This is a genomic window from Geobacillus sp. YHL (assembly GCF_022341265.1).
Taxonomy (GTDB): Bacteria; Bacillota; Bacilli; order Bacillales; family Anoxybacillaceae; genus Geobacillus; species Geobacillus thermoleovorans.
Map to the genome: position 1 here is coordinate 1 of NZ_JAEIGB010000001.1, position 114936 is coordinate 114936.

Consider the following 114936-nt stretch of genomic DNA (forward strand, 5'->3'; position numbering starts at 1 on the left):
TTACGATATTAATTCCTGAAAATGGTTCGCTAACTAGTGATTGACAACGCCCGTAGTGAACCGAAAAAATGTTCTCCACAAAGTCTTGACTGACTCATGGCGGCATATTGCTTTTGAATCTTGGCCCGATCTGTAGTAAAATGAAAGTGCTCTTGCATAGGGATCCTCCTTTTTAATGGTTGGTTGCACTTTCATTTTAAGGGGATCCTCATGCAAGGGCTATTTTTATGCTTGTTTGAGTTTATCTAGCACCACGGGTTTATATAATATCTGCAAACAGCATGAAGGCTCGAGTCGTATTCGGTAATAATGGACCAGAAAATGAGAAAATGAAAGAACCCCTTGTCGCATATGGGTTTGCTTTAATTGAGAGGGATGCACGGTTTCATAATCGACTCAAAATCGTGTGGGGTAGCCCCCCGTGTGGGTTCGACTCCCACCATCGGCATCCTTGGAATTCGATAGCCCACGATCGAAAATCGTGAAACCCTTGATACGACCGCATTTGCGGTCGTTTTTCATTTTCTGGGAGTTCCGAAAAAATTTTGCATGAACTTTGCATTTCTACCATCTAGATCATCCATGATTTCGTCAATCATCATGTTTTTTTAGTACCCATGATGGATTTGACAAACTGGAGCTTTTCATAAAAGAGTGAAACGATTTTTTCGTAAATGCGACTAATGTAACAAAGGAGGAGGAGATTGGGCTGAAAAGATGGCTTGCTTTCATTGCCGCCGTGTGGAGTGTTTGGTTGGCAGGTTGTAGCGGGCAAACTGACCGCTATGCCATTGAAGGGTATGTCGTGAGAAAAGAAGGGGGGAGCATTTTGGTTGTCAGTTCTGATCCGCAAGATTTTCGTTCCACAGGCGGGCTTAAAGAGTTTTATAATGCCATCTTGGTTTCTAGTGCACCAGCGCGAGTGAACATTGGTCAAAAAGTTCAAGTTTGGATAGATGGGGGGATTGCTGAATCGTATCCAGGCCAAGGGAAGGCGGGCAAAGTATTGGTTGTGCCAAGCTCTCCGCGTGATGGCGCCAGCTTATCGGAGGAGGAGGCGATTCGCCAAGCGTTGAAACAAGAAGAGAGTCGGCTCGAGCATATGATTCCTGTGATTCGGGCTGTTCATTATGACAAACAAGCGGACACTTGGATGATTCAAATAAAAGACGCCCATGAACGAACGGAATTCGACGTTCGGATCAAAGATGAATAAAAGCGTTTTGCCGCATGCGAAGCAAAAGCTGTCCTCCTCTTCCCAGCACGGGGGAGAGGGGGACAGCTTGTCGATGACGCGCCAAACAATTCGTTGGATTCCGAAAACAAGTCATTACGAAGACAACACCGAGACAAGCGGACGGTCCGGCAAGTAGAGCTGGGCGTTGTCGCTTTGGCCGGCCGCGATCCAGTCGCTTTGGGGGAATTTCTTTCGGACAGCCCCCGCGGTTCGTGTCTGGAAGGAATGTTTTTTCCATGTTGCGCTGCACAGCTCGCCCCTTGTCCATTTGTTCCCTTGTCGAGTTATTGCGCTTGCCGCAGGCTGGCGATGGATGCCTCATGTTCAATCGAGCGTTTGGAGAGGATGGCCAAAATGTGCTCGTGGCGTTCTTGGTTGACCTCGATCCTTTTGACAATTTGATCGATTTCCATGACCGCTTGTCGAATAGGAACGAGATCGTCTTTGGTCGCCATCTTTGCTTGAATTTCGTTTACGTTGGACTGGAGTCCGTTTACAGTGGAGCGAAGTTCAGCGAGTTCGTCTTTCGTGGCCATTTTCGCTTCGATGTCGTCCACTTTGGATCGGAGCTCGGCGAGTTCGTCTTTGGTGGCCATGTTGGTTTCAATGTTGTTTACTCTTGATTCGATGCTGTCTACTCTCGCCTCGATGCTGTTCACTCTCTCTTCGATGCTGCCCGCTCTCGCTTCGATCTTGTTCAGTTGATTTTTCATCTCGTTGACCTCGGATGTCAAGACGCCGACGCTCGAATGGAGTTGATCGAGTCGATCCAAAATTTGGTTAAGCAATGCTTCCATATGGATCATCCTTTCCAAGTGTGGATTGACGGTGATTCAAAACAGCTATTCATGGCTTTTATTGCTTTCCTAACGCTGTCTGGACCTTGTTGGTGAAGGGGTTGCCAAAGGAGTCGATCATCCGTGGGCATGTGTGCAGCAGATTTGGGGACATCCAGCTTCCATTTTAGCATAAATCGTATGGGGGGGAGACAAGGGATTTTTTGAAGAATGATGATGAACAGGGGCGACAAGTTCTAGAGGGCTGGTGATTTAGCGCAAAATATGGCTGATTCCTGCTATCTTTCAATTCGAGAAACGCGGCTGAATCGGCTTTCTTTTCTGATGAAATGCCATCGATTTGCAGGCCGTTCTCGTTTTTCACCATCCTTCTAGAGGGTGGGTGATTGGGTAAAAAAGACTATCGATTCGCATTCTTTCTCAATTAGAGAAACCCTTGCAAAACTGACTTTCTTTTTCTGCGAAAATGCGCCGCTTTGATCAGCGATTTTCATGCCAGGGTAGGGAGCAACGCTTGCTTAGGAATGTTTTTTATTATTGTATTGACAAAGATATTCAATATCAATTATCATCTTAATTGATAAGGATTATCATTATTAAATATAGATTGAAGGAGGAATATGTAACGTGTTGCAGAAAAAATGGACCTCTCTTCTTGCCATGCTGATGGCGTTGTTCGTGTTGCTTGTGCCGTTGGCTCAACCGGCTGCGCCTGTCGAGGCCGCATCCAAGACAAGGGTGTTTAAGACGGAGCTTGGCAAGCTGGTGATCAAAGGTACCCCGAAGCGGATTGTCACGTTAAGCATGGCGGGGACAGATGCGGTTGTCACGTTAGGCTTAAAGCCAGTGGGGTATACGATTTCCAATTCTGGAACGGTGCCTACATACTTGCGCAATAAACTAAAAGGGGTGCCAAGCGTTGGGGCACTTAGCGCCCCGAGTTTAGAGAGAATCGCAGCGCTCAAACCGGATTTGATCATTATCGACCATGAATTTGAGTTCCATAAAGCGATTATCCCTCAGCTGAAAAAGATTGCGCCAGTAGCGGGATTTCGTGCGAACAGCTACAAAGAAGCCATGAATCAGCTTCTTGTATTAGGAGACATCTTAGGGCGGAAGGCGAAGGCAAAATCGTTTGTGAATCAGTTTTATAAAGAATTGAAATCGCAGCAGGCAAAATTAAAAGATAAAAATCTTCGTGTATTGGGCTTTTTCGTCAATAAAGATGGCATTAATGTATGGCAGGACAACTCATTCTCCGGATCGATTTTTACGGCGCTTAAGGCTGATTATGCATTTAAGGAAAAAGGGGATGAATACTCCGACTTTAAAACAGTAAGTTTAGAAAGAATTTTAGAAATCGATCCAGACGTGCTGTTTGCCTATACGGATCCTGGGAAGAATGACCTGAAAAAAGTGAAAGCCAACCCGATTTGGTCCCAATTAAAAGCGGTGAAAGAAAAGCGGGTGGTGGAAGTCAATCGCGATCTTTGGTCTCGCAGTCGGGGACCGTTGGCGGCAAAATTGATTGTAAAAGAAGCGGCATCCATTTTAAAACGTTATCAGTGATGGGATGGGGCTAGCGAGAGGATGTCATCTTTGGCATACGGAAAAAGAGCGATATGGATCAGTTCGATGTTAGTGTTGGGCATCATTTTGTTGATCATCGTTTCTTTAGTCTCTGGTCCGTTTTTTGTGCCTATTCCAAAAGTGCTGGATGTCCTTTTGCATGACGATGGATCCAAAGCACGAACGGTGGTTTGGGAACTGCGTTTTCCCCGCGCCCTTCTAGCGGTTTTGATTGGGGCGAGTTTGGCTGTGGCTGGAGCGATGATGCAATGTTTAACGAAAAATCCAATGGCCGAGCCAAAAATCATGGGAGTGTCGGCCGGCGCTGCTGCGATGGTTGTTCTAATCGAATATTTTTTCGCCGGCCTTCCCCTTCTTTTCTTTTCTCCCCTTGTCTTTTTGGGGGCGGCGGTTGGGGGAGCCCTCGTATATAGTTTGTCTCTGAAGAGAGGCACCCTTTCCCCGGTTCGTTTGACCCTTGCCGGAGTGGCGGTCAGCGCATTTTTGCATGCGATCACCGTCGGAATTTTGGTCTTGCTTGGACAGGACGCAGCCGCCGTATATGCATGGCTGGCCGGTGGGTTAAACGGCTTGACATGGCGCCATGTTTCGCTGATCGCTCCATGGTCTCTTGCTGGCTTGCTCCTCTCCATCATGATCGCTTCGAAAATGGATCTGTTGGAGCTCGGCGATGATACAGCCAAAGGGCTTGGTGTTCATGTGGGGATTCTCAAAACTGTGATGGCAGTCATGATTATTATTTTGGCTGGAAGTGCGGTGTCCGTATCCGGGGTCATTGGGTTTATCGGCTTGATCATTCCGCACATCGTCCGAAAAATGGTCGGGGTGAACTATACGTATATCGTTCCGGTCAGCGCCTTGTGCGGAGGAATGTTGCTTTTGACGGCTGACTTGCTTGCACGCTTGGTGGCGCAGCCGATTGAACTTCCTGTCGGGGTGTTTACCGCCGCCATTGGTTGCCCATATTTTTTGTATTTGATTAGGAAGCAGGGCGAATGGAATGCGTAAGCGTGATGTGGGACTTGTGGCTGGGTTGGCATTGCTTCTTGTCATCATCGTGCCGCTCGGCGCTTGTTTCGGGGATGTGAAAATCCCTGTTTCGCAAGTATGGGAGGCATTTTTCAACCGAAAGTCTTCCCTGAATGGGGAAATCGTGTGGGAATATCGCTTGCCAAGGATATTGGTTGGGCTGTTTGTCGGCGCCAACCTCGCCGTATCCGGAGCGCTGTTGCAAGCCGTGACGCAAAACCCGCTTGCTGCTCCGAATGTCATTGGAATGACGGCTGGCGCCAGCTTTTTTGCTGTGTTGGCGCTGCTGATCATTCCGCATTTTCCTGTCAGCGGCCTGCCGTTCGTCACCTTTTTCGGGGCTCTCTTCGCCGGCCTTTGCGTGTATGCGTTTGCCTGGAAGAAAGGAATGGATAAGGGCCGGTTTGCTCTATCGGGAATTGCTTTTGATGCCTTGTTTCAGGCCGTCATTACAGGGATTTTGTTTTTTGCGACCAAAGGGATTGATGCCGCGGTCATTTGGTTGGCGGGGAGTTTATGGGGACGGACATGGGAACATGTTTTTCTCATTGTTCCCTGGTCGGTGATCGGACTCGGATTTGCTTATCTTTGTTATCGCCGCATGAATGTTTTGCAGCTGCATGATGATGTAGCGGCGAGTTTGGGACTGCGTGTCCAAGCAGCCCGTTTCCTGATTTTTCTCATTGCGGTCGGCTTGTGCGGAAGCGCGGTGGCCGTATCGGGTCCGATTGGATTTGTGGGACTGGTCATCCCCCATCTTGCCCGTTTGTTGACAAGGGCCGATTATCAGCGGCTCATTCCGGTCAGCGCCTTATTAGGAGCGATTTTGATGATCAGCGCGGATACGGCAGGAAGAACCATCGCGGCGCCAATCGAAATCCCAGTCGGCATCCTGACGGCATTCCTTGGTGCCCCGTACTTTCTCTTTCTGCTTCGACGAGCAAAATTATAACATGATCGAATCTATCGATGAAAAGGGGATCGTTATGGGTTGGAAAAAATGGATGGTTTCTAGTTTCGTAACAGCCAGTTTAGTCATAGCGGGTGCGGCGGAGTCTGAAGCATATGCGGCGAAACCGGCCAAGCTTGCCATTGAAAGTGCACAGCCGGTGAATGCTTCAACTGTGAAAGAGTATATCGTAAAAGGAAAAGGGCTCAAGGGAGCGAAGATCAAAATTGTGATCACCGATGGAAAAGCATCTGTCACTCATTACACTGTTGTTCAAAAGAGCGGATCGTTTGAAGCGCCGGTCAACGTATCGACATTACGAGATGGGACATTGACGGTGTCTGTCACGCAAATCATCAAGGGACAGAAGCATAGCCGCGTACAAAAAAAGATTATCAAGGATACGAAGGCGCCTTCCGTTCCGGTGATCACGAATAAAGGATGGATCAATGCCAAGCAGCAGAACGCTTATGCTGTTCAAGGAACAGCAGAACCCCATAGCGCTGTGAAGGTTTCATTGAGCGATGGAAAGCAGCGCATCACCAAAATGGTGCATGCAGACGGCAAAGGGAGATTCCGAGCGGTGATCGATGCGAGAAAACTGGCGGAAGGAGAGATTACGGTCTCCGCGGTTAGCGTGGATTCGGCAGGAAACCAAAGCGGCCAATCGAAGAAAGTGCTTCGGAAAGATGTGAGCATAGAGGCCCCTGAACTGTTGAATGAAGGATATATTAACGCTTTCAACTATGAAGCGTATCCAGTCACGGGGACAGGCACGCCTGGAGAGAAAGTGGTGGTGGAGGCTGCTGATGGAAAAAAATCCGTCTCAGCGAGCGGACTTGTGGATGAAGATGGGAATTATGAAGTAGAGATCAATACTTCTTCTCTGAAGGACGGGAAGATCACGATCCGTGTGAAAACGATCGATCAGGCGGGAAATGAAAGCCGGATGGCAAGCGTCGTCCTCATCAAATCGTTGACCTCTCCTGCCAAGCCATCTATTGAGAATAAAGGATATGTGAACGCCAGCGCAGATGCAACTGCTTATGAGGTGACGGGCAAGGGAGAGCCAGGGGCGGAAGTGGAGGTCACTTTGTCCGATGGAACGAATGAAATCAGCACAGTCGGTACGGTGGAAGAAAACGGGAGATACCGTGTAGAAGCTGATATTTCCCCGTTAAGCGATGGACTGATTACCATTACAGCCGTTCAAACGAGTGCAACGGGCAATGTAAGCCCAGAGGCAACCACGACGGTTTGGAAGGATACCGCTGTTGCCGCTCCATCATTGAACGCCCTGCCAGCCGTTACGAATCAAAATCAAGCGGCATATACGATCGCAGGAACGGCAGAAAGCAACGCATCGGTGCAAATCATCATTACGGATGGACAAAAATCTCTCGTTGAACGGACGTCGGCGGACTCGAATGGGAATTTTTCGAAGACGATCGATCTGTCTGCATTCAACAATGGCCAGCTGATGATCATTGTGACACAAGAAGACAAAGCGCAAAACCATAGTGAAGCGACCACAGCGACGGTGACGAAAGGGCAATAAGAAGGAACCTGTCGGCCGAGCCTTTCTTTGAAGCGGGATGCTTCAAAGAGGGTTCGGTCGATTTTTTGGTGAATAGACATGTTTCAATATCACATAATCATGGAAAATCACAAAATTCAGAGGCCTTCCTGGATGTTATTTGCGCACCGCATGGACATAATGGACATGTTCAAACGCTGTCAGATCGTCGTTTCGGTTCGAGAAAAATTCCGCTTGGATTTGTTCCGGCGATACGTGTTCGAAAATGAGGGCCGGTCATGTTGCAACTGTTGTTCCAGTTCCTTGATCGAATACGCCGCTTTCATCGGTTCACCGCTTTGCCGGGCGAGGGCGAGCGTGTTTTGCACCCGCTTGACGGTGGAGGTGAACAGCTGCTCATCGGCAACATCAAACACGATAGAACTGCCCTCTGTCATCAATGGAGCGAGTTGGTGCAAAAGACGATAGAAGTGCTCTTTTTCCAGATAATATGAGACGCCAAGCAGGCTGAACACCGTTTTTTCGTTTGGGCGAAAGCCGGCTGCGAGCAATCGGGAAGCCACGTCATCCTTGGTAAAATCAGCGGCGACCAGTTGCAAGCAGTTTGGCATCTTCCAGTTGGCCATGTGGATGCGTTCGCGCTTGAATTGCTGCGTGTTGGGATGGTCGACTTCGAATATCGTCAGGCCGCTGTTTGGATGACGGAAGGCGAACGTATCCATCCCTGCTCCTAACATGACATATTGCGTCGCGCCAAGCCGCTTTTCGTGTTGGACGACCCGTTCGGTATAGGCGGCGCGGGCGATTGGAGTCGGAGCGAGCTGCGTTTGGACGATCCATTTCACTTTCTCTTCGTCCGATGAGAACGCATCAAGCCGCTCGGGGGCAAAAAATCCCAAGCCGTTGGCGAGAAAGGCTTGGATTTGTTTGTATTCTTCGTCTGTGATCAGCTGTCTGGCCATATCGTCACGAAAAATGACAGGCGTATCGTGTTCCGTATGATAAGCGCGGACGAAACAGGACATCAATGCGGTCATGCTCGGTTCGTTTGGTTTCATGGCAATGGCTCCTTTGCGAGGCTATGGAGAATCATCTTCTGGCCGTAGGCGACAAATTGTTCTTTCGTCTTGCCGAGCGTCGGCAGCAAAAACGCTCCTTTTGTTTCGATAAGGTCAAACAACGCGTGTAGCTGTGCGGAGAACACGTACACGGTCATCATGACGTCCACCGTTTCGCGGACAACGCCTTCTGCGATGCCTTGCTCGATCCAGCGGGAGAGGGCGTCATTGATGTCCGTTCCTAAAGAGAAAATAGCTTCCATGGTGGGTGTCACTGCGTCCAACGATGGCGGGCGAAACTCGCGGACGGCGCGCGCCGAAACGGGACAATGTTCGTAGTAAGCGCGCATTGCTTTACAAATGTGTTCGTACTTGGCCAAAAACGGCTGCTCGGCTTGCACGATGTCGGTTAGACGATCACGCAACTGTTTGAGACCATTCGCGACAATGTAGTACAAAATCTCCTCCTTCGTGTCAAAGTAGCGGTACACCGTACGGCGGCTGTATCCCGACGCTGCGCAAATGTCGCTGATTGACGTGCCGTCAAACCCGCGTTCGAGAAACAACCGCTCAGCGGCTTGGGCAATCGTTTGTTTGTGTACAGCGGCGATATGTTCTTTCATAGCTGATACTCCTAGTATCAAAAGTATACTATTAGTATACTTTTGTTTTTCTGTTTGTCAAGTGGTTACTTTATTGACAAACGAGCCATCAAAACAATGGTGATGAAGGGGAGCTGGGGTGGTGTTCGTAGAGCATATCGAAAGTGGATGGTTCAACATTCATCAGGCGAATCACTAAAAATATATCGGGGCTTTTGGTGAATGGCCCAATGGTTGACAGTAATACGAACTATGAGACAGAAGAGGTTTTTCTTTTGCGTGCAGGATATTGCCCTCGTGCTTACGAATCTATACGGATGCACATCAAGCAAGGAGGATGGCTATGGGGAACATTCAACCAAGGCGGTTGATAACGGCAAGCGGCCAACCGATTGTTATACGGACGGCATCGCCTGAGGATGCCGAGCGTGTCGTCGCGTTTGTGAAGGCGGTGGTAGCGGAAGCGCCGTATTTGTTGACGACAGAAGCGGAAGTGGTGACGACAAGCGAGCGGCAAAGGCAATGGCTGCAACAAATGGCTGATGATCCCGGAAAGCTGGCGATTGTCGCCGAGCAGGAAGGGGACATCATCGGGTTTTTGGATTTTCATAACGGTAATAAGCAGCGGACGAAGCACCAAGGGTCTTTCGGCATGAGCGTGAAAAACGGCTTTCGAGACCAGGGGATCGGCACGGCGTTGCTTGTAGCGCTCCTTGATTGGGCAAAAGAAAATCCTTTGATTGAAAAAGTTTGCCTCGAAGTCGTCGCTGACAACACGAACGCGATTCGATTGTATCAAAAGTTTGGATTTGTGGAAGAAGGCGTGAAGAAAAAAGCTGCAAAAATCGATGACGGGACGTATTGGGATTTGATTTTGATGGCCCGCTTTGTCAAGTAGGTTCGGCGGATGAGTGCGGGGAGATCGCTCGATGAGCATTTCCTTCCTTTCTATTGCGCCGGTTTGCGCTTCGGTGCGGCGGCCGGAGTGACAAGGAGGGAGAACGTGAGCGACAAGGGAATGAGGTTGTTGCCGCTTGGCGTCAGGCTCATGAAGCCGCAGCGGGAACAATACAAACGGATGGCGGCCTGCGAGAGAAAGGCCGCCATGTTGGTTTTGGTTGAAATGCCCAATCTTTTGTCATTTGGTCCCGATGTGCTGTTATTTCTGCCGTTGCTTCTCCTAGAAGACTTGTGATTTAAGGGGAAATGTTGCTCCCCAACAGCGTTTCTCAAATTGAAAAACCTTGCAACACCATAACTTTATCCCTTTCGACTTCTCGCAAATCGAGCGAATCCGTTGTTTTTCACCGGTCTTCTAGAAGGCCGGTGAATTAGTGAAAAGTCGCGAAAAACGGACTCTTCTCAAATTGAGAAGTCCTGTAAAATCAACGCCTCTCTTTCACCCAAAAGCAACGGATTCGGCGAAATCGGTCGTTTTTCACCAGTTCTCTAGGAGGCGCGGCGCTTTTTTGAGTAAAAGAGGTGTTGGGGGCTGCTCGCAGAAAGGAGCGGCCGTTCCTGGCCGCGCGCCGCTACGAACGCTCGCTGAAGGCGATTTGAATGCCGATTAGGGCGAACAGGGCGCCTTTTAGCCGATTGATCCGCTTGGCGATTCGTTTGTTCGACAGCAACAGATGGCGCAGTTTTTCCGCGCCGATGCTCACAAGGGTGAAGACGGCGAGCGCTTGAGCGAGAAAGACGGCGCCAAGAAGCAACATCTGTTGCGGCACGCGGCCCTCTGACGGATCAACGAACTGAGGCAAGAGCGCCAAAAAGAAGAGCGACACTTTCGGGTTGAGCACGTTCATGACAATGCCTTTTTTGTACAGCGAGGCGTATGCCATTGGCTTCTGCCGCCCAAAGGCGAGACTGCTGTCTTTTTCGCGGAACGCCTGCCATGCCAAGTACAGCAAATACGCGGCGCCGGCGTACTTGACGATGGCAAACGCCAAGGCGGATTGGTAAATGACAGCCGAGACGCCAAGCGTGGCTGCACTGATGTGGACAAGCAGGCCGGTGCACAGCCCGAGCGCGGTGGCGATGCCCGCCTGTTTGCCTTGGGACAGGCTTTGGGCGATGACGAACAAAATGTCTGGCCCCGGCGCTAACGTAAGCAAAACGGCGACGCCGAAAAACGAGAAGATCGTTCCGATTCCCATGAGGCATCCCTTCCTTCGGCATGATGACTCTATATGTTCGCCGCGGATCGTATTGATTCCTTTTTGTTTGAAAGGGAAAATGGACAAACGAAAAAGCCGCCCATGCCATTAGAAGCAGAGGCGGCATTTCCTATTCATGGAAAGCTTTTTTCTCCAAAAACGCCCGGCCATAGCGGCCATGGTCATGGAGCATGGCGTGCTCCACCTGGATGGTGGCGTGCTCGATTCCGTATTTTTCCTTCAACATTTCATTCACCGCCAAGATGACGCATAGCGGCTGGATGCGTTCGTTGACAAACACATGAGCCGACAGCGAGTAATGGTCGGTCGAGATGGCCCATAAGTGCATGTCGTGCACGTCTTCGACCCCTTCGATCTTTCGAATATCGGCGCGGATTTGTTCGAGGTCGAACCCATCTGGCACGGCTTCCATTAAGATGAGATACGATTCGCGCATAATTTTCGCTCCGCCTGTGAAAATGATGGCGGCGATCACTAAGCTGATGATCGGGTCGAACACCGTCCAGCCGGTGAAGTAAATGAGCAGCGCGGAAACGATGACGCCGATCGAGCTAATCAAGTCGCCGATGAAATGCCAAAGGGCGCTCTGAACGTTCAAGTTGTCTTCTTCTTTCGTGCTCCGGCTTAAGACGATGGTCAACGTCAAGTTAACGATGAGGCCGATCGCCGCGATTCCGAGCATAAGACGAAAGTTGATCGGTTCAGGATGAAGAAAACGCTGAATGCCTTCCCATAAAATCCACAGCGCAATGACGGCCAACGTCAGCCCGTTCAAAAACGATGTGATGATTTCAAATCGCAAAAAACCGAACGTAAAGCGGCGGTTCGGCGGGCGCGTTGCCATGTAGAGGGCGACCATGCTCAATCCAAGCGCCAATACATCGGATGCCATATGGGCCGAATCGGACAAGAGGGCGAGCGAGTTGGAAATCAGTCCGCCAATGATTTCAACGGCGGTGAAAAACATGGTCAACAAAAGCGTCACCCAGAGCGCTTTTTTTGATTCATGTTGCGTTTTGACGTGCGGGAGATGGTGAAAATCGTACAGTGTTGGAGCCATAATGCACCTCCGTTATTTATAATAATTATCAACTTATATATATTATAATATAAAAATCCGCCTGTGTGCAAATGAAATTTCGACAGCGAGAAAGAGCGGTTGTTGGAATTTGTCTAAAAATATAGACGAACAATTCAAGGAATGAATCCTGCTGCTGGCGAATAGGAATCAATGTTGTGTATGGCCATCATCTTGCTTCAGAAAGGATGCGATCGAGCTTGATTGCGGCGAATCCGACGGATTTGGAAGTGTATTTGTTTCATGAAGGCAGCTTGCATAAAAGCTACGAGCTGTTTGGCGCCCACGTGATCGATGAGGGCGGAAGGGCCGCCACCCGCTTTTGCGTCTGGGCGCCGCATGCGCGCGACGTGCGCCTGGTCGGCAGCTTTAACGGCTGGGACGGGGCGAAGTTCCGCCTCACCAAAGTGAACGATGAAGGAGTATGGACGATCGTTGTCCCGGAAAACTTGGAAGGGCATTTGTATAAGTATGAGATCGTCACGCCGGATGGGCGGGTGCTGCTGAAAGCGGACCCGTACGCGTTTTGCTCCGAATTGCGCCCCCACACCGCCTCGATTGTCTACGATCTGAAAGGATACCAGTGGAACGATCAGTCTTGGCAGCGGAAGAAGCGGCGAAAGCGGATTTACGAGCAGCCGATGGTCATTTATGAGCTCCATTTCGGTTCGTGGAAGAAAAAGGAAGGTCGTTTTTTGACGTACCGTGAGATGGCCGACGAACTTATCCCGTACGTGCTAGAGCGTGGATTTACGCACATTGAGCTGCTTCCGCTTGTCGAGCATCCGCTCGACCGTTCGTGGGGGTATCAAGGGACCGGCTATTATGCGGTGACAAGCCGCTATGGCACGCCGCACGATTTCATGTATTTCGTCGACCGCTGCCATCAGGCAGGAATCGGGGTCATTCTCGATTGGGTGCCGGGGCATTTTTGCAAGGACGCCCACGGGTTATATATGTTTGACGGCGCGCCGACGTATGAATACGCGAATGAAAAAGACCGAGAAAATTACGTCTGGGGGACGGCGAATTTTGACTTGGGCAAACCGGAAGTGCGCAGTTTTCTCATCTCCAACGCCTTGTTTTGGCTCGAGTATTACCACGTCGACGGATTCCGCGTCGATGCGGTCGCCAATATGCTTTATTGGCCGAACAACGACCGGCTCTATGAAAATCCGTATGCGGTCGAGTTTTTGCGCCAGTTGAATGAGGCGGTGTTTGCCTATGACCCGAACGTCTTGATGATCGCTGAAGATTCGACCGACTGGCCTCGGGTGACCGCGCCGACGTACGATGGCGGCCTTGGGTTTAACTACAAGTGGAACATGGGCTGGATGAACGACATGCTGAAGTATATGGAAACGCCGCCGCATGAGCGGAAATACGCCCATAACCAAGTCAGTTTTTCCCTCCTTTATGCGTATTCGGAAAATTTCATTTTGCCATTTTCCCATGATGAAGTTGTGCATGGCAAAAAATCGCTGCTCAATAAAATGCCTGGGTCGTACGAAGAGAAGTTCGCCCAGCTGCGCCTATTGTATGGGTACATGATGGCCCACCCTGGGAAAAAGCTGCTGTTTATGGGCAGTGAGTTTGCCCAGTTTGATGAATGGAAGTTTGCCGAGGAGCTGGACTGGGTGCTGTTCGATTTTGAATTGCACCGGAAAATGGACGAATATGTGAAGCAGCTGATCGCCTGCTATAAACGGTATAAGCCGTTTTACGAGCTTGATCATGATCCGAGGGGGTTTGAATGGATTGACGTTCATAATGCCGAGCAAAGTATTTTCTCATTCATCCGCCGGGGGAAAAAAGAAGGTGATGTGCTGGTCATTGTTTGTAATTTCACAAATCAGGCGTATGACGATTACAAAGTCGGCGTGCCGCTTTTGGCGCCGTACCGCGAAGTGCTGAACAGCGATGCAGCGGAGTTTGGCGGATCAGGGCATGTCAATTCGAAGCGGCTTTCCGCTTTCCATGAGCCGTTTCATGGAAAACCGTACCATGTGCGCATGACGATTCCGCCGTTTGGCATTTCCATTTTGCGGCCAGTGCAAAAACGAGGGGAGAGAAAGCAGAATGAAGAAGAAGTGCATCGCCATGTTATTGGCCGGCGGGCAAGGAAGCCGGCTTCGCTCGCTGACGAAAAACATCGCGAAACCAGCCGTGCCGTTTGGGGGGAAGTACCGGATCATTGATTTTACGTTGAGCAATTGCACGAACTCGGGCATTGACACAGTCGGGGTGTTGACCCAATATCAGCCGCTTCTTTTGCACTCGTACATCGGCATCGGAAGCGCATGGGATTTAGATCGAAGAAACGGGGGCGTCACCGTCCTTCCCCCTTACTCCGCCTCTTCCGGCGTCAAATGGTACGAAGGCACAGCGAACGCCATTTATCAAAATATGAATTATATTGAACAATACGACCCGGATTACGTTCTCGTGCTGTCTGGCGATCATATTTACAAGATGGATTACCAGCAGATGCTCGACTACCATATCGCCAAACAGGCGGATGCAACGATTTCCGTTATTGAAGTGCCGTGGGAAGAGGCGAGCCGGTTTGGCATTATGAATACGAATGACGAGATGCAAATTGTCGAGTTTGCCGAAAAACCGGCGGAGCCAAAGAGCAATTTGGCGTCGATGGGCATTTACATTTTCAATTGGCCGTTATTGAGGGAGTATTTGCAAATCGACAACGCCGATCCGCATTCGTCGCACGACTTTGGCAAAGATGTGATTCCGCGGCTGCTTCGGGAGAACAAGCGGCTCGTGGCCTATCCGTTCAAAGGCTATTGGAAAGATGTCGGCACCGTCAAAAGCTTGTGGGAAGCCAACATGGATTTGCTCGATGAACACAATGAACTTGACTTGTTTGATCGCTCGTGGCGCATTTATTCGGTCAACCCGAACCAGCCGCCGCAATACATCGCTCCCGAGGCGGAAGTGAGCGATTCTCTCATCAATGAGGGATGCGTCGTGGAAGGAACGGTGGAGCGCTCGGTGCTGTTTCAAGGCGTCTGCATCGGCAAGGGAGCGGTTGTGAAAGAATCCGTCATTATGCCAGGGGCAACAGTTGGTGAAGGAGCGTATGTCGAGCGAGCGATCGTCACTCCGGAGATCGTCATCCCGCCGCATTCGACTGTGAGCCCGGGCGATGCTGATGATGACGTCGTGCTCGTAACGACCGAGTGGATCAAGCAACGGAATAAGGACACCGCAAGGAAGGATGGAGCACAATGAACAACAACATGATGTTGGGCGTCATCGACGCGACCACGTATATGGAGGCAATGGCGCCGCTTGTCGAGCAACGCTCAATCGCAGCGGTGCCGTTTGCCGGGCGGTATCGGCTCATTGATTTCGTGCTTTCAAGCATGGTCAACTCCGGCATTGAAAGCGTCGCGATTTTTCCGAAATACCAATATCGGTCGCTGATGGACCATTTAGGATCAGGGAAGAATTGGGATTTAAACCGAAAGCGGGACGGATTGTTTTTCTTCCCATCGCCGGACTTGTTGTTTTCCGGTGAGCGCCGGGTCGGGGCGTTTGCCCATTTTGAGCAGCATATCGACTATTTTTTGCGGAGTCGGCAAAAGTATGCGGTCATCGTCAATAGCTACACGGTGTGCAACATCGACTTTGACGCCGTCCTCGAGCGCCATATCGAACGCGGCTGCGATGTGACGCGAATTTGCCATCGCGGCGAGCCGCTGGAGATGTACGTGTTGGAGACGTCTCTTCTGCTTGATTTCATTGCCAATTATAAAAACCGCGGCTATCGAAGCATCGTCGATGTCGTCTGCGATAACTGTCATTCGCTGTCCATTTGCGACTATGAATACAGCGGGTATGCGGCCGTCATCGATTCGCTCGCCCGCTATTTCCGCGCGAGCATGGAGCTTCTTGACCGCAGTGTTTGGGAGCAGCTTTTTCTTCCATCGCGGCCGATTTATACGAAAGTGAAAGACGAGCCGCCGACGAAATACCGGCGGGAAGGGAATGTGAAGCGCTCGATGATCGCCAACGGCTGCGTCATTGAAGGAACGGTGGAAAACAGCGTCTTGTTTCGTTCCGTGAAAATCGGCAAAGGAGCCGTTGTGAAGAACAGCATCATTATGCAAAAATGCCAAATCGGCGATGGTTGTGTGCTTGATGGCGTCATCGTCGACAAAGACGCGAAAATCGAACCGGGGGTCGTTTTGCAAGGGACGGCGGAGCGGCCGTTTGTCGTTCGCAAAGGAACGGTGCAAGGGGAGGTCGTGAATCGATGAACGTGCTGTTTGCCGTATCAGAATGCGCTCCGTTTGCCAAATCGGGAGGATTGGCTGACGTCGCCGGCGCGCTGCCGAAAGAGCTGCGCCGGCTCGGCGTGGACGTCCGTGTTATGATGCCAAAGTATGAAACGATTGCTCTAAAGTGGAAAGAACGAATGGGCAAAGTGGCGGAGCTCGTCGTGCCGGTCGGGTGGCGCCGCCAGTATTGCGGCGTTGAGAAGCTCGAGCATGACGGGGTCGTCTATTACTTGATCGACAACGAATACTATTTCAAACGGCCGCAGCTGTACGGCCATGGTGACGACGGCGAGCGGTTCGCCTATTTTTGCCGGGCGGTGCTGGACGCGCTTCCGGCGATTTCGTTTCAGCCCGACATCATTCATTGCCATGACTGGCACACCGGCATGATTCCGTTTTTCTTGCGCGAGCAATACCGTCATGATCCGTTTTATGCGGATATCCGCACTATCTTTACGATTCACAACTTGCAGTTTCAAGGGCTGTTTCCGCGCGGGATTTTAGAGGATTTGTTGAATTTGGACGGACGGTATTTCACCGTCGACCATCTCGAGTTTTACGGAAGCGTCAGCTTTATGAAAGGGGCGCTTGTCGCCTCCGATTTGATTACGACGGTCAGCCCGACGTACAAAGAAGAGATTCAAACCGCTTATTACGGCGAGCGGCTTGACGGGCTGTTGCGGGCGCGGCGGGATGATTTGCTTGGCATTTTAAACGGCATTGACGACGAGTTTTACAACCCGGAAACCGATCCGTTTTTAGCGGCGACCTATAGCGTACATACGCGGGAAAGAAAAAAACTCAACAAGCGCGCCCTGCAGCGGCGGTTCGGTCTGCCAGAGCGGGATGATGCGCCCGTTGTCGCGATGGTGACGCGAATGACGGCGCAAAAAGGGCTCGATTTAGTCACGTGCGTCTTCCATGATCTGATGCAGGAAGAGATGCAGCTTGTTGTGCTTGGAACGGGGGATTGGCGGTTTGAACAGTTTTTCTCGCAAATGGCGGCGGCCTATCCGGACAAAGTCGGGGTGTACATCGGCTTTCACGAACCGCTCGCCCATCAAATTTATGCGGGCGCGGACTTGTTTTTAATGCCGTCATTGTTTGAACCGTGCGGGCTGAGCCAAATGATCGCGCTTCGGTACGGGACGATTCCGATCGTTCGGGAAACGGGCGGGCTGAACGATACGGTGCAATCGTACAATGAATTCACAGGAGAAGGGAACGGGTTCAGTTTTACGAACTTTAACGCCCACGACATGTTGTACACGATCCGCCGGGCGCTGTCGTTCTACCGCCAGCCATCTGTCTGGGAGCGGCTCATGGAGCGGGCGATGCGCGGCGATTACAGCTGGCGCCGGTCGGCGAGGGAGTATCGAAAAGCGTACGAACAGCTGAACAAAAAGGGGGAAGACGCGCTTGTTCGCGGATAAAGAAACGTTTCAACGGGCGTTTGTGACGCGGGTCGAGGCGTTGTGCGGCAAACCGTTTGCGGAGTCGACGGCGCGCGATCATTATCACGTTCTCGGCCAGATGGTGCGCGAACATATCAGCCGCCATTGGATCGCGACGAACGAGCGCTGCCGGGCGGAGCGGCGGAAGCAGGTGTACTATTTGTCGATCGAGTTTTTGCTCGGCCGTTTGCTCGGAAGCAACTTGTTAAACCTCGGCGTCCGCCCGATGGTCGAAGAGGGGCTTCGCGAGCTCGGCATCCGCCTTGAGGACATTGAGGAATGCGAAGCGGACGCCGGGCTTGGCAACGGCGGGCTGGGGCGGCTCGCCGCCTGTTTTCTTGACTCGCTCGCCACATTGAATTTGCCGGGCCACGGCCATGGCATTCGCTATAAACACGGGCTGTTTGATCAAAAAATCGTTGACGGCTATCAAGTCGAGCTGCCGGAGCAATGGCTGCGAAACGGGAACGTTTGGGAAATCCGGAAAGAAGAGCTGGCGGTCGAAGTTCGCTTCTGGGGAAGGGTCGAGGTGTCGGAACAAAACGGCCGCCTTGTGTTCCGCCATGTCGACAGCGAAAACGTGATGGCTGTGCCGTACGATATGCCGATCATCGGCTTCGGGACGAACACGGTCAACACGCTCCGGCTTTGGAGCGCCGAGCCGGCGAAAACGTTCCCGCTTCATAAAGATGTGATGCAATACAAGCGGGAGACGGAAGCCATTTCGGAGTTTTTGTACCCGGACGATACGCACGATGAAGGCAAACTGCTCCGGTTAAAGCAGCAGTATTTTCTCGCCGCCGCCAGCCTCGGCAGCATCACTCGCTCCCATCGCCGCCAGCACGGGAGCTTGCGCCGCCTCCATGAATATGTCGCCATTCATATCAACGACACGCACCCGGTGCTCGCGATTCCGGAGTTGATGCGCATTTTGCTCGATGAGGAAGGGATGAGCTGGGAAGAGGCTTGGCACATTACGACCCATACGATCGCGTACACGAATCATACGACGCTGGCGGAAGCGTTGGAGAAATGGCCGATTCGTCTGTTTCAGCCGCTGTTGCCGCGCATTTATATGATTGTCGAGGAAATCAACGAACGGTTTTGCCGCGAGCTGTGGGAACGTTATCCCGGCGATTGGGGGCGGATTGAACAAATGGCCATCGTCGCCCACGGGATGGTGAAAATGGCGCACTTGGCCGTCGTTGCGAGCCATAGCGTCAACGGCGTGGCGAAACTGCATACGGAGATTTTGAAACAGCGGGAGATGCGCTTGTTTTACGAATGGGCGCCGCACAAGTTCAACAACAAAACGAACGGGGTGACGCACCGGCGCTGGCTGTTGAAAGCCAACCCTGAGCTGTCGGCGTTGATTACGGAAACGATTGGTCCGCGCTGGATCCGCGAGCCGGAAGCATTGATTGAGCTGAAGTCTTATGCTTCCGATCCGGCGTTTCAGCAGGCGTTGGCTGCGGTCAAACAGCAGCGGAAGATGAAGCTTGCCAAGCACATTTCCGAAAAAACGGGCATTGTTGTCGACGAATCGTCGATATTTGATGTCCAAGTGAAACGGCTGCACGCTTATAAACGGCAGTTGTTAAACGTTTTGCACATTATGCATTTATACAATCGGCTGAAAGAAGACCCGCGTGTTTCGATCCACCCGCGCACGTTCATTTTCGGAGCGAAAGCGTCGCCAGGCTATTACTACGCCAAGCGGATCATCAAGCTCATCCATTCGGTGGCGGATCAGGTGAACAACGATAAACGGACGAACGAGCAACTGAAGGTCATTTTTTTGGAAAATTACCGCGTATCGCTCGCGGAAGAAATCATTCCGGCCGCCGATGTGAGCGAACAAATCTCAACAGCCAGCAAAGAAGCGTCCGGGACGGGCAACATGAAGTTTATGATGAACGGCGCCGTTACGCTTGGCACGCTGGATGGAGCGAACGTCGAAATCGCGGAAGCCGTCGGGGAGGAAAACATGTTTTTGTTCGGGCTGACGGCCGATGAAGTGCTCCGCTACTACGAACACGGAGGCTATCGGGCGCATGAGTATTACCATCATGACAAACGGATCAAGCAAGTTGTCCACCAGCTCATCAACGGCTTTTTCCCTGATGTCGGCGACTACTTTGAGCCGATTTACGACTCGCTGTTGGCGCAAAACGACGAATATTTTGTGCTGCGCGACTTTGCCGCCTACGCCGAGGCGCACGAGCGGGTTGAAGAGGCTTACCGCGATCCGGCGCGCTGGTGGCGGATGAGCGCCGTCAACATCGCGCATTCCGGCCGTTTCGCCAGCGATCGGACCGTAGCGGAATACGCGGCCGAAATTTGGGGTCTTTTGCCGTCGGGGGAACGTTTCTCAACTTAGGAAAGGACGTTTTTGGGCTGCTTTTTCATCGTCTTTGGCGAGGAGACCCCCACTTCAACGACCAAAGGGAGTAAGTGGGGGAGGAATCGCTTTTTTGTGTTTTTGTATCACTAAAAAATATATTTAGTGAAAGAGAGGTGAGACAAATGGACATGACGTTAACAGCCAAAATCAAAATTTACCCAACAGCGGAACAAGCAGAAGTATTGAAAGCCACCCTTTCCGCTTATCGACAAGCGTGCAACGCTGTGTCTGTTGTGATTTTTGACACAAAAGTGCTTGCACAAGCCAAGTTACACGACATGACCTATCGTCTACTTCGATCAAACTACGCTTTGCGTTCGCAAATGGCGCAATCTGTGATTAAAACGGTGATCGCTAGATACCGTTCCCTAAAAAGCAATGGTCATGAATGGACATTGGTTCGCTTTAAAAAGCCTGAATATGACCTCGTTTGGAATCGAGATTACTCCATTGTTCAAGGGTTATTTTCTGTCAATACACTAGAAGGACGAATCAAAGTGCCATTCGAACCAAAAGGCATGGAACAATATTTTGATGGCTCATGGACGTTTGGCACAGCCAAACTCGTCTACAAGCATAACAAATTCTTTTTGCACATCCCCATGACCAAAACAATTCCAACCGTAGATGAACACAACATTCGCCAAGTGGTCGGTGTTGATGTAGGGGTTAACTTTCTTGCAACAGCTTATGATTCGCAAGGGAAAACGATCTTTTTTAACGGACGAAAAATCAAGCATATGCGTGCCAAGTACAAACGAATGCGAAAAACCCTCCAGCAAAAAGGGACGGCTTCTGCGCGTCGGAAGTTGAAAACAATCGGACAACGAGAAAACCGTTGGATGACGGATGTGAACCATGCTGTCACGAAGGCACTCGTTCGTCAATATGGAGAACGTACCCTTTTTGTATTAGAAGATTTAACAGGCATTCGTGAAAAAACAGAACGTGTACGTATCCATGACCGATATGAAACCGTATCGTGGGCTTTCTATCAGTTCCGTCAACTGTTAGAGTATAAGGCGCGTTTGCATGGGTCAAAAGTGATGGTGGTTGCTCCGCATTACACCTCTTTGACATGTCCAAAGTGCGGGCATACGGAAAAAGCCAATCGAAACAAGCGTACACACACCTTTTGTTGCCGAACATGCGGATACACCTCAAACGATGACCGCATTGGTGCCATGAACCTTCAACGAAAAGGAATAGAGTACATCGTTGAAGGAACGACACAGGCATGACCTGCGTCGTTGGGCAGTTGTCAACCTGCCCCTGATGCAACCCCAAGTCAAGGAAGGAGGACCAAGTCCGCTCGCACTTCTGGGGAGTTGCAAGCCCCCACTTCAAGCGTTAGCGAAGTGGGGGTAGTTGACTCAATCATCGTCCTTTTAGGGAATTTCGAGGGAGAAGGCATAAAAGCAAAAGGGCGTTCCGTTTGGCCGGAGCGCCCTTTCTCGCTTAGTCGTCGCCGTCGAGCCAGTCGCCGATGCCGCCGAGGATGCTGCCTTCGCCGACCGACCGTCCGCCGGCGCTCGGGGCGGCAGCGAGGACGCGGTCAGCGAGCCGGCTGAACGGAAGCGACTGCACCCACACTGCTCCCGGACCGGTGACGGTGGCCAAAAACAATCCTTCGCCGCCGAAGAAGGCGGTTTTGATGCTGCCGACATATTCAATATCGTAGTTGACGTCTTTCGTCATGGCGACAAGGCAGCCGGTGTCAATGCGAAGCGTTTCCCCGGGCTGCAAGTCGCGGCGGTGGATCGTTCCGCCGGCGTGCAAAAAGGCAAGCCCGTCACCTTCCAACTTTTGCATAATAAACCCTTCGCCGCCGAAAAAGCCAGCGCCGAGTTTGCGCTGAAACTCAATGCCGACGGAGACGCCTTTTGCCGCACACAAAAAGGAGTCTTTTTGGCAGATGAGCTTCCCGCCAAGTTCGCTCAAATCGACCGGGATGATTTTTCCCGGATACGGAGCGGCGAAGGCGACGCGGCGCTTGCCGTTTCCTTGGTTGGTAAACACGGTCATGAACAAGCTTTCGCCGGTGAGCAGCCGCTTCCCCGCGCCGACAAGGCGGCCAAGCAGCCCTTTTCCGGACGAGGAGCCGTCGCCAAATACGGTTTCCATGACGATGCCGTCATCCATCATCATCATCCCGCCCGCTTCCGCGACCACGCTTTCGTATGGGTCGAGCTCGATTTCGACAAACTGCATGTCATCGCCGTACAGCCGGTAATCGATCTCATGTGCGTTCATCATTTCGCCTCCATTCGGATCATATGACGTTCTGCTCTGTACTACGGAAAACGGCATTGGCCTGTTTCACAAAAAAGACCATCTTGCCGATGGCCTTTTTCATGGAGTCGTTTCCCCAAAATGCTGCTGGGACGGTCTTTCATCGTACCGGCGGTAGCTGTCTTTCGATGTATACGGGTCTTTTTCATACGCCGGCAAATCGCCGATGTTCGACATGATGCCTTCGTCATCCAATATGTTTTCCAGCAGCTCATGCTCCCGTGTCGGGTACACACGTACGCGTTGGCCATGCAAATCGACGGCCGCGAAATTTTCCAAGTCTTCGACATAGCCGACGTTCTCTTCCGACTCGGCATACACTTCGCTGTAGGAATCGACGTTTTTGCCAAGGTCCGAAGGGGTGTCGGACGTGCCGTAGCGGGCTACTTCCTGCCATGCATCTTCCGCGTCGTAAGCGACCGATTCCGCGCGGTCATCGAAATCGAATTTGCCAAACGGCGGCATCAGCACGCCCTCTTCAAGCGGCCGCTTTTGCGACACCGTTTGATCCGGGCTGTGCTCACGGCAGTAGAGTGCTGTTGGCAACGCTTCGAGCCGTTCGTATGGGATCGGACGACCGCATACGCAGCACGTTCCGTATGTGCCGTCGACGATGGCGCCAAGCGCCTGTTCAATCTCGCGAAGTTCGCGCTCGGCATGCTCCTTTAGGGCGAGATCTTTTTCCCGCTCATACAGCTCTGTCGCCTCATCGGCCGGATGGTTGTCGTAGCTCGCCAGCTCACCGACCGCATCGTGGGCGTGGCTGCGGATCGTGCCGAAATGGTCGTTTTGCTTGAGCCGGTCTTCCGTCTCCCGTTTCATGTTGAGCAGTCTCGAGCGGAGGGCGGCAAGCTGTTCGTTCGTCAGCATCAGTCGCAATCCCTTCCTTCGCAGTAGCGTCTATATGATGTAGTATGGGCGAAAATCAAAAAAAAACACGGTCATGTTGACCGTGTTACAGCCAATGGGCAATGAGCAAGCCAGCGGCGAGCAAAAAGCCGAACTGCGTATTCGTTTGCGCCGTCGCCTTCATCGCCGGCATCATCTCGATCGGCTTGATTTTGCCGATAAATCCGCGCGTCGCCGCAACCGCTTTCGGGATGCTCAACAGCGCAAGCAGCGCCCAAGGCGGAACGATGTGAAACAGAACGAGGGCGGCCGTCCAAAGAAAGGCAACGGCGAACATGGCAGCGAGCAGGCGGATGGCCCAGTTGCGGCCGATCAAAATCGCGAGCGTCTTTCGCCCTTTTTCACGATCGCCGTCCAAGTCGCGAATATTGTTCGCCAGCAAAATGGCGCCGACCAAAATCGCGATCGGAATGGCGGTGAGCACGGCACCGCCGCTGATATAGCCTGTTTGGATGAAAAATGAAATCAAAATAATGACAAAGCCCATAAAAAACCCAGCCGCCAGTTCGCCAAACGGCGTATAGGCGATCGGAACCGGCCCTCCGGTGTAAAAATAACCGGCCGCCATGCAAATCGTTCCGACAACGGCGAGCCACCAGCTGCTTTCGGCGCAAATGTAGACGCCGATGAGCATAGCCAACCCAAGACAGCCAACCGCCAACGCCAGCACCGTTTTCGGCTTGAGGCCGTCGCGGACGATGGCGCCGCCGATGCCGACCGATTCCGCGGAATCGAGGCCGCGTTGATAATCGTAGTATTCGTTGAACATGTTCGTCGCGGCTTGAATCAACAAAGAGGCGATCATCATCGCGGCAAACAGCAGCCAATTGACAGACGTTTCGCCCAACGCCAGCACCGTGCCGACGCATACGGGCACAAACGCCGCCGTCAACGTATGCGGGCGCGTCAGCCGCCAAAAGACGCGCCAGTCGCGGCGCGCCGGCGGGCGATGGTCCATATGTGTGAATGATTGCATATTCATTCCCCTTAGATTCTGTGAAAATGTCATTCGTTTATGTCCAAAATAAGTGTAGGCAAACGTTGAAAGCATGTCAACCCTTCCCGATAGATAAATGATTTCCTATTATATATAATGGGAAGTGGGGATGGAGGGGGAATTTTACGACAGAAAGCGTGAGGAACGTGGCGATTGGATTTCGACATCACCTGCAGCAACAATTGCATAGATTGGCGGTGAATGCAGCGCGGCCGTTTGTCAGCTGGGCGGAACCGTGGGAGGGCGTTGATCCGGTTTCTTTTTTTATGCAAGGGCCGTCATGCGGCTTCCGCGAACGGTTTTTTTGGGCGGATCGAACCGGAGGCACGATATTGGTCGGCCTCGGCTCCGTTTATGCGATCGAAACGGAGAAGGCCGACAGCCGGTTTGATGACGTGGAAGCGGGCCGGCGCCGATGGGAGAAGGAGATGGAGCCATACGGCGCGGTCGATGCGCCGCCGTTATTGTTTGGCGGATTTTCGTTTGACCCGTATCGGCCGGGCACCGACATGTGGCGCGGCTTTCCGGCCGGGAAGCTCGTGGCGCCGGCCGCGCTTCTTGCCGTAAGAAACGGCAAAACGACGTTGACCGTCACCATGCCGACCCATCAACAGGGAAGGGATTGGGAGCGGATCGGGCGCTTGCTTGAGCGGATCAGCGGCCCTATGGCCGCTCCAAAGCAACTTCCGCGCCTTGTGTCAGACGAAGAAGAAGAGAAAGAACGATGGTTGGCGGCTGTTCATAAAGCGATCACTTCGATTCGCGCGGGGGAATTGGACAAGGTAGTGCTCGCCCGCGCTCGACGCCTGGCGTTTGCCAAAACGGTGGATGCCGCAACCGTACTCCAGCGGCTTCGCGAGCAGCAGCCGTTTGCTTACATTTTTGCGTTTGAACAGGACGGCCACTGTTTTATCGGGGCTTCCCCTGAGCAGCTTGTCCAAAAAGAAGGGAAAACGTGCCGGTCGGTTTGCCTCGCCGGATCGGTGCGCCGCGGGGCCGCTATGGAGGAAGACGAGCGGCTTGGCGCTTGGCTGCAGGCGGATCGAAAAAACAACGAAGAACATCAGTTTGTTGTGCAAATGATCGGCCGCTTGTTTTCTTCCGTCTGCGAGACGGTTGAGATGCCGCCCGCGCCGCAGCTGCTCAAGCTGCCGCACATCCAGCATTTATGCACTCCGGTTGTCGGCCGTGGCTGCCGCGAGCGCTCGGTGCTCCGCTTAGTGGAAATGATGCATCCGACACCCGCGCTCGGCGGAACGCCGCGCGATCGGGCGCTGGAGGTGATCCGCGCCCTTGAGCCGCTTGACCGCGGATGGTATGCAGCGCCGATCGGCTGGGTGGATGGCGACGGCAATGGGGAATGGGCGGTCGCCATTCGCTCCGCCTTGCTCGCCGGGAAGGAAGCCATGCTGTTTGCCGGCTGCGGCATTGTCGCCGATTCCGACCCAAACAGCGAATATGAAGAGACAAATGTGAAAATGGCCCCGATGTTATCGGCGTTGGGAGTGATGAACGATGGCTGATGCCTTGTCTGTTTATGTAGCGGCATTGGTGGACGGATTGGCGCAGGCCGGGGTGACGGAGGCGGTGATCAGCCCCGGTTCGCGCTCGACGCCGCTTGCGATCGCGATGGCGGCCCACCCTGGCCTTCGACTATATATGAATATCGATGAGCGGTCGGCCGCGTTTTTCGCCCTCGGCTTGGCGAAAGCGAAGCAGCGTCCGGTCGCGCTCGTATGCACGTCCGGAACGGCGGCGGCCAACTATGGGCCCGCGGTTGTCGAGGCATACTATTCGCGCGTGCCGCTCGTGGTGCTGACGGCCGACCGGCCGCATGAACTGCGCGATGTCGGGGCGCCGCAGGCGATTGATCAGTTGCACTTATACGGACGATACGCCAAGTGGTTTGTGGACTTGGCGCTGCCGGAAGAGGCGGATGACATGTTGCGATACGCGCGGACGATGGCGGCAAGAGCCGTTCAAACGGCCGCCGGTGCACCGTGTGGGCCTGTGCATGTGAACGCGCCGTTTCGCGAGCCGCTTGTCCCGCATATCGATGAGGCGGTTTGGGAGCGGGTGCGGTCCGTTTCGAGAGCGCCGCAAGTGTGGCGCGGCCGCCCAGCGCTGCCGCAAGAGAGCGTATCGGCGCTGTATGAGCAGCTGTCGGCGGCGGAACGCGGGGTGATCGTCTGCGGGCCGCTCGATCGCCCTGGGTTTGCCGAGGCGGTCACAGAGTTGGCGCGGGCGCTTGATTTTCCGATTTTGGCCGATCCGCTTTCCCAACTGCGTGCAGGTACGCATGACAAAACGTACGTGCTGGACAGCTATGACGCCATATTGCGGGAGGAAACCGCCGCTTCCAAGCTTGTGCCGGATGTGGTGCTTCGGTTCGGCGCCATGCCGGTGTCGAAGCCGCTCTTTTTATGGCTCAAGCGCCATCGCGCGATTCGTCAAATTGTTGTCGACGACGGCGGCTGGCGCGATCCAACGTTGTCCGCGGACAGCTTCGTTCAGAGTGATGAATGGATTCTTTGCCGCCAGCTTCTTGAATGGGCGAAACCGAAAGAAAACAAAAGCGCGTGGTCGGCGATATGGCTAGAGATGAACGCGATCGCCCGCGCGGCGCTTGAGCGCCATCTGCCAAAAGAAGAATGGTTTGAAGGGAACGTGTTCACGGAACTTGCCAATTTGCTTCCAGCCGGGGCGGCGCTGTTTGTCGGCAACAGCATGCCGATTCGCGATGCGGATACGTTTCTCTTTGCGACGGACAAGCCGCTTCGCGTTTTGGCCAACCGCGGCGCCAACGGCATTGACGGAGTCGTCTCGAGCGCCTTGGGCGCAAGCGTTGCCGCGAACCCGCTTGTGCTGGTGATCGGCGACTTGTCGTTTTACCACGATGTAAATGGCTTGTTGGCGGCGAAGATGCATTCGTTGTCAGCTACCATTGTGTTGTTGAACAACAACGGCGGCGGCATTTTCTCGTTTTTGCCGCAGGCGCGCCATAAAGGGGCGTTTGAAACGCTGTTTGGCACGCCGACGGATTTGTCGTTTGCCCACGCCGTCGAGATGTACGGCGGCCGCCATACGGTGCCGCACCATTGGGTGGAGTTCCGCCGCCATGTATCGGAATCATTGTCATCAGGCGGGCTTCATGTCATTGAAGTGCGCACGTCGCGCGCGGAAAATGTCCGAATGCATCGATTGTTGTGGAACGAGGTTGCCCGGGAAATCGCGAAATATCTCGAATCAAGAGGATTGGCATGACCATGATGGTGAATGGGGTTTGTTACCATGTGGAACAATACGGAGAAGGAGAGCCGCTTCTGTTGCTTCACGGGTTTACGGGCAGCGCGGACACGTGGCGGCCGCTCGCCCCGTTTTGGCCGGACTTCCGTGTGATGGCCGTCGACTTGTTGGGCCATGGGCGGACCGAGGCGCCAAAGGACGCCCGACGGTATCGGATCGAACACGCGGCGGCTGACTTGGCGGCGCTCCTTGACGAATGGGGCGTCGAACAAGTGAACGTGCTCGGCTACTCGATGGGCGGCCGGCTCGCGTTGGCGTTCGCCGTTTGGCATCCGCGCCGCGTTCGCCGCTTAGTGCTGGAAAGCAGTTCGCCCGGCTTGGAGACAGAGGAGGAGCGGCGCGCGCGGCGGGAAGCGGATGAGGCGTTGGCGCGAAAGATCGAAACGGAAGGCGTCCGTGCTTTTGTCGATGATTGGGAAAAAATCCCGCTGTTTGCCACTCAGCAGACGCTCCCGGATCCGGTGCGAGCGGCGATTCGCCGCGAGCGGCTCCGCCATACGGCAACGGGGCTTGCCAACAGTTTGCGCGGGATGGGGACCGGCGTGCAGCCGTCGTTTTGGGAACGGCTTGGCGAACTTGCCATGCCTGTGCTCCTTGTTTGCGGGGAGCGCGATGAGAAGTTTTGCCGCATCGCCGCCCAAATGCACGAGCGGCTGCCCAACAGCGAACTTATCTGTGTAAAAGGAGCCGGACATGCAATTCACGTGGAACAGCCCGGCATTTTTGCTAAAATAGTAAGTGAATTCATGACAAAGGGGGAAGTGTAAATGCCGTTTGAATGGGTGAAGCAGTACGACTATGAGGATATTATTTACGAAACGTACAACGGCATCGCCAAAATTACGATCAACCGTCCGGAAGTACATAACGCGTTTCGGCCGAAAACGGTGAACGAGATGATCGATGCGTTTACGAAAGCGCGCGATGATTCGAATATCGGCGTCATCATTTTGACCGGCGCCGGCGGCAAGGCGTTTTGCTCGGGCGGGGACCAAAAAGTGCGCGGCCATGGCGGCTATGTCGGCGAGGATGAAATTCCGCGCCTCAATGTGCTTGATTTGCAGCGGCTCATCCGCGTCATTCCGAAGCCGGTCATTGCGATGGTCGCCGGCTATGCCATCGGCGGTGGGCATGTGCTTCATGTCGTATGCGATTTGACGATCGCCGCGGACAACGCCATCTTCGGCCAAACCGGGCCGAAAGTGGGAAGCTTTGACGGCGGCTATGGCGCCGGTTATTTGGCCCGCATCGTCGGCCATAAAAAGGCGCGGGAAATTTGGTATTTATGCCGTCAGTACACGGCGCAAGAAGCGCTCGAAATGGGGCTGGTCAACAAAGTCGTGCCGCTTGAGCAGCTTGAAGAAGAAACGGTCAAATGGGCGCAAGAAATTTTGGAAAAAAGCCCGACGGCCATTCGCTTCTTAAAAGCGGCATTCAACGCCGACTCCGACGGCTTGGCCGGCATCCAACAGCTCGCCGGCGACGCGACGCTTCTCTTCTACACGACCGAAGAGGCGAAGGAAGGAATGCGGGCGTTCAAAGAAAAACGGAAGCCGGACTTCAGCCAATTCCCGCGCTTCCCGTGATGAGAACGAAGAAGCAGCTTGATGGCGCGTCAAGCTGCTTTTTGTCGCTTTTCCGAAGGGAAGGAATCCTTTCGCTGGCCGTCGGCGGAGGAGGGGGCAAGAAAGGAGGACGCTAGATGACAACGATGCCAAACTGGCTGAAGCAGCGGGCGTTTTTAACCCCGGAGCGAATCGCCGTGAGCGACGGGCGGCGGACAAAAACGTTTGCCGAATTGTATGAAGCGGCTGCCGTCTGGGCGCGGCGCCTCGCTCAAGCAGGCGTCAAGGAAGGAGATATTGTCGCCTTGCTGATGAAAAATCGCATCGAGATGATCGAGATCATCCATGCGTTGTTTTTTCTCGGCGCCCGCGTCCTGCTGCAAAACGTGCGCCTTACGTCCTATGAGCTTGGCTGGCAGCTTGATGACAGCGGCGCGCGGCTTGCCATCGCCGATGAGGAGCTAGCCGGGAGCTTTGACGGCGATGGACGCGTTCTGACTGTGGGCGCGGTTGCCGCGCTTCCGGAAGTGGACGTCTCCTTAAAAGAAACGTGCGATTTGGAGGAAGTCGCCACGATCATGTATACGTCCGGGACGACCGGCACTCCGAAAGGCGTCTTGCAAACGTACGGCAACCATTGGTGGAGCGCGGTCGGTTCGGCGCTCAATTTAGGGTTGCATGAGCGCGACTGCTGGCTGGCCGCCGTGCCGCTGTTTCATATCAGCGGCCTGTCGATCGCCATGCGCAGCGTCATTTATGGCATGCCGATGCGGCTGCAAACGTCATTCGACCCAAAGGAAGCAAACGAATGGATCATGCGCGGCGACGTGACGATCATGTCGGTCGTGGCTGCCATGCTTCAGCGGATGGTGGCCGAGCTCGGGGAAGCGCGCTACCCCGATACGTTCCGCTGCATGCTGCTGGGGGGCGGGCCGGCGCCGCGCCCGCTGCTTGAGGCATGCAAAGAAAAGGGCATCCCGGTGTACCAGACATACGGGATGACGGAAACGGCGTCGCAAATCGCGACGCTCGCGCCGGAATACAGTTTGACGAAGCTCGGTTCGGCCGGCAAGCCGCTTTTTCCGGCGGAGCTTTGCATCCTAAAAGACGGAAAGCCGGCTGCGCCGCATGAAGCGGGGGAAATTGTCGTCAAAGGGCCGAATGTGACAAAAGGATATTGGCAACGCCCGGAAGCGACGGCGCAAGCGATCCGCGGCGGCTGGTTTTTGACCGGCGATATCGGCTATCTTGATGAAGACGGATTTTTGTACGTCCTTGACCGCCGTTCTGACTTGATCATTTCCGGCGGCGAAAACGTCTATCCCGCTGAGGTGGAGGCGGTGCTGCTGTCGCATCCCGATGTGGAAGAAGCCGGGGTGACGGGCGTCGAGAATGAAACGTGGGGGCAAGTGCCGTATGCGTTCGTCCGCCTGAAACGCGGAGCGTCGCCAGACGAAGCGGCCCTTCGCGCGTTTTGCCGCGAGCGGCTGGCGAAATATAAAGTGCCGGCCCGCATTTACTTCGTCGACGAACTGCCGCGCAACGCCGCGCAAAAACTGCTGCGCCGCGAACTGAAAAGGCTCATTCCAAAAACGGAACAAACGTTTTGATAGGAGTAAAAACGCCTGTTCGGAAGCAGAAAAGGCAGGGCCTCGTCTAGGTCGAGGTTCCTGCCTTTTTGCCGCTGCCATTCCCGCGGCGTTCCGACCGGGAGGCATGGCGTTCGCCGAATCGAAGCCCTTGCTTTTAGACCGCTGCGATCCAGCTTCATCCATCCGCTTTGTCCCCTGTTGGAGGACGGCAGTCAAACGTCATCCCTTGCACGGCCGATTTCCATAGCGCAGATGGAAACATAGGGATGACCATCCAACGTCGTTTTTTGCTCCATCTGGCGTTGGTTTCGAAATGGACGGCCCTCAAACGTCATCCATCCACCCGAGTTCAGCGGCCCGATGGGCGACGAGCCGTTCAATCTCAGGTGGGAGCTGATCAAACGAACCGAACTCATAATCCCACAAACGGGCGAAGGAGTCGATGCAAGCTGGGTATGTTCCTAAAGCGGCCCGCTTCATTTCCGTTTGCAGCGCTTGAATGAGGCTGGCGCGTTTGTCCATCGTCATCCCCCTCGAACGATGCAAGCGCCGCCCGGTCGGCCGGACAGCGCCTCGTTGGTCTCGCATTATGCTTCATGGGCCGGAACAAACGTTTTGCAATCTGTTTCCGTGGAATCAGACGCCATGTTTCCGGCATGGCTGACCACATAAATGGACTCCGCGCTGCAGCGGTTCCCTTCCGCCCAATAATGGCAGTTGCGCACTTCGCAAAGAACATCTTTCGCCATGGTCATCCCCCTTGTCGTGATGAAATCGCCCGCGTCTATAGTTTGACGCATTTGCAGGCATTTTATCCATCTCTAACCGAGAAGACTCCCGCTTGGGATCAACGGAAGCAGGGGCAATCGACAGCTTCCATCATGGTTGTTCTCCCACGCTGCCCCAAATATAAAAGAAGGATTTCGTGCAGAAATGGCGTTTCCTTCTTTACCATCGTTGAAGCGGGGGCTCATCGCCCAAAAAAATGATGAAAATATTTCTTGTTATAATTGACATAGAAAATCATTCTCAATTAAAATAAAAAAGAAAGAAGCGAGCAAAGGAGGCTTTCGTGATGGCATCACTGCTTGTTGTCGGAGCCGATCATTTAGGCCATATTACCGATAAATTGGAGCGTTCCGGATTCCGGGAAATCATTCATCTCAATGGACGAAAAGTGAATATGGTGAAACGCGACATTCCGGAGCATGTCGACGCCATATTGGTCATGATCGATTACGTGAACCATAATTTGGCGAAGAAAGTGAAAGAGAAGGCGAAAAGCAAAGACAAGCCTATTTATTTTGCGAAACGGTCATGGAGCTCGATAAACGCCGTGTTGGAGCAGCTGGGAAAACATGCATGAACAAACAGGAGGCGAGCCATGGTGCCTATCCATCACGAGACGTTGGATGTCTGGCCGTATGCGTTGCACTGGTTTCTTCGCCGCGTCATTCAAGCGTATTGCGACACCGCCCCTTCGCTGCGGTCGCCGCTTTGCTTGCTCCGGTTGATTGATCAGCACCGTTCGCTCCTTCCTTTGTCGATGTTTCCGACGCCGTTGCATTACGGACTTGTGTTGGCCAAGGTGACGGATCATTTGCTGCAGTTTTTCGGTTCGATGGAAGAGGCGGCATGCAAGCCGCTGCTGCTGGCGGACGGCGGATTGGGCGAAGAAGCGGATCGGGAGTTGTACATCGTTTACCGCGACCGGGTTCGTGTGCTGCTGTGGTGTGAGGAAGAGGAAGCCATTCGGCGATGCAAAGAAACGGCGTCGTCCTTATGCCGCAAAACAATCGGACGTTGTCCGAACGAACTGGAATGCTGCTTTTTATGGACGGGCGGACGCCGCATTGAGTGGATTCCGGCTTAAGGGAAGGAGAAGAGGCATGAAAAGCGTCTTTCTCGGGCGGAATGTGATGGAACGGATTCCGGCTTGAATGAAGGGGATCGCCGGCGTATAATGAAATAGGTTGAAAATGAAAATCGTTATTTTTAAATAAAATGGAGGAGCAAGTCATGAAACGCATGCCTTGGAAAGTCATGGCCACGTCGGCGGCGGCCTCGCTGCTTTTGGCGTCCGGCTGTTCCGCCGTCGGGGAGAAAGAGAACGGCCGTTCAGCGGAAGCGCCGCGCCTGCACGTGCCGGTGGCGGACGATCATTTTGATACGGCCGGCAATATGTTTGCCTACTCCGAATTTGAGCTGTCCGGAGAGCCGTTGGCGGAAGGGCTCGGGCTTGATTTGGACACCCTTGATGCGAGAAAGCCGGATGAGCCGACGAAATTTGACTATACGGCCGGCATCGAGTCATACGAGTATTCCGAAGAAGCCATGTATGAGGTGACGGAAAAGTCAGGGCTCGGGCTCCATCTCATAAACGGCCCGATCGCCAAGCAACGGGCCGAACAGCGGCATAAGCCAGCCGATCAGGCGCTCGCCGACCGTTTTTATGAGCTTGCGGACAGCGTCGGCTATCCGCGCGAGGAAATTTTCCGCAACATGTTCCCGACCTTCATCGAGTACGCCGGCGGCGATCCGCATTATGCGCAAAAGGTTGACACGGACGTGTACGCGGAAAATGACGACGGTACATACGTTCCCGTCTATCAAGTCGATTTCCAATCGCTTCGCTGGGATCGCGGAAAAATGGACAAAGTGCTCACGCCATCGGCTTACGGCGGCGTCTTTTTGAAGCAAGCGCTTTGGGCCGGCGACTTTTTGGGCAATTTTCATCAAAAAGACAGCGATGAAGAGGTGGAGGCGAAAACGCCAAACGACGATCAAAGCGGGAACGTCGCTCTTGGCGTCAGCTCCGCCGACGGGATGCAAGGGATGATTTTGACGGAACAAATATGGAACAAGCTGTCTTTTATCCGTGACCATTTATTTTATGATGCGAAGCAGCAGGCGTTGACGAAGGCAGCCGGCAGCCGCTACAACCCAAGCGGGGGATTCGTCTATTTGCCGCACGCGGTGGAAGTGGCTGAAGGGGGAAGCGAGCTGGCGCCGGATGCGGCGAAGTTGGTCGTCAAAGATCCCCGCAGCTTGCTTGAGGACCAATGGCTCATGCTATGGCCGGCGGCGGAGTTTTTCGGCATGACCGACCAGCGGCCGGAAAACAAAAACCAAAACCCCGCGTTTTTGGCCGTGTTTGACGGAAAACCGTTCCCGAAAGCGGCAAAAGAAAATGTGGATGCCGATCCAGCCAACGACCGCGTGGCCGACGACCCGTATTCCGTCAACCGCGACGTGCTGCTGCAAGTGTTCCGCAACATCGATGCCATGCATTTCAATGAAAAAGCGGGCGCGTTTGTGACCGAACATGACGGGCGAACGCAAGGAAATCGGGTCGATACGTTCCAAGCCGGCTATACAATGGAAGCGCTCCGCATCTTCGAACGGGCGATTGACGGGATGCCGGTCGGCTATGCGAGCGGAGAGAGCGCCAAAGGGCTCGGCACGCCGGAAGGAAAGCGGGCGCTCGAGCTCATCCGCCGGCAAGCGGATTTTATCATGCACAACTTGATGCGAAAAGACGGACTTGTCGCCAACGGCTATACGATCGGCCAAGGGCCGGATCAAGACGAGCCGACGCTTCTTGCCCAGCTTGGCGCGATCCGCGGGCTGACGGCGGCGTTTTTGGCGACGAAAGACGAAGCATACCGCGATGCGGCGCGCCGTGTTTATGAGGCAATGGACAAACATTTTTGGGATCAAAAATGGCACGTGTACCATACGGGAGAAAAAGAGGACAAGTACACCCCGTGGCTCGCCGGCGCGTTGTCGGGGGTGTTCCGCGTGGCCTTGCAAAACTTGAACAACGACCAAGCGGATGAGACGGCGAAATCCCTTGACCGCGAAACGATCATCTCCCGCTACGTCGACTTTTACGACCGGATCGTCGATGGCCCGACGCTTCAGGAAGGGATGCAGGCAAGTGAGTTTTGGGATACGGGAGATGTCTACATCAAAGGGAAAAAATTGGGCAACACTGACCGCGACCATGTCCCGCAAGTGCAGGCGGCCGGCGGCCCATACGGCGTGGCGCCGGTGTTGCGGACGGTCAAGGTCAACGTTGGATCCGCCAACAAATAACAGAAAGAAAGCGGCGAATACGATTGAGATTCGCCGCTTTTCTTTGTAAAATTGAGGATGGTTATCATTTTCGTGAAAAAACGGGGGAATATTGAAATGCGAAAATGGTGGTTCGCCGCGGCGATCGCCGCGCTGTTGGCCGGCTGTCAGGACGAAAAGGCATGGCATGAGCAGCCGAAAGTGGTCAGACATGCCCCGGCGCACGGCGACAACATCGCCGTAAGCAGCGACGGGCGCCATGTCTACACCGCCAACATCGATGTGGATACAGTGACAATCATCAACGCGAAAACGAAAACGAAGGAAGCGGAAATTCCCGTCGGCCGCGAACCGCGCCAGCTGGCGCTCAGCCCGGATGGACGGACGCTGTATGTTTCCTGCATGTACGATGATGAAGTGGACGTCGTGTCGCTTGACAAGCGGAAAGTCGTCGACCGTTGGAAAACGGGGATCGAGCCGTTCGGCATCGTCACCAGTCCGGATGGGGCGGAAGTATATGTCGCCAACTACCGCTCGGGCACGGTCTCGGTGTTTGACGCTGAGAGCGGGAAGCGGACGAAAGACATCCAAGCGGGCGATCGGCCGCGGGCGCTGGCGCTGACAGCGGACGGAAGGAAGCTGTACGTGACGCAATATTTGGCGGCCAAAGTCACCGTGATTGACACAAAGAAACGGCGGGCGGTCAAGGAAATCGCCCTCGCCCCGTCGCCGGACAAAGCCGATCGAAAAAAGAGCCAAGGCGTTCCGAACACGCTTGAGCAAATCGTCATCGCCCCGGACGGCAAAAAAGCGTATATTCCGCACTTATTGACGAACATCGATACGCCGATCCAATTTGAGGAAACGGTCTTTCCGGCCATCTCGGTCATTGATGCAACGAAAGACGTTGAGTTGCCGGACGAGCGGAAAGAGCTGTTTGCCGCGATCAATGTCACGGATGTCCATAACGAGACGATCATCGTCTCCAATCCGTACGATGTGGCGTTTTCCCCGGACGGCGGCAAAGCGTACGCGGTCATGTCTGGAAGCGAGGATCTCGTCGTCTTTGACTTGCGCCGCGGCGGCAAGGCGACGCAAATTTTGCGACGCATCCACGGCAACAATCCGCGCGGGATCGCGATTTCGCCGGATGGGAAGACGCTTTACGTCCACAACGCCATGAGCCATGATTTGGCCGTGATCAAAACCGGAGGAAAAAGCCCATATGCGAAAGCGAAGCAGGAGAGCGGCACGATCCGCCTCATTGCGAAAGATTCGCTCTCCCCGCTCGTGCGTGAAGGAAAAACGATCTTTTACAGCGCCAACAGCGACGAGTTTGCCATCAACATCACAGGGAACAATTGGATGAGCTGCGCTTCGTGCCATAGCGACGGCGACATCAACGGCTTGACGCTCATGACGGCGAAAGGGCCGCGCAACGTGCCGAGCAATATTTTGGCGACGAAAACCGGGCTGTTTATGTGGGATGGGTCGCGCGACGATTTTACCGACTACATTCATACCGTGCAAGGCGAGATGGGCGGCATGATGACGATCGACCCGTCCAAGCCGCTGCCGCCGAACGTCCAGCATATGTTTGACGCCATTCTCGCCTACTTGAACGACCCGCGTTCGTTCCCCGTGCCGAAAAGCCCGTACCGGAACCGCGACGGCAGCTTGACGGCGGAAGCGAAGGAAGGGGAGCGCCTGTTTAACGGGAAAGGGAATTGCTTAAGCTGCCATGGGGGCGAGTATTTCACCGACAGCGTCAAGGCGGTCGGGCCGGACGGGAAATTGACGACTGCCAATACCGCCTACTTGCACGACATCGGCACGGCCAATCCGAAGGACCGCGCCTCCAAAGGCGACGCCCGCGCCCGGTTCACAAACCCGCGGACGCCCAAGCAGTGGGATACGCCGACGCTGCGCGGCGTATGGGCGACAGCCCCGTATTTGCATGACGGCAGCGCGAAAACGATCGAGGAAGCAATCCGGCGCCATCGGACGAAAGAAGTGCAAACATTGACGCCGGGAGAAATTGCGGCCATTGCGGCCTATGTCCGCTCGCTGCAATAGTGAGAGTGATGGGTGAGGAAAAGGGGGCTTTTCTTTCTGCAGGGCAGAAGATAGCACCGTCATAAAGGAAGGTGTCCCACGCGTGTTGGGGACACCTTTTTCCTTGTTATTTTGGCCGTACATAGCGCTTATCGTGCATAAACAAACGCCAGAAATAGACGAAGCCGGGAAACAAAATGAGAAAGCCCACGATGTAGGAGGCAAACAGCGCCCGGAATGTATCCGGATGGGGAAAAGGAAACGAAACCGCCTGCCTCAATCGAAAGAGGCAGGCGGTTGTATTTCAATGAAGGGCTTTTTGCAGCACGCGGAGATTCTCGGCCATAAGAGCAAAGTAATCTTTGTGGGCTTTTCGATCTTCATCGGTCAGCGATTCCAAGTTATGCAGACGGAGCGGCTTGGCGCCGATTTCGTTCTGAATCACTTCCGCCGTTTTGGGATGAACATTTTGTTCGAAAATGACATAGCGGATGTGATGCTGTTTGGCTGTCTGGATGAGCTGAGTCAGCTCTTTTTGCGATGGTTCGTTGCTCGGAGAAAGCCCGGAAACACTCAGCTGTTTGATTCCGTAGCGGTCTTCCCAATATCCGTAAGCTTGATGGGAAACGAGCATCTCTTTTCTGGGAGCTTTCTCCACTGTTGAACGGAATTGCCCGTCAAGGCGCTCGAGTTTCATCTTTAACGTTTCAAAGTTTTGCATAAACAGGTCTTTTTTTTCAGGTTTCAGTTCAATCAGCAAATCGCGGATGTTCTCGGCGATCGCAATGGATCGGATGGGGTCAAGCCATACGTGAGGATCTTTGTCTCCGTGTTCATGGCCATGTTCTTCCTCATGTCCCTCTCCGTGTTCGTCTTTGTGCCCTTCGCCATGCGCATGCTCCTGTTCATGGTTCGATTCAAGCAATTCGATGCCGTTTGTAGCAACGAGAAATCGGACGTGCTCATTTTGTAATGTTTCCTGCAGTTTTTCGGCGAACGGTTCCATCCCGTGGCCAATGTAAATGAAGGCGTCCGCATCGGCAATCTGCTGCACGGTTCTGGTTGTCGGTTCGAACGTATGGGCTTCCACTCCCGGCGGGTAAACACTTTTGACGTTCACAGCGTCGCCGCCGATTTTTTTCGTAAAGTCTTCAAGCGGATAGACGGTTGTATAAATCGTCAATGGGTCGTTCGATGTTTGGGCCTTATGTGCCTCCGGTTTTGCTTGGCAGCCGTATAGCCAGGCGCTTGCCGCCAAAAGGAAAGACAAAAGAATGGATGGTAGTCTCATATTGAACTCCTTTCTGGGCTCAAGATGTCCGCATTTATTATATCGTAATCATTACGATTTGAAAATGATGGATCGCCGTTTAGGCCGAAGGGATCAATGAAGGAAACGGATTGGGCAACAGCGTCCAATCTTCCTTCATCTCCTCATCCGTCAGCAAACATTCGTCGAGCGATCGCTCGATGCGATCTGCGTTCATATTGATGCCAATCAACACGAGTTCGGTCAAGTGATCGCCGTAGGTCTCATCCCACTTTTCCCGCCATCCTTCCTCTTCTTGCCACAGCTGTTTGATGTCCTCTTCTGGATAGGAAGCCATCCATCGTCCTGCTGCTTGCATGGAGATGGATGTCCCTGCTTGCGATAGGAGAATGCACCAGTCGTTCCAAGACGCGAGCCAAATAAATCCTTTCGCGCGCACGACTTCCGTGGGCCAGTTTTCAAGCCAATTCATCAAACGTTCCGGATGAAACGGCCGCTTTCTTCGATAAACAAAGGAAGAGATGCCGTATTGTTCAGTCTCGGGTGTGTGCTCTTCATTCAGCTCTTTGATCCAGCCGGCTGATTGGCTTGCTTTTTCAAAATCAAATAAGTGGGTGTTTAAAATGGAATCGAGCGGCACTTGGCCGAAAGTGGCCGGGATGATGACGGCTTCTGGATTCAGCTTTTGGAGCACTTTTTGCAGTTTTTGAACTTCCTCCGGCGAAACAAGATCGATTTTATTCACGACAATGACATTGGCGAACTCGATTTGTTCAATGAGTAAATCCGCAATTTCGCGGCTGTCCGTTTCATCGACGGCCTGTTGGCGGTCAAGCAAGGTTTCTCCCGAGGAAAAGTCCGTCCAAAAACGGTTGGCGTCGACAACCGTCACCATGGTGTCCAATCGGCATTTTCGGGATAGATCGATTCCAAGTTCCTCATCCAAATACGTAAACGTTTGCGCAACGGGAATCGGTTCGCTGATTCCGGAAGATTCAATGACAATATAGTCGATTTCCCCGTTTTCGACAAGCTGATCGACCGCTTTGATTAAATCCTCCCGCAAGGTGCAACAGATGCAGCCGTTTTGAATTTGGATGAGCTTTTCTTCGGTGCGGAAAAAGCCGTTTTGCCGAACGAGTTCGGCATCAATATTGATTTCACTCATATCGTTGACAATGACGGCGATTTTTTTTCCTTCCCGATTGTGCAAGATATGATGAAGCAAAGTCGTTTTTCCTGATCCTAAGTAACCGCTTAATACCGTGACAGGGATTTTTTTCATCTGTGGCGCCTCCTTTTTTGAAAATCATAATCATTACGATTTACAGGATTAATCATATAAAAAAATCAAGCAAATGGCAAGGCCATTAAGTGATTTTGTTTCTTTTCGCATGTTCTGATGGTTCAGGAACGGGATCAAAACCGCCCGGATGGAACGGGTGGCATTTCAAAATGCGCTTCGCCGTCAGCCATCCCCCTTTGAGCGCGCCAAAGCGCTGGATCGCTTCGATGCCATAGTTCGAGCAGGTCGGATAAAAGCGGCATGTCGGCGGCTTGAGCGGAGAAAGGAAGCGTTGATAAAAGCGGATGCACCAAATCAGCCATTGGCCCATGCCCAGTTCTCCTTTCTGTGATCATCATGATTACAATAGAACAAACCTTTCTTTTGTTCAAGCAAAACGACTGTCGTTCGCTCGGAATGGGGGCGCTCGCCCAGACCTTGCTTTTTGGGCATAGACGCCAAGCGAGAGGCAAAAAAGATGCGGGACGCTCCTCGTTTTGGTTATGATAAAGAAAGAGGATCAAAATAGCTAGGAGTGATTGACATGCCTTCACCGGTGGAAAGCTTTGAATTGGACCATTGCGCGGTCAAAGCGCCGTACGTTCGGCATTGCGGCGTTCACAAAGTCGGCAGTGACGGCGTCGTCAATAAGTTTGACATTCGCTTTTGCCAGCCGAACAAAGAAGCGATGGACCCGGCCGCGATTCATACGCTCGAGCACCTGCTTGCGTATACGCTGCGCCGACATGCGGCCAAATATGATCATTTCGATATTATCGACATCTCGCCGATGGGCTGCCAAACCGGGTTTTATCTTGTCGTGAGCGGCTCGCCAACCGTGGACGAGATCATTGATTTGTTGGAAGAAGCCATGAAGGACGCGCTCGCCGCGACGGAAGTGCCAGCCGCGACCGAGCGGCAATGCGGCCAAGCGAAGCTGCATGATCTAGAGGCGGCCAAACAGCTGATGCGCTTTTGGCTTTCGCAAGAGAAAGAAGAGTTGAAAAAGGTGTTTGGTTGATGAACAAGCCGGCCCCGCGCCGCTACTGCGGCTGCTTCGGGCCGGCTTGTTGTTCGCCGCCGCGTTCATTCGGGAGCGGATCGACCGTATGCTTGTAGGCATACGCTTTGGAAGTCGTGACGACCGCCAGCGCAAGAACGACAGCGGCGATGATGAGGCAAACGATCAAGGTCCAGTACATCATGACGCCCGCCTTTTTTCTTTTTATTATACCATATCTGGCAGAGCTGGCGTTCATATTTCCGGTGAAATCGGGCAAGCTATCCATCGACACGTTTTCCATGTTTCATCTCTATTTCGCGCAGGAGACTCCCACTCAACGACCAAAGGGAGTAAGTGGGAGAGGAATGCGCGTTCCCCCTTTCTTTTGTGTATGATCGAATAAAGGCGTGGAGAAAACTGTTCAATAAAGGCACTCCAATCACGGCTGCTCGATGGATGGGGTTGGTTGCAGGAAACGTTGCAACCGTAAAACATCGAGCGTAGGTCTGTCTGTTGTGTGTGGAAGCCAAGTACTGCCAACAGACACACCGAGAGAATCGGTAACGATGCAGGCATGACCTGCGTCGTTGGGCAGTCGTCAACCTGCCCCTGATGCAACCCCAAGTCAAGGAAGGAGGACGAAGTCCGCTCGCACTTCTGGGGAGTTGCAAGCCCCCACTTCAAGCGTTAGCTAAGTGGGGGTAGTTGACCAACAAGCCAGCTGGGTACAAGAACCATGAGGAGGAGTGAGAGGATGACAACTCGACTGATCGATCTTGTCAACAAGCAAATCGCCAACTGGACTGTGTTGTACGTGAAATTGCACAACTATCATTGGTATGTCACCGGGCCGCAGTTTTTCACGCTGCATGAAAAATTCGAAGAGCTGTACAACGAAGCCGCGACCCACATTGACGCACTGGCCGAGCGGCTGTTGGCCTTGGGTGGCAAGCCTGTGGCGACGATGAAAGACTGCCTCAAGCAGGCGTCCGTCAAAGAAGCAGCCGGGACGGAAACGGCGGAGCAAATGGTCGCTTCGATTGTCGGCGACTTTGAAACGATGATCGGCGAATTGAAAGAAGGCATGCAGCTGGCGGATGAAGTGAACGATGAAACGACGGGGGATATGCTGCTTGGCATTCATCGCAGCTTGGAAAAACACGTCTGGATGTTGAAATCGTTCTTAGGACGATAAGAATAAGGAGGCTGTCCTCAGGCCGGGGGACGGCCTTTTGCTTCGTCCTTTCTTTGTCGAAAAAGGGCGATTTTTTAGGGAATGCGCCGCGCCGCGTTCTCCCCTCCGGGCATACGATAGTTATGCGTATCCTATGTTCAAGGAGGGGGGAGCGTGAACAAGCCGATCCCGATGGTTGCCGTGTCGCTGTTCGGTTCGTTTTTGTCGCTGTTTGTCGGCAGCGTGGACTCATTTGTCGTGATTTTGCTTGCTTTGGTCATTGTCGACTACCTCACCGGCATCGCCGCCAGCGCGGTTGAAGGCAAGCTATCAAGTCAAGTCGGCTTTCGCGGCATCATCCGCAAACTGTTGATTTTCATTCTGGTGGCGGCATCGCATCTCGTCGATTTGGCCATTGGATGGAACATGCATGTCATCCGCGATGCGATCATTTTTTTCTATATCGCCAATGAGTTTATCTCGATTGTGGAAAACGCCGGCCGGGCGGGCGTTCCGATCCCGTCCGTGCTGCGCAAGGCGATCGAGCTGTTGAAAGATGAAATAAAATGAGCATAGTTTTCCCCGATTGCCCCACACTAAGCAAAAAGAGCAAAAGAAGGAGTGGATGAAGGTGGCAGATGAACAAAAAAAGACGTATTACGTCTCAATGGCGCACGGGGAAATTTCCCAGTTGAAAACGGCATCGCCGTGGGACTTTCAAATTGAGGCGACCGACGAGGAAATCGCACGCCTGCGCGAGTATTTTGACCAAAACTACTCCACCGACTGGCAGGCGTTTTGGCGCACCCATGTGCCGTACATCCAATACCACTATGATCGGGAAAACGATGCGTACGACCGGACGATGGTCGACATTTACAAAATGATTTATGAGCTCGGCAACGACGAAGCGAAAGCGCACATCCGCTCGATGGGCATTCTCCCGGACGAAAAAGAACCGTAAACGCCGCGAGTCGAGCGGCGTTTTTCTGTATAATGGGGAGAGGAAAGGGGAGAGTCCGATGCATGAATTTCGCGATTATTACGGACATCGCGTTCGGCTGGCCTTTGCCGATCATCCGTTTTCCCCCTCCCCCGGGCATGTATGGGTCATTTGCCGCTATGGCGGGCGATGGCTGTTGACGGATCATCCGCGCCGCGGCCTTGAGTTCCCCGGCGGCAAGGTGGAAGAACGGGAAACAGCGGCGGAAGCCGCGGCCCGCGAAGTGATGGAAGAAACGGGGGGAATCGTCGGCCGGCTCGAATACATCGGCCAATATAAAGTGGAGCCGGATATCGTGAAAAACATTTATTTTGCCGACATCGCTGCGCTCGTCGAGCGGGGGGCGTATTTGGAAACGAACGGCCCGGTGCTGCTTGAGGCACTGCCGGATGACATCCGCACGGATGAACGGTTCAGCTATATCATGAAAGACGATGTCCTTTCGCTTTCGCTTGCCGAGTTGAAACAGCGCGGACTGATCAGCCGAGGGGAAAGAAGCGGAGAGCGGTGATGATTTTAGACGGCTTTTGTTGGTCATCCGGTTCCATGAAGGAAGAAGCCAAGGGGGTATGGGCGGATGCCGGCCCGACGTCAGGAATGAAAAGAGACGCCCGTCGATCGTTTACGAACGTCTCTTAACGGCGGCTGCCCCATTTTTTCTCGACGATGGCAACAAGTTGGTACATAACAGTCGACAACAAAGCGACAATGAGCAGGCTCATCAATACAAGCGTGAAGTTGAACACTTGGAAGCCGTAAATGATTAAATACCCAAGCCCTTGTTTCGAGACGAGAAACTCGCCGGTGATGACGCCGACCCAAGCGAGGCCGACGTTCACTTTCAACGTCGAAATGATCGCCGGGAACGACGCCGGCAGCACCGCCTCTTTAAAGCATTGGTAGCGGGTGGCGCCGAACGTCCGCAATACTTTCAAATAGTTCGGATCGACCTCTTGGAACGCCGAATAGACGACGATCGTCGTGATGATGATGGAGATGACGACGCCCATGGCGATGATGGACGTAAATCCCGGTCCAAGAGCGACGATCAAAATCGGCCCGAGGGCGACTTTTGGCATGGCGTTGAACACGACCAAATACGGATCAAGCGTCTTCGCCAGACGCGGAAACCACCAAAGAAGCGCGCCAATCAGCGCCCCGCCGGCTGTGCCGATGAAAAATCCAAGCAGGGTCTCAAACAGCGTCGCCCATGTATGGGCGAACAGAGAGTGGTCGCTCATTTTTTCGACAAACAGCTTGGCGATGGCGGATGGAGAGCTAAATAGAAGGGGATCGACCCAATGGAAGCGGCTTGCCGCTTCCCAGACGGCGAAAAAGGCGACAAGCAGCACCGTCTGCCAAAGGCGGATGATCCGCTGTTCTTTGCGCAAGACGGTGAGGTATTCTGTGTGCAGCGCTTCAATGCGTTCATTGGGCGGATTCAAGGGCCTCCATCTCCTTCCAAATGGATTGAAAGAGCGCCGGAAACGATGGCTGCTGGCGGGCGGCAAGCGGCGGGCGGCCGCGCAGTTCATCCGGGATGACAAACGTCCGCACAAGGCGCCCAGGGCGCGGTGAAAACAAGAAAATGCGATCGCTCATGGCGATGGCTTCTTCGATGTCATGGGTGACGAGCACCGCTGTTTTTTCGTATTGTTTTAACGTCTTCCAAACGAGTTCTTCCAGTTTCAGCTTTGTTTGTTGATCGAGGGCGGAAAACGGTTCATCAAGCAAAAGCAGCTTCGGGTCGGTCGCCAACGTGCGCACGAGCGCCGCACGCTGGCGCATGCCGCCGGACAGCTGGCTCGGGTAATACGACTCGACGCCGGCTAGGCCGATCTCCGCCAGCAGAGCGAGCGCCCGTTCTTTGGTTTGAGCAGTTAGCGTTCTAGTCATTTTTAAGCCGAGAAGGATGTTTTCTTCGATCGTTTTCCATGGGAATAGGTAGTCTTGCTGAAGCATGTAGCCGACCGCCCGGCGTGTCATCGGGACATCTGTTTCAGCCGTCCGCAGCGGGTTGCCTTCGATGAAGATCGTTCCTTCCGTCGGTTCAATCAGCCCAGCGATGATGGACAAAAGCGTCGTTTTGCCGCAGCCGCTTGGGCCGAGAAAGGAGACAAATTCTCCTTTCTCGACGGACAGCGACACATCATCGAGTGCAGTGACAGCGGTCGTTTTTGTCAAATACGTGTGCGAAAGGCGGTCGATGACAAGAAACATTTCGTTCACCCGCTTTCGTCACTTGTTCATCGCGCTTTTGGCAAACGACGAATCAACAAGCGTGTTCAGGTCGATGCGCTTCGGCAGCTCGCCGGCTTCGGCCATAATGGTTTGCAAGTGGTTCCATTCTTCTTCATCCAAAATCGGATCGGTCGCGTAGGTCCCTTGGCTTTTGTAGCGGTCGACGACTTTTTCGATCAAAGCCAAATCGGTGTCTTTGAAATACGGCTGAATGGCTTTCGCCACCTCAGCTGCGCTGTGCGATTCGACCCATTGCTGCGCTTTGTAAATCGCGCGCGTGAATTTCGCGATCGCGTCATGATGTTCTTTCATATAGCTTTGTTTCGCCATGTACGATGTGTACGGAACGCGTCCGGACTCCGTGCCGAATGAAGCGACGATATAGCCTTTCCCTTCTTGTTCGAAAAGGCTTGCCGTCGGCTCAAACAGCTGGACGAAATCGCCCGTCCCGCTCGCAAAGGCGTTGGCGATATTGGCGAAATCGACGTTTTGAATGAGATGCAAATCGTTGTGCGGGTCAATGCCGTGTTTTTTCAGCACAAACTCGCCGACCATTTGCGGCATGCCGCCTTTCCGTTGACCGAGGAACGTGCTTCCTTTCAACATCTCCCATGTAAAGTGGCCGATTTTTTTGCGCGAGACGAGAAACGTTCCGTCCGTCTGGGTCAGTTGGGCAAAGTTGATGACCGGGTCGTCCGTTCCTTGGCTGTAGACGTAAATCGACGTTTCCGAGCCGACAAGGGCGATGTCCGCGCCGCCGGAAAGCAGCGTCGTCATCGTTTTGTCGCCGCCCCATGTCGTCGTCAGTTCGACATCCAGCCCCTCTTCTTTAAAGAAGCCTTTTGCCAGGGCGACGTACTGCGGTGCGTAAAAAATCGAGTGCGTCACTTCGGCGAGCCGCACTTTTTTGAGCGGCTTTTCGCTTTGGCCCCCGTCATTCGTGCAGGCGGAAAGCGGCAAAAGCAAGAGAAGCGAGCATAACCATACGGCCCATTTTTTCATGTTCGTTAACCCCCTTGGTTCGCATGCGGTAAACCGTGGTTTCACCTTATCGTATGCACGCAGCAAAAATGTGTGAATGCCTAGAAAAAATGGCGGTCGAACGAGAACGGGCGGCGGTCGGGACGCTCCTCGCGCTCCAGGGCTTTTTCAAGCTGACGCTCGGCCAAGGGGCGGCATGCAAGAGCGGCGAGGCAGTCGGACATCCCCACTTGCCCTAATGAAAGAAGGCGTTGGGGAATGATGACGGTTGGTTCGCATCATCTGTTTTCGCATAGGAAGGAGGCAGGCGTATGGACGGGGACATCATCGACCAATACCGGTTTCCGTCGCCGCATCCGGGAATCGATGTGTTCTTTGTCACCTATATGTCCCAAGGGCTGAAGGTGAAAGGATTTTTAGCGGCGCCGAAGCGAAAAGGCGTTTATGACGGGTTTTTGTATTTGCGCGGCGGCATCAAAAACGTCGGGCAAGTGCGGGTGCCGCGCCTTGTCCAATTCGCTTCGCACGGGTTTGTCGTCTTCGCTCCGCTCTATCGCGGCAATGGGGGCGGAGAAGGAAACGAAGATTTCGCCGGTGAAGACCGTTATGACGCGCTCGCTGGGTTTCATCTCCTTCGCCGCCATCCGCTCGTCCATCCCGGGCGCGTGCACGTGTTTGGCTTCTCGCGCGGCGGGGCGATGGCGCTCCATGCCGCCCTAATGGCCGAGGGGGTCTGTTCGGTGGCGGTCTGGGGAGGGGTGGCGGATATGGAGCTTACGTATTGGGAGCGGCCTGACTTGCGGCGGATGATGAAGCGCGTCATCGGCGGGACGCCGAACAAATGCCCGGAGCGCTACCGGCACCGCACGCCGCTCTATCATCTGGAACGGCTCAAGGCCCCGGTGCTCATCATCCACGGCGAGCGCGATGAAAACGTGTCGATCGAACACGCCTGGCGGCTGGAACGGCGGCTGAAGCAGCTCGGCAAACCGGTCACGGCTTGGTACTTCCCTGAGTTCACCCACTATTTTCCGCCGCAAGCCAATCACGAGACGGTGCAAAGGCTCACGGAATGGATGAAACAACAGCCGACGATGTGATACGATACAACTAGAGGGGCGGCTGCGTGCGCCGCTCGGGTGGCGGCGCGGCCGCCAACGAATCGATGGGGTGCCAAGGAGGTTGGAATCATATGGGCATGCCGATGGAGCTGCAGACGGTCATTGTGACAAAAGGAAAGGAACAGCGCGTTCAAGGAAATGTGTTTGTGTTGAAAAAAGAAGGCTACCGCTTGTATCCGCTTGACGTGCCGCTTGAAGTGCGCCGGACGGTGCAAAGCGAAGCGAGCGGCGTCGCGGTCGTGAGAAAGCTCGAATGGGAAGGCAGCCGGACGACGGTGACGTATGAGCTCGTCAGCCTGTATTCGACGAATTGAACGAGGCTGCACACCACGAAGCGGCTGAATGAGAGCTGAACGGGTTCATCGGACAGGAGCGCAAACGGAAGAACGGTTTGCGCTCTTGGCTCAAGTTTTTTCCGTCTATAGTTAACTTGTGGCGTCAGGCCGATTCAGACAAGCATAAAAATAGCCTTTGCTTGAGGACTTCCTGTGCGACGTTTGATCATACCATAAAAAAGTAGGGGGGAGGAGAAGGAGTTTGGCCGCGGAGAGCGAATATCATACGATGAATTCGATGCCGCAAGGAGGGAAAATGTGGCCAAACAGCGAATCGATCACGACCGGTTGTTCAAGGAGCTGCTGTCGACGTTTTTCGAAGACTTTTTGCTTCTTTTCTTTCCTGACGTGTACGAGCACATCGACGTCCATCATCTTTCCTTTCTCTCCGAAGAGCTGTTCACCGACGTGACAGCCGGGGAGAAGCACCGCGTCGACTTGTTGGTCGAAACAAAGGTAAGAGGGGAGGACGGGCTCGTCATCGTTCACGTCGAACATCAAAGCTATAAGCAGCGGACGTTCCCCGAGCGAATGTTCCTCTACTTCAGCCGCTTGTTTCAAAAACACCGCCGCCGCATCCTCCCGATCGCCATTTTCAGCTACGACGAACGCCACGACGAACCTTCCTCATTGATGATTCAATTTCCATTTTTGACGGTTCTTGACTTCCGCTTTCTGACGGTGGAACTGCGCAAACTGCCGTGGCGCGAGTACATCCGCCGTGACAATCCGGTTGCCGCCGCCTTGTTAAGCAAAATGGGGTATAATGAAAGCGAGAAGGTGGAAGTGAAAAAGGAGTTTTTGCGCATCCTAGTCCGCCTCGAGCTCGATGAGGCGAAGCAGCGGCTGTTGTTTGGGTTTTTTGAAACGTATTTGCGGTTGTCCGAAGCGGAGGAAATCCAACTGCGAAACGAGGTGAGCCAAATGGAGACGAAGGAAGCGAAACAAGTGATGGAGCTCATCATCTCATACGAACAGCGGGGAATCGAGAAAGGCATTCAACAAGGAGTCAAACAAGGAATCGAACAAGGGTTGAAACAAGGAATAAAGCAAGGGATGAAGCAAGGGATGAAGCAAGGGATTGAACAGGGACGTCAAAAAGGGATCGAGGAAGGGAAAATCGACATCGCGAAGAAAATGTTGGCGAAAGGGTACGATGTCGACACGATCCACGAGCTGACCGGGCTGCCGGCGGAAAAGATTGAACAGCTGAAGAAGTAAACCCGCCTTCGCATTGTCGTCGACCCCCAATCGTGCAAAAACCCCGGGGGATCGACGACAATCATTTTATGCGTTCGAACCTTACGGCCATCGAGGGTAAAGTCTATTGACAGAATTTATCGGCGACGTTCATCGTCCCGATTGGCGTTTTGATTCTAATGTTGAAAAGGCAGGGGCGCAAACAATCCTTCGGTTTGCACTCTGCCATATGATGAAGCAAGACTGATTCCTTTGCTTTGTTCTGAAATAAAGTGATCATTTACAGAGGGAGCTCACAAAATAGTTCCCGTGATTTCTCCTTTTTGGTTCTCCTTATAACTCCAGATTTTCCGCTGACGATAACTGATCCAGCCGCTGATCAAAAAGCAGCAAACAGACAAATAAAATGAAAAACGAATCCCGTAAACATCGGCGATAAAGCTCATTAACAATGTGGAAATTCCGAATGTTACGGAACTAATGACTCCCTGCACGGCAAAAACATGAGGCAGAGCGTCCATCCGGGCATTTTTTTGAAGAATCGTCTGAAGACAGATCAGCTTCCATTGTTCGATGATCCCGTACAGGGCGGAATACAGAAGCGCCAGCGCACCGTGCGTCGTTGTGCCAAATAACAGTGTGACAATAGCGATACAAAACGGGCCAAACAATACAAAAAATTGCTGGTTTTTTTCAACCGATTGACTAAACTTAACGCTTAACAATCCCCCTATCACCATGCCGCCAAAGAAAACAGAGTTAATATATCCCCACCATTCCTCTCCTACATGTAATTGTTCTTTCACATACATATAAAGGATGGCCGAAATCCAGACGCCATTTCCGATTCCTTCAAAAAATGACATGAAGCTAATCGATTTTGCGTGCACATTTCTCCACGTGTATTCCCATCCTAGACGGATCGAAAGGAGAAAGTTCTTTAGGCCTTTGTCTTGGACCGTATTCTTCTTTGTATGTTCTTGTATAGGCAACAGAAACATGAGAATGCTTGAAACGATATAGAACAATAAGGTGATATGGATTAAAAGGAACGGCGATCCCGCACTGACAATCAAACTCCCGATCGGCCATGCGCTAAGTTTGATGAATTGGTCTAACGTGTTTAAAAAACTGTTGGCTTTCAAGATTTCCTCCTTGGAAACTATAAAAGGAACGAGGGAGTTTTTAATCGGATTATTGATCCCGTCTAAAAAAGCGATCAATGATACAAAAACGTAAACGATCGCAATGTGATGTTCCGCACCCCATTGCAAAAACAGCGAGAGAAAAAGCAGCAGAAATGTTTTACACAGTTGTCCGTAGGACAATAACGTTTTTAGTTTATATTTTTCGAAAAATATCGGTGCGACGATTCCACTAATAAATAACGACAATGTAACGAAAAAAGGGACTAAGGCGGCAGCCATGGCTTTCGATGTCAAATGATATAGGCAAGAGACAACGGAAACAATGTAGAACACATCTCCGAAATTCGCGAAAGATTGTCCGATCCAAAGGAAATGAAATGGTTTCTTTTTCATGACCTCAATCCTCTCTTTGATCATCGAAACGATTGGTAATGGAATCGTAAACACGAACCAAAAGCCAGCTCTTCAGTTTTTGATAAAACGAGCTTTTTGTCGCGCCCCTAAGCGAGGAGGCGAAAGAAAGCGGATGGATTTTCAACAATTTCCTAAAGGCGAATGGATATACTGAAGCAATGGAAGCCTCCCCCTTATTCTGTTTAGAGTCCATTTTTATTCCTATGGTGCTGGTTGAGCATCAGCGCTCAACTAGCACCACAGGTATAGAATAATTTTATTTTTTTGATTGTTGTAATTATACATTTTTTTGTTAAAATGGCAATGAATACAAATAGAAGGAGGTGTTATTCCATGAATAAAAAGCATGTCGAAAATATTAAACGTTATGTTGAACATTATTTAAAAAGTAATGCACAAATGTCTCTTGTAGTACAACCACTTAGAATGCAAATTCATTTGACAAAGTAGTTTGTTCAATTTATGAAAAAAATGGGGCTAGTTGATCGCTAAAACTCAACTAGCTCCAGGAACATCGCGAAAAGTCCAACCTCGACGGTTACGACCCATGGGAAGGGGAGCGCTCCTTCACCCGTGGGGACATCACCCAAGAGCCTAAAATGGCCTCAAAACTGTCGAACTCGGGTGAAAGATGTACTTGACTTTTAGGAACAAACATGATATTGACCCTCCCAGTTGAACAAAATAACAAAAAATGGAAATTGATCTTTTTGACGTTATGAAAAACGTTTTTTGTCAAGTGTATTTTGTGGTGAAGAGCCATAAATATACCGTGAATAGGGGGAGTAGTATGTCAAGTATAGTTCAGACAGAATCAAAAATCTTTTTACCATTTCTGCATAAATCACACATTATCGAGAATATCGAGATTCTAAAAAATTATGTCGAGCAGGAAAGTGGAAAGAAATTCCCATTAGGTGTCACGTTAAAAGAGAAATATTTTGAAGCCATAAATTATATTCAAGATGTTCCTGTTCCATACTCAAACGAAAAAATACATGTTACATATTTTGATAAAACATTGCAAAATAAATTACTTAGTTTGGGTATGATTGACAAAGAGGATTTGGAAAACGATAAACACATTTATTCACAACAAGAGCAAGAAGTAATTACTGATAGAATTGAAAAAGCATTAAAGTTGATCAAAGTATTGCATAATGATTTGTATGATTTAATTAATACACTTATTGGTACCTTTTTGATTTTAAAAAAAGATTTGTTTGGTGGAGGATCAGTGTCCAATGTTATGGGATTAGTATGGTTAAACCCTCAATCTGATTGGTCAATCATTGAATATGCAGAGGCCATTTATCATGAGTTTATCCACCAAAGTATCTTCTTGGATGATATGATTAACTGTATGTTTCCTAATGCTAATGAATGTGCAAAAGAAGAAGCTCTAGTTACATCAACCATCTTGAAAATCAAAAGGCCTTTAGACAGAGCATATCATGCTGCTGGAGTTTCTATAGGAATTATGCATCTTTATCACTTGTTTAATGATTCTAAAAATTCTGAGAAGTATATGGATGATTTGCGGAAAACAGTTGAAGAAATAGAGGCAAGAACACAATTCTTGGGGGAACAGGGAGTAAAAACTTTAGAAATCATGCGCAAGTTCATTAATCATCCATCTTTTGATGACATTACGTATTCCTTACAGAACTAATGGCCATTGCGACAAATGAAAACACAGAAGCCCATTGCGTTTGATCGAGTCCGGTTGTTTTGAGGTTGTTTGAGGCGAATGAAACGGATCGACGTACAGAAATGCTTAAGGATTCAGTGTCGGAGTCCAAAGCAAAGGAAAGAAATAAAAAACAGCCGGACAGGGAACGGTTCCCTGTCCGGCTGGGTTCTTGTTAAACGAGCGGTCCGCCGAGTTTTTCGATGGACGGATCGATGTGGGCGAATTTTTGGAAGTTGGCGCGGAATTTTTGCGCTAGCTCTTTTGCTTTTTGTTCGTATGCTTGTTTGTCGGCCCATGTGTTTTGCGGCTGCAGGACGTCATCCGGCACGCCCGGGACGCGGGTCGGGATGGCGAGGCCGAAAATCGGATCTTTGACCGTTTCGACGTTGTCGAGCTCCCCTTCGACGGCGGCTTGCACCATCGCCCGGGTGTAGGCGAGCTTCATGCGGCTTCCGACGCCGTACGGCCCCCCTGTCCAGCCGGTGTTGACCAAAAAGACGCGGACGTTGTGTTCGGCGATTTTTTGCCCGAGCATTTCCGCGTACTCAACGGCCGGGCGCGGCAAAAACGGTGCGCCGAAGCACGTTGAGAACGTTGCTTCCGGTTCGGTGACGCCGCGTTCGGTGCCGGCGAGCTTGCTTGTGTAGCCGCTTAAGAAATGGTACATCGCCTGTTCGCGCGTCAGCTTGCTGATCGGCGGCAGGACGCCGAACGCATCGGCTGTCAAAAACACGATCGTGGACGGATGGCCGGTGACGCTCGGGTCGATGATGTTTTGGATCGCCTGAAGCGGGTAGGCGGCGCGTGTGTTTTCCGTCAGCGTGCCGTCGTCGTAATTCGGCACCCGCGTCGCGTCATCGAGAACGACGTTTTCGAGCACCGCGCCGAAGCCGATGGCGTCAAAAATTTGCGGCTCTTTCTCGCGCGATAGGTTGATGCATTTCGCATAGCAGCCGCCTTCGATGTTGAAAATGCCGCGGCTTGACCAACCGTGTTCGTCATCGCCGATCAAGCGGCGGTTCGGGTCGGTCGAGAGCGTCGTTTTTCCCGTTCCCGACAAGCCGAAAAAGAGGGCGACGTCGCCTTCCTGCCCGACGTTGGCCGAGCAGTGCATCGGCAGGATGCCTTGTTCCGGCAGCACATAGTTCATGACCGAGAAAATCGATTTTTTCATTTCGCCGGCATACTCGGTGCCGCCGATCAACACGGTGCGCCGTTCAAACGAGATGATGATGAACGCTTCCGAGCGCGTGCCGTCAACTTTCGGGTCGGCTTTAAAGTTCGGCGCGCAAATCACCGTAAACTGCGGCTCATGCGCGGCGAGCTCTTCGGCGCTCGGCCGGATGAACAGCTGATGGACGAACAAGTTGTGCCAGGCGAATTCGTTCACGACTTGAATCGGCAGCCGATATTTCGGATCAGCGCCAGCAAAGCCTTTAAACACGAACAGTTCATCTTTCTTCATTAAATAGTCGAGCACTTTGTCGTACAGTTTATCAAACGTCTCGGGAGACATCGGCTGGTTGACCGGGCCCCAGTCGATCGTTTGTTTTGTGGACGGCTCTTCGACGATGTATTTGTCTTTCGGCGACCGCCCTGTGTACTTGCCGGTCGTGACCGCGACGGCTCCGGTGTGGGTCAGCCGCCCTTCGTTCCGTTGCAGGACTTTCTCGACGAGCTCGGCGACGGACAGCTGATGGCGGACGTATGGTTTTTGCAGCAATACATCAAGCTTATTCGTCATGTTTGCGATCCCCATATTCAAAACCTGCCTTCTTTTTGTAATCACTCTTGAAAATAGTATAACACATTTTTATTAATAGTCCATACTAATTGTGTGGGTTTTTCAAACTTTATTTTGCCCAATGTGTCGATTTCCTTGAGGAAAGAATTTTCGCGGCTGGAAATGATAAAAAATGAATTTTGATAGTTGACTTTGCCGATTCCGTTGCGATAAGATAAGTCATTGAACGGATACTCTTATCCCGAGCCGGTGGAGGGACAGGCCCGATGAAGCCCAGCAACCGTCACAACTGTACATGTGTGAAATGGTGCTAACCTGTGGCAAGGCGCAGTCCTTGAACGATAAGAGTGAAAGGAAGCAATACGATTGCCATGACCTTTCCTCAGCCGTTACAGGAAAGGTTTTTTATATTGCGAAGGGAAAAAGGGAAATGAGTTCCGTGTCGCCACATTATGCCAAGAGGAGGAAACAAACCGAATGTCAGCCAAACGCCGCTTGTTTACTTCAGAGTCTGTGACGGAAGGACATCCGGATAAAATTTGCGACCAAATTTCTGACGCCATTTTGGATGCCATTTTGGAAAAAGATCCGAACGCCCGCGTCGCCTGCGAAACGAGCGTCACGACCGGGCTGGTGCTCGTGAGCGGGGAAATCACGACATCAACATACGTGGACATTCCGCGCATCGTCCGCGATACGATCCGGGAGATCGGCTACACGCGCGCCAAATACGGATTTGACGCTGATACGTGCGCGGTGCTGACGTCGATTGACGAACAATCGCCGGACATTGCGATGGGGGTGGACCGGGCGCTCGAGGCGCGCGAAGGTCAGATGACTGACGAGGAAATCGAAGCGATCGGCGCCGGCGACCAAGGATTGATGTTTGGGTTCGCCTGCAATGAGACGGAAGAATTGATGCCGCTGCCGATTTCGCTTGCGCACCGCTTGGCGCGCCGATTGGCGGAAGTGCGCAAAACGGACGTCTTGCCGTACTTGCGGCCGGACGGGAAAACGCAAGTGACGATCGAATACGATGAAAACGGCAAACCGGTGCGCGTCGATACGATCGTCGTTTCCGCGCAGCACCATCCGGAAATTACGCAAGAGCAAATCCAGCGCGACATTAAAGAGCAGGTCATCAAGCCGGTCGTGCCCGCGGAGCTGCTTGATGAGAACACGAAATATTTCATCAACCCGACAGGACGGTTTGTCATCGGCGGTCCGCAAGGGGATGCTGGGTTGACGGGGCGCAAAATCATCGTCGATACGTACGGCGGCTACGCCCGCCACGGCGGTGGCGCGTTCTCGGGCAAAGATCCGACGAAAGTCGACCGCTCGGCAGCGTATGCGGCCCGCTATGTCGCGAAAAACATCGTCGCGGCAGGACTGGCCGACAAATGCGAAGTGCAGCTTGCCTACGCGATCGGCGTCGCCCGCCCAGTTTCGATTTCGATCGATACGTTCGGCACCGGCAAAGTATCGGAAGACATTTTGATTGAGGTCGTGCGCAACAACTTCGATCTCCGCCCGGCGGGCATCATCAAAATGCTCGACCTTCGCCGCCCGATTTACAAACAGACGGCTGCTTACGGCCATTTTGGGCGTACGGACATCGACCTGCCGTGGGAGCGCACCGACAAAGCCGCCTTGTTGAAAGAACAAGCGCTGGCGTTGGCGGACAAGTGATGAAAGAAAAAGAGCTGCCTGATCACGGCAGCTCTTTTTTGTCGGCGCACGATGTCCGCTGTTGCTGCAGCGCTTTGTAATACTGCCCTTTCTCGACATATTCGCGGCGGATGCGCTCCATTTCGCGGATATCGTCTTCCGTCAGTTCGCGGACGACTTTCGCCGGCCGGCCGAGGGCGAGCGTGTTGGGCGGAATTTTTTTGCCCGGCGGCACTAAACTGCCGGCGCCGATAAACGCGCCTTCCCCGATTTCCGCGCGGTCCAAAATGATTGAGCCCATGCCGATGAGCGCGTTTTTGCGAACGATGGCGCTGTGCAAAATGACTTGATGGCCGACCGTCACCCCGTCCTCAATGATAAGCGGATTGTTTGGACTTTGATGCAAAATTGAGTTATCTTGAATATTGACCCGGTTGCCAATCACCGTTGGCGCCACATCGCCGCGAATGACGGTATTGAACCAAATGCTTGTCTCTTCGCCGATCACGACATCGCCGGTGATCGTCACATAGTCGGCGATAAAGGCGGAGGCGGCAATTTGCGGCGTTTTGCCTTTGTATGGGTAAATCATGGGCGTTCGTTCCTTTCTGTTGCAAAATCGATCGTTCACCATGTATTGTACAACGCTGCGTCCAAATCGCCAACGAAAGCGAGCGCACCTAATCGGGATTGGTGAAAAACGTTTCGTTTCGCCCGATGAGTGGTTGGGATCGGGGAAGAAGATCCGATTTCACAAAGCTTCTCAACGTGAGAAGAACCGTTGTTGAGCGGCTTTTTCACTCCGTCGCCAACCCTTTTATGGTTTGCCCCGGCCGCATTGATGGCAATACTGGAAGACGAGATCGCAAGCTGTTCAGACGCGAAACGATTTTGGTTGCCGATAAGATGGAAATGCTAGGAGACGAGACCATGGTGTTTGCACCTGAGGTGAGCCGATTGAACATTCCGAAAAACCCCATCGCCTTGATGAAAATGGTGTATCGTGACGTGCTTCCGCTTGTCCACCGCGAGCTTGCCTATTGGCGGCGCCAGGCCGAGCGCATTCCCGACCCGGAATTGCGGCGCCAGGCGCTCGCGAGCATCGCTTCGAAAACGTTCCATTGCGAAGGCGGCTCCATTTTGGCGCTCTTGGCCGGAGAAAACATGGAGGATTGCATCCGCTTTATCGTTGCTTACCAGACGATCAGCGATTATTTGGATAATTTGTGCGACCGCAGCACCTCGCTCGATCCGCTCGACTTTCGCGCCTTGCACGATTCGATGCCGGACGCTTTGACGATCGGCGCGGAGCCGTCGAACTATTACCGCCATCGCCGCGAACAGGAAGACGGCGGCTATTTGCCGGCGCTTGTCCGCACGTGCCAAGAGGTGCTCGAGACGGTGCGCCATTATGAGACGATCGCCCCATTTTTGCATGAATTGGCCGGATATTATTGCGACTTGCAAGTGCATAAACATGTCGAAGCGAGCGAGCGGGTGCCGCGGCTGGAGAAATGGTTCGCGCAATACAAAGACGCCTTGCCGCCGATGGAGTGGTATGAGTTTTCCGCCTGCTCCGGTTCGACGCTCGGCATTTTCTGCCTCGTCGCCTATGCGTTTGGCGAATCGCTGCCGCCGGAGATGGCGAGACAAGTGCGCGACGGTTATTTTCCTTACATTCAAGGACTGCACATTTTGCTCGACTATTTGATCGATCAGGAGGAAGACCGGGACGGCGGCGATTTAAACTTTTGCTTTTACTATCCGAATGAAACGGTGATGCTTGAGCGGCTTTGCCATTTCATCGAAGAGGCCGACCGCCATGTCGGCGCCCTTCCGCACGGCGAGTTTCACCGCCTTATTCACCGAGGGCTTCTTGGATTGTATTTGTCGGATGCCAAGGTGAAAAAGCAACGCGGGCTGCGCCGGCTGGCGCGCCGGCTCGTCCGCGCCGGCGGGGCGGCGTCGCAGTTTTTCTATTGGAACGGAAAAGCATACCGCTTTTGGCAGGAGCGGCAAAAACGGCTGTCCTTTTCATAAGGGCGGCCGTTTGCTTGTATTGGCAAAAGGGGCGGGATCCGATTGATTCAGGCGCCCTTATCCGCCCGGGTTTCGAGCGCGAGCAAAAACGGCGGGTTGTTTTGCCGATTGATGAATTCGTATTTCAAGGCATGGACGCGCCGTTGATCAAGAGAGCGGACGTAATCAAGGAGCGCGTCGCGTTCGCGCTTTCCTTCCGGATGGCCGTGGTAGACGACAAGAACGATGACGCCGCCCGGCTTCATGACGGAAAGCAACTGGCGGACCGCTTCGATCGTCGATTCCGGCTGGGTGACGATTTGCTTATTGCCGCCCGGCAAATAGCCGAGGTTGAACACCGCGCCGGCGATGCGCCCGTGTACATCGGCGGGAAGCGCCTCAAGCAGTTCACTATGGCTTCGCTCGAACAACGTCGCCCGCCCGCATAGCCCATGTTTCGCGAGGCGGGCGGAAGCGGCGGTGATGGCCTCAGACTGAATGTCAAAGCCGAACACATGGCCGAAATCCCCGACGCGTTGGGCCAAATACACGGTGTCGTGCCCGTTGCCGACGGTCGCGTCGACGGCGATGTCGCCTTCGTTGACTGCTTGATCAAGCAAAAAGCGGGCAAACGGCAAAATGTTCATCAAAGCCATCGGTTGTCCCCTCCTTGTGATCGTTTCATCGTTTACGTTGGCAGGCGTGGCGTTGCGCCAAAGTGTCGGATGCCATCGCTTTTCCCCTAAACTTTCCATCCTCTGCGCCGGCGTGACAGAAAACCTTGAGCTGACCGACATTGATCGAGCTGAACGAAGATCCTCACGTCGGCATTGTAACAAAAACTTCATGGAAAATCGACCGCTGCCAATCATTGGCGTGATACGGCCGGCCTATGCGGCGCATAGTAAACATGAGGGAATATCACGAAACGAGGTGAGCGCATGGCGACAAGACAATCCGTTGAGGAATTTTTGCAGCGGTGTGAAGATGTGATCCGCTACGCGAAAGAGCAATATACGGAAGCGCAAAAGCAGGAGCATTACAACATCACCGAATACACCAACGCCCAGCAGATGCTCGAGCAGACGGTCATCGATTTAGCGCACTTGGCGCGAAGCTGCAACGCCCAGCAGCGCGAGCAGCTGCATCGGATGCGGCTCCAACTGGAGCAATTGCAAAATGACATGATTTTGCTTGACCGCTGAAACGAGGAGGAACACAACATGAAGCGACGCTTGAAACAAACGAATCCGGAACAAAAAACACGCAACGGCCAAAACAATAACGATTTGGAGCTTGGTCAAGACTTTGACCCGGTGAAGCTGGCGAAAAAGCAATACGAGGAAACGGGCGGCCAACCGATCCGCTCCAAGCAGCGGAACGGGTGACGACAAGCCAAAGGGGCGGAAGCCGCTCCGTCTTGTTCTTCTTTTCGCGCAGGAGCCCCGCTTCAAAAGCCATTGTTTCCGTGGGGAGTTAGTTTGGCAAAAAAGTGGCGGACGCATCGGAACGCTCCGCCTTTTTGATTGCATTTTTTCCTGTTTTCCCCTACAATTATTTCGGAACTCAAAATAAAAACCAGAAAAGGATGATGACCGATGCCCCGCGCTCTTTGGTGGCTGCTTGTCGGCATGGCGCTCAATGTGACAGGGGCGTCGTTTCTATGGCCGCTAAACACGATCTATTTGCACGAACAGCTCGGCCAGCCGCTCGCTGTCGCTGGTGTCGTGCTCATGCTCAACTCTGGGGGAAGCGTCATCGGCAGCTTGGCCGGCGGCTTTTTGTTTGACCGGATCGGCGGGTTTCGCGTTTTGTTGGCCGGAGCGGTGTTGACGATGGCCGCGCTCGGCGGCTTAAGCGTTTGGCACGGTTGGCCGCATTATGCGGTGTTTTTGGCGTTTGTCGGCGTTGGCAGCGGCGTCGTCTTTCCGGCGGCGTCGGCGTACGCCGGGGCGATTTGGCCGGAAGGGGGGCGGCGGGCGTTCAACGCCTTGTATGTCGCGCAAAACATCGGCGTCGCCGTCGGGTCGGCGCTTGGCGGGCTTGTCGCTTCATATTCGTTCTCGCTCGTTTTTTTCGCCAATCTTTTGTTGTATGCCGCGTTTTTGTTTACGGTTGTGGCCGGGCTGCGCCGCGTTCCGCTCTTGCCGCCGCCGAGAAAGAAACGATCCGGAGAAGCGGAAAGAGCGCCATCCCGCTCCGCGGGCTGGGCGCTTGCCCTCCTTTGCGCCGGCTATGGACTGTGTTGGTTGAGCTATGTCCAATGGTCGACGACGATCGCCGCCTATACACGCGAGCTCGGGATACCAGTCGGGCAGTACAGCTTGCTTTGGACGATCAACGGGGCGTTGATCGTCTTGGCCCAGCCGCTGTTGTCAGCGGTCATCCGCCGCTTCATGCCGACGTTGAAGCGGCAAATCGTGATCGGTTTTTTTATTTTCGCCGTTTCGTTTGCCATGCTGTTGGGGGCGCATTCGTTTGCAGAGTTTGCCGCGTCCATGATGGTGCTCACGATCGCCGAGATGATCGTCTGGCCGGCGATTCCGGCCGCGGTGAACGAATGGGCGCCCCCGGGGAAAGCCGGGTTTTACCAAGGAATCGTCAACGGGACGGCCACGGCCGGACGGATGATCGGACCGGTCATCGGCGGCTCGGTCGCCGATCTGTTTGGAATGAAACTGCTCATCATGATGTTAGCATTGTTTGCCTTATTGGCGGTGCTGGCCGCGCTTTTGCATGATCGTCGGCTCCCGAAGCGGACGGAGAACGCGGATGAAAAAACCGCGGCTTCCGTATAGATTTCGGCTTGCAATTGATCGACAAATTTTTTAAAATAATAATAAATTTGTCATTCTGTCCACTCATCGGTCGATTCATGTGCGAATAAGGCGAATAACGGTGAAGAGGAGCAGTAGCGGGCCCGACGGACGGCAGAGAGTTGACGGATGGTGCGAGTCAACCGAAGTCGGCTCGTGAACTCGCCTCGGAGTTGCCGGCGTGAACGGTCATCGACAGCGCCGGCCGTCCATCCGCGTTAAGGAAGAAAGCGGGTGCGCCGTTTGGCGCGCCAAAAAGGGTGGTACCGCGGGAAGCGCGCCTCTCGTCCCTTTGCTGTGGGGATGGGGGGTTTTTTTGTACATATTTTCGTCAATGATGCAAGTAGAACTTGATAGGAGGAGTGCTGCGATGAGCTTCAACCACCGCGAAATTGAACAAAAATGGCAGGACTATTGGGAGAAAAACAAAACGTTCCGCACGTCCGATGATGATGACAAGCCGAAGTTTTACGTTCTCGACATGTTCCCGTATCCATCCGGCGCCGGCTTGCACGTCGGCCATCCGGAAGGATATACGGCGACCGATATTTTGGCGCGCATGAAGCGGATGCAAGGGTACAACGTCCTTCACCCGATGGGCTGGGACGCGTTCGGGCTGCCGGCCGAGCAATATGCGCTCGATACCGGCAACGACCCGGCGGAGTTTACGCAAAAAAACATCGACAATTTCCGCCGGCAAATCAAGTCGCTTGGCTTTTCGTACGACTGGGACCGGGAGATCAATACGACCGACCCGAACTATTACAAATGGACGCAATGGATTTTCTTGAAGCTGTATGAAAAAGGGCTCGCCTACATGGATGAAGTGCCGGTCAACTGGTGCCCGGCGCTCGGCACGGTGCTGGCGAACGAAGAGGTGATCAACGGCCGGAGCGAGCGCGGCGGGCATCCGGTCATCCGCAAGCCGATGCGGCAATGGATGCTGAAAATCACCGCCTATGCCGACCGCTTGCTTGAAGATTTGGAAGAGCTCGACTGGCCGGAAAGCATTAAGGAGATGCAGCGCAACTGGATTGGCCGTTCGGAAGGAGCGGAAATCGAGTTCGCCGTCGACGGCCATGACGAAACATTCACCGTGTTCACGACGCGTCCGGATACGCTGTTTGGCGCGACGTACACCGTCTTGGCGCCGGAGCATCCGCTCGTTGAAAAAATCACGACGCCGGAGCAAAAGCCAGCCGTTGACGCCTACTTAAAGGAAATTCAAAGCAAAAGCGACCTTGAGCGCACCGATTTGGCGAAAGAAAAAACGGGCGTGTTCACCGGCGCGTACGCCATTCACCCGGTCACCGGCGATCGGCTTCCGATTTGGATCGCTGACTACGTCTTGATGAGCTACGGCACCGGAGCGATCATGGCCGTGCCGGCGCACGATGAGCGCGACTACGAGTTTGCGAAAAAATTCCACTTGCCGATGAAAGAAGTCGTCGCCGGCGGGAATATCGAAAAGGAAGCGTACACCGGAGATGGCGAGCATATCAACTCCGAGTTTTTGAACGGCTTGAACAAGCAGGAAGCGATCGACAAAATGATCGCCTGGCTTGAGGAGCACGGCAAAGGGCGGAAAAAAGTGTCGTACCGGCTGCGCGACTGGCTGTTCAGCCGCCAGCGCTACTGGGGCGAGCCGATTCCGATCATCCATTGGGAAGACGGCACGATGACGCCGGTGCCGGAAGAGGAATTGCCGCTTGTGCTGCCGAAAACGGATGAAATCCGTCCGTCGGGAACGGGCGAGTCGCCGCTGGCCAACATCGAAGAATGGGTCAATGTTGTCGACCCGAAAACCGGGAAAAAAGGGCGGCGCGAAACGAACACGATGCCGCAATGGGCTGGAAGCTGCTGGTATTATTTACGCTACATCGACCCGCACAACGACAAGCAGCTCGCCGATCCGGAAAAGCTGAAAAAGTGGCTGCCGGTCGATGTTTACATCGGCGGGGCGGAGCACGCGGTTTTGCATTTGCTTTATGCCCGCTTCTGGCATAAGTTTCTCTATGACCTTGGCATCGTGCCGACGAAAGAACCGTTCCAAAAGCTGTTCAACCAAGGGATGATTTTAGGCGAAAACAACGAAAAAATGAGCAAATCAAAAGGCAACGTCGTCAACCCGGACGACATCATCGAAAGCCATGGGGCCGACACCTTGCGGCTGTATGAAATGTTCATGGGGCCGCTTGAGGCGTCGATCGCTTGGTCGACGAAAGGGCTTGACGGGGCGCGGCGCTTCCTCGACCGCGTCTGGAGACTCTTTGTCACCGAGAATGGCGAACTGAACCCGAACATTGTCGACGAACCGGCGAACGATACGCTCGAGCGCATCTATCACCAAACGGTGAAAAAAGTGACGGAAGACTATGAAGCGCTCCGCTTTAACACCGCCATTTCGCAGCTTATGGTGTTCATCAACGAAGCGTACAAAGCGGAGCAAATGAAAAAAGAATACATGGAAGGCTTCGTCAAGCTCTTGTCGCCGGTCTGCCCGCACATCGGCGAGGAGCTGTGGCAAAAGCTTGGCCACACGGACACGATCGCCTATGAACCGTGGCCGACGTATGATGAAACGAAGCTTGTGGAAGACGTCGTGGAAATCGTCGTGCAAATCAACGGCAAAGTGCGGTCGCGCTTGCACGTGCCCGTTGACTTGCCAAAAGAAGCGCTCGAGGAGCGGGCGCTCGCCGATGAAAAAATCAAAGAGCAGCTTGAGGGCAAAACCGTGCGCAAAGTGATCGCCGTCCCCGGCAAGCTCGTCAATATCGTCGCCAACTGATGATGAGGGCGGGCTTCGGCCCGCTCCCTATCCACCAACGAAAGGGGTCGATCTGCCATGGAAGAGATCAAGGAAATCACGCCGGCTGAAGTGAAAGAAAAACTCGAACGCGGGGAAAAGCTGAACATTGTCGATGTGCGCGAAGACGAGGAAGTCGCCCTCGGCATGATCCCCGGCGCCAAACATATTAAAATGGGCGACATCCCCGATCGGCTTGAGGAATTCGACCGCAACGAAGAATATATTTTCGTCTGCCGCTCCGGACGGCGGAGCGAAAACGTCTGCCGCTACTTGCAAGAGCTTGGCTATCGCGTCCGCAACATGACGGGCGGCATGCTCGAGTGGGAAGGCGAAACAGTGCCGAAGCGATAAACGCTTCCGGCTCAAAGAACAGGGCATGGCGGCGGGCCGTCATCCAAGTGATCCCGTTTTTGTCGAGACCAAAACGACGGAACGTGTCAGCGGATGGGAAATGGATCCATCCGAACGGCCCCGTTCAGTCAAGAGGCAGAGGAATGGCTGGCTGCCGCGGGCCTTTTCATGCGTCGGCGGCTTGCGCTTCCCCGGTCCGCTTGCGGGGTAGGAGCGAAAAAGCGTCCCAGCTTTTAGGGGCGCTTTTTCCATTTTGTTTTAGTACCAAAGTGTGATGCAAGAAAAAAAAGGAAAGGATATAATTTTCGGTAAAATCAGACACTTGTTCGAAGGAGGAGCTCTCTGTTGAAACTCGGCGACCGCTTGAAATTCGCCCGCTTGATGAAAGGCCTGACCCAAGAAGAAACGGCTGAAGGCATTATTTCGGTTTCTTATTTATCGAAAATTGAGAATAACCAAGTCATACCGAGCCAAGAGGTGCTCGAATGGCTGTTTCGGCGGCTGGACATCCGGCCGGGTGGAAACGAAACAATGCCTTCATGGTTCGAATGGGTGATGTCGTGGTATAAGGCGATGACGAACCGTGATGTGCCTGCCGCGCGGGAACTGTATGAAACGGTCAAAGAACGATGCGAGCAGTCTGGGGATGCCGAAGCCATGATTTATTTTCAGCTGATGCGAATCCGGTATTGGCTGCTTCTTGGCGACAAAAAGGGGGCGGAAACGGCGGCGCAAAGCGTGCGGGACTGGTATGGGTCGTTGAGTGATGACATGCGCTATTATTATTGGAAGTTTTTTGGGCTTTTATATTATTGTCAAGAAAAATATGACGACGCCTTGCATTGTTATCAAAAGGCAGAAGAGTTGTTGAAGGGAGAATGGAAAACGAGCGGGGAGGAGGCCGATTTGGCTTACTTGTCGGCGCTTGCATGCAGCCGTCTGTGGAAATGGTTTCAATGCCTTCATTACGCCGAGCGCGCGCTGGCGCTCAGCCAGGCGGAATACGACTTGCGGCGGAGCGCCGAATGCCATGTGCTGCTGGCGATTTGCCATCGGCGCTGCGGGGAGATCGATAAAGCGGTTGACCATTGTCTGCTGGCCCAAAAGGCGGCGAGGATGGTGGATGATCGACGGCTTCTTGGGATTGTGGAACACAATCTCGGCCACTTGAAAGGAATGAAACGTCAATACCGCGAGGCGGTGCAACATTATGAGAACAGTTTGATCTATAAAGAGGCCGCTCCGCTGGATTCCCGGCTCATCACGCTTTTGTCGCTCGTGCGCGTGCATTGTGATGCCAAGCATTATCGCAAAGCGTCGATGGCTGTCGAGGAAGGGTGGAAACAGCTCGAACAAGCCCCTAACGGCGTGTCCGAGCATTATGAGTATTATTTGCATTTTTCCATTTACCGGCTGCTTTTGAGCGAAGAAGATGAACCGTTGGAGCGGCTGCTCAAACAGGAGGCGATTCCCTATTTCCAAAAAAAGAAGGAGTATGACGACGCGTCATTGTATGCCGAATATTTGGCGGATTGTTATATGCGGAGGCGCCAATACAAGCAGGCGGCCCAATATTATCAATTAAGTTGCGCTCTCTTGCGGGCGCAAACAGGCGTTTGAAAGGAGGTGAAGCTCGTGAAAAAGCGGGTCGTTGTGATCATCGTTCTCGCCGTCCTTGGCCTCGCTTCAGCCTTTGGCCAAGGCATCGGGGTGAAAGAAGCGGCTAAAGATGAGCATCCGCCGCCGACGGTGATCGCCCGATAAAAGAAGCGGCTGGATTGGCGCTTTGCCTGTCTGTGTTGATCTTCTTCGAACCGATCCGTCTCCTGTTTTCGCCATGGGGCGAAAGCGGGGGATGAGTCGGTTTTTTGTTTCGTCCGTCAAAGCACGTTCTGTGGAAATCCGTCGGCTCAAGCGAAAAAGATCAATCGTTTTTTCGCTTGGCAGCTTCGCTGTCGGTCGTGTTTCACTTTGGCTGTTTTGTCGCAGGCGGAAAGCCGCAAAGAGGGAAAAACGGAAAATAGGCTGCCGGATCAGGACGCATGTCGCCCGATCATTTTCCCAATACCCAATCAAAATATATTGTAATAAAATTTTTATTAGAATAAATAATTTGAAAATATAAGAAAGGGGTAAAGGGAATGAACAAACGGGCGATGCTTGGCGCGATTGGGTTGGCGTTTGGATTGATGGCTTGGCCGTTCGGGGCTTCGGCGAAGGAAAGATCAATGGTGTGGAACGAACAGTGGAAGACGCCGTCGTTCGTTTCTGGTTCGCTGTTAAAAGGCGAGGATGCTCCGGAAGAATTGGTTTACCGTTATCTTGATCAAGAGAAGAATACGTTCCAGCTTGGTGGACAAGCCCGCGAACGGCTGAGCTTGATTGGCAAACAAACGGATGAACTCGGCCATACGGTCATGCGTTTTGAACAGCGCTATCACGGCATCCCAGTGTATGGCGCCGTGCTCGTTGCCCATGTCAACGATGGCGAATTGTCCTCTTTGTCGGGTACGCTCATTCCGAATTTGGACAAACGAACGTTGAAAACAGAAGCTGCCATTTCCATTCAACAAGCGGAAATGATCGCGAAACAAGATGTGGCTGATGCGGTGACGAAAGAACGGCCGGCGGCCGAAGAGGGAAAACCAACGCGGCTTGTCATCTATCCGGATGGGGAGACCCCGCGCCTCGCCTATGAAGTCAATGTCCGCTTTTTAACCCCTGTCCCAGGCAACTGGATCTACATGATCGATGCCGCAGACGGAAAAGTGTTGAACAAATGGAACCAAATGGACGAGGCGAAGCCGGGCGGCGGGCAGCCGGTCGCCGGCACGTCGACGGTCGGCGTGGGCCGCGGTGTGTTGGGGGATCAGAAATATATCAATACGACGTATTCCTCGTATTATGGCTACTACTATTTGCAAGACAATACGCGCGGCAGCGGCATTTTTACGTATGACGGACGAAACCGCACCGTTTTGCCCGGCAGCTTATGGGCCGATGTCGACAATCAATTTTTCGCCAGCTATGACGCGGCGGCCGTGGACGCCCATTATTACGCCGGCGTCGTGTATGATTACTACAAAAATGTGCACGGCCGGCTGAGCTATGACGGCAGCAACGCCGCCATCCGTTCGACCGTCCATTACGGCCGCGGCTACAACAACGCGTTTTGGAACGGTTCGCAAATGGTGTACGGCGATGGCGACGGACAGACGTTTTTGCCGTTTTCCGGCGGCATTGACGTCGTTGGGCATGAGTTGACCCATGCGGTGACGGATTATACGGCCGGGCTTGTTTACCAAAACGAATCCGGCGCCATCAATGAAGCGATGTCCGATATTTTCGGCACGCTCGTGGAGTTCTACGCCAACCGCAACCCGGACTGGGAGATCGGCGAAGACATTTACACGCCTGGGATCGCCGGCGATGCGCTCCGCTCGATGTCCGACCCGGCGAAATACGGCGATCCGGATCATTATTCCAAACGGTACACCGGCACGCAAGACAACGGCGGCGTCCATACGAACAGCGGCATCATCAATAAAGCGGCGTACTTGCTCAGCCAAGGCGGCGTCCATTACGGCGTGAGCGTCACCGGCATCGGCCGCGACAAAATGGGGAAAATTTTCTACCGGGCGCTTGTCTACTATTTGACGCCGACGTCGAACTTCAGCCAGCTGCGCGCCGCCTGCGTGCAAGCGGCCGCTGATTTGTACGGGTCGACAAGCCAAGAAGTCAACTCGGTGAAACAGGCGTTCAATGCGGTTGGAGTGTATTAAGACGAATGAAGTTTCTGACGTCACGCGTCCCGCTGTTCGGGGGCGCGTGACGCCTTTTGTGGGCAGGATTTTCCCTAAATGCGTGGAAAAGGAAAAAGAAAACGGGGGAATGGCGATGTACAAAGTGAAAGTGTTTGATAAAGAGCATGAAAAAGATTTGGAAGCGGCGGTCAATGATTTTTTAGCCCGATTGAAAGACGGACAGTTGATCGATGTCAAGTACAGCGTGGCGGCGATGGAATCGGAAGGCGAGCAAATCTACTGTTTTTCCGCCATGGTCATTTACCGGACTTGACACTTCACACGGCTCCAGACTGCGGGATTCTTTGGCCGTTTTCGTGCTGATCCCCCCAAAGCGGGCGACGCTTTTTTCGTTGCGGCATTTCCATTTCAGGCGGCGAAATTTTGCGATCGCCCGCCTTGAAGACGGGCGTTGTCGGAATGTCAGCGAACGCCCCGGAGCACCCGAGGGGCATGAGGACGGCGGTCAATTCGTTGCTGTCTGCCCCGCGGAGCCGCTCGCCCCGTTTTTTTCCGCCAATGCATAGCGGGCGGCGTTCACGCCGGCGAGCCGCCCGGTGACAAGGGCGGCGGTGATGTTGTAGCCGCCCGTGTAGCCGTGAATGTCCAAAATTTCCCCACAAAAGTAAAGGCCGGCCATGCATTTGGAGGCCATTGTTTTCGGCTCAATTTCTTTGACCGACACGCCGCCGCCGGTGACGAATGCTTTCTCAAGCGGCAGCGTGCCGTGGACGTAAAAGGTAAATTGTTTGCACTGTCGGACAAACGCCCGCAGCGCCTCATGGCCGACCGTGCCGGCAGAGGCGTGCGGGTCGATGCCGGCCCGCTCGAGCAAAAAGACGGCGTACCGCTCGGGAAGCACCGTTTTGGCGATCGTTTTCATCGCCTTTTTCGGCTCCTCTTTGCACAGCTTGGCGAACTGTTGAAACAGTTCTTCCTGTGTCACGTCCGGAAGCGCGTCGATGCTCATTTTGACCGCGCCGTCCGTCGCTTTTTTCAACGCCTTAACGACAAACTGGCTGCAGCGGAGAGCAGCTGGGCCGGAAATGCCGAAGTGCGTAAACAGCATATCCATCCGGTGGGTGATGATCGGTTTGCCATTCGGCTTTAAGACGCTTAACGCGACGTCGCGCAGCGACAAGCCTTGCAGCGTCCGCTCTCGGATGAACGGCTCATGCGAGACGATCGGAACTTCGGTTGGAAACAATTCGGTCACCGTGTGGCCCGCTTTTTCCGCCCACGGATAGCCGTCGCCTGTTGAGCCGGTTTGCGGCACCGATTTGCCGCCGACGGCGACGACAACCGCACGGGCGTGGATCGTCTCCCCGCTTTTCAGCGTGACACCGACTGTTTTTCCTTGTTCATACAACACGTCCGCCACTGGCGATTCAAGCCGAACATCGACGCCAAGGCGCGACAATTCGCGAACAAGCGCGTCGACGACCGACTGGGCGCTGTCGCTTTTAGGAAACATGCGGCCGTGGTCTTCCTCCTTGAGCGGCACGCCGAGCCGCTCAAAAAAGCGGATGATGTCTTCATTGTTAAATACGGAAAAGGCGCTGTATAAAAAGCGGCCGTTGCCGGGAATATGGCGGACAATTTCATCCACCGGCAGCCGATTCGTCACGTTGCAGCGTCCGCCGCCGGAGATGGCGAGCTTGCGCCCGAGCTTCGTTCCTTTTTCCAACAAGAGCACCTTCGCCCCTTCTTCGCCGGCGCCGATGGCCGCCATGAGCCCGGACGGACCGCCGCCGATGATGATGACGTCGTATCCCATGTTCATTCCACCCTCTCTTTCTGCGCGTGGCCGATATTTTTCGTTCCATTGACAACTATGGTAAAATAGATACGTTGTTATTTTCAACGTCCATGGCTAGGGAAGGGGTCATATGTCAACATCGAAGCTGCTGCGCGGCACGTTTATTTTAACGGCTGGCGTGATGATTTCTCGCCTTCTTGGTTTATTTTACGTCATCCCGTTTTACCATCTTGTCGGCGAGCGCGGCGGGGCGCTGTACGGATACGGCTATGTGCCGTACCAAATTTTTTTGAGCTTGGCGACCGGCGGGCTGCCGGTGGCGGTGTCAAAGTTTGTGTCGAAATACAACGCGCTTGGGGAATACGGCGTCGGCTATCGGCTCTTTCGCTCCGGCCTTGTCTTGATGATCGCAAGCGGCATCGCCTCATGGCTCATTTTGTACGCCCTGGCGCCCATCTTGGCGCCGCACGTCATCGATGCGAAAACGAACGTCAACTCGGTCGACGACGTCACGGCCGTCATCCGCGCGGTCAGCTTTGCGCTCCTCATCGTGCCGGTGATGAGCTTGATCCGCGGATTTTTCCAAGGACATGAGTCGATGGGCCCGACGGCGCTGTCGCAAGTCGTCGAACAAATCGCGCGCATCGCGTTTTTGCTTGGGGCGTGCTACGTCATTTTGCGCCTGATGGACGGCTCGATCGTCTCCGCTGTGAGCGCGGCGACGTTTGCCGCGTTTGTCGGGGCGGCGGCGGGGCTTTTGGTGTTGCTTGTCTATTGGTGGAAGCGGCGTCCGTATTTGCAGTCGCTGCTTGCGCGTGACCGCGGCGAAGCGGACGTGTCGCTTTTGGCGATGTATAAAGAGCTGCTTCTTTCTTCGATTCCGTTTGTTTTTGTCGGCTTGTCGATGTCGCTGTACCAGCTCGTCGATCAGTTTACGTTCAATCACGCGATGGCGGCGGCGGGCCGCGGGAACATCTCGGAGCACGCGTATTCCGTGTTCAACATGTGGGCGCAAAAGCTCGTCATCATACCCGTGACGCTCGCGACCTCGTTCAGCTTGGCGCTCATCCCGACGATTACGAAAGCGTATGTCGCGCAAGATCGGAAAGCGCTGCGGCAATATTTGAACCAGACGTTTCAAGTGCTCATGTTTTTAACGCTCCCGGCGGTGATTGGCATGGCGGTGCTGGCAGGGCCGGTGTACAGCTCGTTTTACAGCTATGATCCGCTTGGTGAACAAGTGTTGCGCTGGTATGCGCCGGCGGCGATTTTGTACGCTTTGTTTTCTGTGACGGCGGCGATCATGCAAGGCATCAACGAGCAGCGGTTTACGGTCGTCAGTTTGACAGCCGGCTTGCTTGTGAAGCTTTTGCTCAACACGCCGCTCATTATGAAATGGTCGGCCGTCGGGGCCATTGTTGCCACGATGGCGGGCTATTTCGTCTCTGTGGCGTTCAACTTATGGGTCATTCAGCGCCGCACGCGCTACCGCTATCGGTTTGTCGCCCGCCGGACGGCGTTTATGGCCATCTTGACGGCGGCGATGTCAGCGGCGGTTATGGGGGTCGAGGCGCTGGCGTCCCGATGGATCGATTACCGCGCCGGCACCGCTGAATCGGTGGGCGCTGTTTCCATCGGCGCAGCGGTCGGGGCGGCCGTCTACTTGTTTCTCAGCATCCGCTCCGGGTTGTTTTCGGCGCTGTTTGGCGACCGGTTTGCGTTTTGGCGCCGGAAAGAGAAAAAGGCGGTATCGTAGACGAGGGTGTATGGGGGGATCGGCCGTTGACCGGACGGCCGTTTCCTAGAAGCGGCTCGTTTAGGCCGGGAGCCCGGCGGACGGCGCTTCTTGCGAACATCGCGGCGCCCGAGCGAAAGGGTTCGACGACGGCTGTTTTTCGCCCTCCCCCATGCCGTTCGGCTTGCGGCAAAAAAAGAAGAAGGCGGTCGTCCCCGCCTTCTTTCTCCATTTCGCTTACGACAGGCCGAGCCGGCGTTCGATGCGATCGAGGCGGCTTTCCACCCGGTCGAGCCGGCGGTCGAGCCGTTCGACGGCCCGCTCAAGCCGTTCGATGCGCCGCGCCCAGTTGGCGAATGGCCCGCCTGGGTATCCGGGCCAAAATTGGCTGGCTGGCGGCTGTTGACGGTAATCATCCAACGTTGGGACATAATAGTAATATTCATTCATCGGCAAATCCCCCTTCTTGATGTTTCCTTCACAGTGTATGGGGGGAAGGCGGAAGCGGACTAGATGAACGCCTAATGAAGGCCATATTTTTAGGAGGGAGATTTGTGGAGCTGCGCATTGACAAGCTGCTCGCCCATATGGGGTATGGGACGAGGAAGGAAGTGAAAAAGCTGCTCAAGTCCGGAGCGGTGAAAGTGGACGGCGCGCCGGTTCGTGATGCGAAAACGAAAGTGCGGCCGGATGAGCAAATCGTGACCGTTTGGGGAGAAACGGTCGAGTACAAGCCGTTCATTTACTTGATGATGAATAAGCCTTCGGGGGTCGTTTCCGCGACGGAAGATGCCGTGGAAGAGACGGTCGTCGATTTGCTTGAAGAAGAAGACCGGGCATTTTCCCCGTTTCCGGTCGGGCGGCTTGACAAAGATACGGAAGGGCTGCTGCTCTTGACGAATGACGGCCAGCTCGCCCATCAGCTGTTGTCGCCGAAAAAACACGTGCCGAAAACGTATTTTGCCGTCGTGGACGGGGAAGTGACGGAAGCGGATGTCGCGGCGTTTCAGCGCGGCGTCGTCCTTGATGACGGCTATGAAACAAAGCCGGCCAAGCTCGTTGTGTTGAAATCCGGCCTTCGTTCCGATGTCGAGGTGACGATCACCGAGGGGAAGTTCCATCAAGTGAAGCGGATGTTTCAAGCGGTCGGCAAGCGGGTCGTCTATTTAAAACGAATTCAAATGGGGCCGCTGCCGCTTGACCCGGATTTGGCCGTCGGCGAGTATCGGGAATTGACGGATGAAGAGGTGGGCATGTTGAAGCAATACCGGCCAGAGACGGACGAAAAAAAAGGAACCTGACGCGGTTCCTTTTTTATGGAAAAATAGTGGATATTCATCTGTGGAAAAATGGTTTGCGTTCATCTCTCATCTTGCCTACCCTATTGGCACCGGGTTTACGAAGAGATGCGCACTTTTTTGTTTGTGGTCGTCCATTTGCCCTTGCTTGGGCTGCGAACGAGATCGTTGTACATAAGCACGTTCAAGTCGCGCTGGATCGTTCGTGGGGTGGTGCCGAACTCATCAACAAGCTCTTGGGTCGTAACCGTTCCTTTTTCGCTAATGTACATATACACGGACTTGATGCGGGTAAGCATCCGATGTGTTGAAGGTTTCAAAAGACCACTCCCTATCTTAGCATCATTCGCATGGCACAACCGACCGCTAGCAGATGAGAGATGTCTTTGTCTGTTTACTACCATTGTACACGAAATGAGAGGGAAAATGCTACCCGGTTGCTTCTATTCACGAAAAATTTCAACATTTTGTCATGAAACGGAAATCGATTTGCAACGAATGAAACATTTTGACTTCCTGTTTTTGATATGATACGTTGGCAACAAAGGGTGTTGAATAAGGAAAGGAAGAATGGCGTTGAACATCGACTGGATGAACGAAGCGAAGAAACGAAAAGACGATCTTGTCCGCGACGTGCAAGCTCTTGTCCGCATTCCGAGCGTCCGCGATGATCAGCAGGCGCAGCCGGGCGCGCCGTTTGGGCCCAAGGTGGCCGAGGCGCTTGAGCATATGCTTCGCCGCGGCCGGGAGGAAGGGTTTCGCGTCAAAAATGTGGACGGATTTGCTGGGCATATCGAAATGGGGCATGGGGAGAAACTTGTCGGCGTGCTCGGCCATATCGACGTCGTGCCGCCCGGGGACGGCTGGACGATGGATCCGTTTGCCGCTGAGGTGCGCGATGGCCGCCTTTACGGGCGCGGCGCGATCGATGACAAAGGGCCGACCGTCGCGGCGTTTTACGCGATGAAAATCATCCTTGAACTCGGGCTGCCGCTTGGCAAGCGGGTGCGGCTTATCATCGGGGGCGATGAGGAAAGCGACTGGCGGTGCGTAGAGCACTATTTTCGTCATGAAGAAATGCCGGATGTCGGATTTGCGCCGGATGCTGATTTCCCGATCATTTATGCTGAAAAAGGAATCATTGACGCCGATTTGTCGTACCGCCCGCCTAAATCGGCGGAGGCGGAAGGGCTCGCGCTTGCCTCATTCCAAGCTGGGCGCCGCTACAACATGGTGCCGGATGCGGCTGAAGCGGTGGTGGAAGGAGCGGGACGGACGGAGGAGCTGCTTGGCCTCTATGAACAGTTTTGCTGGGAGCGCGGCGTAAAGGGGAGCATGAGGCAAAGCGAAGGGGCCGTCGTCTTTCAATTGGAAGGGGTGTCCGCTCATGGCGCCGAGCCGGAGCGCGGCAAAAACGCCGGCGTCTATTTGGCTCAGTTTTTGGCGTCGCTTCCGCTCGATGGCCGAAGCCGGCCGTTCGTTCAGTTTGTGGCCTCCGCCTTTTTCGGCGATGCCCGCGGCCGGCGGCTCGGCCTTGCGTATCGGGACGAACAAAGCGGCGACTTGACGGTCAACGTCGGGGTGCTGTCGTATGACCGGCGGCATGGCGGAACGATTGGGCTGAACATCCGCTATCCGGTGACGGCCGACGGTGACGCGATCCGCCGGACGCTCGCCGGCGCTGCGGCTGAACATGGATTCGCGCTCAGCCGGTTCAGCGATACGAAGCCTCATTATATCGATCCGAGCCACGAGCTTGTCCGCACGCTTCAGCGCGTCTACGAAGAGCAGACGGGCGAGCCGGCCCGGCTTTTGGCCATCGGCGGCGGCACATACGCCCGCGCCTTGACCGCCGGGGTGGCGTTTGGCGCGTTGTTTCCGGGCCGTCCGGATGTCGCCCACCAGAAAGATGAGTATATCGAAATCGACGATTTGGTGAAAGCGACCGCCATTTACGCGCAGGCGATCTATGAGCTGGCAAAATAAACGGCGGTCCGCCGCCCCGGCGAAAAAGAGAGCGGGGCGGGCGTTGTTTTAATGAAAGGGGGAACGGGATGGAAGCGGTATTCAAACGGGGGGCGGCGGCACGAAAACCGGTGTTTCCGCTCTTTTATTTTCTCATCTTTTTTGCTTTTGGCGCCTTGTTTCCGCTTTTGTCCGTCTATTTGCAGGAAGAGGCGCGCCTTCCGGGGGCGGCGATCGGCTGGATCATGTCGCTTCCCCCGATCGTGACGATGGCGGTCCAGCCGCTTTGGGGGATGGCGACCGATTACACGCGCAAACCGATCGGCCTTTTGATGGCGTCGTTGGTGTTGGCGGCGCTGTTTGGATTGATGTATTCGCTCGCCGGCAGCTACCGGTTGTTTGCTGCGCTCACGGTGCTGCTGTCGGCGATGCAAAGCGCCATCGTTCCGCTTTCTGACAGCCTCGCTCTTCGCCATGTGCACGAACAGGGCGGAAACTACGGGGCGATTCGGCTTTGGGGATCGATCGGGTTTGCCGCGGCCGTGTTGGTTGTCGGATGGCTGTCCGATCATGTCGCGTTTGAGGTCATTTTTTACGCCTTTTCGTTGGCGCTGCTCGCCGCGTCGGTTTTGGCCGCCCGCCTGCCGCGCTACCCGATGGCGGCGCCGGGGGCGTTGACGCTTCGGGATGTGCGCCGGCTGCTGTCCGTCCGCTCGTTTCAGCTCCTGCTTGTCGCAACATTTTTGCTGTTTGGTCCGATTTTGGCCAATAACTCGTATTTCGGGCTGCTCATTCATGAGTTGGGCGGGACGTTAACTGGCATCGGCCTCGCCTTTTTGTTTGCCGCCGGCAGCGAGGCGCCGTTTATGAAAGCGGCGGATCGGCTCATCGGCCGTTTCGGCATGGTGCGGCTTCTTCTATTGGCGGCGCTCATCTCGGCAGTCCGCTGGTTGTCGTATGCGGTCGACCCGCCGCTTTGGTTTGTGTATGCAACGGCGGTCGTCCAAGGCTGCTCCGTAGGTCTGGCGATTCCGACGGCGCTTCAATATGCGCGCCGCTTGGCGCCGGAGCGGGTGCAGGCGACGGCGGTGGCGTTATACTCAGCGGTCGGCAACGGCCTTGGCGCGTGGTTTTGCACGTTGGTGGGCGGATATTTGCTTGAGCGTTGGCAGATCGGCGCTGTCTACTTGTTTTTTAGCATCTGCACGATCGTGGGTGTGCTCGTGCTCCTTTTGCTCGCAAAACGAGAACGAACGGCAGGTGAAGAGAAGTGAAACGAAGCCATTATTTTATCGCTGTTCCGCTGACGTCTGAAGCGAAACAAGCCATTGCCCGATTTTCGGGGGATGCGTCGTCATCGCTGCCGTTTCGCACATGGGTGCATGAAGAGGATTATCATATCACCCTCGCGTTTTTAGGCGATGTGCCGCCGGGGAAAATGGCGCCGCTGTGCGAAGCGATGGCCGCCGTCGCCGCCAAAAGCGCCCCGTTTTCCCTCGCGCTTGCCGGGCTTGGGACGTTCGGGGAGCGGACGGCGCCTCGCGTTTTTTGGCAAGGAGTCGAAACGGAAGAAGCGTTGAATGGATTGCGGCGCGACGTGTATGAAGCGTGCATGAAGCTTGGGTTTTCCTTGGACCGGCGGCCGTTTGCCCCGCATATTACGATCGCTCGCAAATGGCAGGGAGCCGAACCGTTTCACCCGGATCGCCTCCGTTCGCTTGCCACGGCCAAGGCGGTGTTTTCGGTGCCTGAGATCGTGCTGTATCGGACGAATATGGAACGGACGCCGAAGTACGAAGCGATCGCCGTGTTCCCGTTGCTTGGCGCGCCGATGAATGGCCGGAAATAGCAGGTGAAACAATGGGTCAGCTCGTGAAACTCATGGATTGCATTTCCCGCTACGAAACGGATGTGTACTATTATGTGCCGGAGTTCATCCGGCTGAAGCAGCGGCAATGGGAGCAGGCAAAAGCGCGGTGGCAAGCCGAACGAACGGCTGAGGCTAGCGGATGGCTTGAAACGGGCGAGACGTGGAATGCTTGGCTTGACAAACCGTCATGGTGGGAACGGCTGACGAAACGATGGCGCCGCCGTGCCGCGCTTACGGAAGAAGAGACGTTTTCTCTTGCGCCGATGGCTCGTCCGGCGGCTACTCTGGAGGAATTGAAACAGCAGTTTTTGGATGAGTTGTTCGAGTTGCAGCTGAAATGGGCGAGTTCCACGATGATGTACGTTTCCTCCCTCGATGAAGCCGTGTATGGCGATGAGACGTTGAAATATTTTTTGCAGCGGTTTCCGGATACGCATTTATGCTTTTACCGGCCTGTGGCGATGGTCGGCAAGGCGCCGGTGGAGCTGGAGACGATGATGTTGACGCCATCCGCGCTCTGGTGCATTGCCTTCGTCGAAGGAAGGCCGGACAACATCGTCATGGCGTCAACCGGCCGGTTTTGGGTGGAACAAGCCGGAACGAACGAAACGAGGCTGGTCAACCCGGTCGTGTCGCTGCGGCGGACGGAGCAGATCGTTTCGGAGATTTTTCGCAAACATGAGGTCGATTGGCCGATCCACCTCGTGCTGTTAAACCGCTCCGGCTACATTGACAGCGGCGGTCTTTTTCCGTTTATCCGCTATATTGATAAGCGAAATTATGACGAGTGGTTTTCCCGCCTGCGCCGCTCCGCTCTCCCGCTTCGGCACGGGCAGCTGAAAGCGGCTGAGGCGCTGCTTCGCCATTGCGCCAGCTTTTACGACCGCCGCCATGACGGGAATATGAGCGGCGAGGAAGGGCAACAATAGAAACATCTGTGCATCGATAGGGCGACCGGCCGATGATTTGGCACCGCCCTTTTTCTTTTACGTATGATGGTATTAACGGGAGAAAAAAGGGGTGAACGCACATGCTTCACATCAGCCGAACGTTTGCCGCCTATTTGGACGAGATGGATCAAATCGTTGTGCTTGCGCCGAAATCGCTCGGCTTTGATGGAATGGCGCCGTTTACGCTCGTGGCGCCGAGCGGCGAGGAGATTCTGCTGTCCGTGCAGCACGTCGAGGATGTTGGGGAGACGGTGAAATATGTGTGCCGGTTTGCATCCGCGTTCGAGTTTGGAGCGACATACTGGGTGCGTTCTTGCCGCGGGGAGGAGACCGATGTTCAAATCGGCGCCGTTGTGCGCACTCCCGCATTTGATGATCGGTTTTTCTATGATGGGCCGTTAGGAGCGGAGTATTTCAAAGAACAGACCGTATTTCGCGTCTGGGCGCCGACCGCCACCGCGGTTAGCGTCAAGCTGGTTCATCCGCATCTCGACGAGATCCGCTGCGTGCCGCTTGTGCGCGGCGAACGCGGCGTATGGTCAGCCGTCGTCCCCGGCGATTGGGAGCGAGCGCGTTACACATATATCGCCTGCATCAACCGCGTATGGCGCGAGGCGGTGGACCCGTATGCGACCGCGGTTTCGGTCAATGGCGAGTTCGGCGTCGTGATCGACTGGGAGAAAACGAAGCTGGCGCCGCCCTCTTTGCCGCTTCCACCGCTCTGTTCGCCGACGGATGCCATCATTTATGAGCTGAGCATCCGCGACTTTACCAGCCACCCGGACAGCGGCGCCGTCCATAAAGGGAAGTATCTCGGGCTGGCCGAAACGAACACGAGCGGGCCGAACGGGACGGCCACCGGGCTTTCGTATGTCAAAGAGCTGGGCGTCACCCATGTGCAGCTCATGCCGTTTATGGACTTTGCGGGCGTCGATGAGCGCGACCCACAAGCGGCTTACAACTGGGGATACAATCCCCTTCATCTATATGCGCCGGAAGGGAGTTATGCGACCGATCCAGCGGATCCATACGCGCGCATTGTAGAATTGAAGCAGGCGATCCACACGCTGCACGAAAATGGCTTGCGCGTCGTGATGGATGCGGTCTACAACCATGTCTATGACCGGGAGCAATCGCCGCTTGAGAAGCTCGTTCCCGGTTATTACTTCCGCTACGACGCCTATGGCCAACCGGCCAACGGCACCGGCGTCGGCAACGACATCGCTTCGGAGCGGCGGATGGCGCGCCGCTGGATCGTCGATTCGGTGGTGTTTTGGGCGAAAGAATATGGCATTGACGGGTTCCGCTTTGATTTGATGGGCGTGCACGATATCGAGACGATGAAAGCGGTGCGCGATGCCCTCGACGCCATCGATCCGTCGATCCTTGTGTATGGGGAAGGGTGGGATTTGCCGACGCCTCTTCCACCGGAACAAAAGGCGACGATGGCCAACGCCAAGCAGCTGCCGCGCTTCGCTTATTTCAATGACCGGTTTCGCGATGCGGTGAAAGGGAGCACCTTTCATTTGCCGGACCGTGGGTTCGCCCTCGGCAACCCAGGCGGGCGAGAACAGGTGAAGCTCGCCATTGCCGGGAGCTTGCGAGCGCTCGGCGGGCTGTTTTGCCACCCGCGTCAGTCAATCAATTACGTCGAATGTCATGACAACCATACGTTTTGGGATAAGATGGAGGCGGCCAACCATGATGAGCCGGAATGGCTCCGGAGGAAGCGGCAAAAGCTGGCGACGGCGATCGTTCTGTTGGCGCAAGGCATTCCGTTTTTGCACAGCGGCCAAGAGTTTTATCGGACGAAAGGCGGCGATGGGAACAGCTACCGATCGCCGGATGCGGTCAATCAGCTGGATTGGGGGCGGAAAAGCCGCTATGAAGACGACGTCCGCTACGTTCAAGGATTGATCGCTCTTCGCCGCGCGCATGGCGCGTTCCGCCTCGCGACGGAAGCGGAAGTGCTGCGTCATTTCACGTTTCTTGAGCCGCTGCCGCCGTCGGTCATCGCCTATCGGCTGCATGATGCCGCCGTCTATGGGCCTTGGGAGGACATCATCGTCGTGCATCATAACGAGGAGAAAGAGACAGCCATTGCGCTCCCCGACGAGCGCGAGTGGGCGGTTGTATGCGACGGACAGCGATGCGGGACAACGCCCTTTGGCCAAGCGCGCGGCATGCTTCGGCTTGACGGCATCGGCACATGGGTGCTCGTCCATCCTGCAGGGTGACCGCTCAGACGGCGCGCGGGGTTCGCCACAAGACCTTTGGAAGGCCGATGAAAAACGAGTATGTTCGCCAAGCCAATGGGGGTTGTCGGAAAGGAGAAGCCGATTTGGCAATCCTTCTGCACTTGAGAAAGACCGGCGTTGAGCAGGTTGTTTGTTTCAGTCGTCAGCCCTTTGCAAGAGCGGCTGCGCTCGTCTTTGGCGCACCCAATGAACGGTGTTCCAGTTGAGACGAAACGGGAAAGGGCGGCCGATCGGAGTGGGAGCCGCGGGGCACTTCCGCTTTGGCAGTTTTAAGCAGGGCGTTTGCCGAGAAAAATGTTTGCATGCCGGAGCGGTATTTCAGTATAATACAAGTAAAACGGACGGAGGAAGGACGCGGCCTGGCCGTCCTTTTTATTTGGGCGCGAGAAGCAAACGGAGATGTTTCTATTTTTAAGTCGCAGGTGAACACGCTTGGAACAGTTACTAGGTAAGGAGTGGGAGATCACTCCCGCTGGCGGCGCTACAGGGGATGCGTATTTTGCGGAATATGAAGGAAAGAAATTGTTTTTAAAGCGGAATTCTTCTCCGTTTCTGGCTGTATTGTCGGCCGAGGGCATCGTCCCGAAGCTTGTATGGACGAAACGGCTCGAAAACGGCGATGTGTTTACGGCCCAGCAATGGCTGAACGGCCGGGAGCTGAAGCCGTGGGAGATGGGAAGCGAGCAAGTGGCGGCGCTGCTAAGGAAAATCCATCGTTCAAAAGAGCTGGTGACGATGCTGAAGCGGCTCGGCAAATCTCCGCTGCGCGCGAAGACGATGCTCGCCCTCCTCTTAGAACAAGGGCGCCATCCGGTTGGCGGTTCTGTCGTCTATCAGGCGCTTGACTGGCTTGAACAGCATATATCGTCATTGCCGGATGGCGAATATGTTGTCTGCCACTGTGACATCAATCATAACAATTGGCTGCTGACCGACGATGGCACGTTGTACTTGATCGATTGGGACGGAGCGATGATCGCCGATCCGGCGATCGACATCGGCATGCTCCTTCATCTGTACATTCCGCGCGCCGAATGGAAGACGTGGCTCGACCAGTACGGATGGGAATGGAGCCAGGAGCTTGGCCTCCGCCTAAAGTGGTATACGATCGCTCATACGTTGCACTCGCTGTTTTGGCCGAAAGGGAAGGACGGCCAAAAAGAAAAGGAGCAGTCGCTTCGGTTATTGAAGCGCGTCATGGTAGAGAGTTGACCAAGCGAGGCCTCAGCGTCCGAACGGCCGGCGCCGGGGGCTGCGCGATCGCTGTGTTCGGCTGCCGCCGCGCCATTTGTTTCCGCTGCCGATGACGAAGGCGCCGCGGTCAGGACAGCCCATTCACCCAGTCGGCGAGCTGGCCTTGGTGGGCGGAAATGTGGGCGTTTAAATCAGCGCTGTATTTCCCGCCTTGGCCATAAGCGTAAATATGGGGGAGAATTTGCTTGACTTGGCCGTCCACCTCATCGTTGGCGAGCAGCGATTTAGCGAGCCGTTCAATTTGTTCGCATTCGGAAACCGTTCCGCAGCAATCGAGCTGATGTTCGGATAAAATGTCGCGAAGTACGGTCAATTGATGGTTATAGTTGAGCGGCATGCTGGTCACCATCCTTTCGCCAGGCTGTACGGTTTTATCATGCCCGGATCGAGCCGAGTTTATTATTCGAAACCGAAAAGACCCCCTGCTTCTACGCGTGAGCGTAGGTGGGAGAGCGTTCAAGCCCGGGCGTTTTTTCGCGTTTGCTTCTTTGGCGCGAGTGTGGTATCGTCAAACCAACAAACGGAAACAAGGCTGAGGTGTCAATATGCGTTTGCGCAACAAACCGTGGGCGAAAGACAAAATCGCCGCGTATCCGCAATACGTCATTCCCGATCCCGAAACAAAGCGCGGGCGATGGCGCGAGCTGTTCGGCCACGACCAACCGCTCCATGTCGAGATCGGGACGGGGAAAGGCAAATTTATCACGGAAATGGCCAAACTTCATCCGGATGTCAATTTCATCGGCATCGAGCTGTACCCGAGCGTGCTCGTGTCCGCGCTTGACAAACTGATCGAAAGCGGGCTCGCGAACGTCAAGCTGCTGAACGCCAATGCGAAAGATCTGACCGCGTTTTTTGCCGACGGGGAAGTGTCGCGCATTTATTTGAACTTTTCCGACCCATGGCCGAAAAAGCGGCACGAAAAGCGGCGGCTGACGTATCGGGACTTTTTGGCGCTCTATGACCGCATTTTGGCGGAAGACGGAGACATCCATTTGAAAACGGACAATCAATCGTTTTTCGAATACTCGCTTGTCAGTTTGTCGCAATATGGGTTTGTGCTCGCATCGGTCCAGCTCGACTTGCATCAAAGCGGCATGACGGGCAATGTCATGACAGAGTATGAGGAAAAATTTTCTGCCAAAGGAAACCGCATTTACCGATGCGAGGCGGTGCGCCCGCCGCGGCGGTCGTCATAGGCCCGAACCGATTGGTCGGGTCTTTTTCTATTTCCGATTGATGGAGAAAATGGTACACTAGTGGAGGGGGGAGAGAGGAAATGGAACAGTTGCGAATTGGACAAGTCACATTGACATGGCTTCGGGGCGGCGTCACCCATCTTGACGGCGGGGCGATGTTTGGCGTCGTGCCGAAACCGCTTTGGTCGAAAAAATATCCGCCGAACGACAACAATCAAATCGAGCTGCGCACCGATCCGATTTTGGTGGAAGCCTATGGAAAACGGCTGCTCATTGAATCCGGCATCGGCAACGGCAAGCTGACCGACAAGCAAAAGCGAAACTTCGGCGTCACGGAAGAATCAGCGATTGATGAATCGCTTGCCAAGCTCGGGCTTGCGCGGCGCGACATCGACATCGTCATCATGACCCATTTGCATTTTGACCATGCGTGCGGATTGACCGTTTGGGAAGACGGACGGCTCGTGCCGGCGTTTCCGCGCGCGGCGATCATCACCTCGGATGTCGAGTGGGAGGAAATGCGAAACCCGAACATCCGATCGCGCAATACGTATTGGAAAGAAAATTGGGAGCCGATCGCGGATCAAGTCGTTCCGTTTACAAAGGAAACGGAAGTCGTTCCTGGCATCCGCCTCGTCCATACCGGCGGGCATAGCGCCGGGCATGCGATCGTGCTCATCGAATCAGACGGGGAGATGGCCATTCATCTTGGCGATTTGCTTGGCACGCACGCCCATCAAAACGTCCTTTGGGTGATGGCGTACGACGATTACCCGATGGATTCGATTTTTGCCAAACAGCGATGGCTCCCGTACGGCGTAAAGCAAAATGCGTGGTTTACCTTCTACCATGATGCCTACTATCGGGCTGTGAAATGGCAGGAAGACGGGACGATGGCCGCCGCCGTGAAGCGGGAGCGGCCGCTATGACAGCGGCTTGGCGTCTACGATGGCTCCCGTGTAGGCGTTGATGAAAAACTCGTCATCCCCGTCGTCGCGGCAGACGCCGCCGCGGTATACGGTGTACGCCAGGCCGTTTTTCTCATACCGCTCCGGGGCGGATTGAATCCAGGAACCGCGGATGGCGCGCGGACCGCCAAGCGCGGCTTTCGCCAGCGCCAGCGCTTGTTCCGGGGCAAGGAGCGCCGGTTTGGAAGCGGAGCGGATGGCATAGACGACGGCCGCACCGACGGCGGCGCCGACGAGCCACTGTTTCCAAGCCATGTTTCTTTCCTCCTTTTCGCTTTGATACGGTTTAGTATAGCCGATTTTGGCGGAACATGTAAGAAGGACGGAAAGAAACGGAACGGTGAAATCGAACATAGAAAGGGAGACGCGTGATGAATAAGGACACGCTGCAATTATTCCAAACGTTGACCGAGCTTCCAGGCGCACCGGGTTATGAACATCCGGTGCGGCAGTTTATGCGCCAAGAGCTCGCGAAATACGCCGATGATATTGTGCAAGACCGCCTCGGGAGCCTTTTCGGCGTCAAACGCGGTGATGAGGCGGGCCCGACGGTGATGGTCGCCGGCCATATGGATGAAGTCGGATTTATGGTGACAGCGATCACGGATCACGGCATGATTCGTTTCCAGCCGCTAGGAGGCTGGTGGGATCAAGTGCTGCTCGCCCAGCGCGTGCAGATTATCACGGACGGAGGGCCGGTCATCGGCGTGATCGGGTCGATTCCGCCGCATTTGCTTGATGAGGAGCAGCGCAAAAAACCGATGGAGATCAAAAACATGTTGATTGACATCGGAGCGGAAAGCCGTGAAGATGCCGAACGAGTCGGCATTCGCCCCGGCCAGCCGATCGTGCCGGTCAGCCCGTTTACTTTGCTTGCCAACGGAAAAACCGTGATGGCAAAAGCGTGGGACAATCGGTTTGGCTGCGGATTGGCGATCGAGCTGTTAAAAGAGCTGAACGGCGAAACAGTGCCGAACGTCTTGTACGCCGGGGCGACCGTGCAGGAAGAGGTCGGGCTGCGTGGGGCCCAGACGGCGGCTTCGATGATCAACCCGGACATCTTTTTTGCCCTGGAAGCAAGCCCGGCCAACGATATGTCCGGCGACAAGCAGGCGTTCGGCCATATCGGCAAAGGAGCGCTCATCCGCTTGTACGACCGGACGATGATTACGCACCGCGGCATGCGCGAATTTGTGCTTGATACGGCGGAAACGATCGGCGTCCCGTACCAGTTTTTCATTTCCCCAGGCGGCGGAACCGACGCCGGGCGGGTGCATATCGCCAACCGCGGCGTGCCGTCGGCGGTGATCGGCATTTGCGCCCGCTACATTCATACGCATGCGTCGATCATTCATGTCGACGATTACGCGGCGGCCAAACAGCTCATCGTTGAGCTCGTCAAACGGTGCGACCGGACAACGGTCGAGACGATTCGCCAAAACAGCTGAGGAGAAGCGAGCGCTTCTCCTTTTCCATGACAAGGAGGGCACTGGATGAAAACTGTTGCGGTTGGAACGAACAACGAAGCGAAAATCGCCGCCGTTCGGGCGGTGCTTTCGGAAAAGGAATACCGCATTGTATCGCTTGAGGTGCCATCAGGCGTTTCCGCGCAGCCGCTGTCCGATGAAGAGACGCGGCTTGGCGCCATCGGGCGCGCCAAACGGGCGCTCGAAGCGGCGGAGGCGGACATCGGCATCGGATTGGAAGGCGGCGTGACGAAGATCGATGGGCAATGGTGGCTGTGCAACTGGGGGGCGCTCGCTGACCGAAACGGAGTGGTGGTGGCCGCCGCCGGCGCCCGCCTCGCCCTCCCGCCGGACGTCGGCGCCGGCATCGAGGCGGGGCGCGAGCTCGGCGACGTGATGGAAGCGTACACCGGGCGGAGGAACGTTCGGCGGAAAGAAGGCGCGGTCGGCGTATTGACGAACGGGCGCGTTGACCGATCGGCGATGTTTTCCCACATCGTCGAGCTTTTGGCCGGTCAATATGAATGGCTTTGTCAAAACGGGTCGTTCCATGTATGATAAATAACGAACGGTCATGCCGATGATGGCGGGCGGCTGAATGAGCGGGCCGCGCGAGGATCTAGACCGAGCGGCTGGCAACGTCAAACGGTGGAAAACGCCGCACGGGCATGGCCTGGCATTGTCAACGCCGGATGCGCCTTTGGCCAAGTCCCGGCCGAAAGAGGGAAACGGAAGGCACGGCCGCCGGCAAAACAAGGAGGAACACGAATGAACAGCCGGCAAATGTATGAGAAGATTAAAGAGCGCCTCGTCGCCCACCGGCACTGGACGTTTCGCTTTGACGCCAAGCAAGACGCGATGCGCGTCGAAGACCGCCGCACGAAAAAAGGCGTCACGATCTCGCTTCCCGGCGTGATCGCCAAATGGCACGAACAAAAAGATGAGGCGGTGCGCGAAGTCGTTTATTATGTAGAGGAAACGTTGAAAACGATGGAGGAAGACGCGGCGCTTTCCGGCAACGAGCGAAACATTTATCCCGTCATTCGCTCGGCGTCGTTTCCGACGGAGACGAAAGAAGGCATTCCGTTGCTGTTTGATGATCATACAGCCGAAACGCGCATTTACTATGCGCTCGACCTAGGCAAAACGTATCGCTTGATTGATGAGTGCATGCTGGAGAAAGACAAATGGAGCCGCGAGCGGGTGAAGGAAATCGCCCGTTTCAACGTTCGGTCGCTGCCGACGCCGGTGAAAGAGGACCGGGTGGCGGACAACGTGTTTTATTTTGTGAACACCAATGACGGGTATGATGCGAGCCGCATTTTAAACGAATCGTTTTTGGCCGGCATGCGGGCGCGCGTGGAAGGAACGATGGCCGTCGCTGTTCCGCATCAAGATGTGCTCATCATCGCTGATGTCCGCAACGACATCGGTTATGACGTGCTCGCGCAAATGACGATGAGCTTTTTTGCCGGCGGCCGCGTGCCGATCACGGCGCTGTCGTTTTTATACGAAAATGGGAAACTTGAACCGATTTTTATTTTAGGAAAAAAACGGAGAACGTAGCGGCAAGGAGGAATGAAGCGATGAACGTGTTTTACAACCGAGAAGGGGTCGGCGACGTGCTGCTCGTGTCGCTGAAACCGGCGGCGGATGAGGAACGGACGTTTGTCAGACAAGGCGATGTCGTCCGCATCATGTCCGAACGGACGGGCGAGACGGTCGGCTATAACATTTTTTCCGCGTCTTCGTACTATCCGTTTTCCGGCAACGGTCCGCTGGAAGTGAATGAGGAGCTCGTCGGCGTCATCAACGACATCTTGGCGAAAAACGGTTTTGACGAACCGATCGAAGCTGACTTGTCGCCGAAGTTTGTCGTCGGATATGTGAAAGAGAAAACGAAGCATCCGAACGCCGATAAATTGAGCGTCTGCCAAGTCGATGTCGGCGGTGAGGTGCTGCAAATCGTCTGCGGAGCGCCGAACGTCGCCGAAGGGCAAAAAGTCGTCGTCGCCAAAATCGGCGCCGTGATGCCAAACGGCCTCGTCATTCAAGAAAGCGAGCTGCGCGGCGTCCGGTCATCCGGCATGATTTGTTCGGCCCGCGAGCTTGGGCTGCCAAACGCCCCGCAGGAGAAAGGCATTTTGGTGCTGTCCGATGAGTATGAGGTCGGCCAGCCGTTCGTTTTTTGACGTTCCGACGGGCGGTGCAGACGGATTCCGACTGTTGTTTCGCCACTGGAACGACGCCAGTGGCGTTTTTTCCGACAATGAAGGCAAAGAAAGAGTGACGTGATGGATGAAATTTTGGAAACGATGGCTTTGTTTTCTCACGAGCGATGAGGAAGAGGAAGGGAACGAACAGCGAGCGAATTCCCCTCTGTCGGCCAGCATGCCCGAACGCGGCGCGGTGAATGTCATTTACCAATATCCGCAAGGCCGCTTCCGCTTTCCGTTGATTCCGGATGACCAGCCCGGTGAAAATCGGGAAAGGTCGGGGCGGGCGAAAAGCGAGGCATCCCGGCCGCTGCCGAGTCGGCGCCCGTCGGCTGGCGTTTCAAGGGAAATAGCGGAAAAACGGCCGTTCCGCCCGTCCGATGTGCCATCCCCGGTTTTTGGATATGATCGGAATCGGGGGAAACAGCGGCAACGAGCGGATGAACCCGGGCTGACCGGTGCGGGGGACATGGAGAATCGGAGCGATGAGGCGGTTCGGGAAGAGGCCCTCCGCGGCGAAGCGACACGGCGAGACGCGCGAGAGGGCACGAAAAGCCGGGCGGCTGAACCGCCAAAAGAAGAGGCGCCTTTGGCCAAGGGGGCAGAGGAATGGAACGAAGACGCGAGCGGAGCGATGCCCGCGGCTGTTATGGAAACGGAAGGAAAACATGAGCTGGCGCCGGCGGCAGGGCAGGAAGAACGTGATGCCGAGGCGGATGAAAAGAAAGGGCAGGAGCTGGACGAACGAGGCAACGAACGCGCGCCGCACGCAACAGACGGCGGCTTGGAGAGCGAAGGACGAGGGGTGCCGTCACAGATGAGGAAGAATGGAGACGGAGGGAGCGCTTCTTCGACAGAACAGCGGGAGACGACCCCAGATCGCGAAATCCGTCACTCGGCGGCGCCCGCGGGCCGGGAGGAGGCTTCCCGCCCCGAACGAACGCGCATCCCGTATAATGTGATCATGTTAAAGCAAGATTGGCGCAAACTCGAAGAAAAGGCGGCGAATCGATCGAACAGCTGCGTACTGCCGCCATTGGCGCTTCTTGAACCGCCCGAGAAAGCGGCCGAACGCGACGAGCAGTGGCTTCGCGACCAATGCCAGCGTTTGGACCGGACGTTTGCGAGCTTCCATATCGGCGCCAAAGTCGTTGGGGCGACGCAAGGACCGACGGTGACGCGGTTTGAAGTGCAGCCGGATTTAGGAGTGAAAGTGAGCAAGATTACGAGTTTAATCGATGATATCAAACTCAGTCTGGCGGCGAAGGACATTCGCATCGAGGCGCCGATCCCGGGAAAACGGACGATCGGCATTGAAGTGCCGAACCGAACGAGCCGTCCGGTGCGCCTGCGGGAAATTTTAGAAAGCGAAGCGTTCCGTAAAAGCCCATCGCCGCTTACCGTGGCGCTTGGGCTTGACATTAGCGGTGCGCCGGTCGTGACTGACATCCGAAAAATGCCGCATGGGCTGATCGCCGGGGCGACCGGGTCGGGAAAAAGCGTATGCATGAACGCGATGCTTATCAGCATGTTGTATAAAGCAGCGCCGCACGAAGTGAAATGGCTGCTTATTGATCCAAAAATGGTCGAACTGGCGCCGTACAACGGGCTGCCGCATTTGCTCAGCCCGGTGATCACCGAGGCGAAGGCGGCGGCGGGGGCGCTCAAGTGGGCGGTCGGCGAAATGGAACGGCGGTATGAACAGTTTGTCCACGCCGGCGTGCGCGATATTGAAAAGTATAACGCCCATCTTCGCGAACGCGGAAGCAGCGAGCCGCCGCTGCCGTACATCGTCATCGTCATTGATGAGCTAGCGGACCTCATGATGGCCGCTCCAGCCGATGTCGAAGAATCGATTTGCCGGCTGGCGCAAAAAGCGCGGGCGTGCGGCATCCATCTGCTGATCGCGACGCAGCGGCCGTCGGTCGATGTCCTCACGGGATTGATCAAGGCGAACATTCCGACGCGCATTGCGTTTTCCGTCTCCTCCCAAGTCGATTCGCGCACCATTTTAGATGTGAATGGGGCTGAGCGGCTGCTTGGGCGCGGCGATATGCTGTTTTTGGAAAATGGTTCGGCCAAGCCGGTGCGGCTGCAAGGCTGCTTTATTTCTGATGAGGAGATCGAGCGGGTGGCAGCGCACGTGAAAGAGAAGCAAGGCCCATCCTATCTGTTTGATCCGGACGATTTTCGGCAAACGGCGTCGATGGGCGGCGAGGATGACGAACTGTTCGAGGAGGCGTGCCGGTTTGTCATCGCCCAAGGAGGGGCGTCGACATCGAGCCTGCAGCGTCATTTCCGCATCGGCTACAACCGCGCTGCCCGGTTGATCGAGATGATGGAGGAACGAGGGTTGATTTCGGAGGCGCGCGGCAGCAAACCGCGCGATGTGTTGATGAGCGAGGATGAGTGGGAGCGCTGGCGCGAGCAGAACAGCTGAGGGCGGGCGGCCTCCTTTGGGCGGGCGGTAGTGTTTTGCCTCCTTGCGTGCTATAATGGGGAAATGAATGGTGCACCGCAATGAGAGAAATGGCAAAACGAGATGGATATCATATACTGTCTTACAGAGAGACGATGGTTGGAGGGCTTAACGATGACAGCTTACCATTTTGTAGGCATTAAAGGCACGGGGATGAGCGCGCTCGCGCAAGTGCTTCATGACCTTGGCTATACGGTGCAAGGGTCGGATGTAGAGAAATGGTTTTTCACGCAAAAGGCGCTTGAAGAGCGGGGAATCCCGGTGCTGCCTTTTTCGAAAGACAATATTCGTCCAGGTTATACGGTCATTGCCGGCAACGCATTTCCGGATACGCATGAGGAAATCGAGGCGGCCCGTCAGCTTGGTGTGCCTGTCATTCGTTACCATCGCTTTTTAGGCCAGCTGGCAGGCAAGTTTACGAGCATCGCGGTGACCGGTTCGCATGGAAAGACGACGACGACGGGGTTGCTTGCCCATGTGATGCAAGGAGCCCATCCAACGTCCTATTTGATCGGAGACGGCACGGGAAAAGGAGAACCAGGGAGCAAATACTTTGTGTTTGAAGCGTGCGAATACCGCCGGCACTTCCTTTCCTACTTTCCAGATTATGCGATCATGACAAATATTGACTTTGATCACCCGGATTATTTTGCCAATGTCGACGATGTGTTTTCCGCTTTCCAGCAAATGGCGAATCAAGTGAAAAAAGCGATCGTCGCCTGCGGGGATGATCCGTATTTGCCGAACATTCAGGCGAAAGTGCCGATTTTGTTTTATGGATTCGGCGAAGAAAACGATTTTCAGGCGCGCAATATCGTCAAGACGACGGAAGGGATGGCGTTTGATGTGTTCGTGCGCAACACATTTTTCGCTTCGTTTGCCATTCCGCGCTTCGGCACTCATAACGTATTGAATGCTCTCGCCGTGATCGCCCTCTGCCACTACGAAGGGGTGGATGCGGGCACGATCGCCAAGCGGCTGCAAACGTTCCAAGGCGTGAAGCGCCGCTTCAGTGAAAAAACGGTCGGGCGCCAAGTGCTGATCGATGATTACGCGCATCATCCACGCGAAATTACGGCGACATTGGAGGCGGCAAGGCAAAAATATCCGGGGCGCGAAGTGGTGGCGATTTTTCAGCCGCATACGTATACGCGGACGCAGACGTTTTTGCGCGAGTTTGCCGAAAGTTTGCTGCAAGCGGACCACGTGTATTTGTGCGACATTTTCGGCTCGGCGCGCGAACATGAGGGCAAGCTGACGATCCGTGATTTGCAGGCGCAAATTCCGCGTTCCCAGCTGCTTGAGGAACAAAACGTAGCCGTGTTGAAGCAGCATCAAGATGCGGTGTTGGTGTTCATGGGCGCCGGCGACATTCAAAAGTTTCAACAAGCGTACGAACGGGCCGTTCTTTCCGCCTGACGGCCGACAGGGAACGGGCTGTGATGAAGATGGCCCGTTTTTTCCTGTTTCAAAAAGGAAGCCGTCTTTTCTATGTCGAAGTTTGAAAGCGGGAAAAGATGGGTACAAAGGGAATGAAACGTTCGAATGGGCAAGGAGGGAATCGGGTGGAATGGCTTTTGTATGGAAGCGTGGCGCTCATCGCGCTTGCTTTTTTGCTGCTTGTTGTTTACATAGCCAGGACGCTCATCGTTTTGCAGGAAACGCTGCGCCGGCTGACGGCGGCGATCGACCATGCCGATGAGCAAGTGCAAACGGTGGCGAAAGAAGTTCGTGAACTTCTCCATACGGCCAACGGCATCGCCAGCGATGTGCAAAAAAAAGTAGAAACGCTAAATGGCGCAATCGAAGCGGTCGGAGAGATCGGCGGCACGATTCGTTCGCTCAACCGCGCGCTTCGGCAGGCGGCTGCCGGTTTGTCGGCGCGGGCGGGCCTGGGGCAAGGAAAATGGGGCAAGGCGTTGCGCTGGACAAATGTTTTGCTCGATTTACGGGAAAAATGGAGAAAAAACAATCGTTAAAGGAGGGTGTATCGAATGGCGAAAAATAACGGTGGATTTTTGCTTGGCGCGCTGGTCGGCGGCATCGCCGGCGCGGCTGCTGCGTTGTTTTTGACGAGCGAAAAAGGGCGGAAATGGCTGGCCGAGTGGAGCAACGATGAAACGTGGGAGCCGGTGAAAACAACGGCTGTCGAATGGTTGGAAACGGCGAAAGAGAAAACGAAGGAAATCGCCAACTTCATCCCGTTGAAATCCACGACGGCGCCAGCCGGCGGGGAAAACGATGGAGAGGAAGCCAAGGAGGCGACGATTCCGATTCCGCCATCCGCCGGGCCAGCCGACCGGGAAACGCTGCAAAAGCTGCTTGAGGAAGCCGAGGCGGCGCTTGATGACGCCGAGCAAAGCATCACGTCGCGAAAAGAAACAAAGAAACGGAGTGAAGGCGATGGGAATGGAGAAGCTGGAGACGATCGAACAGTTTGACCGCGTCATGAAGGAAACGGAGCGTTTTTTGTTCGTCAAGCATAGCCTCACCTGCCCGATCAGTCAAGCGGCGTTTGGCGAATGCGAGAAGTTCGCCGCAGACCATCCAGAGCTGGCGGTGTATTGCCTGTACGTCCAAGAGGCGCGGCCGCTCTCCAACTATATCGCCGAAACGACCGGGGTGAAACACGAGTCGCCGCAAGTGCTGCTGTTTGAAAACGGCCGCGTCGTCTGGCATGCGTCCCATTGGGCCATTACGTATGGCGCGCTCTCGGAGCATGTCGGCGCTTGACCGTCCGCCTTTACTGCGGGCGGTTTTTTGCACACTTTTTACTTTATCGCTTAAAAGCGTTTAATCAAAAAAGCATTTTTTTCGTGACAACGATAGCTCCATCGATTATAATAAACACTAATTAAACGACTTCGCTCTCCAAGACGGGGGCGCCGCTTGCCGGCAAGCGGCGAAAACAATGCACTACACTTGGCGAAAGGATGAGAAAAGCATGAGCAATGAGAGATTAGACGAACTGCGGGCGCGAGTCGATGAGATCAACTTGCAGCTGTTGAAACTGATCAATGAACGGGGGCGGCTCGTTCAGGAGATCGGAAAAATTAAAGAAGCGCAAGGGACGCACCGCTACGATCCGGTGCGCGAACGGAAAATGTTGGATCTCATTTCCGAGCATAACGATGGGCCGTTTGAAACATCGACGCTGCAGCACATTTTCAAGGAAATTTTTAAAGCAGCGCTCGAGCTGCAGGAAGACGATCACCGCAAGGCGCTCCTTGTCTCGCGGAAAAAGCATCCGGAAAACACGATTGTTGAAGTGAAAGGCGAGCGAATCGGCGACGGCAATCAATATTTCGTCATGGGCCCGTGCGCTGTGGAAAGCTATGAACAAGTCGCTGCGGTGGCGGAGGCCGTGAAAAAACAAGGGATCAAGCTGCTGCGCGGCGGCGCCTACAAACCGCGCACGTCGCCGTACGATTTCCAAGGGCTCGGCGTGGAAGGGCTGAAAATTTTGAAACGGATCGCCGATGAGTTTGATTTGGCGGTCATCAGTGAAATCGTCACCCCGGCGGACATTGAAATCGCCTTGGACTATATTGACGTCATCCAAATCGGCGCGCGCAACATGCAAAACTTTGAGCTGCTTAAGGCAGCCGGCCAAGTGAATAAGCCGATTTTGCTGAAGCGCGGCTTGGCGGCGACGATCGAAGAATTCATCAACGCCGCTGAGTACATCATGTCGCAAGGAAACGGGCAGATCATTTTGTGCGAGCGCGGCATCCGTACGTACGAGCGGGCGACGCGCAACACGCTCGACATTTCGGCTGTGCCGATTTTGAAGAAAGAAACGCACTTGCCGGTGTTCGTCGATGTCACCCACTCAACGGGGCGGCGCGATCTGCTCATCCCGTGCGCCAAAGCGGCCTTGGCGATCGGCGCCGACGGCGTCATGGCCGAAGTGCATCCGGACCCGGCCGTCGCCTTGTCCGATTCCGCCCAGCAAATGGACATCGCTCAATTCAACGAGTTTATGGAAGAAGTGCGCGCGTTCCAACGTCAGTTTGTTCAGGCGTAAGACGATCCCCTCGGTTGTTGCCCGAGGGGATTTTTTGATGAGATGGCGAGTGTTGGGGCAAACTACCCGTGAACGGTTTGTGAACAAACCGGCAAAATGGTTGCGATTTCGTTGCGAGTTGGCGATAATGTATCGTATGATAGTTGTACATACATTCGGAATTTGACCGGTTATCGGATCGAGCGAAAAGGAGTGAAACAAAATGACGGTAACGATTTATGATGTGGCGCGGGAGGCGAACGTCTCGATGGCGACCGTCTCGCGCGTCGTCAATGGCAACCCGAACGTCAAACCGTCGACGAGGAAAAAAGTGCTTGAGGCCATCGAACGGCTCGGCTACCGCCCGAACGCCGTGGCGCGGGGGCTCGCCAGCAAAAAAACGACGACGGTCGGAGTGATCATCCCGGATATTTCGAGCATTTTCTTCGCCGAACTGGCGCGCGGCATTGAGGACATCGCCACGATGTACAAGTACAACATCATTTTGAGCAACTCCGACCAAAACAAAGAAAAAGAGCTGCATTTGCTCAACACGATGCTCGCCAAGCAAGTGGACGGCCTGTTGTTTATGGGCGGGACGATCACCGAAGAGCACGTCGCCGAATTTCAAAAGTCGTCGGTGCCGATCGTGCTTGCGGCGACGATGGGACCGAACGAGATTCCCTCGGTCAACATCGACTACGAGCAGGCGGCGTTTGAAGCCGTGACGTATTTGCTGGAAAAAGGAAACCGCCGCATTGTCTATGTAACCGGTCCGACTGACGACCCGATCAACCAGCGGAAACTCGCCGGGTACCGACGTGCGCTTGAAGAACACGGCGCGCCGTATGAGGAAGAGCTCGTCATTGAGGGCGACAACTCGTACGACTCCGGCTTGGAGGCGTATGAGAAAATCACAGAGCTTGCCGAACGGCCGACGGCGGTGTTTGCCGGCACGGACGAAATGGCGCTCGGCATCATCCACAGCGCCCAAGACCACGGGGTGCGCGTGCCGGATGAACTGGAAGTCGTCGGTTTTGACAACACGCGATTGGCGACGATGGTGCGGCCGCGGCTGACGACCGTCGTGCAGCCGATGTACGACATCGGAGCGGTGGCGATGCGGCTCTTGACGAAGTATATGAACAAAGAGCCAGTGGACCACCATATCGTTGTCTTGCCGCACCGGCTTGAAGTGCGGGAGTCGACGAAATGAAAAAAGCTGGCCTCAACATGGGGGCCAGCTTCTTGCTTGCTTTGCTCCATTTCTTTTTTGACGGCTGCAATCGCCTTGCAGTCGGCCCGTTTTTCGGTGAAAACGGAAGTTGACTAGGAAAACAGGACGTAGAAATCCGTTGTTTTCTGTAAATGGAGAAAAAAATCAAGTCCCCGCCCGGCGTTGACTGCGAATGAAATACAACGCCTTTTCCACCGTTTGCGCATTTTTTTCGCTGATCTCCGCCTTGCGCGGGATCGGGGGATACAAGTCATCCGGGTCGTCCCACTCAAGCGGAAGCGCGACGGGTGAAAGCGGTTGCCAACGTTCGCGCCACTCATCCGGCAGCGGGCCGGACACATCGGCTTGTCCCGTCATCTCGAGCCAAAGGAGCGCCCATGCCCGCGGCACGACGCGCCAGATGTCATAGCCGCCGCCGCCGACGGCGATCCAGCGTCCGCCGCAATATTCATGCGCGATTTCGTGCGCGAGTTTCGGAATGGCGCGGTACGTTTTCATCGTCACCGACAAATGGGTGAGCGGATCGTAATAGTGGGCGTCGACGCCGTTTTGCGTCACGATGACATCCGGGCGGAAAAAGTCGGCGATTTCCCGAAGCGCGGTCGTATAGGCGGCGATCCATGATTCGTCTTCCGTGAACGCATCAACGGGAATGTTGAACGAATAGCCGTAGCCTGCGCCTAAGCCGCGCTCGTTGACATTTCCGGTCCCTGGGAACAAATAGCGCCCCGTTTCATGAATGGAAAACGTGCAAACGTTCGGATCGTCGTAAAACGCCCATTGCACCCCGTCGCCGTGGTGGGCGTCCGTGTCGACGTACAACACGCGCAGTCCGTATTTCTCCCGGATGTATTGAATGGCGACCGCGCTGTCGTTGTAGACGCAAAAGCCGGACGCTTTGCCGAGGAAGCCGTGGTGCAGACCGCCGCCAAGGTTGAGCGCATGCTCGGCCGCTCCGGAAAGAACTGCGTCGACGGCGGTGAGGGTGCTGCCGACCAAAAGAGCGCTCGCTTCGTGCATGTTTGGGAAAATCGGCGTATCCTCGGTGCCAAGGCCGTAGTTTTGCGCCGCCGCTTCCGACAGCTCGCCGCGCCCGGCCGCTTTCACCGCCTCGATGTAGGAGCGGTCGTGAATGAGCGCCAGCTCGTCATCGGTCGCCATGCGCGGGGCGACGATCTGGCGGTCTTCGAGCGCGCCGAGCGTGCAAAGCAAGTCGTATGTCATTTTGACCCGCAGCTGGTTGAACGGATGGTCGTCATGAAATTTGTACTGAAGAAATTGCTCGCTATAGACGAATGCGCAGTTTCGGCTCATGACGTAACCCCCGGCAAGTTCGGCCATAGCACGTGATAGCCGGCGTTTTGCAAATCGCGGATCAATGGAAGCGGATTCATCGTCTGCACGCGGAAAACTAAAATTTTCTCATTCGGATCCGGAGCTGGATACACCAAGACGCTGGCGATGTTCACATGGCGCTCGCTGATGATGGCCGCCGCTTTGCTTAACATGCCGGTTTCGTTCGGCACTTTGATCTCGATTTGCGACCCCGGCTGGTGAACGCCGGTCAATTCAATGAACGTGCGGAGCAAATCCGTTTGCGTGATGATGCCGACGAGTTTCCCGTGATTGACGATCGGCAGACAGCCGATTCGGTGTTCGTAAAAGAGCGCCGCCACCTCCTCGACGAAATCGAGCGGATGGCCGACGATGAGGTCGGTTTTCATAATCGTGCTGACCGGTTTTTGCAAGTCTTCAAGATGTTCATGAAGATGGAAAATGGACGGGCTCGCGTCGCGCAAATCTTGGCTCGTCACAAGCCCCAGAAGACGTCCTTCCTCGTCGACGACCGGCAGATGGCGGATGCGGTGATGTCTTAGCAGCTGCAGCGCTTCGGCGATTGTATTGGTGGCGCGAAGCGTGATAACCGGTGCTTTCATCACTTGTTCGACAAGCATCGTTCTCCTCTCCCCTTTGTGCGTGGCATTTTATGCGCGCCGCCCGCAACCGGCAAGGCGGGCGCAAACGTCCGGACAGCTGAGAATTTCAGCTAGTACATATAGCGGTTCATAAACCGAAGCCGGTCGAACCGTTGAATCGATTCGGCGTCGACCCGTTTGCCAATGCGGACCATGAGGCAGTTCGCCGGATGGGAGCAAATTTCCGGGTCGTCGGTCGCATACCAGACGAGCCCGCCGGCGTTCATCATTTTCTCCATCACTTTTCGGTACTCCCATACGTTCAGCCCCGTGCCTTTTAGATCCCAATGCCAATAATACTCCGTTGTAATGATGATATAGTCTTCCATGGCGTCGTCCATCATCGAGACGATCAATAAATTTTTTCCGACGCCAAACCCGCGGAACTCCGGAATGACTTCAATGGCGCCAAGCTCGAGCAAATTTTCCATGTTCCCTTCCGACCAACGTTCGAGAGGATCAGGATACAAAAACGTCACATACCCGACAATCACCTCGCCGCGGCGGGCGATGATGATCCGCCCTTCCGGCAGCTTGGCGATTTCGATCAACGCTTTGTGCTGTTTGGCAGGCGGGCGGAAGGAAGTGAGGTCATGGTGGAATTCATAGCTGGCCAACGCTTCCGGCGTCACCGGCCCTTCGATGAGGAGCGTTCCTTTCGGGGTTTTCAGCTCTTTGGCGTTATACGTTTTTTTATGTTCCATTCGTCCACCACCTGAATTGGTCGTTCTGCTTCCATTATACATAAAAACGGCGCCGGCTGGTGCGGTTCAAAAAAATTTCAAAAAAGTGGGGACGAGGAATATTTTAAAAATTGAGAAATGGTTTTCAATCGACTATAATAGAAATGTAATCACTTACATAAGGGGGATCGGAGAATGAACACAGAACGGCTTCCTGTCATACAAGGGGACTACAATTTGAAAAACTACGAAGAAACATATAAACAGTTTCAATGGTCGGAAGTGGAGAAAGAGTTTTCTTGGCATGAAACGGGCCGAGTTAACATGGCGTATGAGGCGATCGACCGCCATGCTGAGTCGTTCCGTAAAAATAAAGTGGCGCTCTATTACCGCGACGCGGTGCGGAACGAGAAATATACGTTCAAAGAAATGAAAGAGATGTCCAATAAGGTGGCGAACGTCTTAAAACAGGCGGCGGACATTCAGAAGGGCGACCGTGTGTTCGTGTTCATGCCGCGTTCTCCGGAACTGTACTTTGCGGTGCTTGGGATCATTAAAACCGGCGCCATCGTCGGGCCGTTGTTTGAGGCGTTCATGGAAGGAGCGGTGCGCGACCGTCTTGAAGACAGCGGGGCGAAGGCGATCATTACGACGCCGGAGCTTCTGCCGCGCGTGCCGGTCGGCGATTTGCCGGAGTTGAAGTACGTCTTTTTGGTCGGCGACGGCATTGTCGAGGAAGGGCCGTACATCGATTTGAAAAAGCGGATGAATGAGGCAAGCAAGCATTTCGACATCGAATGGGTCGACCGCCAAGACGGCTTGATTTTGCATTACACATCCGGTTCGACCGGCAAGCCGAAAGGCGTTTTGCACGTCCATAACGCGATGATTCAGCACTATCAAACGGCGAAATGGGTGCTCGACTTAAAAGAAGACGACATTTACTGGTGCACGGCTGACCCGGGGTGGGTGACCGGGACGTCGTACGGCATCTTCGGCCCGTGGCTGTGCGGAGCGTCAAGCGTCATCGTCGGCGGCCGCTTCAGCCCGGATGCTTGGTATCAAACGATCCAAGATTTCGGCGTCACCGTCTGGTACAGCGCGCCGACGGCGTTCCGCATGCTGATGGGCGCCGGCGATGAAGTCGTGAAAAAATATGATTTAAGCTCGCTCCGCCACATTTTGAGCGTCGGCGAGCCGCTCAACCCGGAAGTCATCCGCTGGGGGATGAAAGTGTTCGGCCGCCGCATCCATGATACGTGGTGGATGACGGAAACAGGCGGGCATCTCATTTGCAACTACCCGTGCATGGAAATCAAGCCGGGATCGATGGGGAAACCGATTCCGGGCGTTGAGGCGGCGATCATTGATGACCAAGGAAACGTCTTGCCGCCGTACCGGATGGGCAACTTGGCCATCAAAAAAGGCTGGCCGTCGATGATGAAAACGATTTGGAACAACCCGCAAAAATATGAATCATACTTTATCGGCGACTGGTACGTATCCGGCGATTCGGCCTACATGGATGAAGACGGCTACTTCTGGTTCCAAGGCCGTGTTGACGATGTCATCAACACATCCGGCGAACGCGTTGGGCCGTTTGAAGTCGAAAGCAAGCTCGTCGAGCATCCGGCCGTTGCCGAAGCCGGCGTCATCGGAAAGCCGGATCCGGTGCGCGGGGAAATCATCAAAGCGTTCATCGCGCTTCGCGAAGGGTACGAGCCGTCCGAGGAGCTGAAAGAAGACATCCGCCAATTTGTGAAAAAAGGGCTTGCCGCTCATGCCGCGCCGCGTGAGATCGAGTTCCGCGACAAACTGCCGAAAACGCGGAGCGGGAAAATCATGCGCCGCGTCCTAAAGGCGTGGGAGCTCAACTTGCCGACCGGCGATTTGTCGACGATGGAAGACTGATGAGCGAAAAGCGTCTGGAACATCCGCTGTTCCAGGCGCTGTTGTTCTTTTCAGGCTGGGGCCGAAGCGGGGCGGCTGCAAAGACGGTGATGGAACGGAAAACGCGGCCAACAGCGTGATTTCTCCATTTGAAAAACTTGATACATGCCCGTTTCCTCTTCGCTTAAGAACCATCCATTTGGCGAAAATCGTTGTGCTTTCCCCATCTTCACCAAACAAGAAGGGGTGTCCCAACAAGGATCGGGACACCCTCTTTTCGATCACCATATATACGCGCCAACTCTTTATTCAAAACGAATGGCATCTTCTAAAGAAAGCCAATCAAAGAAAGACAATCTTTTGGGTCAGCTCCTTGTCACTCTACGTCACCCGACGGCGGGGGAGAAGACGGCTCGCCGCTCTTTTGACGACCGGAATTGGGCGGCGAGGCGGACGGCAGCGAAACGAGGTTCGACGGCGCCGATTCCTGTCCGGCGATGTCCACAGCAGTGACGCAGTACGCGGCGCCCGGCTGCAGCGGCGAAAACGAGGCTGCCTCGTCCGCTTTAACAGCGGCGGCGAGGCGTCGTTCCCCCGTTTCGTTCACTAGATAGACGCGGTAGCCGATGACATCCGGCTCGTTATGGCGATTCCAGACGAGCTTGCCCCCTGCAAGCCGAGCGGCGGGTGGAGCCGGTGGACGGCCGTTTTCCTTTAATGTGGAGACGAGCGATGCATCGCCCGCCTGCCCTTCGCCGTTGATCCCCCAATCGGCGAGAAGCTTCGGATTCACGATCACTTCGCGAGTGACAAACTCTTCCGGCGTCGTCTCAAGCGCCACATAGCGGCGTCCGCCGATGACGACGACCCGGCTTTCCATCACTTCCTCGCCGCTTCCTTCCCGCGGTGCAAACTTCGTATTGTACAGATCGTAGCGGACGAGCCCGGCTTTTTCGCACGCGGCCGACGGGCTGAAGCCGCTCGCGGCGCAGTAAGCGCGGCGGACGATGCCGCCTGGCATGAGAAACCGCTTCGGCGGAGCGATGAGCTTCGGGTTTTCTTGATAGGCAGCATTGATCAACCGCGCCCATAACAGCTGGGTGCGCTGGCTGTAGGAAAGCCCTTTGTAGCGGGACTCAAGCGGCGCCGGCCGGTCATAGCCGATCCAAACGCCGAACGTGACGTTCGGATTGACGGCGATAAACCACGAATCGCGCTTGTCTTGCGATGTGCCGGTTTTTCCCGCCCAATCGGCGGAAAAGGTCAAGTAGCGCGGCACCGACGAGGCCGTTCCGCCGTGAAGCACATCGCGCATCATATCGATCATCAAGTACGACGTTTGCGGCGAAAACACCGGGACGGGTTTGCTTTGATGTTTGTAAACGATCTTTCCGTTTTTGTCCACAATCTTCTCAATCATGTAAGCGTCCACGAACGATCCGTAATTGGCGAACGTCGCATAGGCGTTGACGTTTTCCTCGACCGTGACGCCAATGTGCGTCCCGCCGATCGCCAAAGCTGGATTGGCCTCTTCTTGTTTGGCGACGCTCGTGACCCCCATTTTATGCAAATAGTCGATCGGATGGCGGGATCGAATTCTCATATACGTCCGAACAGCCGGAATGTTGAACGATTGCTGCAAGGCATAGCGCGCCGTGACGAGCCCGTGCGTTTTTCCGTCCGCGTTTTTCGGTGTATACGAACCGATCGAAAGCGGCAAGTCGGGAATGATCGTCGCCGGCTGGATGACGCCCATCTCCATCGCCGGCGCGTATACTAAGAGCGGTTTCATCGTTGACCCGTTGGACCGGTGCGCCTGGGTGGCGTGGTTCAACTGCTCGCGCCCATAATCGCGGCCGCCGACGAAGCTGATGATTTTTCCCGTTTTGTTTTCGATGAGCATCGCCCCGACTTCGACCGGTTGGCGATGGGGGATCATTTTTCCTGTTTTCTTGTCTTTGGTGTAATACACATTGTCGCTTCCGTAATACGGGTAGCGGGCGGCGATGCGTTGCATTTGTTCATAAATCTTTTTGTCGATCGTCGTATAAATCCGATATCCGCCTTGGCGCAACGCTTTTTCCGCCTCGCCGAGGTAGCGGCGGAAACGAGCGGGGTCGCGCTTCACCTCTTCCGGCTTATAGCCGTCGCGCTTGGCGAACGTCTCGGCGAGCACCTCTTTCGCCCGCCGCTCAATCTCCATCGTCAAAAACGGATATTGTTCAAACGGCGACGGCTTCGGGGCGGCGAAATGCTTCGCCACATCATAGGAAAGCGCTTCCTTATACTGTTTTTCCGAGATGTAGCCGGCCCGTTTCATCCGGTACAGCACCGTTTTCATCCGTTTCAATCCCGCCGAGAGATCCGATTTGACGCTGCCGTCAGCGGCAAACGGGGTGTAGACGAACGGGTTTTGCGGCAGTCCGGCCAAAAACGCCGCTTGAGCGAGATTCAACTCTTTGGCGTTGACGCCAAAGACGCCTTGGGCCGCGGCTTGGATGCCGGCGATGTTGCGCCCTGAAGAATTGCGGCCGAACGGAACGACGTTTAAATACGCCTCTAAAATGTCTTCTTTGGAAAAAAATTTCTCCAGACGAAGTGAAAGCAGCATTTCTTTCGCCTTCCGCTCAAACGACACCTCGTTCGTCAACATCTGGTTTTTGACGAGCTGCTGCGTAAGCGTGCTCCCGCCGCTTTTGACCGGCGAGTTGGTCAGCTCTTGAAACACGGCGCGGATGACGGCCTTCGGAACGACGCCGTCGTGTTCATAAAAATGTTCGTCTTCGGTCGCGATGATCGCCTGCACGACGTATGGCGACACCTCGGAAAGAGGCACCGCCTCGCGGTCAAGGTCGGACCGGAACCGGCCTAAATATACGCCGTTGGCAAAGTACATGTGGCTCGTTTCGCCGTAATGGTAAATCTCCTTTTTCATCTCGTCGGGCGAGGGAACGGGCATATCTTTGACCAAAAAGGCAAAATAGCCGGCGCCGGCGCCGATGGCAAAGCAGACAAGGCAGAGTGCGGCGATGAGCAAAATTAAGATGACGTTCCAAACCACATCGTATGTAAGGGAAAAATAATGCCACGCTTTTTCAAGAGAAATGGAAAGTTGGTTTCGCTTCATGCCAGCCCCCCTATGCGGCAAGTCATTATATATCAGTATACCATAGGAAGGGGAGGCATTGTGGAATTTTGCCGATTTTTCGCCGTTTGTGCGAAAAGCGTTAGGGTTGACAGCGAGCGCATCGCTATGGTAATAAGAATGTATATATTTCATATGAGAAAGCGATGATGGGAACAAGTAGCGGCTGCCTCCCTGGTGCAGAGAGCTGGCGGACGGTGCGAGCCAGTCCACAGGCAGGCGTGAATTACCTCCCTGAGCAGCGATGGCGAACGTTTTTGGCACCTAGTAGCCATCCGCCGGCCGGCGCCGTTATCCAAATGAGTGAGAAAGCACCATGCTTTCTAAGTAGGGTGGTACCGCGACGAACACTCGCCCCTTCATCACGGGCGGGTGTTTTCTTTTGCATGACATTTATAGAGAGGTGAAGGACATGGATTTGCTTGCGGAATTGCAATGGCGCGGGCTCGTCAACCAAACGACGGATGAAGACGGGTTGCGCAAGCTGTTGAATGAGGAGCGGGTGACGCTCTACTGCGGGTTTGACCCGACGGCGGACAGTTTGCATATCGGCAACTTGGCCGCCATTTTGACGCTGCGCCGCTTCCAGCAGGCGGGGCACCGGCCGATCGCCCTAGTCGGCGGAGCGACGGGGTTGATCGGCGACCCGAGCGGGAAAAAAAGCGAGCGCACGCTCAATGCCAAAGAAACCGTCGAGGCATGGAGCGCGCGTATTAAAGAACAGCTCGGCCGCTTTTTAGATTTTGAAGCGGACGGCAATCCGGCGAAAATCAAAAACAACTACGACTGGATCGGGCCGCTGGATGTCATTACGTTTTTGCGCGACGTCGGCAAGCATTTCAGCGTCAACTACATGATGGCGAAAGAGTCGGTTCAATCGCGCATCGAGACGGGCATTTCATTTACCGAGTTCAGCTATATGATGCTGCAGGCATACGATTTTCTCCGCCTGTACGAGACGGAAGGATGCCGCCTGCAAATCGGCGGGAGCGACCAATGGGGCAACATCACGGCAGGGCTTGAGCTTATTCGCAAAACGAAAGGCGAGGCGCGGGCGTTTGGCTTGACGATCCCGCTTGTGACGAAAGCGGACGGCACGAAATTCGGGAAAACGGAAAGCGGCACGATTTGGCTCGATAAAGAGAAAACATCGCCGTACGAGTTTTACCAGTTTTGGATCAACACCGACGACCGCGATGTGATCCGCTACTTGAAGTACTTTACGTTCCTGTCAAAAGAGGAAATCGAAGCGCTTGAACAAGAGCTTCGTGAAGCCCCAGAGAAGCGGGCGGCCCAAAAGGCGCTTGCTGAGGAAGTGACAAAGCTCGTGCACGGCGAAGAGGCGCTCAGGCAAGCGATTCGCATTTCTGAAGCGCTCTTTAGCGGCGACATTGCCAATTTGACAGCGGCGGAAATTGAGCAAGGGTTCAAAGATGTGCCGTCATTCGTTCATGAAGGAGGCGACGTTCCGCTTGTCGAGCTGCTCGTTTCTGCCGGCATTTCGCCATCGAAGCGGCAAGCGCGCGAAGACATCCAAAACGGCGCCATTTACGTCAACGGCGAGCGCCTTCAAGACGTCGGAGCCATATTAACGGCTGAACACCGCCTTGAGGGGCGGTTTACGGTCATCCGCCGCGGGAAGAAAAAGTATTATTTGATTCGCTACGCCTAAGAAAAAAGATCCGAAATGCATCGGCATTTCGGATCTTTTTTGCGCCTTAACGCGAGTAGAACTCGACGATGAGCGCTTCGTTGATTTCCGCCGGCAGTTCGGAACGCTCCGGCAAGCGGGTGTATGTCCCTTCCATTTTTTCCGGATTGAACGTCAAGTAATCCGGAATGTAGTTGTTCGCTTCGAGCGCTTCTTTAATCACTTGCAAGTTGCGCGATTTTTCGCGAACGGCGATCGTTTGTCCCGGTTTGACGCGGTACGACGGGATGTTGACACGGCTGCCGTCGACCAAAATGTGGCCGTGCGTCACGAGCTGGCGGGCTTGACGGCGCGTGCGGGCCAACCCTAAGCGATAGACGAGGTTGTCTAGGCGCGATTCTAACAAAATCATGAAGTTTTCGCCGTGTTTGCCCGGCATTTTGCCTGCTTCTTCAAACGTTTTGCGGAATTGGCGTTCGTTCACGCCGTACATATGGCGCAGCTTTTGTTTTTCTTGCAGCTGCAAGCCATATTCCGACAATTTCCGCCGTTGCCCCGGACCATGTTGGCCAGGCGGATACGGACGTTTTTGCAATTCTTTCCCCGTGCCGCTCAACGAGATGCCAAGGCGGCGGGAAATTTTCCACATTGGGCCAGTATAACGAGCCATTCGTTGCTCCTCCTTACGCTTTTATTCCCGTAAAATAAAAGCAGATGTGCGCCAACAATTATGGCCATTTTGTTTTCATGCATCCTCGCTCTCGCAGCTAAGAGTTACACGATGCACCTCGGCGGGTCGAGGAACAAAATGAACCATAAAAGTGGGCACAAAGGCTGCTATATTTTACACAAAGGCTATTATATGATTTTTAGAGGATAAAGTCAACATTTTGTTTCCCTTCTTCTCTATTTGTATGATATAATAAAAGATGCAATTTTTAGAAAAAATTTGTCATCCCATTCTCTCATTTGGAATGATGATGCCGGTTTGGGTGGAAAAGGCGATGAACAAGGAAGAAATGAAGCGGTATGAATCATTTAAACAAAAATTTTTCCACTGGTTTTTAGCGTTTCAGGACGATGGGCCGTTTTCGGCGGCGGCGGGCGAGTTGCTCGCGCTGCTAAAAGAAGAGCTGGCGCTCGAGCAAGCCGTTTTTTATTTGTACGACCCGGTGCGGGCTGCCTTTTATCCGGAAGCGGCCGCGGTTGGGACGCCGGACGCTGGGCCGATCGCGGCTGATGGAGAGCGGAAAGTCGCTGTTGTCGATGCCGGTGGGCCGCATATGGCGGCCCGGCTCTTTTTCATGCTTTCCGATGAGACGCCGGCGATGGTCGAGCTGATGTATCGAAAAGATGGCGGTTTTGACGAGCGGTTGTTGTGGGAGATCCGGACGGATTTGGCGCGATTGTTTCGGAAACTTAGCGCGGTGCTGCAAGGAGAGGGCGAAGAGAAACGGTATGGACAGCTGCATCACTTTGCCGCAAAAATTCATTCCTCGATGCATATCGATGTTGTGCTTGAAGAAATTATCCGCACGCTGCAAAACGTCTATCCATCATTCACCTACCACCTTCTGTTGTCGCATGACAACCATCTGCGCGGAAATTTGCCGATTAAAACGCTTGTATTGGATGAAAGGGAAAAACAGACGGCGGCGTTGCGGGCGTTTTTGACTGGACAAGTGCAATGCGAGGAGATGGAGGCGCCGCCGCGCTCGGTGCTGTACGCCCCGATTAAAGGGGTGCAGGCGGTGTATGGGGTGATTGAAATTATCGCCCCATACGCTGCGCCATTTCCAAAACGAGAGATTCATTTTATTTCGCTGCTGGCGAGCACGGCTGGAAGCGCGCTTGAGAACGCCAAGTTGTATGAACAGTCGCGCCGGCTTGTCGCCGATTTGCAGCTGATCAACGACACAATGCGCCAATTGAACGCCCGGCCGCGGCTTCATGAAGCCATTGAGTACATGGTATCGCAAATCCAACAATCGTTCGGCGCGGATGAAGTCGGTTTTTTCTTGTTTGCCGACGGCAAGCGGGAGCTTTTGCCAGGCAGCACGCCGTTTTTTTTCGACCATCGATCCGAGCCCTATATCGAATGGGTGGAAAAGCGGCGCCAAAGCGGAAATGACATTTTATTTGCCGGTGATGTATGCGTGTCCGCTTTCGGTTCGTTTCGTTCCATCATGGCGGCGCCGATGCAGCAAAACAAGGAAACGAAGGGACTGTGCATTGCGCTCGCCAGCGAGCCATACCGATTTACGTTTGAGATGTTTAAGCTCTTGGAATCCCTCGTTCAACATTCAACGCTGGCGTTTATGAACGCGATGCTGCGCGAAGAGCTCGAGAAGATGGTAGTCACCGATTATTTGACAAAGCTGCATACGCGCCGTTACTTGGACGAGGTGATCCAAACATCCATGGGATCCGATGCATCCGGGGCGCTCATTTTGTTTGACATTGACAACTTTAAGCAAATCAACGATGTGTACGGCCATCAAACGGGCGATGGGGTGCTCGTCCAAGTGGCTGAGACGGTGCGCGCCAACATTCGCGATGGCGATGTGGCGGCGCGTTGGGGCGGGGAAGAGCTGGCGGTGTATTTGCCGAAAGTGCCGCTGTCTGACGCCATTTCGATTGCCCGCCGCATCACAGAAAAAGTCAGAGAACAAACGATTCCGACGGTGACCGTTTCGTGCGGCGTGTCATGGTGGGAGCGCCAAGGCTGCGAGGATGCAAAACAGCTGTTCAAACGAGCCGACGCCGCGCTTTATATGGCAAAAGAGACGGGAAAAAACTGCATTTTTGTGCACGATGACTGTCATTTGTATAAGGTGTAAAAAAGAGGAATCCGGGCAAGCGGATTCCTTCTTCGCGCTTGGTGCGCTTTTTTCGTCAGGCGGAAATGAGCACGCTGGCAAACTGCTCCAAGTAGCGGCGGTCGATGTCATCGAAGCGGTTTTTCACCGGGCTGTCGATGTCAAGAACGCCGATGACGCGGTCGTCTTTGATGAGCGGCACGACGATTTCCGATTGAGACGCCGCATCGCAGGCGATATGGCCCGGGAATTGGTGAACGTCTGGAACGACCACCGTCCGCCGTTTGGCGGCCGCCGTGCCGCACACCCCTTTGCCGAACGGAATGCGCACGCATGCCGGCAAGCCTTGGAACGGGCCAAGCACAAGCTCCTCGCCGTCTGCGAGATAAAAACCGACCCAATTGATGTCGGTGAAAAACTGGTTGAGCAAGGCGGCTGCGTTCGCCAAGTTGGCGATGAAGTTGGGTTCCCCGGAAATGAGCGATTTCAGCTGTTCGATGACGAGCGCGTAATTTTCTTCGCGTGTTCCGTTGTAAGCCATGGGACGAAACATAGAACTAGCCTCCTTTTTCATCATGGTTGGAGCAGGACTCTGGCCTCAACATCCAGCAGGATGCAAGCAGGGAAATGGCTGATTCGCCTATTTTATGACGGCTGCGGGCGGTTGTCAACCGAAAGCGCCTCGCGGTCCATCCTCTCCCGTCCTTGGTGCAAGTCGGCGGCGCGATGGGCGTCGGATCCGTAGACGATTGGGATGCCCCGCCGCCGCGCCTCGGCGATCACGCCGCCCGGCGGATACGGCTCAAGGCAGAGCGGTTTGGCGGCGCCGGCGCCGTTGTAGTCCAATTCATAGCCGAACTGCTTGATGTCATCGAGAATGGCAACAATCCACTCATCCATTGGTTCCAAGCATGGGAAACGGCGTTGGAACTTGCGCACAAGCGTCATATGGCCGATGCGTCTCGGTTTGTAGCGGCCAAGCTCCGTGCGGATCGATTGCAGCACCGTTTCGTAGTAGGCGCGGTGGACGCGTTCGACCGATCCGAACAAGCGGACGATGTCGGCGAACATATCTTCGCTGTAATCAAGGCATACATATTGCCCTTCGTGGGCCAAAAAGTGAACCGATAAAATGCTGTCGTCAAGCAGCGGGCCGACCTCGTCGAGCAGGCGGGTTGTTTCTTCCTCAAAGCCAGGAATAAAATCGACTTCGAGCCCGACACGGATGGCAATGTCGTTTCGGTAGCGGGCTTTCACCTCAGCGACGGCGTGCAAATAGCGCTCAAGCTGGCTAAGCTTCATCGAACAGTCCTGGTTGGGCGTTGGATCGATAAACCGCTCAGGAAGCGGGGCATGCTCCGTAAAGGAAATGTCGGTATAGCCCAGTTCGATCGCGCGCTCTACATAGGCCTCAAGCGGATCTTGGCTTCCGTGCGGACAAAACGGCGTATGAATATGCCCGTCGCGCATGATCGATTTTCCTCCTTTCTTCCTTATGTATCATAGCAAAAATAGTGAAGATTCTTGTAAAAAAAATAAAAATTTTGGTCAAAAAATGTCGTTAACATGGTATCATAAAAACATTGAAAAACATATATTTTTGCCTTCTCCGCTATTTTCGTTTGTTCGATAGAAGTAGCTTGAATGCAAGGAGGGCATCAGCGGATGGGAATGGCATGGATCGTTCTGCTCCTCGGAGCGGGGGCAATCATATATAATCATGTGTACCGGAAGCGGATGTACCGGGAAATCGATCGGCTCGAGGAATGGAAAATCAACTTGATGAACCGGCCGGTGCCGGATGAGCTGGCGAAAGTGAAACAGCTGAATATGACAGGGGAGACGGAGCAGCTGTTTGAACGATGGCGCCAGCAATGGGACGACATTGTGGCAGTGAAGCTGCCGAATGTGGAAGAACAGCTGTTTGACGCGGAGCGGCTGCTTGACAAATACCGCTACCGGCAGGCGCGCCGGCTGCTTGGGCAGATCGCCGACGGATTGCGTCGTCTTGAGGAAGAAGTGCATGAAATCATTCATGAAGTGAATGAGTTGATCGGCAGCGAGGAACAAAGCCGGGCGGAGATCGAGGAGCTGCGTGCGGCTCACCGGGAAGCGAAAAAGGCGCTGCTTGCTTACCGTTATACGTTCGGTTCGGCTGCCGACTTGCTTGACGTCCGTTTAACGGAAGCGGAAAAGCAGTTTCAGCGGTTTGCCGAATTGACGGAAGCCGGCAACTATTTGGCGGCGCGCGATGTGGTTCTGACACTGAAGGAAGAGCTCGGCCGGCTCACAGCCATGATGGAAGAAATTCCCAAACTTCTTGGCGAATGCCAAACGTCGTTGCCAGCTCAGCTCGCTGAGTTGGCTGATGGCTATCGAGAGATGGAAGAGCGCGGATACATCCTTGACCATTTGCACATGGAGCGCACGCTTCAGGAAAAACGGGAAAAAATCGAGCAATGTCTGGCCATGATCCATGAGCTGCGCATCGAAGAAGCGAAGCAGATTGTCGCTGAGCTGAAAGAAGAGATCGACGCGCTCTACGATTTGCTCGAAAACGAAGTGCTCGCGCATCAATATGTGCAAACGGAAATGCCGCGCCTCAGCGGCATGCTTCAGGAGCTCGCCGCCGAGGCGAAGGAAACCGAGGCCGAGGCGCTGTTCGTCCAGCAAAGCTACCATTTGGCGCCAAGCGACCTCGAAAAGTACCGGAGCATCGAAAAGCAGCTGCACCAGTTGCAAAAGCGGTTTTTTCTCATTCAAGACCGCGTTGCCGAGGCGAAAACAGCGTATTCGCTCCTGAAAGAGGAGCTTGAGCAGCTTGTGTCCCAAATCGACCTCATGAAGGAAGAGCATGAACAGTTTCGAACGATGCTGCAGACGCTGCGCAAAGACGAATTGATCGCCCGCGAAAAGCTTGACGGCATGAGAAAAACATTGGCCGAGGCGCTCCGCCTTGTGCAAAAAAGCCGGCTGCCGGGGTTGCCTGAACCGTATGCGCTTGAATTGGCGGAAGCGAGACGCAGCTTGCAAGCCGTTGCCGCGCGTCTTGAAGAAAAGCCGCTTGACATGCCGGCGGTCGACCAAGCGTTGGAGGAGGCGAAAGCGGCTGTGGAACGGTTGTATGAGCGGACGGTGGAAATGATCGAACAGGCGACGCTGGCGGAGCGGACGATTCAATACGGCAACCGCTACCGCCGCCGCTATCCAGCGGTCCGCAAAGGGCTGGAAGAAGCCGAATTTTTATTTCGCCATTATGATTATGAGGAGGCGCTCCGGCAGGCGGTGGCGGCTGTTGAAGAAGTCGAGCCGGGCGCGTTTGACCGTGTGCAGAAATTATGGCAGGAGGATAACAGCCGCGAACAGTGATAAACCACCCGATCACGAGTATTGATTATCCATTATTTTACCTAAAAAACACAGAATCATATGGCTGAACACAAGCTTTTCTGCCTCTTCCCTCGAACAAGAACGCCGCCCGGAATATCTTGAATGAGGGGCTTCGTTTGCTGTCTTCGTAAGGCAGCCAAACCGTGGGACGCACGGGGATGGCTTGGCTGACAGCCTGCCGTGGGGCGGGTGTTCCCAAGAATCTCCCACCTCTAAGCGCAGGTGGGAGATTGTTCAATGGGTTTTTGGTGAATAATGTAAATGACGGTGTGTTTTCGTTGTCGATTGGCGCCTGTTTTGGTTAAGATGGACGATGTACAGCGATATTTTGCCGACAATGAGCGGAGGATGGAAGCGATGATTTATCTTGACAACAGTGCGACGACCAAACCATTTCCCGAGGTGATCGATTCGTTCGTCGCCGTCGCAACGAACTATTTTGCCAATCCGTCGTCGCTCCATGGGCTGGGCATGAAGGCGGAGCGGCTTTTGGCGCAGGCGCGTGAACAAATCGCCGCCATGCTGCGCGTTAAGCCGAACGAAATCGTTTTTACCTCCGGCGGAACGGAGGCGAACAATTTCGCCATCAAAGGGGTCGCCTGGCAATATCAGCGGCGCGGCCGGCATATCATTACGACGAAAATCGAGCATCCGTCTGTCGCTGAACCGTGCCGCCAGCTTGAGGAGCTTGGTTTTGAGGTGACGTACTTGCCGGTCGACCGCGAAGGAAGGGTATCGGTTGAGCAAGTGGAACGCGCGCTGCGCGACGATACGATTCTCGTGTCGGTCATGCACGTCAATAACGAAGTTGGCACGGTGCAGCCGATCGAAGAAATCGGCGCCCTCTTGTCCCGCTATCCGAAAACATTGTTTCACGTCGATCGGGTGCAAGGGATCAGCAAAGTGCCGCTCGACTTGAAGCAAGCCGGTGTCGATTTATGCACGATATCGGCGCATAAATTTCACGGATTGCGCGGCGCCGGCTTGCTTTACGTCCGTGAAGGCGTCCGCTTGGCGCCGTTGATTGCCGGCGGCGGGCAGGAGCGGCAGCTTCGGTCCGGAACGGAAAATGTCGCCGCCATCGTCGCGATGGCGAAGGCGCTTCGCTTGGCGCTCGAGCGCTACGAGCGGGACATCGGCCGGCTTCAAGCATTGAAAGACGAGTGGCTTGAAGCGCTCTTGGCGATTCCAGACATCGAGATCAACACGCCGCGCGATGGCGCCGCTCCTCATATCATCAACTTTTCGTTAAAGCGCGGCGTGAAGCCGGAAGTGTTTGTTCACGAACTGGAAAAAAGAGGAATCTACGTTTCGACGACGTCAGCCTGTTCATCGAAAAAAAAGGCGCCGAGCAAGACGCTTTTGGCCATGGGGCTTGGTGAAGACCGAGCCGAGCGCGGCATTCGCATCAGCTTGTCGTTTGACAACAGCCGGGAAGAAATCGCGCCGGCGGTGGCAGCGATCAAGCAGGCGATCAAAACATTAAGCGAGGTAACGGAATAAGATGATGAACTATGACCGCATTTTGATCCGCTACGGAGAAATGACGACGAAAGGAAAAAATCGGAACATCTTCGTCCGGCGTCTTAAAAACAACATTGCCCGCAAACTGCAGGCGTTCGAGCGGATTCAGATTGAATATATGCGCGACCGAATGTACATTTTATTAAACGGCGAGCCGCATGAACCGATCATCGAAAAGCTGAAAACCGTTTTTGGCATTCATTCGTTCAGCCTGGCGATGAAGTGCGAAAACGATCTGGACGCCATTAAGGAAACGGCGCTCGCCGCCGTCCGCCAGCTCCCATACAAAGGAAAAACGTTTAAAGTGAGCGCCCGCCGCGTCGATAAGCAGTTTCCGTATCGAAGCGACGAGCTGAACTACGAGGTGGGGGCGCACATTTTGCGGCAGACGGACGGGCTTAGGGTCAACGTGCGCGAGCCGGATATTGACGTGCGCATTGAAGTGCGCCAAGACGGGACATATGTCACGTGCCGCGACATTTTCGGCGCCGGCGGCCTGCCGGTCGGAACGAGCGGCAAGGCGATGCTCATGCTCTCCGGCGGCATCGACAGCCCGGTTGCTGGTTATTTGGCGATGAAGCGCGGTTTGGAAATCGAGGCCGTCCACTTTTTCAGCCCGCCGTTTACAAGCGAACGGGCGAAGCAAAAAGTGATTGACCTCGTGCGCAAGTTGACGACATACGGCGGGAGAATCAAGCTTCACATCGTGCCGTTTACGGAAGTGCAGCAAGCCATTTATCAAGGAGTTCCGAACGAGTACTCGCTCATTTCCACTCGGCGGGCGATGCTTAGGATCACCGACGCGCTGCGCCGCCGCCAGCGGGCGTTGGCGATTGTCACAGGCGAAAGCCTCGGCCAAGTGGCGAGCCAGACGCTAGAAAGCATGTACGTGATCAATGAGGTGACCAATACCCCGATTTTGCGCCCGCTTGTTTCGATGGATAAACTTGAAATTATCGAGCTGGCGAAGCAAATCGGCACACATGATATTTCCATTCTTCCGTATGAAGACTGTTGCACCATTTTTACGCCAAGAGCGCCGAAAACGAAGCCAAAAAAAGAAAAAGTGTTCCATTATGAGAGCCAGCTCGACCTCGCTCCGCTTCTGGAAAAGGCAGTCAATGACACAGAAACGCTCGTCATTGATGAAGAAACAGGGCAGGGCGATGAGTTTGCCGAGCTGTTTTGAATCTCAAAATTTACCAAAAAGCATCGCTGCATATCGCCATCTGTTTTCACACATTCTATAGGTACAAGGAGGTGAAAACAGATGGCACGCAACAACAGCAATCAACTGCTTGTTCCGGGTGCGCAACAAGCGCTGGAGCAAATGAAATATGAGATCGCTCAAGAATTTGGCGTGAACTTAGGCGCTGACACGACTTCGCGCGCCAACGGTTCGGTCGGCGGCGAGATCACGAAACGTCTCGTAGCCATGGCGCAGCAACAATTGGGCGGCGCACGCCAATTCTAATTTCATAATGATGGCTTACGCGGCGGGGGCATTCCCCGCCGCTTTCATATGAGAAAAACGGTATTCAAAATAGAACGACTATTTTGTATAATAGAGATGCCGACCAAGGCGAAACAAGACAGAGGGGGAGAGGAACGATGAGGCGGGAAGACTTGATTGCTCCCGAGCGCTACAATTTAACATCGGAAATGGAACGGCATGCGGCCGCCGACCCGGACCGGATCGCGTTGAAATGGGAGAGCGAGCAAGGCGAAACGAAAGAGATTACATACGGCCGCTTGATGGCGCGCGCCAACCAAATTGGAAACGCTTTCTTATCACATGGGCTCGAAAAAGGCGATAAAGTGCTCGTCATGATGCCGCGCCTCATTGAAACATACGAAGTGTATATAGGGGCGCTCAAAGCCGGGCTTGTCGTCATCCCAAGCTCGGAGATGCTGCGGACAAAGGATTTGCAATATCGGCTCGTCCATAGCGAAGCGAAGGCGGTTGTCGCTTATGCGCCGTATACGGACGAATTTGCGCCGATTGACGGCATCGAACGTTTGACGAAGTTCGTCATCGGGGAACCCCGGGACGGATGGATTCCGCTTGAAGACGCCATGGCCAAAGAGAGCGAAACGCTTGAGGCGGCGGATACCTCGCGCGATGATATGGCGTTTTTGTCGTACACATCCGGCACGACCGGCAATCCGAAAGGGGTCGTCCATTGCCATGGTTGGGCGTACGCCCACTTGCGCACGGCTGCGAAAAACTGGCTGTGCATTGAAGAAGGCGACCTCGTTTGGGCGACGGCCGGACCGGGATGGCAAAAATGGATTTGGAGCCCGTTTTTATCGGTGCTCGGCTCGGGGGCGACCGGTTTCGTCTACTACGGCCGCTTTGAGCCGGAAACATATTTGCAGCTATTGGAAAAATACAACATCAATGTGCTGTGCTGCACGCCGACCGAGTATCGTTTGATGGCGAAAGTGCCGGACATCGGCCGCTATCATCTATCTCATTTGCACAGCGCCGTGTCCGCCGGAGAGCCGCTCAACCGCGAAGTGATCGACACGTTTGCCAAGCATTTCGGCGTCGAAGTGCGCGACGGCTACGGCCAGACAGAAAACACGCTGCTTGTCGGCGTCATGAAAGGAATGCCCATCAAGCCGGGTTCGATGGGGAAACCGACGCCAGGCAACCGCGTCGAAATTATCGATGAAAACGGCGAGCCGTGCCCGCCCGGACAAGTCGGCGACATCGCCGTCCATATCGAGACGCCGGCGCTGTTTAAGTATTATTACAAAGATCCGGAGCGGACAGCGATGCAGTTCCGCGGCGACTACTACATTACGGGAGACAAAGCGCGCAAAGACGAAGACGGCTATTTCTGGTTTGAAGGCCGCGGGGATGACATCATCATCAGCGCCGGCTATACGATCGGCCCGTTTGAAGTGGAAGACGCGCTTGTCAAGCATCCAGCCGTCAAAGAGTGCGCCGTCGTCGCCAGTCCGGATGAAGTGCGCGGCTATGTTGTCAAAGCGTTTGTCGTGCTGCGCGACGGGGTCGACAAAGATGATCCGTCTTTGATTCCGGCCCTGCAAGAACATGTGAAACAGTTGACGGCGCCGTACAAATACCCGCGCAAAATCGAGTTTGTCGACGATTTGCCGAAAACGGCGTCCGGAAAAATCCGCCGCGTCGAGCTGCGCGAGCGGGAAGCCCGCCTTGTCGGCCGGTCGTCGTAAGTAGAAAGAGCCGGTTGAGCTGGCCGTTGCCAGAAGCGGAGCGATGTCCGCGCGGCGACCAAACAAGAGGGTGTCTCGTTGCGAGACACCCTCTTGCCGCATGCGCGTCGAACGGATTCGCCATTTTAGATCCGGTGTTTCGCCGGGAGAACAGACACACGCTTCACAAAAAGACGCGTTTCACTTTATCCCAGAACGAATTGTCTTTTAGGCGCACCGTTTTGACCACCCGGTCGCTTAAACGAATGTCAATCCGCTCAATATGCTGGATGCTGAGCGCTTCATTGTCGAGGCCGATGATCGGAAAATGGCTTGTTTCTTCCGACATTTTCAGCGTCAACGTCCGCGAGCCGCTCAAAATGAACGGCGAGCCGAGCGTCCGATAGCGGTTGCTGTTGAGCGAGGCGAGTTCGCTCACTTGAAAGCACGGCAAGAGCGGATCGACGACCGCTCCGTGCACCGATTTATTGTAGCCGGTGCTGCCGGTCGGCGTCGAAACGATGATGCCGTCGCCGCGGAACGTCTCGAAATGCAAGTCGTCGATGAAAACGTCGATCGCCATCGTTTTAATGATTTGCGAGCGGATCGAACATTCGTTTAAGCAGAAAAACGAAGCCGCGCCGTCGATCGTCACTTCGATGATTGGGTAGCGCCGCACTTCGAGTTTCCAATTTTTCGCCGCTTCCACCATATGATCGATGTCGTCAATATGGAAATCGCAGTAAAACCCGCGCGCCGGCAAGACGGACACGCCGACGTACAAACGGTCAGGAAGAAATCCCGTCTGCCGCACCGCCTGCAAAAACGCGCCGTCATCCCCGATGCTGACGATGATGTTCGCTTCCCGATAGTCGTCGACGACAACAAACGGACCGCGCTCTGCCAGCTCAATGAGCGGCTTCACCCG

106 protein-coding genes, 2 pseudogenes, 1 riboswitch and 2 other annotated features (1 of these 111 only partly in view) are annotated in these 114936 nt (G+C 54.3%); of the genes and pseudogenes, 73 read left to right on the forward strand and 35 right to left on the reverse strand.

From position 1 onward, the window contains the following. Positions 1–754: 754 nt before the first annotated feature. Positions 755–1216 carry a YobA family protein gene (locus JCR24_RS00005; protein ID WP_014196625.1) on the forward strand — a complete coding sequence of 154 codons (462 nt, stop codon included), beginning with the start codon at positions 755–757 and terminating at the stop codon, positions 1214–1216. Between the two features lie 305 nt (positions 1217–1521). Here the strand turns inward: JCR24_RS00005 and JCR24_RS00010 are convergent, their stop codons facing one another. Then, entirely contained in the window at positions 1522–2034 is a 513-nt protein-coding gene (locus tag JCR24_RS00010) for a hypothetical protein (RefSeq protein ID WP_011232374.1), read from the reverse strand. A gap of 627 nt (positions 2035–2661) precedes the next feature. Here JCR24_RS00010 and JCR24_RS00015 point away from each other — a divergent pair. Genes JCR24_RS00015 through JCR24_RS00030 form a run of 4 tightly spaced genes read left to right on the forward strand, consistent with a single transcriptional unit; the run spans position 2662 to position 7160 of the window. Next, positions 2662–3603 carry an ABC transporter substrate-binding protein gene (locus tag JCR24_RS00015; protein WP_021322727.1) on the forward strand — a complete coding sequence of 314 codons (942 nt, stop codon included), beginning with the start codon at positions 2662–2664 and terminating at the stop codon, positions 3601–3603. Between the two features lie 21 nt (positions 3604–3624). After that, complete coding sequence (locus tag JCR24_RS00020; RefSeq protein ID WP_238979866.1) at positions 3625–4632, forward strand: FecCD family ABC transporter permease; 1008 nt, start codon at positions 3625–3627, stop codon at positions 4630–4632. Further along, a complete protein-coding gene (locus tag JCR24_RS00025) occupies positions 4625–5605 on the forward strand; it encodes a FecCD family ABC transporter permease (RefSeq protein ID WP_238979867.1) in 981 nt (326 codons plus the stop codon). The genes JCR24_RS00020 and JCR24_RS00025 overlap by 8 nt, the downstream gene beginning before the upstream one ends. 34 nt (positions 5606–5639) lie before the next feature. After that, on the forward strand, positions 5640–7160 hold the full coding sequence (locus tag JCR24_RS00030; RefSeq protein WP_014196620.1) for an Ig-like domain-containing protein: 1521 nt from the start codon (positions 5640–5642) through the stop codon (positions 7158–7160). Between the two features lie 135 nt (positions 7161–7295). Here JCR24_RS00030 and JCR24_RS00035 read toward each other — a convergent pair. Together JCR24_RS00035 and JCR24_RS00040 are read right to left on the reverse strand one after the other, a co-directional pair. Then, positions 7296–8197, reverse strand: a pseudogene (locus JCR24_RS00035) (class I SAM-dependent methyltransferase). Continuing rightward, on the reverse strand, positions 8194–8820 hold the full coding sequence (locus JCR24_RS00040) for a TetR/AcrR family transcriptional regulator (protein WP_238979868.1): 627 nt from the start codon (positions 8818–8820) through the stop codon (positions 8194–8196). Before JCR24_RS00040 ends, JCR24_RS00035 begins: the two are co-directional and overlap by 4 nt. A 322-nt stretch (positions 8821–9142) precedes the next feature. Between JCR24_RS00040 and JCR24_RS00045 the strand changes: the two genes are divergently transcribed. Continuing rightward, positions 9143–9697, forward strand: a complete 555-nt coding sequence (locus JCR24_RS00045; protein ID WP_238979869.1) for a GNAT family N-acetyltransferase — start codon at positions 9143–9145, stop codon at positions 9695–9697. A gap of 105 nt (positions 9698–9802) precedes the next feature. Continuing rightward, positions 9803–9994: a hypothetical protein gene (locus JCR24_RS00050; protein ID WP_021322722.1), complete on the forward strand. Its 192-nt coding sequence runs from the start codon at positions 9803–9805 to the stop codon at positions 9992–9994. A gap of 337 nt (positions 9995–10331) precedes the next feature. On the opposite strand, the gene JCR24_RS00055 is transcribed toward JCR24_RS00050, so the two are convergent. Further along, positions 10332–10958 carry a LysE family translocator gene (locus tag JCR24_RS00055; RefSeq protein WP_011232354.1) on the reverse strand — a complete coding sequence of 209 codons (627 nt, stop codon included), beginning with the start codon at positions 10956–10958 and terminating at the stop codon, positions 10332–10334. 130 nt (positions 10959–11088) lie between these two features. Continuing rightward, positions 11089–12039 carry a cation diffusion facilitator family transporter gene (locus JCR24_RS00060; protein ID WP_238979870.1) on the reverse strand — a complete coding sequence of 317 codons (951 nt, stop codon included), beginning with the start codon at positions 12037–12039 and terminating at the stop codon, positions 11089–11091. A gap of 206 nt (positions 12040–12245) precedes the next feature. Between JCR24_RS00060 and glgB the strand changes: the two genes are divergently transcribed. From glgB to JCR24_RS00090, 6 genes are all read left to right on the forward strand, one after another. Then, the gene (gene glgB / locus JCR24_RS00065; protein WP_238980002.1) at positions 12246–14255 is read left to right on the forward strand and encodes a 1,4-alpha-glucan branching enzyme; all 2010 of its coding nucleotides are present in this window, start codon (positions 12246–12248) and stop codon (positions 14253–14255) included. Then, positions 14137–15306 carry a glucose-1-phosphate adenylyltransferase gene (locus tag JCR24_RS00070; protein WP_238979871.1) on the forward strand — a complete coding sequence of 390 codons (1170 nt, stop codon included), beginning with the start codon at positions 14137–14139 and terminating at the stop codon, positions 15304–15306. The genes glgB and JCR24_RS00070 overlap by 119 nt, the downstream gene beginning before the upstream one ends. Then, complete coding sequence (locus JCR24_RS00075; protein WP_014196616.1) at positions 15303–16337, forward strand: GlgC family sugar phosphate nucleotidyltransferase; 1035 nt, start codon at positions 15303–15305, stop codon at positions 16335–16337. The genes JCR24_RS00070 and JCR24_RS00075 overlap by 4 nt, the downstream gene beginning before the upstream one ends. Further along, positions 16334–17791 (forward strand): glycogen synthase GlgA, encoded by a 1458-nt coding sequence (gene glgA / locus JCR24_RS00080; RefSeq protein WP_014196615.1) that lies wholly within the window; start codon positions 16334–16336, stop codon positions 17789–17791. Before JCR24_RS00075 ends, glgA begins: the two co-directional genes overlap by 4 nt. Next, complete coding sequence (locus JCR24_RS00085; RefSeq protein WP_238979872.1) at positions 17778–20192, forward strand: glycogen/starch/alpha-glucan phosphorylase; 2415 nt, start codon at positions 17778–17780, stop codon at positions 20190–20192. The genes glgA and JCR24_RS00085 overlap by 14 nt, the downstream gene beginning before the upstream one ends. 146 nt (positions 20193–20338) lie before the next feature. Then, on the forward strand, positions 20339–21457 hold the full coding sequence (locus JCR24_RS00090) for an RNA-guided endonuclease InsQ/TnpB family protein (protein ID WP_033012293.1): 1119 nt from the start codon (positions 20339–20341) through the stop codon (positions 21455–21457). Between the two features lie 217 nt (positions 21458–21674). Here JCR24_RS00090 and JCR24_RS00095 read toward each other — a convergent pair whose 3' ends face one another. The 3 genes from JCR24_RS00095 to JCR24_RS00105 form a co-directional block, all read right to left on the reverse strand. Next, entirely contained in the window at positions 21675–22469 is a 795-nt protein-coding gene (locus JCR24_RS00095; protein WP_033006918.1) for a TIGR00266 family protein, read from the reverse strand. A 99-nt stretch (positions 22470–22568) separates the two neighbouring features. After that, the gene (locus tag JCR24_RS00100) at positions 22569–23378 is read right to left on the reverse strand and encodes a yteA family sporulation protein (protein WP_238979873.1); all 810 of its coding nucleotides are present in this window, start codon (positions 23376–23378) and stop codon (positions 22569–22571) included. An 85-nt stretch (positions 23379–23463) separates the two neighbouring features. Beyond that, entirely contained in the window at positions 23464–24393 is a 930-nt protein-coding gene (locus tag JCR24_RS00105) for a 1,4-dihydroxy-2-naphthoate polyprenyltransferase (RefSeq protein WP_238979874.1), read from the reverse strand. 167 nt (positions 24394–24560) lie between these two features. Here JCR24_RS00105 and JCR24_RS00110 point away from each other — a divergent pair, with 167 nt between their 5' ends. The 5 genes from JCR24_RS00110 to JCR24_RS00130 all read left to right on the forward strand — a co-directional run bounded on the left by JCR24_RS00110 (position 24561) and on the right by JCR24_RS00130 (position 30895). Then, on the forward strand, positions 24561–25937 hold the full coding sequence (locus tag JCR24_RS00110; protein ID WP_238979875.1) for an isochorismate synthase: 1377 nt from the start codon (positions 24561–24563) through the stop codon (positions 25935–25937). Further along, positions 25930–27678 (forward strand): 2-succinyl-5-enolpyruvyl-6-hydroxy-3-cyclohexene-1-carboxylic-acid synthase, encoded by a 1749-nt coding sequence (menD, locus tag JCR24_RS00115; protein WP_238979876.1) that lies wholly within the window; start codon positions 25930–25932, stop codon positions 27676–27678. The genes JCR24_RS00110 and menD overlap by 8 nt, the downstream gene beginning before the upstream one ends. Next, positions 27675–28487 carry a 2-succinyl-6-hydroxy-2,4-cyclohexadiene-1-carboxylate synthase gene (gene menH / locus JCR24_RS00120; protein WP_020278047.1) on the forward strand — a complete coding sequence of 271 codons (813 nt, stop codon included), beginning with the start codon at positions 27675–27677 and terminating at the stop codon, positions 28485–28487. The genes menD and menH overlap by 4 nt, the downstream gene beginning before the upstream one ends. Then, positions 28488–29306 (forward strand): 1,4-dihydroxy-2-naphthoyl-CoA synthase, encoded by an 819-nt coding sequence (gene menB, locus JCR24_RS00125; protein WP_011232345.1) that lies wholly within the window; start codon positions 28488–28490, stop codon positions 29304–29306. It begins immediately after the preceding gene. A 116-nt stretch (positions 29307–29422) separates the two neighbouring features. Further along, positions 29423–30895 (forward strand): o-succinylbenzoate--CoA ligase, encoded by a 1473-nt coding sequence (locus tag JCR24_RS00130; RefSeq protein ID WP_238979877.1) that lies wholly within the window; start codon positions 29423–29425, stop codon positions 30893–30895. 306 nt (positions 30896–31201) lie between these two features. Here the strand turns inward: JCR24_RS00130 and JCR24_RS00135 are convergent, their stop codons facing one another. Both JCR24_RS00135 and JCR24_RS00140 read right to left on the reverse strand, forming a co-directional pair. After that, complete coding sequence (locus tag JCR24_RS00135; protein ID WP_015731616.1) at positions 31202–31399, reverse strand: hypothetical protein; 198 nt, start codon at positions 31397–31399, stop codon at positions 31202–31204. 65 nt (positions 31400–31464) lie between these two features. Continuing rightward, entirely contained in the window at positions 31465–31626 is a 162-nt protein-coding gene (locus JCR24_RS00140) for a DUF1540 domain-containing protein (RefSeq protein WP_075261389.1), read from the reverse strand. Positions 31627–31952: 326 nt separating this feature from the next. Here JCR24_RS00140 and JCR24_RS00145 point away from each other — a divergent pair, with 326 nt between their 5' ends. From JCR24_RS00145 to JCR24_RS00160, 4 genes are all read left to right on the forward strand, one after another. Next, positions 31953–32243, forward strand: a complete 291-nt coding sequence (locus tag JCR24_RS00145) for a DUF2325 domain-containing protein (protein ID WP_013144398.1) — start codon at positions 31953–31955, stop codon at positions 32241–32243. A gap of 18 nt (positions 32244–32261) precedes the next feature. Further along, positions 32262–32750, forward strand: a complete 489-nt coding sequence (locus JCR24_RS00150) for a hypothetical protein (protein WP_238979878.1) — start codon at positions 32262–32264, stop codon at positions 32748–32750. Between the two features lie 146 nt (positions 32751–32896). Beyond that, a complete protein-coding gene (locus tag JCR24_RS00155) occupies positions 32897–34975 on the forward strand; it encodes a hypothetical protein (RefSeq protein ID WP_238979879.1) in 2079 nt (692 codons plus the stop codon). A gap of 96 nt (positions 34976–35071) precedes the next feature. Next, a complete protein-coding gene (locus JCR24_RS00160; RefSeq protein WP_238979880.1) occupies positions 35072–37030 on the forward strand; it encodes a beta-propeller fold lactonase family protein in 1959 nt (652 codons plus the stop codon). Positions 37031–37136: 106 nt separating this feature from the next. On the opposite strand, the pseudogene JCR24_RS17625 reads toward JCR24_RS00160, so the two are convergent. The 4 genes and pseudogenes from JCR24_RS17625 to yidD all read right to left on the reverse strand — a co-directional run. Then, positions 37137–37265 (reverse strand): annotated as a pseudogene (locus JCR24_RS17625) (cytochrome d ubiquinol oxidase subunit II); the annotation flags it as partial. Between the two features lie 48 nt (positions 37266–37313). Next, positions 37314–38300, reverse strand: coding sequence for a metal ABC transporter substrate-binding protein (locus JCR24_RS00165; RefSeq protein WP_238979881.1), 987 nt, complete (start codon positions 38298–38300; stop codon positions 37314–37316). A 79-nt stretch (positions 38301–38379) separates the two neighbouring features. Continuing rightward, a complete protein-coding gene (locus tag JCR24_RS00170; RefSeq protein ID WP_238979882.1) occupies positions 38380–39564 on the reverse strand; it encodes a GTP-binding protein in 1185 nt (394 codons plus the stop codon). Between the two features lie 85 nt (positions 39565–39649). Continuing rightward, complete coding sequence (yidD, locus tag JCR24_RS00175) at positions 39650–39895, reverse strand: membrane protein insertion efficiency factor YidD (RefSeq protein WP_238979883.1); 246 nt, start codon at positions 39893–39895, stop codon at positions 39650–39652. A gap of 213 nt (positions 39896–40108) precedes the next feature. Between yidD and JCR24_RS00180 the strand changes: the two genes are divergently transcribed. Then, entirely contained in the window at positions 40109–40585 is a 477-nt protein-coding gene (locus JCR24_RS00180; protein ID WP_011232335.1) for an S-ribosylhomocysteine lyase, read from the forward strand. 22 nt (positions 40586–40607) lie between these two features. On the opposite strand, the gene ytzI is transcribed toward JCR24_RS00180, so the two are convergent. Continuing rightward, a complete protein-coding gene (gene ytzI / locus JCR24_RS00185) occupies positions 40608–40769 on the reverse strand; it encodes a YtzI protein (protein ID WP_080706505.1) in 162 nt (53 codons plus the stop codon). Positions 40770–41321: 552 nt separating this feature from the next. Between ytzI and JCR24_RS00190 the strand changes: the two genes are divergently transcribed. The 4 genes from JCR24_RS00190 to ytkD all read left to right on the forward strand — a co-directional run bounded on the left by JCR24_RS00190 (position 41322) and on the right by ytkD (position 43255). Further along, positions 41322–41762, forward strand: a complete 441-nt coding sequence (locus JCR24_RS00190) for a Dps family protein (RefSeq protein WP_011232333.1) — start codon at positions 41322–41324, stop codon at positions 41760–41762. A 153-nt stretch (positions 41763–41915) separates the two neighbouring features. After that, on the forward strand, positions 41916–42311 hold the full coding sequence (locus JCR24_RS00195; RefSeq protein ID WP_011232332.1) for a phage holin family protein: 396 nt from the start codon (positions 41916–41918) through the stop codon (positions 42309–42311). 61 nt (positions 42312–42372) lie between these two features. After that, the gene (locus JCR24_RS00200) at positions 42373–42705 is read left to right on the forward strand and encodes a hydrolase (protein ID WP_238979884.1); all 333 of its coding nucleotides are present in this window, start codon (positions 42373–42375) and stop codon (positions 42703–42705) included. A gap of 58 nt (positions 42706–42763) precedes the next feature. Then, positions 42764–43255, forward strand: a complete 492-nt coding sequence (gene ytkD, locus JCR24_RS00205; RefSeq protein ID WP_238979885.1) for an RNA deprotection pyrophosphohydrolase — start codon at positions 42764–42766, stop codon at positions 43253–43255. 124 nt (positions 43256–43379) lie between these two features. Here ytkD and JCR24_RS00210 read toward each other — a convergent pair whose 3' ends face one another. The 3 genes from JCR24_RS00210 to JCR24_RS00220 are packed head-to-tail and all read right to left on the reverse strand — an operon-like array spanning position 43380 to position 45987. Next, positions 43380–44189 (reverse strand): ABC transporter permease, encoded by an 810-nt coding sequence (locus tag JCR24_RS00210; RefSeq protein ID WP_238979886.1) that lies wholly within the window; start codon positions 44187–44189, stop codon positions 43380–43382. After that, positions 44173–44964 (reverse strand): ABC transporter ATP-binding protein, encoded by a 792-nt coding sequence (locus JCR24_RS00215; RefSeq protein WP_238980003.1) that lies wholly within the window; start codon positions 44962–44964, stop codon positions 44173–44175. The genes JCR24_RS00210 and JCR24_RS00215 overlap by 17 nt, the downstream gene beginning before the upstream one ends. A gap of 18 nt (positions 44965–44982) precedes the next feature. Then, entirely contained in the window at positions 44983–45987 is a 1005-nt protein-coding gene (locus JCR24_RS00220) for an ABC transporter substrate-binding protein (RefSeq protein ID WP_238979887.1), read from the reverse strand. Between the two features lie 89 nt (positions 45988–46076). Between JCR24_RS00220 and JCR24_RS17440 the strand changes: the two genes are divergently transcribed. The 4 genes from JCR24_RS17440 (at position 46077) to JCR24_RS00235 (ending at position 48643) form a co-directional block, all read left to right on the forward strand. Continuing rightward, positions 46077–46205: a hypothetical protein gene (locus tag JCR24_RS17440; RefSeq protein ID WP_255781154.1), complete on the forward strand. Its 129-nt coding sequence runs from the start codon at positions 46077–46079 to the stop codon at positions 46203–46205. 72 nt (positions 46206–46277) lie between these two features. Further along, on the forward strand, positions 46278–47066 hold the full coding sequence (locus JCR24_RS00225) for an alpha/beta hydrolase family protein (RefSeq protein WP_238979888.1): 789 nt from the start codon (positions 46278–46280) through the stop codon (positions 47064–47066). 92 nt (positions 47067–47158) lie between these two features. Further along, on the forward strand, positions 47159–47401 hold the full coding sequence (locus JCR24_RS00230; protein WP_013524392.1) for a DUF2584 domain-containing protein: 243 nt from the start codon (positions 47159–47161) through the stop codon (positions 47399–47401). A 279-nt stretch (positions 47402–47680) separates the two neighbouring features. Beyond that, positions 47681–48643 (forward strand): Rpn family recombination-promoting nuclease/putative transposase, encoded by a 963-nt coding sequence (locus JCR24_RS00235; protein WP_238979889.1) that lies wholly within the window; start codon positions 47681–47683, stop codon positions 48641–48643. A 272-nt stretch (positions 48644–48915) separates the two neighbouring features. On the opposite strand, the gene JCR24_RS00240 is transcribed toward JCR24_RS00235, so the two are convergent. Then, on the reverse strand, positions 48916–50163 hold the full coding sequence (locus tag JCR24_RS00240; RefSeq protein ID WP_033018136.1) for an MFS transporter: 1248 nt from the start codon (positions 50161–50163) through the stop codon (positions 48916–48918). A gap of 811 nt (positions 50164–50974) precedes the next feature. On the opposite strand from JCR24_RS00240, the gene JCR24_RS00245 reads away from it, so the two are divergent. Then, positions 50975–51856 carry an aKG-HExxH-type peptide beta-hydroxylase gene (locus JCR24_RS00245; RefSeq protein WP_025949573.1) on the forward strand — a complete coding sequence of 294 codons (882 nt, stop codon included), beginning with the start codon at positions 50975–50977 and terminating at the stop codon, positions 51854–51856. Positions 51857–52049: 193 nt separating this feature from the next. Here the strand turns inward: JCR24_RS00245 and pckA are convergent, their stop codons facing one another. Beyond that, complete coding sequence (gene pckA, locus JCR24_RS00250) at positions 52050–53636, reverse strand: phosphoenolpyruvate carboxykinase (ATP) (RefSeq protein WP_238979890.1); 1587 nt, start codon at positions 53634–53636, stop codon at positions 52050–52052. 218 nt (positions 53637–53854) lie between these two features. Continuing rightward, a riboswitch (SAM riboswitch) is annotated at positions 53855–53969 on the forward strand. 129 nt (positions 53970–54098) lie between these two features. On the opposite strand from pckA, the gene metK reads away from it, so the two are divergent. Further along, positions 54099–55310, forward strand: coding sequence for a methionine adenosyltransferase (gene metK, locus JCR24_RS00255; RefSeq protein ID WP_021322704.1), 1212 nt, complete (start codon positions 54099–54101; stop codon positions 55308–55310). Between the two features lie 22 nt (positions 55311–55332). On the opposite strand, the gene JCR24_RS00260 is transcribed toward metK, so the two are convergent. After that, positions 55333–55881 carry a gamma carbonic anhydrase gene (locus JCR24_RS00260; protein WP_011232320.1) on the reverse strand — a complete coding sequence of 183 codons (549 nt, stop codon included), beginning with the start codon at positions 55879–55881 and terminating at the stop codon, positions 55333–55335. Between the two features lie 338 nt (positions 55882–56219). Here JCR24_RS00260 and JCR24_RS00265 point away from each other — a divergent pair, with 338 nt between their 5' ends. Beyond that, positions 56220–57329, forward strand: coding sequence for a tetraprenyl-beta-curcumene synthase family protein (locus tag JCR24_RS00265; RefSeq protein ID WP_014196592.1), 1110 nt, complete (start codon positions 56220–56222; stop codon positions 57327–57329). Positions 57330–57376: 47 nt separating this feature from the next. Here the strand turns inward: JCR24_RS00265 and mnmM are convergent, their stop codons facing one another. Next, positions 57377–57964 carry a tRNA 5-(aminomethyl)-2-thiouridylate-methyltransferase MnmM gene (mnmM, locus tag JCR24_RS00270; RefSeq protein WP_011232318.1) on the reverse strand — a complete coding sequence of 196 codons (588 nt, stop codon included), beginning with the start codon at positions 57962–57964 and terminating at the stop codon, positions 57377–57379. 285 nt (positions 57965–58249) lie between these two features. Between mnmM and JCR24_RS00275 the strand changes: the two genes are divergently transcribed. The 9 genes from JCR24_RS00275 to JCR24_RS00310 all read left to right on the forward strand — a co-directional run bounded on the left by JCR24_RS00275 (position 58250) and on the right by JCR24_RS00310 (position 67361). After that, positions 58250–58513 (forward strand): YtzC family protein, encoded by a 264-nt coding sequence (locus tag JCR24_RS00275; RefSeq protein ID WP_011232317.1) that lies wholly within the window; start codon positions 58250–58252, stop codon positions 58511–58513. An 18-nt stretch (positions 58514–58531) separates the two neighbouring features. Then, positions 58532–58696, forward strand: coding sequence for a hypothetical protein (locus JCR24_RS00280; RefSeq protein ID WP_011232316.1), 165 nt, complete (start codon positions 58532–58534; stop codon positions 58694–58696). Between the two features lie 210 nt (positions 58697–58906). Then, positions 58907–60106: an MDR family MFS transporter gene (locus tag JCR24_RS00285; RefSeq protein ID WP_015375657.1), complete on the forward strand. Its 1200-nt coding sequence runs from the start codon at positions 58907–58909 to the stop codon at positions 60104–60106. 91 nt (positions 60107–60197) lie between these two features. Then, positions 60198–60419: a binding site (T-box leader), on the forward strand. A gap of 75 nt (positions 60420–60494) precedes the next feature. Further along, positions 60495–62912 carry a leucine--tRNA ligase gene (leuS, locus tag JCR24_RS00290; RefSeq protein ID WP_014196589.1) on the forward strand — a complete coding sequence of 806 codons (2418 nt, stop codon included), beginning with the start codon at positions 60495–60497 and terminating at the stop codon, positions 62910–62912. 57 nt (positions 62913–62969) lie between these two features. After that, positions 62970–63284, forward strand: a complete 315-nt coding sequence (locus JCR24_RS00295; RefSeq protein ID WP_013144427.1) for a rhodanese-like domain-containing protein — start codon at positions 62970–62972, stop codon at positions 63282–63284. Between the two features lie 345 nt (positions 63285–63629). Further along, positions 63630–64904, forward strand: coding sequence for a helix-turn-helix domain-containing protein (locus tag JCR24_RS00300; RefSeq protein WP_238979891.1), 1275 nt, complete (start codon positions 63630–63632; stop codon positions 64902–64904). Positions 64905–64919: 15 nt separating this feature from the next. Then, positions 64920–65048 carry a hypothetical protein gene (locus JCR24_RS17445; protein ID WP_014196587.1) on the forward strand — a complete coding sequence of 43 codons (129 nt, stop codon included), beginning with the start codon at positions 64920–64922 and terminating at the stop codon, positions 65046–65048. 377 nt (positions 65049–65425) lie between these two features. After that, positions 65426–67066, forward strand: coding sequence for a M4 family metallopeptidase (locus JCR24_RS00305; RefSeq protein WP_238979892.1), 1641 nt, complete (start codon positions 65426–65428; stop codon positions 67064–67066). A gap of 115 nt (positions 67067–67181) precedes the next feature. Continuing rightward, positions 67182–67361, forward strand: a complete 180-nt coding sequence (locus JCR24_RS00310; protein WP_008880941.1) for a sporulation protein Cse60 — start codon at positions 67182–67184, stop codon at positions 67359–67361. A 192-nt stretch (positions 67362–67553) separates the two neighbouring features. Here the strand turns inward: JCR24_RS00310 and JCR24_RS00315 are convergent, their stop codons facing one another. Further along, positions 67554–68864, reverse strand: a complete 1311-nt coding sequence (locus JCR24_RS00315) for a BaiN/RdsA family NAD(P)/FAD-dependent oxidoreductase (RefSeq protein ID WP_238979893.1) — start codon at positions 68862–68864, stop codon at positions 67554–67556. 112 nt (positions 68865–68976) lie between these two features. Here JCR24_RS00315 and JCR24_RS00320 point away from each other — a divergent pair, with 112 nt between their 5' ends. Then, complete coding sequence (locus tag JCR24_RS00320; protein WP_013144433.1) at positions 68977–70602, forward strand: putative polysaccharide biosynthesis protein; 1626 nt, start codon at positions 68977–68979, stop codon at positions 70600–70602. 216 nt (positions 70603–70818) lie between these two features. On the opposite strand, the gene JCR24_RS00325 is transcribed toward JCR24_RS00320, so the two are convergent. Continuing rightward, entirely contained in the window at positions 70819–71031 is a 213-nt protein-coding gene (locus JCR24_RS00325) for a hypothetical protein (protein WP_011232307.1), read from the reverse strand. A gap of 104 nt (positions 71032–71135) precedes the next feature. On the opposite strand from JCR24_RS00325, the gene JCR24_RS00330 reads away from it, so the two are divergent. Then, positions 71136–71882, forward strand: coding sequence for a pseudouridine synthase (locus tag JCR24_RS00330; protein ID WP_011232306.1), 747 nt, complete (start codon positions 71136–71138; stop codon positions 71880–71882). A 95-nt stretch (positions 71883–71977) separates the two neighbouring features. Here JCR24_RS00330 and JCR24_RS00335 read toward each other — a convergent pair whose 3' ends face one another. Next, the gene (locus JCR24_RS00335) at positions 71978–72199 is read right to left on the reverse strand and encodes a DeoR family transcriptional regulator (protein ID WP_008880936.1); all 222 of its coding nucleotides are present in this window, start codon (positions 72197–72199) and stop codon (positions 71978–71980) included. Between the two features lie 250 nt (positions 72200–72449). On the opposite strand from JCR24_RS00335, the gene pepV reads away from it, so the two are divergent. The 6 genes from pepV to JCR24_RS00365 all read left to right on the forward strand — a co-directional run bounded on the left by pepV (position 72450) and on the right by JCR24_RS00365 (position 80134). Continuing rightward, the gene (pepV, locus tag JCR24_RS00340; protein ID WP_238979894.1) at positions 72450–73865 is read left to right on the forward strand and encodes a dipeptidase PepV; all 1416 of its coding nucleotides are present in this window, start codon (positions 72450–72452) and stop codon (positions 73863–73865) included. A 68-nt stretch (positions 73866–73933) separates the two neighbouring features. After that, positions 73934–75118 (forward strand): maltose permease, encoded by a 1185-nt coding sequence (malA, locus tag JCR24_RS00345; RefSeq protein ID WP_033026027.1) that lies wholly within the window; start codon positions 73934–73936, stop codon positions 75116–75118. Then, positions 75115–75693 carry an RNA 2',3'-cyclic phosphodiesterase gene (gene thpR / locus JCR24_RS00350; protein WP_238979895.1) on the forward strand — a complete coding sequence of 193 codons (579 nt, stop codon included), beginning with the start codon at positions 75115–75117 and terminating at the stop codon, positions 75691–75693. Before malA ends, thpR begins: the two co-directional genes overlap by 4 nt. Before the next feature lie 11 nt (positions 75694–75704). Continuing rightward, positions 75705–76643 (forward strand): hypothetical protein, encoded by a 939-nt coding sequence (locus tag JCR24_RS00355; RefSeq protein WP_014196578.1) that lies wholly within the window; start codon positions 75705–75707, stop codon positions 76641–76643. 101 nt (positions 76644–76744) lie between these two features. Further along, a complete protein-coding gene (gene pulA / locus JCR24_RS00360; RefSeq protein ID WP_238979896.1) occupies positions 76745–78901 on the forward strand; it encodes a type I pullulanase in 2157 nt (718 codons plus the stop codon). 453 nt (positions 78902–79354) lie between these two features. Further along, the gene (locus JCR24_RS00365) at positions 79355–80134 is read left to right on the forward strand and encodes a phosphotransferase family protein (RefSeq protein ID WP_119877873.1); all 780 of its coding nucleotides are present in this window, start codon (positions 79355–79357) and stop codon (positions 80132–80134) included. A gap of 109 nt (positions 80135–80243) precedes the next feature. Here JCR24_RS00365 and JCR24_RS00370 read toward each other — a convergent pair whose 3' ends face one another. Further along, on the reverse strand, positions 80244–80513 hold the full coding sequence (locus tag JCR24_RS00370; protein WP_033026022.1) for a YtzH-like family protein: 270 nt from the start codon (positions 80511–80513) through the stop codon (positions 80244–80246). Positions 80514–80721: 208 nt separating this feature from the next. On the opposite strand from JCR24_RS00370, the gene trmB reads away from it, so the two are divergent. Beyond that, a complete protein-coding gene (gene trmB, locus JCR24_RS00375; protein WP_238979897.1) occupies positions 80722–81375 on the forward strand; it encodes a tRNA (guanosine(46)-N7)-methyltransferase TrmB in 654 nt (217 codons plus the stop codon). Positions 81376–81455: 80 nt separating this feature from the next. After that, on the forward strand, positions 81456–82304 hold the full coding sequence (locus JCR24_RS00380; protein ID WP_238979898.1) for a YtnP family quorum-quenching lactonase: 849 nt from the start codon (positions 81456–81458) through the stop codon (positions 82302–82304). Here the strand turns inward: JCR24_RS00380 and JCR24_RS00385 are convergent. Beyond that, complete coding sequence (locus JCR24_RS00385; protein ID WP_011232295.1) at positions 82299–82598, reverse strand: PepSY domain-containing protein; 300 nt, start codon at positions 82596–82598, stop codon at positions 82299–82301. The two genes, JCR24_RS00380 and JCR24_RS00385, sit on opposite strands and share 6 nt — an antisense overlap. 116 nt (positions 82599–82714) lie before the next feature. Between JCR24_RS00385 and JCR24_RS00390 the strand changes: the two genes are divergently transcribed. The 12 genes from JCR24_RS00390 to ccpA all read left to right on the forward strand — a co-directional run bounded on the left by JCR24_RS00390 (position 82715) and on the right by ccpA (position 93726). Next, on the forward strand, positions 82715–83791 hold the full coding sequence (locus JCR24_RS00390) for a M42 family metallopeptidase (RefSeq protein WP_011232294.1): 1077 nt from the start codon (positions 82715–82717) through the stop codon (positions 83789–83791). Between the two features lie 45 nt (positions 83792–83836). Next, the gene (locus JCR24_RS00395; RefSeq protein ID WP_013524367.1) at positions 83837–84367 is read left to right on the forward strand and encodes a DUF84 family protein; all 531 of its coding nucleotides are present in this window, start codon (positions 83837–83839) and stop codon (positions 84365–84367) included. Positions 84368–84407: 40 nt separating this feature from the next. Further along, complete coding sequence (locus JCR24_RS00400) at positions 84408–84581, forward strand: hypothetical protein (RefSeq protein WP_014196573.1); 174 nt, start codon at positions 84408–84410, stop codon at positions 84579–84581. Continuing rightward, a complete protein-coding gene (locus JCR24_RS00405) occupies positions 84578–85375 on the forward strand; it encodes a DUF1444 domain-containing protein (protein WP_069304470.1) in 798 nt (265 codons plus the stop codon). The genes JCR24_RS00400 and JCR24_RS00405 overlap by 4 nt, the downstream gene beginning before the upstream one ends. A 20-nt stretch (positions 85376–85395) precedes the next feature. Then, positions 85396–86001: a YtpR family tRNA-binding protein gene (gene ytpR, locus JCR24_RS00410; protein ID WP_013144448.1), complete on the forward strand. Its 606-nt coding sequence runs from the start codon at positions 85396–85398 to the stop codon at positions 85999–86001. A 106-nt stretch (positions 86002–86107) separates the two neighbouring features. Beyond that, positions 86108–88465, forward strand: coding sequence for a DNA translocase FtsK (locus JCR24_RS00415; protein WP_238979899.1), 2358 nt, complete (start codon positions 86108–86110; stop codon positions 88463–88465). Between the two features lie 153 nt (positions 88466–88618). Then, positions 88619–89923 (forward strand): UDP-N-acetylmuramate--L-alanine ligase, encoded by a 1305-nt coding sequence (murC, locus tag JCR24_RS00420; protein ID WP_011232289.1) that lies wholly within the window; start codon positions 88619–88621, stop codon positions 89921–89923. A 146-nt stretch (positions 89924–90069) separates the two neighbouring features. Further along, on the forward strand, positions 90070–90483 hold the full coding sequence (locus JCR24_RS00425; RefSeq protein WP_011232288.1) for a DUF948 domain-containing protein: 414 nt from the start codon (positions 90070–90072) through the stop codon (positions 90481–90483). A gap of 15 nt (positions 90484–90498) precedes the next feature. Continuing rightward, complete coding sequence (locus JCR24_RS00430) at positions 90499–90945, forward strand: YtxH domain-containing protein (protein ID WP_238979900.1); 447 nt, start codon at positions 90499–90501, stop codon at positions 90943–90945. Beyond that, positions 90908–91237: a bacillithiol system redox-active protein YtxJ gene (ytxJ, locus tag JCR24_RS00435; protein WP_011232286.1), complete on the forward strand. Its 330-nt coding sequence runs from the start codon at positions 90908–90910 to the stop codon at positions 91235–91237. The genes JCR24_RS00430 and ytxJ overlap by 38 nt, the downstream gene beginning before the upstream one ends. A gap of 211 nt (positions 91238–91448) precedes the next feature. After that, complete coding sequence (locus tag JCR24_RS00440; protein WP_011232285.1) at positions 91449–92531, forward strand: bifunctional 3-deoxy-7-phosphoheptulonate synthase/chorismate mutase; 1083 nt, start codon at positions 91449–91451, stop codon at positions 92529–92531. 202 nt (positions 92532–92733) lie between these two features. Continuing rightward, the gene (ccpA, locus tag JCR24_RS00445) at positions 92734–93726 is read left to right on the forward strand and encodes a catabolite control protein A (RefSeq protein WP_015375640.1); all 993 of its coding nucleotides are present in this window, start codon (positions 92734–92736) and stop codon (positions 93724–93726) included. Between the two features lie 165 nt (positions 93727–93891). On the opposite strand, the gene JCR24_RS00450 is transcribed toward ccpA, so the two are convergent. The 3 genes from JCR24_RS00450 to JCR24_RS00460 form a co-directional block, all read right to left on the reverse strand. Further along, entirely contained in the window at positions 93892–95061 is a 1170-nt protein-coding gene (locus JCR24_RS00450) for an acetoin utilization protein AcuC (RefSeq protein ID WP_238979901.1), read from the reverse strand. Then, positions 95058–95702: an acetoin utilization AcuB family protein gene (locus JCR24_RS00455; protein ID WP_011232282.1), complete on the reverse strand. Its 645-nt coding sequence runs from the start codon at positions 95700–95702 to the stop codon at positions 95058–95060. Before JCR24_RS00455 ends, JCR24_RS00450 begins: the two co-directional genes overlap by 4 nt. Positions 95703–95794: 92 nt before the next feature. After that, the gene (locus tag JCR24_RS00460; RefSeq protein WP_011232281.1) at positions 95795–96427 is read right to left on the reverse strand and encodes a GNAT family N-acetyltransferase; all 633 of its coding nucleotides are present in this window, start codon (positions 96425–96427) and stop codon (positions 95795–95797) included. A gap of 174 nt (positions 96428–96601) precedes the next feature. Here JCR24_RS00460 and acsA point away from each other — a divergent pair, with 174 nt between their 5' ends. Then, complete coding sequence (acsA, locus tag JCR24_RS00465; protein WP_011232280.1) at positions 96602–98317, forward strand: acetate--CoA ligase; 1716 nt, start codon at positions 96602–96604, stop codon at positions 98315–98317. 355 nt (positions 98318–98672) lie between these two features. Here acsA and JCR24_RS00470 read toward each other — a convergent pair whose 3' ends face one another. Beyond that, on the reverse strand, positions 98673–101423 hold the full coding sequence (locus JCR24_RS00470; RefSeq protein WP_033845333.1) for a transglycosylase domain-containing protein: 2751 nt from the start codon (positions 101421–101423) through the stop codon (positions 98673–98675). Between the two features lie 155 nt (positions 101424–101578). Then, positions 101579–101803 (forward strand) — a binding site (T-box leader). Between the two features lie 50 nt (positions 101804–101853). On the opposite strand from JCR24_RS00470, the gene tyrS reads away from it, so the two are divergent. Continuing rightward, on the forward strand, positions 101854–103113 hold the full coding sequence (gene tyrS, locus JCR24_RS00475) for a tyrosine--tRNA ligase (RefSeq protein WP_015375638.1): 1260 nt from the start codon (positions 101854–101856) through the stop codon (positions 103111–103113). A gap of 46 nt (positions 103114–103159) precedes the next feature. On the opposite strand, the gene rpsD is transcribed toward tyrS, so the two are convergent. Then, entirely contained in the window at positions 103160–103762 is a 603-nt protein-coding gene (gene rpsD / locus JCR24_RS00480; RefSeq protein ID WP_011232276.1) for a 30S ribosomal protein S4, read from the reverse strand. A 310-nt stretch (positions 103763–104072) separates the two neighbouring features. On the opposite strand from rpsD, the gene JCR24_RS00485 reads away from it, so the two are divergent. Then, positions 104073–105932, forward strand: coding sequence for a sensor domain-containing diguanylate cyclase (locus JCR24_RS00485; RefSeq protein ID WP_021322106.1), 1860 nt, complete (start codon positions 104073–104075; stop codon positions 105930–105932). Between the two features lie 55 nt (positions 105933–105987). Here the strand turns inward: JCR24_RS00485 and JCR24_RS00490 are convergent, their stop codons facing one another. Both JCR24_RS00490 and hisJ read right to left on the reverse strand, forming a co-directional pair. Further along, on the reverse strand, positions 105988–106464 hold the full coding sequence (locus tag JCR24_RS00490; protein WP_011232274.1) for a GAF domain-containing protein: 477 nt from the start codon (positions 106462–106464) through the stop codon (positions 105988–105990). 92 nt (positions 106465–106556) lie between these two features. Next, positions 106557–107381, reverse strand: a complete 825-nt coding sequence (hisJ, locus tag JCR24_RS00495) for a histidinol-phosphatase HisJ (protein ID WP_011232273.1) — start codon at positions 107379–107381, stop codon at positions 106557–106559. 195 nt (positions 107382–107576) lie between these two features. Here hisJ and ezrA point away from each other — a divergent pair, with 195 nt between their 5' ends. The 5 genes from ezrA (at position 107577) to mbcS (ending at position 114029) form a co-directional block, all read left to right on the forward strand. Continuing rightward, entirely contained in the window at positions 107577–109280 is a 1704-nt protein-coding gene (gene ezrA / locus JCR24_RS00500; RefSeq protein WP_011232272.1) for a septation ring formation regulator EzrA, read from the forward strand. 378 nt (positions 109281–109658) lie between these two features. Further along, positions 109659–110804: a cysteine desulfurase family protein gene (locus tag JCR24_RS00505; RefSeq protein WP_033014582.1), complete on the forward strand. Its 1146-nt coding sequence runs from the start codon at positions 109659–109661 to the stop codon at positions 110802–110804. Between the two features lie 4 nt (positions 110805–110808). Continuing rightward, on the forward strand, positions 110809–112014 hold the full coding sequence (gene thiI, locus JCR24_RS00510) for a tRNA uracil 4-sulfurtransferase ThiI (protein WP_011232269.1): 1206 nt from the start codon (positions 110809–110811) through the stop codon (positions 112012–112014). Between the two features lie 81 nt (positions 112015–112095). After that, positions 112096–112299 carry an alpha/beta-type small acid-soluble spore protein gene (locus JCR24_RS00515; protein ID WP_011232268.1) on the forward strand — a complete coding sequence of 68 codons (204 nt, stop codon included), beginning with the start codon at positions 112096–112098 and terminating at the stop codon, positions 112297–112299. Positions 112300–112436: 137 nt separating this feature from the next. Further along, the gene (gene mbcS / locus JCR24_RS00520) at positions 112437–114029 is read left to right on the forward strand and encodes an acyl-CoA synthetase MbcS (RefSeq protein ID WP_238979902.1); all 1593 of its coding nucleotides are present in this window, start codon (positions 112437–112439) and stop codon (positions 114027–114029) included. 163 nt (positions 114030–114192) lie between these two features. Here the strand turns inward: mbcS and JCR24_RS00525 are convergent, their stop codons facing one another. Further along, on the reverse strand, positions 114193–114936 hold the 3' portion of the coding sequence (locus tag JCR24_RS00525) for an NAD kinase (protein WP_011232266.1). The gene runs 60 nt beyond the window's last position; the window shows 744 of its 804 coding nt (coding positions 61–804); its start codon lies off the right edge, out of view; the stop codon is at positions 114193–114195.

Excerpts from the sequence above, each read along its gene's own strand:
- JCR24_RS00010 (WP_011232374.1), bottom strand. The coding sequence starts at position 2,034 with ATGGAAGCATTGCTTAACCAAATTTTGGATCGACTCGATCAACTCCAT.
- JCR24_RS00020 (WP_238979866.1), top strand. The coding sequence starts at position 3,625 with ATGTCATCTTTGGCATACGGAAAAAGAGCGATATGGATCAGTTCGATG.
- JCR24_RS00025 (WP_238979867.1), top strand. The coding sequence starts at position 4,625 with ATGCGTAAGCGTGATGTGGGACTTGTGGCTGGGTTGGCATTGCTTCTT.
- JCR24_RS00030 (WP_014196620.1), top strand. The coding sequence starts at position 5,640 with ATGGGTTGGAAAAAATGGATGGTTTCTAGTTTCGTAACAGCCAGTTTA.
- JCR24_RS00040 (WP_238979868.1), bottom strand. The coding sequence starts at position 8,820 with ATGAAAGAACATATCGCCGCTGTACACAAACAAACGATTGCCCAAGCC.
- JCR24_RS00045 (WP_238979869.1), top strand. The coding sequence starts at position 9,143 with ATGGGGAACATTCAACCAAGGCGGTTGATAACGGCAAGCGGCCAACCG.
- JCR24_RS00055 (WP_011232354.1), bottom strand. The coding sequence starts at position 10,958 with ATGGGAATCGGAACGATCTTCTCGTTTTTCGGCGTCGCCGTTTTGCTT.
- JCR24_RS00060 (WP_238979870.1), bottom strand. The coding sequence starts at position 12,039 with ATGGCTCCAACACTGTACGATTTTCACCATCTCCCGCACGTCAAAACG.
- glgB (WP_238980002.1), top strand. The coding sequence starts at position 12,246 with ATGCGATCGAGCTTGATTGCGGCGAATCCGACGGATTTGGAAGTGTAT.
- JCR24_RS00070 (WP_238979871.1), top strand. The coding sequence starts at position 14,137 with ATGAAGAAGAAGTGCATCGCCATGTTATTGGCCGGCGGGCAAGGAAGC.
- JCR24_RS00075 (WP_014196616.1), top strand. The coding sequence starts at position 15,303 with ATGAACAACAACATGATGTTGGGCGTCATCGACGCGACCACGTATATG.
- glgA (WP_014196615.1), top strand. The coding sequence starts at position 16,334 with ATGAACGTGCTGTTTGCCGTATCAGAATGCGCTCCGTTTGCCAAATCG.
- JCR24_RS00090 (WP_033012293.1), top strand. The coding sequence starts at position 20,339 with ATGGACATGACGTTAACAGCCAAAATCAAAATTTACCCAACAGCGGAA.
- JCR24_RS00095 (WP_033006918.1), bottom strand. The coding sequence starts at position 22,469 with ATGAACGCACATGAGATCGATTACCGGCTGTACGGCGATGACATGCAG.
- JCR24_RS00100 (WP_238979873.1), bottom strand. The coding sequence starts at position 23,378 with ATGCTGACGAACGAACAGCTTGCCGCCCTCCGCTCGAGACTGCTCAAC.
- JCR24_RS00105 (WP_238979874.1), bottom strand. The coding sequence starts at position 24,393 with ATGCAATCATTCACACATATGGACCATCGCCCGCCGGCGCGCCGCGAC.
- menD (WP_238979876.1), top strand. The coding sequence starts at position 25,930 with ATGGCTGATGCCTTGTCTGTTTATGTAGCGGCATTGGTGGACGGATTG.
- menH (WP_020278047.1), top strand. The coding sequence starts at position 27,675 with ATGACCATGATGGTGAATGGGGTTTGTTACCATGTGGAACAATACGGA.
- menB (WP_011232345.1), top strand. The coding sequence starts at position 28,488 with ATGCCGTTTGAATGGGTGAAGCAGTACGACTATGAGGATATTATTTAC.
- JCR24_RS00130 (WP_238979877.1), top strand. The coding sequence starts at position 29,423 with ATGACAACGATGCCAAACTGGCTGAAGCAGCGGGCGTTTTTAACCCCG.
- JCR24_RS00135 (WP_015731616.1), bottom strand. The coding sequence starts at position 31,399 with ATGGACAAACGCGCCAGCCTCATTCAAGCGCTGCAAACGGAAATGAAG.
- JCR24_RS00140 (WP_075261389.1), bottom strand. The coding sequence starts at position 31,626 with ATGGCGAAAGATGTTCTTTGCGAAGTGCGCAACTGCCATTATTGGGCG.
- JCR24_RS00145 (WP_013144398.1), top strand. The coding sequence starts at position 31,953 with ATGGCATCACTGCTTGTTGTCGGAGCCGATCATTTAGGCCATATTACC.
- JCR24_RS00150 (WP_238979878.1), top strand. The coding sequence starts at position 32,262 with ATGGTGCCTATCCATCACGAGACGTTGGATGTCTGGCCGTATGCGTTG.
- JCR24_RS00155 (WP_238979879.1), top strand. The coding sequence starts at position 32,897 with ATGAAACGCATGCCTTGGAAAGTCATGGCCACGTCGGCGGCGGCCTCG.
- JCR24_RS00160 (WP_238979880.1), top strand. The coding sequence starts at position 35,072 with ATGCGAAAATGGTGGTTCGCCGCGGCGATCGCCGCGCTGTTGGCCGGC.
- JCR24_RS00165 (WP_238979881.1), bottom strand. The coding sequence starts at position 38,300 with ATGAGACTACCATCCATTCTTTTGTCTTTCCTTTTGGCGGCAAGCGCC.
- JCR24_RS00170 (WP_238979882.1), bottom strand. The coding sequence starts at position 39,564 with ATGAAAAAAATCCCTGTCACGGTATTAAGCGGTTACTTAGGATCAGGA.
- yidD (WP_238979883.1), bottom strand. The coding sequence starts at position 39,895 with ATGGGCCAATGGCTGATTTGGTGCATCCGCTTTTATCAACGCTTCCTT.
- JCR24_RS00180 (WP_011232335.1), top strand. The coding sequence starts at position 40,109 with ATGCCTTCACCGGTGGAAAGCTTTGAATTGGACCATTGCGCGGTCAAA.
- ytzI (WP_080706505.1), bottom strand. The coding sequence starts at position 40,769 with ATGATGTACTGGACCTTGATCGTTTGCCTCATCATCGCCGCTGTCGTT.
- JCR24_RS00190 (WP_011232333.1), top strand. The coding sequence starts at position 41,322 with ATGACAACTCGACTGATCGATCTTGTCAACAAGCAAATCGCCAACTGG.
- ytkD (WP_238979885.1), top strand. The coding sequence starts at position 42,764 with ATGCATGAATTTCGCGATTATTACGGACATCGCGTTCGGCTGGCCTTT.
- JCR24_RS00215 (WP_238980003.1), bottom strand. The coding sequence starts at position 44,964 with ATGTTTCTTGTCATCGACCGCCTTTCGCACACGTATTTGACAAAAACG.
- JCR24_RS00220 (WP_238979887.1), bottom strand. The coding sequence starts at position 45,987 with ATGAAAAAATGGGCCGTATGGTTATGCTCGCTTCTCTTGCTTTTGCCG.
- JCR24_RS17440 (WP_255781154.1), top strand. The coding sequence starts at position 46,077 with ATGGCGGTCGAACGAGAACGGGCGGCGGTCGGGACGCTCCTCGCGCTC.
- JCR24_RS00225 (WP_238979888.1), top strand. The coding sequence starts at position 46,278 with ATGGACGGGGACATCATCGACCAATACCGGTTTCCGTCGCCGCATCCG.
- JCR24_RS00230 (WP_013524392.1), top strand. The coding sequence starts at position 47,159 with ATGGGCATGCCGATGGAGCTGCAGACGGTCATTGTGACAAAAGGAAAG.
- JCR24_RS00240 (WP_033018136.1), bottom strand. The coding sequence starts at position 50,163 with ATGAAAAAGAAACCATTTCATTTCCTTTGGATCGGACAATCTTTCGCG.
- JCR24_RS00245 (WP_025949573.1), top strand. The coding sequence starts at position 50,975 with ATGTCAAGTATAGTTCAGACAGAATCAAAAATCTTTTTACCATTTCTG.
- pckA (WP_238979890.1), bottom strand. The coding sequence starts at position 53,636 with ATGGGGATCGCAAACATGACGAATAAGCTTGATGTATTGCTGCAAAAA.
- metK (WP_021322704.1), top strand. The coding sequence starts at position 54,099 with ATGTCAGCCAAACGCCGCTTGTTTACTTCAGAGTCTGTGACGGAAGGA.
- JCR24_RS00260 (WP_011232320.1), bottom strand. The coding sequence starts at position 55,881 with ATGATTTACCCATACAAAGGCAAAACGCCGCAAATTGCCGCCTCCGCC.
- JCR24_RS00265 (WP_014196592.1), top strand. The coding sequence starts at position 56,220 with ATGGTGTTTGCACCTGAGGTGAGCCGATTGAACATTCCGAAAAACCCC.
- mnmM (WP_011232318.1), bottom strand. The coding sequence starts at position 57,964 with ATGGCTTTGATGAACATTTTGCCGTTTGCCCGCTTTTTGCTTGATCAA.
- JCR24_RS00275 (WP_011232317.1), top strand. The coding sequence starts at position 58,250 with ATGGCGACAAGACAATCCGTTGAGGAATTTTTGCAGCGGTGTGAAGAT.
- JCR24_RS00280 (WP_011232316.1), top strand. The coding sequence starts at position 58,532 with ATGAAGCGACGCTTGAAACAAACGAATCCGGAACAAAAAACACGCAAC.
- JCR24_RS00285 (WP_015375657.1), top strand. The coding sequence starts at position 58,907 with ATGCCCCGCGCTCTTTGGTGGCTGCTTGTCGGCATGGCGCTCAATGTG.
- leuS (WP_014196589.1), top strand. The coding sequence starts at position 60,495 with ATGAGCTTCAACCACCGCGAAATTGAACAAAAATGGCAGGACTATTGG.
- JCR24_RS00295 (WP_013144427.1), top strand. The coding sequence starts at position 62,970 with ATGGAAGAGATCAAGGAAATCACGCCGGCTGAAGTGAAAGAAAAACTC.
- JCR24_RS00305 (WP_238979892.1), top strand. The coding sequence starts at position 65,426 with ATGAACAAACGGGCGATGCTTGGCGCGATTGGGTTGGCGTTTGGATTG.
- JCR24_RS00310 (WP_008880941.1), top strand. The coding sequence starts at position 67,182 with ATGTACAAAGTGAAAGTGTTTGATAAAGAGCATGAAAAAGATTTGGAA.
- JCR24_RS00315 (WP_238979893.1), bottom strand. The coding sequence starts at position 68,864 with ATGGGATACGACGTCATCATCATCGGCGGCGGTCCGTCCGGGCTCATG.
- JCR24_RS00320 (WP_013144433.1), top strand. The coding sequence starts at position 68,977 with ATGTCAACATCGAAGCTGCTGCGCGGCACGTTTATTTTAACGGCTGGC.
- JCR24_RS00325 (WP_011232307.1), bottom strand. The coding sequence starts at position 71,031 with ATGAATGAATATTACTATTATGTCCCAACGTTGGATGATTACCGTCAA.
- pepV (WP_238979894.1), top strand. The coding sequence starts at position 72,450 with ATGGCGTTGAACATCGACTGGATGAACGAAGCGAAGAAACGAAAAGAC.
- malA (WP_033026027.1), top strand. The coding sequence starts at position 73,934 with ATGGAAGCGGTATTCAAACGGGGGGCGGCGGCACGAAAACCGGTGTTT.
- JCR24_RS00355 (WP_014196578.1), top strand. The coding sequence starts at position 75,705 with ATGGGTCAGCTCGTGAAACTCATGGATTGCATTTCCCGCTACGAAACG.
- pulA (WP_238979896.1), top strand. The coding sequence starts at position 76,745 with ATGCTTCACATCAGCCGAACGTTTGCCGCCTATTTGGACGAGATGGAT.
- JCR24_RS00370 (WP_033026022.1), bottom strand. The coding sequence starts at position 80,513 with ATGCCGCTCAACTATAACCATCAATTGACCGTACTTCGCGACATTTTA.
- trmB (WP_238979897.1), top strand. The coding sequence starts at position 80,722 with ATGCGTTTGCGCAACAAACCGTGGGCGAAAGACAAAATCGCCGCGTAT.
- JCR24_RS00380 (WP_238979898.1), top strand. The coding sequence starts at position 81,456 with ATGGAACAGTTGCGAATTGGACAAGTCACATTGACATGGCTTCGGGGC.
- JCR24_RS00385 (WP_011232295.1), bottom strand. The coding sequence starts at position 82,598 with ATGGCTTGGAAACAGTGGCTCGTCGGCGCCGCCGTCGGTGCGGCCGTC.
- JCR24_RS00390 (WP_011232294.1), top strand. The coding sequence starts at position 82,715 with ATGAATAAGGACACGCTGCAATTATTCCAAACGTTGACCGAGCTTCCA.
- JCR24_RS00395 (WP_013524367.1), top strand. The coding sequence starts at position 83,837 with ATGAAAACTGTTGCGGTTGGAACGAACAACGAAGCGAAAATCGCCGCC.
- JCR24_RS00400 (WP_014196573.1), top strand. The coding sequence starts at position 84,408 with ATGAGCGGGCCGCGCGAGGATCTAGACCGAGCGGCTGGCAACGTCAAA.
- JCR24_RS00405 (WP_069304470.1), top strand. The coding sequence starts at position 84,578 with ATGAACAGCCGGCAAATGTATGAGAAGATTAAAGAGCGCCTCGTCGCC.
- ytpR (WP_013144448.1), top strand. The coding sequence starts at position 85,396 with ATGAACGTGTTTTACAACCGAGAAGGGGTCGGCGACGTGCTGCTCGTG.
- JCR24_RS00415 (WP_238979899.1), top strand. The coding sequence starts at position 86,108 with ATGAAATTTTGGAAACGATGGCTTTGTTTTCTCACGAGCGATGAGGAA.
- murC (WP_011232289.1), top strand. The coding sequence starts at position 88,619 with ATGACAGCTTACCATTTTGTAGGCATTAAAGGCACGGGGATGAGCGCG.
- JCR24_RS00430 (WP_238979900.1), top strand. The coding sequence starts at position 90,499 with ATGGCGAAAAATAACGGTGGATTTTTGCTTGGCGCGCTGGTCGGCGGC.
- ytxJ (WP_011232286.1), top strand. The coding sequence starts at position 90,908 with ATGGGAATGGAGAAGCTGGAGACGATCGAACAGTTTGACCGCGTCATG.
- JCR24_RS00440 (WP_011232285.1), top strand. The coding sequence starts at position 91,449 with ATGAGCAATGAGAGATTAGACGAACTGCGGGCGCGAGTCGATGAGATC.
- ccpA (WP_015375640.1), top strand. The coding sequence starts at position 92,734 with ATGACGGTAACGATTTATGATGTGGCGCGGGAGGCGAACGTCTCGATG.
- JCR24_RS00450 (WP_238979901.1), bottom strand. The coding sequence starts at position 95,061 with ATGAGCCGAAACTGCGCATTCGTCTATAGCGAGCAATTTCTTCAGTAC.
- JCR24_RS00455 (WP_011232282.1), bottom strand. The coding sequence starts at position 95,702 with ATGCTTGTCGAACAAGTGATGAAAGCACCGGTTATCACGCTTCGCGCC.
- JCR24_RS00460 (WP_011232281.1), bottom strand. The coding sequence starts at position 96,427 with ATGGAACATAAAAAAACGTATAACGCCAAAGAGCTGAAAACCCCGAAA.
- acsA (WP_011232280.1), top strand. The coding sequence starts at position 96,602 with ATGAACACAGAACGGCTTCCTGTCATACAAGGGGACTACAATTTGAAA.
- JCR24_RS00470 (WP_033845333.1), bottom strand. The coding sequence starts at position 101,423 with ATGAAGCGAAACCAACTTTCCATTTCTCTTGAAAAAGCGTGGCATTAT.
- tyrS (WP_015375638.1), top strand. The coding sequence starts at position 101,854 with ATGGATTTGCTTGCGGAATTGCAATGGCGCGGGCTCGTCAACCAAACG.
- rpsD (WP_011232276.1), bottom strand. The coding sequence starts at position 103,762 with ATGGCTCGTTATACTGGCCCAATGTGGAAAATTTCCCGCCGCCTTGGC.
- JCR24_RS00485 (WP_021322106.1), top strand. The coding sequence starts at position 104,073 with ATGCCGGTTTGGGTGGAAAAGGCGATGAACAAGGAAGAAATGAAGCGG.
- JCR24_RS00490 (WP_011232274.1), bottom strand. The coding sequence starts at position 106,464 with ATGTTTCGTCCCATGGCTTACAACGGAACACGCGAAGAAAATTACGCG.
- hisJ (WP_011232273.1), bottom strand. The coding sequence starts at position 107,381 with ATGCGCGACGGGCATATTCATACGCCGTTTTGTCCGCACGGAAGCCAA.
- ezrA (WP_011232272.1), top strand. The coding sequence starts at position 107,577 with ATGGGAATGGCATGGATCGTTCTGCTCCTCGGAGCGGGGGCAATCATA.
- JCR24_RS00505 (WP_033014582.1), top strand. The coding sequence starts at position 109,659 with ATGATTTATCTTGACAACAGTGCGACGACCAAACCATTTCCCGAGGTG.
- thiI (WP_011232269.1), top strand. The coding sequence starts at position 110,809 with ATGAACTATGACCGCATTTTGATCCGCTACGGAGAAATGACGACGAAA.
- JCR24_RS00515 (WP_011232268.1), top strand. The coding sequence starts at position 112,096 with ATGGCACGCAACAACAGCAATCAACTGCTTGTTCCGGGTGCGCAACAA.
- mbcS (WP_238979902.1), top strand. The coding sequence starts at position 112,437 with ATGAGGCGGGAAGACTTGATTGCTCCCGAGCGCTACAATTTAACATCG.